The organism is Leptospira montravelensis (genome assembly GCF_004770045.1).
GTDB lineage: Bacteria > Spirochaetota > Leptospiria > Leptospirales > Leptospiraceae > Leptospira_A > Leptospira_A montravelensis.
In genome coordinates, this window is sequence record NZ_RQFO01000014.1 from 114,154 (window position 1) to 229,496 (window position 115,343).

Consider the following 115,343-nt stretch of genomic DNA (forward strand, 5'->3'; position numbering starts at 1 on the left):
AAAAGGTCTGACCAAGTCAACACGAGATATCGTCAATGAAGTCGTTCAAGGAATCTTAAACCGAGTAGGTGCAAATCCTCTTACTTCATTTCATTTGTTTAGCGGTCTAATGGAAGCCCTCTTAAATGCTGTAAAAGCAAACACACGTTTTGTGATATTTCAAGACGAACTTTTGAATAAACTCACAGCACAGGGACAAACTCCAGAAGAAGAAGCAGAAGAGTTACTCGACATCATTTTAGAAACGGAACCACTTAGGGATGCAATGCAACGTTACATTGTACCAGATAAAATCAAAAAAGTGGTTCAAAAAATTCTAACTTTATCGGATAAAAAAAGATCAAAAAAACACAACCTCTCTATAGACGAAAAAGAATTCTTAACAATTGTTAGAGAAAAGATAAAAAAATATGATCTTAAAATTTCAATGAAAATTGAAATCAGACCAACATCAGTTTACATTCGAATTAGGAATGATTCCCCCATTATGGGAATGGATTTAAACCGCATTCGCAAAAGTAGAGAAAGACATGCCGAACTTGCCAAACAAGGAAATTCTGCTGAATTTTTTAGGCCTGACTTTTTGGATGAAAAAGAAAGCGCAGGGTTCGGAATTGCAATGATTGATGAAGGTTTTTATAACTTAGGACTTGATCCATTAGAATGTTTTGATATCCAAACAAGTAAAAAAACAACTACGGTTTACCTCAACTATCCGTTAGAGGCTCTCCAAAAGATGGAGTTTTGATACAGGTTTCAGAATTTACTTGGGAGTCTTTTGAGAAAGAATACCGAAATATTGGTGGCCTTCTCTTTGAAGACTCTCGGACAGAACCAGGTTTTACCATTTGCGATTGGTATTTTGACTTACATGAGGAAATAGAAATCCTCTATAAAGAAAAAGAACCAGTCGCAGAAACCATTAAGACAAACTTATCTAAGTTAGATGCCTATCTAGAGAAAGAATTTTATCCTTGTGGTGCCCTATTTTTCGAACTTGGATATTTTTTTATCGAAGGACTGGATCTAAAACATTCTTCGCTCGCAGAAGGGACTCCTCTCCTCCAATATTCCATTTACAAACAAAAAAAAAGAATTAAATATTCAAATCCATCACCACTTACCTTTGAAACAATTGAATTACCAAATATTTCTGTCTTATGGGAAAAAGAAACCTACGAGGAACGATTTAAAAAAACAAGAGAAGCACTTTTACTTGGTGAAAGTTATGAATTGAATTTATGTTTTCCAGTTTCCCTTTCGTTCGAAGGGGATTTGTTTTTATACTACCAATCTTTAAAAGCCAAACAAAAAACCAAATACTCTGTTTATTATCCTTTTTCAAATACAAGGACTCTGTCTTTATCACCAGAACTATTTTTTGAAGTGAATGGCGATAAAATAAAAACAGAACCTATGAAAGGAACAATCCTTCGAGGTTTTACATCCAAACAAGATAAAGAATATAAATCACAGCTCCAATCTTCTGACAAAGAAAGAGCCGAAAATGTAATGATTACGGATTTATATCGGAATGATTTAGGTAGAATCGCCAAACAAGGAACAGTGGAAGTTACGGATCTTTTTTTAATCAAAGGTCTAGAAACGGTTTGGCAGATGGTATCCAAAGTAGAAGCCAAATTAAAAAATCCGTTTTCCTGGTATCCCGTGCTAAAGGCTCTTTTTCCTTCTGGGTCAGTGATTGGAGCTCCTAAAAAAAGGTCTTTTGAACTTTTACGAGAACTAGAAAACACAAATAGAGGATTGTATACAGGATCCATCTTCGTCTCAGAAATGTTAGATAGTGTGCCAAGGATTTGCTCCAATGTTACGATTCGAACCTTACATTTAAAAAAAGAAAACAATCTTTGGAAAGGAAACTATGGAGTGGGAAGTGGGATCACAGTTCTCTCCGAATCCGAGGCAGAATACAAGGAATGCCTATCCAAACTAAGGTTTATAACAAATCCCAACATTCCCTCTTTTGAAATTTTAGAAACGATACGATTCGGTTTTGGGCATTATTTTTTAAAAGAACTCCACTTGGAGCGAATGGAAGAAACGGCAAATCGTTTTGGTTATCCCTTTTCAAAACAAAATGCCGAAGCCTGTTTAAAAAAACATAACCATTCTTCCAAAGACGAAGGTGTTTTCCGACTACGGTTATTACTAAATGAAAGGGGAGAATTTCGATTAGAAACTTTTCCACTCACAAAACCTATAATTCGTCCGAGAATCCGACTTGGACTTGCGAGTCAGCCCGTAGATTCTAACGATTTATTTTTATACCACAAAACAACAAACAGATCTTTTTATCAAAAGATGTTAGAAGAATGCAAAACCAAATCCATTGATGATTGTATTTTGTTTGATCGAGATGGGCGGATCTTAGAAACCAACATTCGAAATCTATTTTTGAAAAAAGGAAAGTTTTGGTTTACTCCAACGCTCGAAACCGGAGGCCTACCCGGTGTGTTCCGAGAAGCACTTCTCCGAAAGGGGTGGGTCAAAGAAACCGAACTTTTTCAATCGGATTTGATAGATGCAGACGATATCCTTGTCGGGAATTCCCTTCGCGGTTTCGAACGAGTGGAATTAGTTCTTTAGGAATTGATAGAAATAATCAGGTAGAACTTTCTTCTACCTGATTATAAAATTCTGTTAGAGAATGAACCTGCTCAAGTCCTTATCTTCGATGATTCCTTTTAGTTTGGATGACACATAACCTTCGTTAACAACAACTTCTTTTTGGTCTGGAGGCAAGTCAGGTGCATCAAAACTTGTATCTTCCAAAAGTTTTTCCATGATGGTATTGAGTCTTCTTGCCCCAATGTTTTCATTTTTTTCATTCATCTGAAACGCTAACTTGGCAATCTCAGCAATTCCATCTGTAGTGTAGTTTATCTTTACACCTTCAGTCGCAAGAAGGGCTTCATATTGTTTGGTGAGAGAAGACTTAGGAGTGGTAAGGATTTTAATAAAATCAGATTCTGTTAATGTTTCCAGTTCCACGCGAATCGGAAACCTTCCTTGGAGTTCCGGGATCAGGTCCGATGGTTTTGTCATATGAAAAGCACCTGCTGCAATAAAAAGAATATGATCGGTTTTAATTGGACCAATTTTTGTATTCACTGTCGATCCTTCGACAATCGGAAGTAAGTCTCTTTGGACTCCTTCCCGCGATACGTCGGCCCCTTGCCTACCTTCCCTACCTGCAATTTTATCAATTTCATCCAAAAAGATAATTCCCATCTCTTCCACACGCCTAACGGCTTCCGATTGGATTTTGTCGGCATCTATCAGTTTTTCTGCCTCCGATTCGGTGAGAAGTTTCCCTGCGTCAATTACCTTTACTTTTCGTTTCCCCGATTTTTTGGGCATCAAATCACCAAGTAAACTTTGTAATTGGTTGTCCATATCTTCCATATTCCCAGCACCAAACACTTGCAACATGGGCATTCCCGTTGGTGCCGAAGGTTTAGGAATATCGATTTCGATTTCCCTATCATTCAAAATCCCTTTGCGAAGTTTTTCTCTAAACTTTTCTCTGGATTCTTTATAACTTGTTTGTCTTTCTTTTTCCTCTGGATTTAGGTCTTCTTCTTTTTTATGGAAGATGGGAGGTAAGATGGCATCGAGAACAATCTCTTCAGCTTTTTCTGCTGCCTTGTCTTTGACTCGGTCTCGAAATTCGGCTTTTACCAAATTTAAAGCACCCATCGCTAAATCACGAATCATAGATTCTACATCGCGACCAACGTATCCGACTTCTGTATATTTTGTGGCTTCTACTTTCAAAAAAGGAGCACCACATAACTTTGACAGTCGACGTGCAATTTCCGTTTTTCCCACACCTGTGGGTCCAATCATAATGATATTTTTAGGATAAATTTCTTCTCTTAGAGATTCGTCGAGTTTACGACGTCTAGAACGATTCCGTAGAGCCACTGCCACTGCCCGTTTAGCTTTGGTTTGTCCAATGATATGTTCATCCAATTTTTCTACAATTTGACGAGGGGTCAATTCCTCTGCTGGATTTTGTGATCCGGCAACTTCTGCGATTATAGTAGGGTATGTCATTTTATAATTCCTCAATCACCAAATTATGGTTAGTGTATATACAAATATCAGCTGTGATCCCCATTGCTTTTGTAATGATATCTTTCGGATCCATATCCGTATTTTGTACAAGAGCTCTTGCGGCCGAAAGAGCAAAATTCCCACCAGAACCAATCGCAAGAACACCGTCATCGGGTGAAATCACATCTCCCGTTCCGGAAATTAAAAAAGATTCATTGGCATCACAGACAATGAGAAGTGCCTCAAGCCTACGTAACATCCGGTCCATCCTCCACTCACGAGCCAGTTCCACCGCTGCCCGAGACACAGAACCACCATGTTCAATTAATTTTTTTTCAAAGAGTTCAAAGAGTGTAAATGCATCGGCAGCACTTCCTGCAAATCCGGCAATCACCTTACCGTTGTAAAGTCTTCTGACTTTTTTAGCGGTATGTTTCATCACGGTATTTCCCATCGATACCTGACCATCTCCCCCTACGGCGATTTTACCGTTTTTACGAACAGAAAGGATGGTAGTTGCGTGAATTGTTTCCATAAGGATAAAATTCCAAAATGGTGAGTGTTGTCGAGAAAAATGGAGGTTACTTTCTTTTGATGAGAACCATTTGGTTCCCTACTTCAAATGATTGGTCGAGAAAATAATAGTCGGTGAGTTCTTTGATCATAAAAAGTCCAATCCCATGTTCCCTGTAGTCGCTAAGATCAAAACTACGAAGTTCGCCCGGTTCCACTTTTTTTCCATAATCTCTCAAACGAATTTCCACGCGGTCTTTATCAAATTGAAATTCAATAAAAATCGGTTTTCCAGTGTTACCAGAATAGGCATGACGAATGATATTCACAATGGCTTCACCGATCACGAGTTTCAGATCAAGTGAATCAAAAAGTGAAAATCCATGTTCTAAACAAAGATTAAAAAAATAGTTACGAGTGTGAGATACAAAACGAGGGTTTGAGGGGATTTGGATACGGACTACTTTACTGTAGTCCGTGGGTTTATTTTGGTTCGACATTATCCTCTCGGATGGAATTTCTTATGAACTTCCTTCAGAGTTTTATTTGCCATATGAGTGTAAATTTGAGTCGTCGAAATATCGATATGGCCCAAAAGTTCCTGAACCGATTTGAGATCTGCATGGTTCTCAAGAAGGTGGGTAGCAAAAGAGTGGCGAAGTGTGTGTGGAGTTACTTTTTTCTTAATTTTAGTGCGTTTGATATAATGGTTTAAAAGACGCCATACCGACTTACGGTTGATATACGATCCTTTTTTGGAAACAAATACAAACTCACACGTTCTTTTTTTCAAAATTTCTGTGCGACTTTCACTTAGATATTTTTTCAAAATATCCAAGGACTTTTCACCAAAAGGAACTAGACGTTGGCGTCCCCCTTTTCCTTCTACAGTGATTGTCATATTTTCCATATCAATATCAGTCATTTTTAAGTTACATGCTTCCGAGATACGAAGCCCAGAAGAATATAAAAGTTCAAAGATACATTTGTCACGAAGTTCGTACAAATTGTCCTCTTTGATATTACGAAAGAGTTCATCAATTTCGGCTTGAGTTAAATAATCGGGGATGGTTCTTGCAACTTCAGGAGTTTCGATTTTTTCGGTAGGATTGGAATCTAACCTTTTTTCATCTCGAAGATACTTATAAAACTGTCTGATGGCAACCACTTCTCGAGCCAGTGTTTTTGCTGAGATTTTGCGTTCTCTTTCTTCTTCGAGAAAACGCATAATGTCGTTTGCTTTTACTTCTAAGAAGTTGATATGTTCCTTTTCCAAGAAGATCGCAAACTTATTGAGATCATATCCGTAAGAATATATCGAATTATCGCTCAGTCCTTTTTCTACGGACAAGTATTCTTGAAATGTTTGTAAAAGCTGATTTTGAGAAACTGGCAATTTGGAACCCATCTTTACTCTCTTATGTTACTTAAAGAGTCGGACAAAAAGCTTAAAGAGACTTATTATTTTTTTTGCCACAAATGGCTATGTCAGGAAAAAAGGAGATGTGGTTCATAGAAACTCCCTAATTTTTTTACTCACGTTTGCCAGTCTGTTAGTCGTTAATTGCGGCCGAAAAGAAAGATCCCTTTTCGAAGAGGGTAAAAAATGGGAAATGGCTGGAGAAAAAACAAAAGCCCTCTATTATTACGAACTTTCCCTTCGTGAGAACCCTGATTACGATCCAGTTCTAAAACGAATGGGACTCCTACTTGCAGAAAGTAACCAATCCATTGCCACAGCCATTTTTTATTTGGAAAAGTACCACAAACAAAAAAAAGATGATACAGAAGTACAAAGGGAACTCTTTCGCCTTTATCTTACCACAGGATACGAAAAAGAGGCATTGGAAATTTTGGAAGAAATTCGATTCCAAGGAAAAAAAGAAACTTTGGAATTTTTCGAAACAACTTACCTTTGCCTTACCAGAGGGTTCAAACAGAAGGATTATTTACTGACCTTAGAAAAAAGCCCTCTCGCAGGGGATCCCTACTATGCGCCGTGGGTCCGGGCTTGCGAAACAAAATAGACAGGAAACCTGGAATTCCCGTCTAAACAATAAAGAACAAGATACAGAATAGGAGAAATTATGAACCATAAAGTTGTCATCATCGGATCCGGTCCCGCAGGACATACAGCAGCGATTTACGCAGCAAGAGCCAATCTAAACCCGGTGATGTATGAAGGATTTATGGCAGGCGGAGTGGCCGCAGGTGGACAACTTACCACCACAACGGAAGTGGAAAACTTTCCCGGTTTCCCAGAGGGAATTGATGGAACCAAACTCACCCAACTTTTCAGGGAGCAGTCGACAAAATACGGAACGACCATCCACACCCAAACCATCACTAAAGTGGATTTTTCCAAACGCCCTTTTACCATTTGGTCTGACGACGAAGAAATCAAAGCCGAATCTGTAATCATTGCTACTGGCGCCACTGCGAAAAGAATGTTTGTCCCAGGGGAAGAAACCTACTGGCAAAGGGGAATTTCTGCTTGTGCGGTTTGCGATGGTGCCCTCCCCATTTACCGCAACAAAGCACTTGCGGTTGTGGGTGGTGGAGACTCCGCAGTAGAGGAAGCAAACCATCTCACGAAGTTTGCGTCCAAAGTGTACTTAGTGGTGCGTCGTGACCAACTCCGTGCTTCCCAAATCATGCAAAAACGAGCGATGGAACATCCAAAAATTGAAATCCTTTGGAACCAAACTGTGGTAGAAGCAAAAGGTGGTGCAGGTGGACTTACCTCCATTGTCCTCGAAAGTACCAAAGACAAATCCAAAAAGGATTTAGAAGTGGGTGGATTGTTTTATGCGATTGGCCATGTTCCTAATACAGAAGTATTTAAAGGACAATTGGAATTGGATGAAACAGGTTATATCCTCACAAAACCGGGAACCACTCAAACCAATGTGGAAGGTGTGTTCGCTGCAGGGGATGTGCAGGACAAAGTGTACCGACAAGCCATTACGGCAGCTGGAAGCGGTTGTATGGCAGCTCTAGAAGCCGAACGTTGGTTAGAAGGTCACTAAGGAGTGACCTGTTTACCATTAATGTCCAAATAGGATTTTGACTCCAAATTAAAAAATATCACCGAATCTCCCTTCGGTGATATATATTGTTTTTTCCCATCTTCCCATTCAATCAGCGTAAAATTAGAACCCCTAAAAAGAATTTGGTTACCGGGAAACACATTTGCTTCAAAGGAATCTCCATACCAACGGTAATTTCCTTTTTTCCAAAGATAAAAATAACTGGAATTTGGACCGAGAAAATCTCCTTCTAATTTACCTGAATATATTTCTACGTTGGCCGGAAAGATTTTTTGTAAACTAGGTATGTCTGTATAAGATTTAATATCCATTGCCGATTCAGGTAAACTAAATCCTTTATCTAAAAAGTTTTTATATTCATTAGGAAATTTTGAGTTCATGGTAGAAAACCCGGCTAACTGCAATTTTTTGCCATTCCTAAGGATTGTATCCTTGTCTTTTTCAAAGGAAGACAAACTATCTTTCAGAATTTTATCGGGAGAAACTCCCGTTGCATTTTGTAAAGCTAGGAGGGGTGATACTCCAATACATGTATCTTTTTGGTAGGAAATGATAGCCTCTTTTCCATAGGTTTCATGGATATGTTTGATAAGAAGCGGCCCAATGGAATAAGGAAGTAAATCCTTATATTTAGCATCTAATAATAATTTGAAGGATTTCGGAACTTTGTTTTCTCGAATTAACTTTTCTGCATCATTATAAATATGGAATTGTTTTCGTTCGTAAAATTTTGCCTCCACATAATTAGCTAGACCCTCTTCAAACCAAGGATCTAAAATATCGGTTTGTGGAAATTTGCCAGTTTCTGTTTGGATTTTTAAACATGATACTTGTTCTAAGTTGTGGACTGCTTCATGGTAAAAAGTCCCAAAATGAATGCGTCTAAGTGCATCGGAATCAAACTCCAAAACCCCAGTGGGTTGTGGCATTTTTTCCCCACAACATAAAGTAATGGAATCCCTACTGCCAAACCCTCCCTCTTCGGAGCCTCCGGGAATATCAGCACCAATATAATCCTTAATTTCTTCATATTTGTCGAATAACAAAACAGGGATTTTTCCTCTGTTTTCCAATTGAAACTCTGACTTCAAAAAAGATAGAAAAGGTTTCATTTTGAAATTATCACCAAACACACGTAAATACTCGGACCATTTTTCAGATCCGTAAAATACATAGTTTCCGAATTCTAACCTTGGTTTTCCAAATTTAGTTTCACTGACAAGAAGATAGTTTTCGAAGGAAATTGGTTTTTGGCGGATATAGTCATATTCTTTTCGATGTGCCATCCAATATTTAGTGACTTTCGTTAAATCAGGATAATTCCAGATGATTGTCGGTAAACATCCATTACATGATGAAGGTGCAGATACAAAACCTGTGCCCGTAGGAAAATCTAATTTAAAAGTTCCATTCGCCCATTCCGTATAGACACTTCCATCCGCACGTTTCCATTGGTAATGATTTTTGGCCCATTGGTATACTTCGCCCCCGTCTGGACCTTGGTAATACCCAGGAGTGGGTTCTAAAAAACCTAAATGCAAATCTTCTAATTTAGGTTCCTGGAGTCTTTCTACACCATGATAAGAACTGGGTGCAGTTTCTCCAAAATCGAAATACAATACATCGGAGCCGGGTCCCCTTTGGAGAGAAACCTTGGATCTTTCGGATTCAGAATAGATAACGGAAGTTAGGAGGACAAGTGTGAAGGTAATAATTTTACGAATCATGGGGCTTTGTGGCACTCACTTTAACGCCCCAATATTCTCTGAAAATTAGAACCCTGTCAAGTTGATTCTAAACGGCGTTTTGGTTGCGATAAGCTATCGCAATTTGCCCCGTACGAGAAATTTCGCGGATTCCAAATGGTTTCAGAACCGAGATGATATTACTCACCTGTCTAGAATTTCCAGAAAATTCAATGAGAAGTGAATCTTCTGTCATTTCTAAAATTTTAACATCAAATCCATTACAAATGGTAAGGGCTTCACTTCGGTTCACTTCGGTAATCGAAAAGGAAATGAGCACCAGTTCCCTTTGTACAGAACTTGCATAAGCCATATCTTGTACTCGTAAAACATCGGGAAGTTTGAGGAGTTGGTTTTTTACCTGACCCACGATAAAATCATCTCCATTCAATACAATTGTCATGGAAGATACATCCGCATTGTCTGTCACACCTACGGCAATTGAATCAATATTGTATCCGCGACGAGTAAAAAGTCCAGATACATGACTCATGACCCCTGGATGGTTATTTACTAAAATACTTAGAGTGTGTTTCATTTTTTCAATTTCCCCAAGTCTTTAAATTCGATAAGATCTTGTTGTGACTTTCCTGCAGGTATCATTGGGAACACTTTTTCTTCGGCAGGGATCATAACTTCAATGAGAGCTGATCCATTATCTTTTAAGAAAAATTCCACACCTTTCTCGATTTCGGATTTGTGTTCGATTCTCATGGCAGGAATTCCATAAGCATCAGCAAGTTTAACAAAGTTTGGATTGTATGTCCATTGTGACTCACTGAATCTCTCTTCATAAAATAGTTCCTGCCATTGACGAACCATACCGAGGAAGTTATTATTAAATAGTAATATTTTCACACCTAACTGAGATTGTGCGATCGTTGCCAGTTCCTGAATACACATTTGAATGGAACCATCTCCCGTAACACAAATAACAGTTTTATCAGGGTTTCCAAACTTTGCACCAATGGCCGCAGGAAGCCCATAACCCATAGTCCCTAGTCCTCCGGAGGTTAACCAAGTATTTGGTTTATCAAATAAATAGTACTGTGCTGCCCACATTTGGTGTTGCCCTACATCAGTAGAAACAATGGCCTCACCCTTAGTTTTCGCATACACTCTTTGTAAAAAATCTTGTGGTTTGATACTATCACCACTGTTATCAAAATCGAGAGGATGATTTTTCTTTAAGTTCTGAATATTTTCAATCCATGAAGTACGGTCTCCCCCTTTCACAAAAGGAAGGATTTCACGAATGGCATCCTTTAAGTCTCCATGAAGGATATGATCTACATTGATTCGTTTGTTAAACTCGGCAGCATCAATGTCTACGTGCGCGCGAACGGCATTCGGAGCAAAATCTTGGTATTTGGCAACTCGGTCATCAAACCTGGCACCTAAATTTAAAATATAATCACATTCTAACACGGCTTTGTTAGCATAAGCAGTACCGTGCATTCCAAGCATTCCTACAGATAAGGGATGAGTTCCAGGAAAAGCACCAAGTCCCATAAGTGTAGTTGTTACGGGAGCATTGGCTTTTTCTGCCAAAGCTTTGATTTCTGCTGAAGCAAAGGAATTGATAGCACCACCACCTACATAGAGTAACGGGCGTTTGGCCTGGTTCAAAGCTTCTGCAAATTCTTGCGGATCCCCTTTTACTTTTGGTCTTTCATAATGATGGGGAGCAATTTTTAAGGAGGATGCTTTTCTGACAGTTGTTTTTTCTAATTGAACATCTTTGGGAAAATCCAAAAGCACAGGGCCAGGTCTGCCACCCATCGCTATCTTGATGGCTTCTTCAAAATGGCGAGAAAGATCATCTGCCTTTTTGATCAGTGCGTTGTATTTAGTAATCGGTATGGTAATTCCAAAAATATCTGCTTCTTGGAAAGCATCGGTTCCAATGGCATCTGTGGAAACTTGGCCCGTGATGGCAAGGATGGGAATAGAATCTAATTTAGCATCAGTAAGGCCTGTGATTAAATTCGTAGCTCCTGGGCCGGAAGTGGCAATACAAACACCTAACTTTCCCGTGGACCTGGCATAACCTTCAGCCATATGGATAGCACCTTGTTCGTGGCGCACAAGGATGTGTTTGATTTTTTTGCTATGATAGAGTTCGTCGTAGAATGGGAGGATGGCACCACCAGGGTATCCAAAGACGATCTCCACACCCGCTTCTTCCAATAGTTCGACCATCAATCGGCCACCAGTAATTGCTTCGGTTGTAGATGACATACCTTCCCCCTCATTGTCATTTCTTCAAAAAAGAGCCTGTTGTCAATGTTCTCACGTTTTTGAGTCGATTTTTACTGTCTAAAAAAGAATGCTGAAAATTGGACAGGGATATGGAAAATACAGATACCGAAAAGCCACATGAAGATGAAAAATTCACAAAAATAAAATCTCTCGCAAAAGAGGCTTATCGTTTTCTGGATCAGGGTCGTTTTAAGGAAGCGAAGGAACGATTAGACATATTACTGGATGAAGATCCAGCAAATACATACGGCCTTGTTGGTCTCGGTGACTATTACGCGAAAACAAAACAACCAGAACAAGCCATCCAATATTATCGCAAATGTTTGAGCGGTGATACAACCAATAAGTTTTCCCTAATGGGACTTATGAATGCTTATAGAGATTTAAATAGCCTCAAACGAATCATTGAGGTAGCAGAAGAATTTCATCATATAACAATCACAGATGCAAGTATCCTTTCTCGTGTTGCTGATGCCCATAGAAAATTAAAAAACTTTAAAGAATCCGAAGTGTATTATATGGAAGCACTTCAAATCAATCCAAACGATCAGTATGTAATCGTAGGACTTGGTCATTTATACTTTGCATGCCAAAGGTATGTGGATGCCATACAATGGTGGGAAAAATTACTTTCAAGCCAACCAAACAATATCAAAATCCTAACAGAGATTGGGAATAGTTACCGCAAAATAAAAGATTTTGATAAAGCAATTCTTTACTACGACCGAGCCAAAGAACTGGATCCCAAAAACTTCTTTGCCCTCTATGGCCTTGCCGAATCCTATCGTGGTAAAAAAGATTTTAAAACTGCCATCACTTATTGGGAAAAAATTCTCGAATCTGATCCCGAAAACAAACTCATCATCAATCGATATGCCGATTCCCTCAGAGGGCTTGGTAATTATGACAAAGCATTAGAATGTTTTAATAAAATCCTTGCCAGTGGGGATGACTACTTTGCCCTTCTTGGAAAAGCAGCCGCATTACGGCTAATTGGTGACTTAGAGAAAGCCGAAGAAATTTACTTGGGACTTCTCTCAAAATCTCCGAGTGATCCAAGACCTGCCTTAGAACTTTCTGATCTTTGGGACATTATGGGTAAAAAAACACAAGCCGTGAAACTATTGGAAGATTTAGCGAAGAAAAATCCTTCTAACGAATCCATTCGTGAAAGAATTGAATATTTAAAAGATTAAGATTTCAAAATTTAAAGTTAGAAATTTAACCATCCATATCTCTCACAAATATAAAACGATATGGATGGAATTTGCTACTTCATTTTTGAATAATGAGCGACTATTTCAAAACATTTTTAGCATTAGCTTCTACTAATACTGCGTTAATCAAATCTTTTTGGCATTTGTAAACTTCATCTGACAAAGATTTAAATGGGTAAACAAAAATCATAGTTAGGTGACTCCATGTGGACAAAGAATCCCTTTTTTGAATTTTTGCAATTTCCTTTCCACTTTTATTCTTAAAGGTTGCTTCTACCACAAATTCGTCAGTGGCTGAGGAAGGAAATAAATACAAAGTAAAACCAGTAAGCATAGAAAGACCTTGGCTATATCGACCATTGGTTTGAATGTTGATATCTACAAACAGATCAGCAGACTTTTCATTATTTTTTACTTCAGAAAACAATGAAGATGTCGTGAATTCTTCTTTTACTACATTGGCCCAACTCCCAAGTGCATTTGCGTTCTGTGGAACCGGTTCATTAGAATTCAATTTTACTTGTCCCGTCACAACAAAGGAGATACTTTTTTTTGCTCCAGCCAATGGTTCAATTTTTTGATAACTTACATTTCCTTCACGAAATGTTGCACAAGAAACTAATAAACCTACACCAACAAACACTAATAAATTGGAAAATTTTTTCATAGTCAAACAAATGTTCAATGTATTAAAAAAGCAAGTTATTTTTAGGAAAACTATCTCCTAATCTTATGCCTGTTTTTCGCAGATTTTTGTGATCCCTTCCAAAATTCCAATAAAGAGAACAGAATAGCCGATGGACTTTAAATAGATGGGGGATTACAGGATAGAACATTTCGCTTGCGATGTCTGTAAAAAGACGCACAAGCGAAAATAACTATATGGTTTTTGTTATGTATTTCAATAACTAGGGAACCACCCTCCTTACGGAGCGATGGTTTTGAGTAGGCTTAAATCTTCTTTTTTAAATACCTTGATTGTAGTTTTATCACCTTCTTTTGGTTTGCCGGTAACGTAAATTTTGTCCCCAAAAAAAGTAAGTTCTGAATTTTCTTCCACTGGTTCTTCCGTTCTTTTCTCAAAAGTTAAGTCTGATTTAAAACGAGATACATGGTATTTGTCTTTTACCTTTTCGATCACGTAGATTTTATCTTCGCGATTGATCATTGGTGTTCTCCAGAAAATATCTGCTGACTCACTTGTTTTTTTCACACCGAGTTTGTCAGGATCTAGTAACACTAGTTTGTGTTTTCTGTTTTCTACCTTTTCTCCGTCGTAACCAAGAACAAGAACACCTTGGTTGGCGATTTCTTTAAATTCCTTAGAACAAATATTGTTATAAGAACTTTTGAAAAGTGCATCGTCTTTAGCAGGATCGATCGCCCAAAGTTCATTTGAATAATGACCATCCGTATCATATTTGATAAACTTCATAAAAAGAATTTTGTTGTTCACAACATTATCACTTTGTTCTTCTTTTTTCTTCAGTTCGTCTTTTGTTTGTGCCAGTTCCGACTTTAACTCTTCTACTTTCGCTTCCACTTTTTGAACGGTATCATCTTTTTTTGCGGTGTCGCCTGATGTGGTTCCGGTTCTTGCTTCTTCTTTTTTTGCGATTTGTTCTTCTTTTTTACTGAGTTCTTCTTTTTTGGCTTCTACCGCTTCCGACTTTTTCTCAGTCTCTTTTTTTTCTTGTTCGATTTGTTTTACTTCTTCAGTTTTCTTTTCGATCTCTGCTTTGTTTTTTACCGGGTCTTTTTTTAATTCATTGAGACTGGCAACCGTTTCTTGTTCCTTTTTCTTCAATGCATCTTTTTTATCTTGGAGGTCTTTTTGTTCGTTTGCTACTTCTTGTTTTTTATCTTGCAAAACCTTTTTTTCTTCTTTGATTTTATCGGTTTGCAACTTGTCCATTTTTTTGGCTTCGTCTTCCATCTTTTGTTTGGTGGCAGGATCTTTTTCTTTGTCCTTCACCATTTTGTTGACGTCTTTTTCTAATTCATCAGTGGTTAAATCCTTCCCACTATCTTTTAAAATATTTCCTTCGATGGGAATGATGATCTGAGTTTTTCCCGGCCAATTTTTATAAACTGTATCAATTCCTAATTTGTCTGAGGAAGTGGCAGTGATCACCCCTTCGGTATATTTTTTGGTAAAAAACTTAGAGTCTTTTCTGTGGGTAGCATTGTAATAAAGAATGTACTGAGCCAAAGTCTCAGCATTCCCCACCTTGTATTGGAAAGATTTTTCCACATAAGAAGCAATGATCCGAGCAATCGAATTTACATGGTCAAAACTTTGTGACTCGGAAAGATAAAGGATATCAGCACCGAGTTTTCCATCAGCACCGGGAAGCACTCTTTGGATTTTGACCCCATCCACTGTGGCTGTATTTTCTTTGACCAAGGTTTCTGCGAGTTTTCGTCCGATTTCGGTATTTTCCTGGATGATTTCGTCCGAGGCCTTACGTAAGGAACGGTTGATGAATTCGATTTTTTTGGAACCCTTAATTTCGGACTCACCGAGTGGGGCTTTGGATTGGGCTGTCAGAGAAAGACTGACAAAAGTTAGGCAAATGATGATGGAACGAGAAATTCTCATTGTTTCCTCACGAAATTTGGGGTAAAGATGCCCACAAGAATAACAACCTTTGTGATTCTGCAAAGCAAGTTTTAGAATAAAAATCTATTTACCGGGGGCCTGATCTTCAAAATTCTGTGGGAGAATGCCTACATTTACGCACAGAGTCTTCAATTTTAATGCCGGCCCTGCCATGTTGCCCACAGAAGTCATGGAGGAAGCACAAAGTGAGTTCCTAAATTACAAGGGAACTGGTATGTCCGTTATGGAAATGAGCCACAGGGGAACGGTTTTCCAAAATATTTTGGACGAATCACTCAGTGACCTAAGGGAATTACTCAACCTACCTTCCCGTTATGCGGTGGTCTATTTCCCAGGTGGAGCCACTTTACAATTTTCTGCCATTCCCTTTAATTATTTAAAAGCGGGAGACTCTGCTGATTTTGCACTCACCGGAGTTTGGGCCAAAAAAGCCTTTGAAGAAGCAAAGAAATTTTACCCGAATGTAAAATCCATTTTTAACGGGGCAGATTCTAAGTATATGGAACTTCCCGCCATCAACGATGAAGTCGTAAATGATGGGGCAAAATATGTTTATATCACTTCCAACAATACCATTTATGGAACTCGTTATAAAACTTTTCCTAAGTTACAAAAGACTCCTCTTTTTGCGGACATGACAAGTGAACTTCTTAGTCGTAAACTTCCCATTGAAGATTTTTCTGTCATCTTTGCGGGAGCACAAAAAAACATTGGGCCGTCTGGACTCACACTTGTCATTTACGACAAAGAAAAATTGCCAAGTATGGATCATCCCATACCCAACCTAATGAACTTTGCACTGATGGAAAAAAATGGATCTTTGTACAACACACCTCCTACTTATTCCATCTACATTGCAGGACTCGTGTTTAAATACTTAAAACGGAAGGGTGGCCTTGCGGCAATGGAAGCCACAAACGAAAGGAAAGCTAAAAAATTGTATGATGCCATTGATGCCTCCAAACTTTTTTATGCACCGGTTCCAGAAGAGTTTCGATCTGTTATGAATGTGGTTTTTAGAAGCCATAACGATAGTTTAGATTCTCAATTTTTATCCCTTGCCGAAGAACAAGGGTTTGCTGGACTCAAAGGATACCGCGAAGTGGGTGGATTCCGTGCCAGTATTTACAATGCGATGCCGGAAGAAGGTGTAGATGCACTGATTTCCTTTATTAAAGAATTTGAAAGAACAAATGGGTAGTTTACCAAAAGTATCCCATTTATTCTTTTTTATTTTCGTAGGATCCGTCTCTGCCCATTCCCTTTGGATTCCTGAAGGGAACTTGGGATGGGAAGCAGCGAATGATTGTTATTTGCCATTAAAAAAAGAAATCCCAGCTGGTCCCATTAGTCCCAATCTTATCAATTTAGACCGAACTAAGATGGAAGAATATGCGAAAGAATCAGCAGAACTTCGCCTAAATTCCCTAAACTGTTTTTATGATCAAGTATCCAAAAACCTTCCTAAGGATGACCCACTATCTCTCGATTTAGGGGAGTATTTTAAGGCCTCCCTCCTCGCGGGTAAGGAAAAGGAAGAATTGTATTTTTCCTATGAGTGGAGGATTTTACTTTCTGATTCTAGACCTTACCCATTTACACCGGGAGAAGTGAATCTCGCCAAACAATGGTTTGAAGCACATACAGAAGTAAAAGAAGAAATTACAAACCTCTCCATCGAATACCTATCTGAAAAAAATCCAAAAGCAAAATCCAAAAGATATTTAGATCTTTTTACTGGATATTATGGAACCTTACTTCGCGAAAGGGATAAGTTTTTACTCTCTCTTTCCTTAGAATCTTTGAAGTCTTATACAGATGCCCTGAAACAACGAAAGGAAAAAGCCGAATGAAAGAAAAAATTGGAATTGCTTCTGACCACGGAGGATTTGCTCTCAAAGAATTCCTCAGGAAAAGTCTCGAGGAAACTTACGAAATTGTCGATTACGGTACTAAGAGCGAAGAGTCCGTCGACTACCCCACTATCATCGGAGATGCCTGCCGAAAGGTTCTTTCTGGTGAAGTTCCAAGACTTATCGCCCTATGCGGAACAGGCATTGGAGCCTCCATTGTCGCCAACCGTTTCAAAGGCATTCGAGCGGCCCTTTGCCATGATGAGTTTACGGCGGAAATGTCCAAACGCCATAACAACGCCAATGTTTTGGTTTTAGGGGGAAGGGTTCTCGGAACAGATTTAGCACAGAGAATCGTAAAAAAATGGATAGAAACAGAATTCGAAGGTGGAAGGCACCAAAAACGATTGGGACTCATCGAAGAACAATCGTAGTATTATTCTTCATTTGGGGTCTACCAATCTTTGGATGGGAAGTCCCCAAAAAAGAGAATGTAAATCTTGGTCTCTGGAAAAAATTTGGTGTGGTTCAAAATTCAGAGCCAGGCAAAAAAAACTTTCTTAAACCTAAAGAAAATACACCCAAACACGGCGAACTTTTTTTTGATTTTGAAGGAGAGGGTTCCGAACCACAAATCACAGAATCCGGAATTCCTTATAAATCCAAATCGATATCTGTCGTTTCTTCTTCTTATTTAACGGATGACCAATCCTATTTTTTTGGAAAACGTTCTGCCTATTTTTCAGGTCGCAGAAACCAAATCCATCTTTCCGTTTCGGGAAATTCTCTTTTTGGAACCCACCCTGATCCTTTTACCATTTCCATACCCATTCGATTGGGAGAACAAGGAGCAGGTTCAGTGATAATAGATAGAACCGTATTTGTGAAAGGGAAAAAATATGGCATCTCACTAGAGTTAAACGAAAGTAAACCAACTCTCTATGTAAATAACCTTCTCCAAAAATCAGATGGAAGGACAACCAGTTTCATTTTAGAATCACCAGTGAAACTCAAACGAAAAACCTGGGAAGTCATCTCCATTTATTTTGATACACTGGGTCATAAATACACAATGTATCAAAACGGAATCGAAACGGCTGAATATGAAAATAATCAGGCTGATACTATAGGATTTGGATTTCCTGAAAATGATTCGACTCCCCTAGTTCTCGGGAAATCGTTTTATGGTAACTTGGATGGGTTTCATATCCATAAAGGGGAACCTGAAATTGAATATACAAAGTTTGAAAAAGTTCGTTACGATGATGAAACCAAAATTGGTTTTATGGAAGGAAATACGGCGATTTCCCCCGTTTTAGAGACCAAATATAGCAACTCAAGTTTAACGCGCGTTCACTGGAATGTAGAACAACCAAAAGATACAATGTTAGAACTATACTTTCGAGGATCTAACCAAAAGTTTGTGGATTCCAACATTCAACTTCCGTGGACAAGAATCAGATCATTAGAGAGTGACCTTCCCAAAAACAAATTTAAATACTACCAATGGAAATTATGGTTTCGTCCAGACCCAATGGGTAATTCAGTTCCCAAAGTATTAGCCTTATCCTTTGAGTATACAGAACAAACACCGCCGGATGTTCCTACAAGGTTCCGATTGGAATCAAATTCAGAACCTGGAAAACAACTTTGTTTTTTATGGAACTCTAACCACGAAAAGGAAGTCCAAAATGGTGGTGGGTATCTGATTCATTATGGCCTACTGCCCAATCGAATGTTAGGTTCGGTTTTTGTTAAAAAAGATAAAAATGGAAACTTAGCTAAAATTGATGGGAATGAAGACGAAAGTGGATTCCAAAAGAAAAGATTTTGCATTTCGGAAGAAACTTTGGTAAATAATATTTATATTCCAGAAGGGGAACTGAATTCCGATGAATTTAGACCACTTGCTGACCAAGTGGATGTTTCCAGAAAAGAAAAACGAGGACTTTTATTCCAGCCGGGTTTAACTTATTATTTTAGAATCTCATCATACAATCGTTATTTAAATGAATGGGATTCGAAAGACCAAAGAAGTCCACTTTCCCCTGCCATTTCATTTAGTTTCCCAAAAGAAGTTTCGAACTGAAAGTAAAGGAAGGGAGGAAATCTCCCTTTCTAAATCCACTAAAATCAAATCCATTCCTTCTTTTAATGCAATTGCCATTTCTATATCACAAGTTTCAGACATAAAAATTTCTGTTCTCACAGCTTCTGTATCCAAATCAAAAATAGAATCAGTAAGGTTTTCAAGATAACTAAGGATTTGTTTTTTTTTCTCAAACCCTATTTCTCCTAAAAGTTGAAATAATAAAAAAATAGATAGGGCTGAAGTATAAAATCTATAGTGTTTATCCAATGATTCAAACAAAAGGTTTTGAATTTTTGTTTTCCGCGAGGAACGTAACAAAGCAAAAAGAAGTGAGGAGGTCAAATAAAGTTTCAATCGAATAACTCCACTAGAGCAACAACTGCTTGTCTTTTCAGAAGTTCCGACTTTTGTATAATTTCATTTTTAAGAGCCATACGAACTAACTCTCCTTGCGAAACGCCCCTCCTTTTTGCTTCATTTTTTAATAAAATCTGTTCCTCTTCCGAAAGCAGAATTTGAAATCGTTTATCTATTTTTGCCATTAGTCTTCTTCTTCCAGTTCCTTTTCTGCCTTTTCGAATTTTCGCCAATACAAACTGGCATCTTGCCACTGCCCCAAAGATTCATAAAGGGATGCAATATTATAATATGATTCCGTCAAACGGTAATCTAATTTTACAGCCTTTTGAAAAAGCTTAATCGACTTTTCTTTGTTATCCGAAAACCATTCACTAAAAGCCCAAAGATAATACCATCTTCCTAAGTTTGGATCTCTGGGACGTACTTTTTCTAAATGTAAAACATTCTCTTGGAAAAGTTTGGAAGAAAGATTATAATTTTTTTGAATGAGTTTTGCTTTATTGATTCTGTCTTCAGCTGGTTCATCAGGTCTAGGAACCGACAAATCGTTTCTATAGAGTAAGGCTTTCGCATATAATAATTTAAAATACAATTCGTTTTGGCTGAGGTCAAGATATCGCTCCAAATAGGGAATGGAGGAAGTTTCCTCATCTACTTTGTGAAGATTATAAATTTGTTTTTTTAGAGCCGAAGTTTCTTCTTTTTTTTTGCTACCGCCGGCCCATACACTTTGGATGGAAAAGAGAAAAAAACAAATTAGTTTAAAAGTATAGGTAGAAATTCTGTCCATCATCAGGAAATTTCATCGATTTGATTTCATGGCGAAAAGGTAATTCTTGTAATTTTTGAATTACGGAAAGATATAAATCCTTTGCCGTTACTATTAACATAGAATTAGGTGATGTTTCAATCAATCGATCTTTGCTTTCTAAATAAGTTTGAATGGAATCAATAAAATGCTTTTTGGAACGTTCCCATTCTGGTGTTGGATGATATTCAGGCCATTGGATACGAAGAACCGAAGTGGACCGTTTTCCACCAAAGGTGGCTTGCATAAAGGAACGGATCATCCAAGACAAACTATCCTTTAAAAATTCAGGTTTTCTTTCTTCTTTTTCTACAAGGACATGAAGGGCAGGAATTACCTGACGAAGTTTCTCCAGGATCATACGTTTATGAGAATCTAAAAACTTTGCCCTTTCTTCTTTATTTAAAAGCACTAAGAAGATACCTGGAAAACCTAAAGATTCCATATGAAAAGCAATGATGGCTTCTGTTTGTAGAAGAATCTCCCAAGAGAATTTTTTAGCAATAAAACGGTCAAGCCTTACCGTATCATCTACATCAAACATTGCAAATCCCGACTCATCAAAAGGTAAATACGGGTCATGGTGTAAAAAAATTAAGTTAGAACGAGTGTTATAGTCGAGTCCCGACGAAATTTGGTTATGAAAGGAACCCAAGGAATCATTCAAAAATAAATAGGAAAACCTTGGCGAACCCAGTCTGGAAATAAAGTTTTTTGTATAACCTACAATCCCATCATAAGAAATTTCGTTTTCACGATAAATTTTATCAAGTAAAGCATATTCCACTCTTTTTTCTTCAGGAACCAATGTGGGGAAATTTTCGATAGAAGGTTTGGGTGTGGTTACTTCCTGTGTTTCTTCTCTTTGGGTTACTGATTGAACCAATTTCTCCAACTCAGGATTAAAAATAGTTTCTCGTTTTTTTTGTACTGCATCTAAGATGGCCACTCGTCTCCAAGTAGCAGGAGGTAAAATTTTAAAACTCGTTTTTTTCACAGGATTTGTATTCTTTATAACGGGTTCCATTTTTGTTTCAATTCCTTCTTTATGAACTGCTACTTTTTTTATCACCACTTCTTTCTCGAATGACTCTTCACTCACTAAGGGGGATTCCCCTAACATAACGCGATGATCCCATTTTCTTTTGAAAGATGCCCATAAAACAAAAAATATCCAAGGTCCAATAAACAAATATCCAAAACTAAATAAATAAGGAGGGAAGGAAGAATAACGATATACTGACAATCCTGATAAAAAACCAGGTTTACCATGTTCTTTTGCTATATAATAGGAATGAAATTTATGATGTAAAAAACCTACAGACTGTTTTTTTGAATCCAAATGAACAAACCGAGATGTATCTTCTACTTTCCAGGTTCTTGGATTAAATAATACTTGCTCCTTACTTTTGTTATCCGAAAGTTTTGCAGAGACCAATGGAAAATAAAACTCATCACGGTCTTTTTCTTTTTTAGCTTGTAGAAAATTGGAATCAAGAACCGCTATTAAAATGTTTATATTGGCATCTTTATGATTTCTTTTAGGAATTAAATATACCAAATCAAATTCTGATTCCACAAGTACCGTAATCGGATGTTTTTGTATCCTTTGAAATAATCCAAAAATTTCAGTTCCGAACCGGTTTTGTATAGTTTTGTTTTCTTTAGTTCCCTCTTTCCAAAGGTAAATTTCAGAGACAATTCTTTCAGTTTCGCCTTGTCCCCCACCTTCACCCAAACCTTCGCGGAGAAGATTTTTTTCAAGAACTGAAAGAGTTTCTTCAAATTGCATTAACCGATGTTTGGTCCAAGGTTTATAATACCTGTAGTCTGGAAAAAGTTCATAACTTTTCTGGTAAAACAAAAGTAAAATAAGATAAACAATGACTGGTAAAAGAATTCTTCGTTTGAATTGAAATCCAGGTGTATGAACGACAATCCAAATAAAACGTATATAAAATAAGCCCGTAAAGGTAACGAGAAAAAGTATAAAACACCCAAAACGAATTTCATCAGCTTCTGTGTCAGCTTGCCGAAGTAAATAAACTGAAAATTTTTCTGTTTTTTCCAAAAGGAGTTTTGAATCTTCACCATCTAACTGCCAAGTAATGGTTTGTCCTTCCTTTCCAGAAAATAGTCCTAATAGTTGGTTAACCTCTCTATCCCCTGTCAAAATCGATTCATCATTGGTATAAAGAATTTTTTGTGACTTGGGATCAAAAGCCCAATATAAATATCCATATTCTAAATTAGCATTTTGAATTTGTTTTGGCAATGTTGGACCAGGAGGAAAAACAACAAAGAATTTTCCAGATAAGTCTCTGTACACAAAATCACCGTTAGCTAAGGTTCGAAGATTTCCTTCTAAAAGGCCGGAAGGATCTTGCCTTAGTTCTTGTTGAAAAACTTCATTTGTTTCATTTGTGCTATGAATCAAACGAAGGGAATCATCATACAATCTTACGTAATTTAGTCCTAATGTATGTTTGATGCGATTTGTTACTTGGGAGGCACGGTAAGGTAAGGCCGATTCACGAAAAAAGAACTCTAACGTATTTAAATACTCTTTTGTCCTGTCTTCATCATAACGTTTTAAAGCTGAAACTAAATTGGATTTCAATCGGTAGGGCCGAATCCATTCAAAATACCCAAACAAAACAGAAGTGACAATGAGGGAAACAAGCAAGTATCCAAAAAGAATAGACAGGTTTCCTAAATTCCGTTTCATCATTCTAATTATCGGGTTGTCATTGGCAAAAACCAATCAGTCCAAGGAAAGGAATGATTTTTTATGTATTTTTGGACGGAGTGGGCATCGCCGATTACGATCCCAAATCCAATCCATTTAGTCGGTTTGCCAAAGGTTTTTTAGCACCCGTTGGTGGGATTCCTAAGTCGGACGCTGACTTACCGGTTTCACCTTCGCAATTGCACTATATCAAAACAGATGCCCATATGGGAGTCACAGGCCTTCCTCAGTCTGCCACCGGCCAAACGGCACTTTGGACAGGGATTCCTGGACCTAAGGTGCTCGACCGCCATGTCAGTGGGTTTCCCACCATTACACTACGCAAAATCATAGCCAAATATTCCCTGATCAAAGTCCTAAATGAACAGGGACACCTAAGTGATTTTTTAAATTGTTTTTCGCCTCCCTACCTCAAACACGTGGAGGAAAAACCAAAACTAGTATCAGCTTCCACCTTAGTCCAGTTAGCTAGTGGACGCCCATTAAAAAACTTCGATGACCTTAGTAATGGCAGAGGTCTTTATATGGATATAACACATGAAATTATGGGAACTCTCGGCATTGATATGTTAAAACCGGGAGATCCACTTCTGGAAAGAAGAGATCCCTATAAATTAGGAAAGGAATGTTTCCATAAGTTTTCGCATTACAAGTTGGCTTTGTATGAGTATTTTCTCACCGACAAAGTGGGACATGCAATGGATTGGGAAAAGGCAGAACATATCATTAAAAACTTAGAAGGTTTTTTCCGAGGACTTTTGGAAGGAATCGATCCAAAAAAAGATTTACTGATTGTCTCCAGTGATCATGGAAACATGGAAGATTTAAGTCAAAAAAACCATACGGAAAACCCGGCGGCCACCATCCTCTATGGTAAGGATGCTGACCGCTTCGCTGAAAATATACATTCGCTTGCAGACATTGTTCCAGAAATTTATAAAACTTTTGGAATGGAGGAAGCCCTCCAGAATACAAAATCGAATGAATTTCTAAAGTAGTCCGACTAAAACTCCAAATCATTTCCAGAGTCAGGTTTTGTGGAAACCGAACCTGGTTTGGAATCAGACGATACATCAGAACCATCTAGATCATTGTGGTCGGTAAACTGATCGAGTGATTCTTTTTTCCATGCAATCGCCTTGTCGGTAATCTGGTTTTTAGGGTATTTGTCTACAATCGTTTGAAAGATACCTGCTGCTTTTTCAAACTTACCTTGTCTGAAATAAATAGTTCCTTTTTTATACAAAGCTGCTTGATCGAGCGAATAATCACTGTTATTCAAAACTTTATTTATATAAGTGAGTGATTCGGTTTGTTTTCCCATTGCATCAAAAGACAATGCAATGAAATACAAAGCTTCTTCTTCTTTTTTCGGAGTAGGATTGACGCTGATGACTTTTTGAAATAACTCAATAGCCTTTGAGTATTGTTTTTTTGTATAATTATCTTTTGCATCTTTTAAAACAGAATCCTTATACTCACCTACAACTTTTTCATCAGCACCAGCTAACTGATCAGCGGTTTCAATATATTCATCAAATACATCATAGGAAGCCCAGTCTTTTCCAAGTTTACGTAAAGACCTACCCCATCCAATTCTTGATTCTGTATTGTTAGGATCTTCTTGTAAGGCAAGAGTATAATTTTTACGAGCAGTTTCAAAATTTCCAATTCTGTAATAGTGGTCAGCAAGAGAAAGAAAGGATTTTGACCTTAGTTTATTATCTGAACTTGATTGCAGGACCGATTCTAAATGGACTTTTCCTTCCGACTCGTTTCCAATTTTTAAAAGTAGATTTCCAAGAGAGTAACTCAAACGTTCTTTTTCATCGGGTTTTACATTTGGATTCTTTTTTAACTCTTTATAAATATCAAGTGCTGGATAATAATCAGAGTTTTTTTCTAAAGCTCTTGCCTGGTTGTATTTAATTTGGAATTCATATTTTTCTATTCCACGCTTACCAGCTAACTCAGAAAAGATAGTGATTGCCTTTTCCTTACTTTGTGGGTTCGATTGTTTTAAATACTCTTCCCCTTCTGCAATTTTTTCAAAAATTGCTTGAGACTGATCTTCTTTTACAGAAATATTTGTTTGGTAATAGGCAGTGGAAAGCCCTGCCACAATAAACAAAAAACCCGCTAACGATACAATAATTCGATTCATAAGTTCCCTCTACCCGCCTGACTTAGGGTTTGATTCGTCCAAAATTCCACACGAGATGGTGAGTAAGATTTTGTTTCTCGTTTCAAAAAACATTTTAAGGCTTTTTTAGTATCACCAGTTTTTAAAGCACTCACTCCAAGAAAGAACATCGCCTTTCCTTTAAGGTAGGAATTAGATTCATTTTTTAAATATTCCTCTAACCGGTAAACTGCCACTTCGTATTTTTTTCGAAGCACCGTTTCTTTGATAATTTGATTTAAATCTGTTTGGCCCAAATCATAATTTACAGTTGCTGAAGTTTCTTCTTTAAAATCGTTTACCTGTTCCGCATTTTCTTTAGGAGGTAAACTCTCCGTTGGTGTTACCGCATGTTCATTTTTATAAACATCTGTTTTTTCTGGTTCTTTTTTAGGACGAGACTCAGCTACAACATTTGGTTCTTCATGTGGAGCTATGTCCTTTGAAAAATCATATTTAAAGTAGGAAACATTTTCCTTTAAATTATAGTCTTCCGGTATCCCGTTCGATTTTGCTGTTACACCAAAATAGAGTTCATCAATTTCTTTTAACTCTTTGATAAAAAAATTAGTTTTGGGATGAACGACAGTTGCAACTTTCACAACGGAACCTTGCCCAAAAGACGCAGAACCTTGGTTTAACGGTCTCACAGAAGCATATAAACTATAAATAGTGGATTCATCTGCTGCTTCTGGGCTGATCCAACTGATCACTGCACCTTTTCCTACACGTTCATATCCAAGCCCTCGAACGTGCATGACACCACCCAAATCTGTACGTGTATCATTCGAAGCCACTTCCTGTTTTGGTTTTTTCGGAGACTCTTCTACAATGACTTCTGCATTATTTTTGGCAGTTTGCTTAACATAAAATACGCGTAAGGTGGATTTTTTATCTTCTAAAGGAATTGTTTCTTCACCACCTACTTGTTTTACAGAAACTCCATAATACAATGTCTGTGACTTATCCAAATCTTGGTCTAAAAAAGTATTTACGGGATGGGTAAGTTCCGCCAGTTTTTCAGCTTTTTGCATGAGCGGCAAACTTGTTAGTGGTGAATTTGATCTATATACAGTGTATAAAGTCCTTCCCGCTATGGCTCCATTTGGCGGTATCCAATTCAATCGAATGAATTTTTTTTCTATGTTTGCAGTAATATCGGAAATCCCACCTACCATCGACTGAATTCCTGCATCAGCCGGAAAAGCCGGGAAATCGGGGTTTTGGCCAACAACAGGTGTTCCATTTTCTTCCGCTATATGAATTGGGGTTACCGTATAGTTTTGGTTAGCAAAAAGTTTCACTTCCCTTCGACGAACATCCGTTACCATAACGATTGCATAATAGTAAGTTCCCGGTTTTAAATTATAATCAAAATATACTCGAGTAGGATTGGATGTGGAAGTTTTATATCTACCTAAAGAATCGGCAATATACAATTTGTCTGGACTATCAATCATAACTGTGGACCGGGCCACAATGATTTCGCCTTCTTGTTTGGGAGGATCCCAGTCTAAACGAATCGATTTTTTATCAGGTAATAGGCTAACATGTATTGCCTTCGCTATAGAAGGATAACGGCTTTCCTCAAATCCAGAGTCCGCAGAAACCCCAACGAACGAAAAGAGCAGCATAACCATCCAGAGCTGAATCGAGAACTTCATACTTAGATTTTCGGTGGTAAAGGTCCTCTAATTGAATTTTTCGTTTGTACTTTCCCTGCTTTTCTGTAAGAATTGTCATTATGTCCGAAACGGAATACTACCGTTCTCAAACTTACCAAGAATATTTACTCTCAAGCCATAGGCGAGAGTTATGCCCACCTGAAGATGTATATGCGTTTTTCAATTGGAAGGGATTAAATAACCTCGTGGATTTTGGAAGTGGACTTGGATTTTACTTCACTGAATTTAGAAAGTGGTTTCCCGATGTTTGGATTTGGGCAGCCGAATGCCAACAAGAGATTATCGATATGATTTTACGGCGTAAACTCATGGAAGGCATTGAACAACTTACTCCTTTCCACATTGACCAGTCCGACCACCCCCTACTTCCAGAATGGGTTCCTGTTCCAGAAATCATATTTGCTTCTCTTTCCCTTTCAACATTTCCTAACCCTGGTTTGGCGATGGATGGACTCATTCGCTCTATGAAAGCTGGTGGGCGACTTTTTATAGTAGATTGGTCAAAAACGGAATCAGGCTTTGGTCCTAAAATTAATGAAAAAATCTCTATGGATAAAATGAAATTTCTAGCAGAAGAATACAAATTAGAAGTTACAAAATCAGGTAGAATTTCAGAACATTTTTATGGAATGGAAGTGAAAGCAAGTTCCAGTTTTATTTATGGATATTACGATCTAAAAGAAGAGGAAGATGAAGACAGCGCTGTCTTCAAACAATAATTTAAAAAACTAGAACCAAACTTATTTATTCTTCCGCTTATGTATATATGTGGAGCGAAGAACAAAAGTCCATCATAGAGTCAAATCATCCCATTAAACAAGTGATTGCTGGGGCCGGTTCTGGTAAAACGGCAACTATGGTTGGCCTTTTAGAAGAAAGAGAAAAAGTAAAATCTATTCCACCAGAAAACACTCTTGTTGTCACCTTTACTAAAAAAGCTACACATGAATTTAAGGAAAGGTGCAGGAAAAAAGGTCTTTCTTCGGCGTATCATATTTCCACCTTTCATGCGTTTTGTTACTTTGCGCTAAAACATTACGATAACTCTAAAAACTGGTCCCTTTACAAACTACTAGCAGAATCAAAAAAATGGGAAATCATTAAGAAATTCTTAAATCCATTACAATTTGAAATTGGAGGGATCCCCTTTCCTATTTTATTTAAAAATGGTGCCAAACATTTCCAAGAACTCTCTTTGGAAAAATACGAATCTTTCCAAACCTCTTTTCAATTATGGAAGAATCAAAATTATTATTTTGAGTATGATGATTTGATTTTTGATTTCTTAAAATTTTTAGATTCTGAATCTGCGGACGTTGTGAAAAACAAATGGAAAACTTTGATTATAGACGAGTTTCAAGATACAGATGAAGACCAACTCCAAATCATAAAAAAAATGAATTTTCAATCCATTACTGTGGTCGGGGATGATTGGCAGGCCATCTACGGATTTCGCGGGGCTACTCCCAAACCATTTTTAGAATTCCCAAATCATTTTCCAAATGTAGTTCAATTCTTTTTATCCACTAACTATCGTTCTAAGAAATCTATCATTTCTTCCTCCCTACTTCCTCTAAAAAAAAATAAAGAGAAAATCACCAAACAGGTAAAATCCTTTCGAAAGGAAAAAGGAACGTTCCAGGTAGAACGAATCAAAGATTTAGAATTAGATCCTATAAAAATCTGGAAGGACTGGTACAATAAGGATTCTTCTACTGTGATCCTCACGCGCAGTAATTATAGAAAAAGAGAGTGGATCGAAAATGGAGTTCCCTCATCGCAAGTGATGACCATCCATAGTGCCAAAGGATTGGAATTTACAACGGTTTTATTAGATCTGGTTTTTGGGTGGAGTGAGGACATAGAAGATACAGATGAATCCGAAGAAAGGCGAATCCTTTACGTTGGACTTTCCCGAGCCAAAGACAATTTGGTTCTATTAATTCCTGATCTTACCAAACCAAACCGCTTAGCAGACCGGATGAGTGAAGATTTTTCTATCCGGAACAGGCTACGAAATCGTACTTTACGGTGGGCTCGGTTCTGGTGAAGTGGTTTTACCTTGGGGGATTAGCTCAGTTGGTTAGAGCGCTACCTTGACATGGTAGAGGTCACTGGTTCGAACCCAGTATCTCCCAAGTATCCTTTTTGTTTCCTCTTTATTTTCATTTTTCGTAGCAATTCCTTTCAGTTTCGACTTGCATCCTTTACAATCATCCTTAAACTTCGAATCGATGAAACCTAAGTTCCTTGCAGAAGAATTCCTATTGGCTTTGTATTTTTTGGCATTTAGTATGATCTCCGGATTTGTTCTTTATTGGTCACAAAGTCCATCCGGAATCAAACTCGCAGCACTCACTTTGTTATTTCATGTCAGTTTTGCTGGTTTATGTTTATTACTTCGTTGGCATACTCCGTTTCGTATATGGAAATTTTTGGTTCCATTATCGATCCTTATGGTATTTCCTGATTGGTTTCTATCAAGCGCCTTACAAATATTAGTTTTCCCAGAAGATGGTTTTTTAAAAATTGGAACTGTTTCTGGGTATATGGCAGGCCTTTGGGCCATCCCACTTTTTATCTGTGTTTATACAGGAATCAAATTGGAAGAGATGTCAGTTTCGATTGTGGGAACTTGCCTTTGGGTTGGGATTGTTGCCTTAGCCATTTTTGGAACTTCGGAAGCGACTATGTGGATATTAGGATCTTGGTATCCGCAAAATGTAAAGATGTGGGGAAAAGTCGCCTATTACGTATTAGTTCCCGAAATGGTCTTAGGAGTTACAGCCTATCTTGCTTACCAAGGATTTTCTTATTCCGCATATATCTTTCAAATTGCTATGGGTTTTTTGGTGATGGTTCTTTATATTGGAAACCTTTCTTTCTTCTACCTTCTCATTGAAAAAATTCTATAAACTTATATTCTCATTCACATTCACACCTCTTTTCATTTTTTTGATGGGAGAGGGTTATTTCAGACTCTCATCTAAAGCGGATACAGATGAAATTCGATATAGACAAATTCATTGTTTGTATGATTTCTCTGAAATTCGCCTCTGTCCCAATCAGAAAGCTAGTTTTATTCGAAAAGATGGAAAAACTTGGGACATCCAAACCAATGATTTGGGAGAAAGAGTTCTCTCTGAGAAGTCAAATTCCCCAAAGCTCTGGTTCATCGGAGATTCTATGGCGATGGGTTATGGCCTACCAACAAACGAAACTCCTACCTATTATTTATTATCCAAATACAAATTGGAATCTCGATTACTTGCCGTGGATGCCATCGGAACTAACGGAGTTTTAAAAATCCTAAAAGAGACTCTAAAATCCCAAAAACAAGAGAATCTTCCAGAAAAGATTTATTGGATCTGGAATCCTTCTGACTTCATTGACGATGAAAGAGAAAAAGTGGGAATCAAACGATATCTTTATCCCATTCATTACTACCTAGTAAGAAATTCGTATCTTTACCAGCGAATCATCTCCACTCCTCAAACAAATGTGTACACTTCGTACGGTGAGCCAATCCTTTATCCAAAAAATCATATCACGTATTCCAATTTAAGAAAATTTTTTAGCGATCCTTTGGTTCCGAAAGAAAAACTAACTATACTTTTCAGTTGGGGAATGTCTATGAAAGGTTACCCCGATACCAAAGATAGAAACTATGAAATGGCTAAAGAGTTCTTTAACGAACAGGGAGTAAAAACGTTAGACCTCCGTGCAAAAACCGAGTTATTATTTAAAGAAAAAAAACAAGTTTATATCCCGGGTGATGGTCATCCGGGCCCTGCGCTTTCTGAACTTTTTGCCGATGCGATAGCCAAGCACTTCCTAAATTTACCTTAGAAATGCTTGATTCCCAGCATGAATTCTAAAGTTTAGAGGGATATGATTCAAAACTGGAAACGATGGGGAGCCATTGTCCTATTTTTCCCGTTGGCGTTACTTTCATTGGAGTTGATTTTACGCGCTTCCAATCCGCCTGCCTTACGTTATTACCGCGATGTTAAACTTCTGCATGCCTACCATCCCGAATATGGAGTCACTTTAGAACCAAACGAAAGTCGTTTTGTTCGCCACTATGCAGATTTATGGCAAGGCCAATTCACCACTAATTCACTAGGTCTACGTGGACGAAAAGAACCCATTCCAGGAAAACCGAAACTAGTTTGTTTAGGAGATAGTTTGGTAATGGGATTTGGTGTTTCAGATGAAGATACTTTTTGTTCTAAACTTGAAAGTTTTGATGAAGATGGATCCTCTTTCCAAACACTTAATTTGGGAGTAGATGCTTATGGTTCCCTTGGTTCCTACAAACGTCTCAAAGATATGTCTACAAAAATTGACAATATCCAAACTGTGTTGTTTTTTATTTCACCTAACGATTTTACTATGCCAGAGGAATTACGTGCGCAAGGTATCCTTCCTGATGATGAAAACGATGCCCTCCATGAAAATGATCCCGTATGGAAAAAAAACTTTCGCATTCAATTTGAACTCACCAGAATTTCATATCTATTGCAAGCTCTTAAACTTGCTTATGAACAAACCAAAGTTAAGTTTGCACAAACTAAATACTTAATCACTGCGGACACAAATCTTTTAACTACCTCACCTCTCGTTTACTTGCGAGAAACATTTATACTCCCCGTTAAACAAAAGAAATGCGAAGATCAAACAGAGTTTGTTTGTCCCACTCCTCTTCAAAATTTAAATGTGATATGTTCCGATTCTCCCGTGGATCCAAATTCTCTAGAACCTCTTCCCGAAACGACAACAAGGGCCTATGATTTGATGATAACACTTTCAAAAGAAAAAGGTTACAAGTTTGTTCCTGTAATCCTTCCGATGCAAATCGAAGAAGTATATTGCCGACAATTGGGAAAATATAATGCACTCGGTGGTTATGCCATCCGCGCCAAGAGGTATTTAGACTCCAAAGGAATCAAAACTTTGGACATTCTGCCCTATACGGACAAAATGTGCGGCCGTGAATTTACGTTACATGGAAAAACAAAAAAAGCAGGAATTCAGGATTACTATATCCCTGGTGATGGCCACCTAACTAAATTAGGAAATCTTTGGGCCGCCGAATCGATTGCAGAGGCACTAAAGGAAATCAAATAATATGCTTTTTAATTCTGTTCACTATTTGATTTTTGCACCTGTTGTTATCCTTGTATATTTTTTGATTCCAAAAAGGTTTCAGGGTCTTTGGTTATTCATTGTTAGCTTGTATTTCTATGCAATCTTTCGAATTCCCTTTTTAATACTTCTAGTATTTTCCTTTGTGATTACAAAACTTGCTGTGGATTACATGGAATTTGCATCCTCAAAAGGGAAAAAACTCTTTTGGTTAAATATTGCAGTTTGGAGTAATCTAAGTTTACTGTTTGTATTTAAGTATTTGGATTTTTCAATAACTGTTTGGAACCAAACTTTTTCGTTAACACCTTGTGATCCTGAATTTGTACAAAAGTCGGGAATCCTCCTTCCAATGGGAATCAGCTTTTTCACCTTACAGGCAGTATCTTATGCGGTAGATGTATACAAAGGAGTCGTTGTAAGAGCAAAGTCCATTTTTCATTTTGGACTTTTTCTTGCATTTTTTCCACAACTGGTTGCTGGTCCTATCTTACGAGCAAGCGATGTCCTTCACCAATTTTTAGATTCCAAAGACTTTTCCAAAGAAAACCTAAAACAAGGCCTCAAACAACTATTCTGGGGAATCTTTAAAAAAACTTTTATAGCAGATCCTATTTCCTATGTGATCGATCCTGTTTACGCAAGTCCAACCGAATACAATTGGATAGCGATGTGGATAGCAGCTTTTCTTTTTGCAGTTCAAATTTATTGCGATTTTTCTGGATACTCTGACATCGCCATAGGAACCGCAAGGATCCTTGGGTTCCATATTCCTAAAAACTTTGATCGTCCTTTTTTATCGGGTACTCTCAGCGAACTTTGGAGGCGTTGGCATATTTCCTTTAGCTCCTGGTTACGGGATTATGTTTATATCACTCTCGGTGGAAACAGACGCGGGGAAATTATGGCCTACGTAAATTTGTTCATTACAACCTTTGTATCTGGAATTTGGCATGGGGCCGATTGGACCTTTGTATTCTGGGGAACTCTTCATTCCACAATGATGGTTGTAGAAAAATTCGTATTTAAATTTGAATCGATACGGAATGCCTGGAACCGAGTTCCACGTTCCATCCAACCAATTTATCCCGTTGGCATTTTTGTGTTATCTTGTTTTTTCTTTCGAGCCAAACCAACCCCAGAAGTTTCCACGGGAATGGGTATCGCCAATATGATGTTAGAACGTGCTTTTACGGGAGCATCTGGAATGTTCCCGCAGATGAGTATGAGTCTTGTGATCTTAGTTGGATTTTTGTTTTTAGTTGATATCTTACAAGACCGAGATGAAGACAGATTTCATTTCATTACAGATAATTTATATTTTCTAATTCCATCTTGTATTTTGCTCTATATCACTTCATTTATTATCTACAGTGTGACTGTATCAAGTCCTTTCCTCTACTTCCAGTTCTAAACAAAAAAAGCCGGCGTATTTGCCGGCTTTGTATCATAAACTAAAATTCTACTTTAGGTGCATTCTCGATTGTCTTTTGGTCTTCCACAGTGAAGGTTGCTTTTGCATCATATCCAAAGGCTTTTGCAGTAAGAACCGCAGGAAATTGTCGAATATAAACATTGTAATCTTTAGTTGCTTTGATAAATCGATTTCTTGCTACGGTAATTCTATTTTCTGTTCCTTCCAACTGTGCCATCAAATCAGAAAAATGTTGGTCTGACTTTAGTTGTGGATAGTTTTCTTGGATCATAAGAAGTCTAGACAATGCAGATCCCAATTGACCTTGGGCTTGGTCAAACTGTTTCAAACTTTCAGGATTATTAACCAGTTCAGGAGTTGCTTGGATAGATCCAATTTTTGCTCTAGCTTCCGCAATACCTTTCATAATATCTTTTTCTTGGTTCGCAAATCCTTTGACTGCAGAAACCAAATTAGGGACTAAGTCAGATCTTCGTTTGTATTGGTTGAGAACTTCTGCCCAGGAAGCAGCCACTTCTTCATCCAACTCTTGGATACGGTTATAACCGCAGTTGGTAAGCACTGTTGCCATCAGGGAAATTAGAAAAATGGTTCGAAACATTCTTGTCATGGTGATTGTATACCTACGCTTTAGTCGGTCGGCAACACCATTTTGTTAAAAAAATTAGTACCGAAATGGTTTTATTACCCTTGCCCAAAGTCTTTCCGATTCTTGCAAATAAATTTCTAGATCTGAATCTCTGAGTTTTCCGTTTAAATAGTCCAAAAGTGTGGAATCACCAGCAAGTAGCTCAATGGCTGGGCGATCAGAACGAAATTCATACACCCCTTTTAAATAATCAAAGTCCTTGGGAAATAACTCACGAATTTGTTTCAAAAAGTATAATATAAAATAAAGTGAATGGAACTGTTTTGGATTTAATACCATCAGTTGGTAACCTTCACAAATGGAACCAACATACTTATGGAATGTAGGTAAAAATCTTAAGTTACGTAAAATAAAATTTCCAGATTGATGGAAAGCCATTCTTCTATCCAATTCCTCTTTTGCCTTACCAATTAAATAAGGTGCCCCAAAGGTTTCAAAAGGTTTCGTTGTTCCTCGTCCTTCTGACAAATTGGTTCCTTCTAATAAACACATACCTGGGTACACCAAACAAGTACTTTGTGTAGGTATATTGGGAGATGGAGGAACCCATGCAAAGTTTGTTACAGATTTTGGATGGATAACACCCACTGGAACCACTATCACATCGACCTTTAACTGGAAAGTTTGATTATAGTAAGATAATAATCCGCCTGGGGTAAGACCATGCCTATGTAATACAGTTGGTACTCCTACAAAAGATTCATATTCTTTTTGGAGTGGTGTACCCTCTACTTTTTTGCCAATGGGATTTGGCGAATCGATTACTAAAAAAAGTGGAGCTTTGCCTGTTTCTTGTTTTAAACGAGAAATTTCACATAAAATATAATATGCAGTAGTTAAAAAAGTATAATACCTTGAACCAACATCTTTTATATCAATGATGATCACATCTACATTCGTTAAACTTTCCCTAGGTGGAACAAGACTAGACTCTTCTTTTCCATAGAGATTTACAATCTCCATATCTCCAAAAAGATATTTTAGTTCATCCCCACTCACCTGGTCTTGTAACTCAGCAAAAAGTCCGTGTTCCGGCAAAAATATTGTTTTTAAATCAAAAATTTCAGAATAGGTTTGAAAATGGTATTTTCCGCGATACCCAAATGCACTTTGGTTGGTTAGAATTGCCGCCTTACAGCGGCTTAATTTATTTAAATTTTTTAAAAACTTCATTTTGTCTTTCGAATTTCTTCTTTGTTTGCCAGTGCCAACTCCCAAATTTTTCGAATTTGAGATTCATCAAAAGAACCATCGGATCCAAAAAGATTTCGAAACTCCAACAATTGTTGGATCAAATCATCAATGGAATTACGTAAAAACCTCTGATTTTCTTTAAAGATAGAAATCCACATATCTGGATTGGATCCGGCAATCCTTGACATATCCCGAAACCCTCCGCCCGTAATCGGTTTTGAAGATTCTAAGATTTCTTTTTTAGTTGTAGGATTGGAACCTGCTACATTGACAAGTAAGGTAGAGATAACATGAGGAAGGTGGGAAAGATAAGCCAAAGTTTCATCATGTGATTTGGAGTCCATTTCCAATGTCCACGATCCAATTTGTTCCCAAAACGAACGAACCCATTCCAAACTAACATTGGATGCAGATTTTGGTGAAGTTAAAATACAAAGTTTATCTAAATATAAATCTGGCACTGCCGCATCTGGACCCGCTTGTTCAGATCCGCACATAGGGTGAGTCGATATATAATTGTGAATTGTATTTCCATAATACGATTCCACAGCAGAAACAATTGTCTCTTTAGTAGATCCTAAATCGATAAAAATGGTATTTCCAGATTTAGGAAGTGTAGGTATGATTTTTAAAATGGATTCAACAGGAGTGCTAAAAACCACCAAATCATAGTTAGACCAATCGAGAGATTTGATCTCACTTTGCAAAACCACATGGTTTGCTAAATTTTTATTTAGAATTGTATTTTTACTTTTTTCGGAACGAACCACTGCCGTAATGTTTGTTTTTGGAAATTTCCCACGAACGGATAGGGCAAGAGATCCACCCATAAGCCCCATTCCATAGATCAAAACTCTGGATAAATTCATGTAGGAAAAGAACCGGCAGTTGGATAAGAACCTAAAAGTTTAAATAAAGTACATTGTGATTTTACTTTTTGTAGAAGTTCGGCAATTTTTGGATCTTCTTTATGACCAATAAAATCTACAAAAAAATGGTATTCCCATAAGTTACGTTTTAGAGGCCTTGATTCAATTTTTGTAAGATTGACCAAAGCATCATTAAAAGTTTTTAGAATTGCAAACAAAGATCCAGTTTGGTTCGGAATCGAAAACACAATGGACGTTTTATCTTCTTTTGTTTTTGGGGATTCTGTTTTGCCAATCACAAGAAACCGAGTGGTATTTCCCGAATAATCTTCAATCCCTTCGGCTATGACATTTAAATTATAAATTTCACCGGCAATTTTGGATGCAATCGCAAGTCCGTCTTTTCTTTCGGACACTAATTTTGCCGCCATTGCGGTAGAAGAAGTATCGACAACTTCTACACCCGGAAGGTTTGCCGAAATCCAATTGCGACATTGTTCGTTTCCAATCCGTATCCCGTAGATTTTTTTCACAAGGGAAAGGTCGGTTTCAAATCCAAGCAGTGAAAAGGAGATTCTTTGGTATAACTCAGAATAAACGAAAAGATCTGTTTCTAAAAACATATCCAGTGTGGAACTAACTTGTCCTTCTGTGGAATTTTCTACTGGAACCACTCCATAATCCAATTTCCCCTCTTCCACCATTCGAAATACATCGGGGATAGAAGTTTGCGGAACCGCTTCAATGGAAGTTCCAAATTTAGCACGAAGTGCGGAATGAGAAAAACTTCCTTCGGGTCCTAAAAATCCAATCTTTAACGGATGTTCTAAGGCGATGGTTCCCGACATCATCTCTCTATAAATCGCACGAATCACAGAAGAAGGAAGTGGTCCACCAGAAAGTTTAGTTACTTTTTCATAAACATCTTTTTCACGATCGGGACGGTAAATAGGGCCACCCGATTCTTTTTTGACCCGACCAATCTCCTGCGCAAAACCTGCCCGCTTTTGAATGAGAGTTATGATTTCTGTGTCTAATGAATCGATACCAGCACGGAGTTTTTTTAGTTCTTCTTCTGCACTGCTCATGTCAGGCCTCTTCTTGTAATTCTTCCGGTAGTGTGCTTGTATCAAAATCAGGATTCATTTCTGTTTCATCAGTCACAATAATAGATTCTGGTGAAAATTCTTCAAATTTGAGTTCCTTCACTTCTACTGGTGTGGGAAGATCACTAAGTTTACTTAAACCAAAGTGTAACAAAAATTCATTGGTGGTTCCATACAATGTTGGTCTTCCAGGAACTTCCTTTTGGCCCACAGCCTTGACTAACTTTTTCGACATGAGACTTGCAACCATAGCGCGAGAAGAGACTCCACGAATTTCATCCAGTTCTGTTAAAGTGATAGGTTGTTTGTAGGCAATGATGGCAAGAGTATCTAAGGTTCCGCGAGAAAGAGTTTCTCTTTTTTTATCTTTAAAGATATGAGCTAAGATTTCGCTGTATCTTTGGTTGGTGATAAACTGGTAACCACCGGCGATTTCCCTCAGTAAAAATCCGCCTTCTTTTTCTTGGTAATCAAGGATGAGTTCATCAAGGAGTTCCCGGGCTTCTGTTTTTTCGATCCCAGCAGACTTGGCAAGTGCAGACAATTTGATTGGATCTGAAGATAAAAAAAGAAGCGCCTCAAGAAGGCCCTTTGTATAAGTTCTTTCTTCCAAATGAATCTAAACCTTGACTATTTTGATTTCACCGAAAACTGCATGTTGGATCACTTTGCAAACTCGGATTTTAACAACTTCTAATACGGCAAGGAAGGCAGCGACGATTTCTTTTTTTTCCGGCTTTTCTGTTTCGAACAAATCCATAAAGTGAATTTCGCCGGTTTTTTCTAAAAGGCCCTGTAAATAAGCCATTTTGTCCTCTACGGAGTATTGGCTTACCCCTTCGTAGATGGGTACTAAGTCTTCGATTTCATTGGAAGATTCTTGTTCCAAAATGGAATTAAAAGCAGAAATTAAATCCACGAGACTTACATCCAACCAAACTTCTGTTTCATCCAAGACCTGATTGGTTTCTCGAGTAAACATTCCAGCAGTCAATCGGTCGAGTTCGGCCAAACGTTGTCCCGCCATTTGGAACTTTTTGTGTTCGAGTAATTTATCTACTAGTTCTTTAGGTAAGGGTGGGTCATAATCCTCTTCCTCAAAACCGGGATCCGGTAACAAGGCCTTGGATTTTAAATACACCAAATGAGATGCCATCACAGCAAACTCGGAAGTAAGTTCAATAGATAAGGACTGACTGGTTCTCAAAAATTGAATGAAATCGGATGTGATACGCGAAAGGGAGACTTCAAAAATATCCACCTTATAACTATCAATCAGAGACCATAAAACCGTTAAAGGTCCTTCTGTCAGTCCTCCGTCCTGGTTCTGCCACCGGACGATAAACTCCGGGGTCTTAGACACTGTTTATAAACCTAGTGCTTTTGCTGCTGCTTGTTGCAATCTTTCTGGAGGGAAAGGTTTTACAACAAAATCCTTTACACCCATCTTAATTGCTTTTGCCAGTAAATCTTCCTGACCAAGTGCCGTTACCATAATGATTTTGGCAGAAGCATCAAACTTTATAATTTCTTTTGTAGCTTCAATTCCATCTTTTTCACGCATAGTAATGTCCATAGTGACTAAATCCGGTTTGAGGTTTTTGTATTGTTCTACCGCAATATTACCGTTCTCAGCTTCCCCTACGATCTCGTGACCCGCTCCAACTAACGCATCTTTTACGAGCGTTCTCATGAATTTTGCATCATCTACAACCAAAATTCTTGCCATGTTAATTCCCTCTCGACTTTAATAATTCAATCATTTTTGGTACTAAATCTTCCACTGGAAGGACAAAATCAATCCCTCCCAGCTCTACTGCAACTCGGTTCATTCCGTAAACTACCGATGTTGCTTCATTCTGCGCCAAAGTAATACCACCTTTGGCGTGAATGTTGGTGATGGCTTGCGATCCATCTTTTCCCATTCCAGTCATGATCATGGATAAAAGATGATCTCCACCATAAGCGGCAACCAAACTATCAAACAATACTTCAATGGATGGTCTATGACCATTGACCTGACCTGAATGGTGCAGTTCAATAAAATGATCCTTTCCTTTTGTAACCACCGTCATCTGGTAATCACCAGGTGCGATGTAAGCAGTTCCCGGATGTACCAGATCACCATCTTCTGCTTCTTTCACTTGTATTTTAGACAAGGAATTCAATCTGTCTGCAAATGCTTTCGTAAATCCCGCTGGCATATGTTGCACCACAAAGATTGGTTTCGTAAAGTCTTCCGGTATACTTGCAAATACAGTCTGCAAAGCTTTCGGCCCTCCTGTGGAGGTGCCAATTCCGATAGCCTCTACTTTGATTGGTTTTTGAAAACTTTTATTTAATTGGCGTTCAGTTCTCTCTGGTTTTAGGAGAACTTCGATGCTAGGCTGCTTAGAATCAGAAAAACCTTTAATTTTTGCGGACAATACCGCAGTAATGTCTTCTGGGGAAAACTGATTTCCGCTTGATGGTTTGGGAATGAAATCAACAGCCCCAAGTTCCAAGGCTTTAAAAGTAGCATCTGCCCCGTGTTGTGTTAAAACGGAAAGCATGATCACGTGACTTGGCAGTTTTAATTTTTTGATTTCTGCCAAGGCCGTAAGCCCATCCATGACTGGCATCTCAATATCTAAAACGATAAAGTCTGGTTTTAACTTTCCTGCGAGGTCAATACAATCCATGCCGGTTTTGCCGGTAGCGATCACTTGTACTTCATCCTTTTTGGTGAGAGCATCACTCAAGATATTCCTCACAAGGAGTGAATCATCAATAATGACAACAGTTGGCTTTTTATTCATGATTTATGAATTAATTCTACCAGTTCATCAAAGTCAGGTAGGAATACCAAAACACCAATTAGGTTACTACCTTGGTGGTTAAATTCTGTATGCATGGACAAAAACTTGGTTCGCTCTGGTTTTACGATGTCTATTACATCCATAAAACTTCCCGTAATCATTTCAGGAACAGAAGGCAAAATTTCCTTTTTTAATTTGTTGGAAAGTGAGTTCATCACACTAGAACAAACAATATTGGAAATTTCAGATAATACAGATACCATATCATCTGAAAGTTTTTGGTGACTTCCCTCAGCATACTTTGCCTCTGCCGATCCTAGAAGTTCTCTTGCAATTTCAGATCCATTTTCTTCAGAAAACATCATAAGGAGGTTTCCATTAAGATCTCCTGTCATTCGAATTTTCATTCCAAAAAACTGATCCATAGAATATCTGAATTCTTTTGCCAAACCTTCTCTGTCAGTGAGTGTAATTTCAGGAATAAAAAGTTCTACCTCTTTACCAACTAACTGAGAGAGTACGACACCGGCATTCATCATACCTGTATTTACTATATTTTCAAGTTTTTTGATATCTTTCGAAGACATGATTTCATTAATTGCTTCCGAATTTAAGGCAGCAACTTGGTTTAATCTTTCTTCTTTTTGTTCCACAAAACCTTTGATGATTTCTGCGGCTTGTTCCCTTTCCGTTAATTTTACGTTTTCGATTTTTGCAACATCAGCCAAACGGTGAATTTCATCCGTTTTATGATCGATGACTAGAGTTGCTGTTGCGGATTTTGATGTTTCTCCAGAATCGCCATTCACTTCTACTTCTGTTTTGACCACTTCAGTAGTGATTTTTACGTTGGTTACTGGTTCTTCTGCAAATACTTCTTCTTTAGGAACAATAATATGTTTTTCGGCTCTGTGTTTATCTTTTTTGACACGCGATTTATCTTTAGCACGTAACTCAATCAACTTCGCATTATAGCGGTTTGTTGGATGGTTGGATTTAAACATAAATTCAGAATCGGACATTTCCAAAGAACGAATGGTAGAGGCACGTTTCATCATTTCTCCAGCCACTAGTTTGTCAGTCCAATCTACTTTATCCGCAGCAATTTCTACAAGACCAGGAATGTCCAATACGAGGATAATCGTTCCATCTCCCATGATGGTAGCACCAGTAAGACCTTGGATGTCTTTGAAGTTTTTGCCTAGAGATTTAATTACGGTTTCATGTTTTCCGATCAAATCATCGACCATAAATCCAAGTTTTCTTGTTTTATAGTTCACGATGACAACCGGAACCTCTACCATCTCTTGTTTGTCGGCAAGTCCAAGGATTCGATTCAAACGATAGATTGGTAATACCTCTCCACGTAGGTTGATGATCTCGTGACCTTCCAAAGTTGTGATTTGGTCCAGATTGACTTTAATGGTTTCTGAAACTTCCGAAAGTGGGAAAGCATACACTTCCTCTTCCATAATCACAAGGATCGAAGGAATGATGGCTAGTGCTTGTGGGAAAGATAAGGTGAAAGACGATCCCTTCCCTTCTTCGGAATGAATGAGAATTTTGCCTTTAAACTCCTCTATGAGTTTATTGACCACGTTCATTCCCACACCACGACCAGAAATATCAGAAATTTTATCTGCAGTAGAAAATCCTGGGGCAAAGATAAATTGAAAGATATCAGATTCCGCTAAATTCTGTGCGTCCGATTCGCTGACTAGCCCTCGTTCGATGGCTTTTTTTAGAATTTTATCTTTATTTAATCCCTTACCATCATCACGAATTTCCACAAGGATATTGGAACCACCTTGGTAGGCATTGAGTTCCACAGTTCCTTCTTCCGGTTTGCCGGAAGCTCTTCTTTCCGCAGGTGACTCAATTCCATGATCTACAGAATTTCGAATGAGGTGGATGAGTGGTTCCCCAATGGCATCGATTACTTTTTTATCGAGTTCTGTGTTTTCCCCACGTAATACCAAATTCACCTGTTTACCAGTTTCCAAAGAAAGATCACGAATGAGTCTTGTGAACCGATTGAATACAGATCCAATCGGAACCATTCGGATATTCATAATTCCTGTTTGTAAATCTTTGGAAATACGATTGATTTGGTCGATTTTTCCTTTTAGTTCATTGAATAATGAATCTTCTCCAAACTGTGCTACCAAATCATCATAGATTTTTTGAAATCCTGAGTTGGTTATGACAAGTTCACCCACGTTATTCATGAGTTGGTCTAGTTTGTCAGAAGAAACCTTGATAGTTCGCATCACTACTTTCGAATCAGTGACAGCCTTATCAAAGTTAGCAGAGCCTTTCGTTGCCACTTTTTCTTCAGAGTCACCATGTGTTAATGTAGAATTTTTTGCATGCGCATCAGAAGATTCTGCTCTTTTTTCAAGAGCTTCCATTTCAGTTTCCTGAAGTTTAATTTCCTCTATGGAAAGTGTATCCACCATATCAATGTTACATTGGACATGTAATTCTTTTTTATCTAGTTTAGTGACAGTTACAAAAGATAAGGAAAAACTTCCCTGTCCATTATCTAAAGCATCTTCGGAAGGATTACATTTGATAATCACACCTGATTGTTTCACTGATTGCAAAATCAAAAGTAGCCTTAGATTTTGCATTGGTGTTTCGTCTTTTAATTTTAACAAAACAGAAAAAGCGGTTTGGCCACTATCTTCTTTCAAAGACTGGCGGATTTCAGAAATTTCTTCCTCATTTAAAGCGATAGGCGAAGGAGAACCTTCCTTAGGTTTCTGGGTTTCACTTGGTTTTGTTGGATTCGAACCTGAACCAGATTGTGTTGGGGAAGCTTCATAATCTTGGAGTTTTTTGATCATGTCCGTAAAAGGAGTTTCCACCTTTATACCATTGGCAACTCCCTCTATGACTTGTTTGATCAAATCAAAACATTCAAAGAGCAAATTAACAAGTTTAACATTGATTTCTAAACTTCCTTCTCTAATTTTTTGGAGAAGGTTTTCCATCGTATGTGCTAAATCGGATAAATTATATAACCCGACGAAGGCAGAAGAACTTTTTAATGAGTGCGCTGCACGAAAGATGTCATTGATGATTTCTGGGTTTTCGTGGTCTTTTTCGAGTTTTACCAAATTGGAATTTAATTCCTCGATTTGATCCTCAGATTCTTCCAGGAAAACTTCTGTGTATTCGCCTAAAATTCCAGCCAATGTCGTATCCCTTTCTCTTTACTTTGCGGATGAAACAAAATCAACAATTTGTTCCAAATCCAAATTCAAAATCAAATGGTCTTCGTATCTAGATACTGACTCAACCATCGTACTATAGTTTAACGACAAGTCATCAGTCGTATAACTGATAAAATCTTTTTGGATCTTAACAACCTGTTTGACTTCATCAACTAGAACTCCTATTCGCTTCTCATCTAACATAATTACGATGATACGCGAAACAGGGAAAATTTCAGAATCCGTTCCGTGGAACCTTTTTTTCAAATCCACAATGGGAATGATCTCACCACGTAGATTGATGACACCTAAGATGTAATCTTCTACGTTGGGAATCCTCGTGATAAGAACTGGTTTTAAAATTTCGTGAACCAGAAGCAAACGAATCCCAAAGAATTCTTTTTCAATGGTAAACGTAAGGAACTGTTCCAAGTCTCCCAAATCGGACTCTTGTTCCATTTTGGTTTTTTCCGCCAGGGATGTGAGTAATGTTTCTTGGTCCATATGCTACCTGGAATCGTGTCAGAATCCTACGTGGATTCAATCTAAAAACGAATGAATCTGGATTTCCGTAATCATTTTTCCTATTTTTAAATCGTGAGTTTCTGCAAGAAATGGGACGGGAAAAAGTTTAGAAAAACTAAGCCCAACAGTTTTCTTTTGGAGAGTTTCTGAATTTAAAATGCGATCATAATAACCGCCACCTCGTCCCAACCTGAATCCTTTTTCATTAAAACCAAGGGCTGGCACCAGGATCAATTCGGCTTCCTCTACGGAGATCTCCTCATCTCCGACCGGTTCAAAAAGCCCTAGGCTGTTTTTCTCAAACGTATAGGGTCTTAGAAACCTAAGTTTTTTTCCCTCTTCCATTCGCGGAAAATACCATTTCGCAGAATGTCTGGCTTCTATAAATCCAGTGGGTCGCGGTAGTGGGCAGGATTCTATCACGGGAAGCACATCCACCTCATACAATAAGTCGGGTGCATACGTGATGATTTTGGATTTACCTTGCAAAAGCGAATAGAGTCTTTTTAAGATCGCAGCTTCATGGTCTTCCCTTTCTGGAAGTTTAGGAAGATTTTTTTTTAGAATTTCTCTAGCTTCTTTTTTTGAAATTAGATTCAAAAATGATCCCCAATGATCCCCTCTTCTAATAGAGAAATGATCTTTTTTGTTCTTTCTTCTAGTTCAGGATTTTCGCTTAATTTGGCAGTGGCGTCTTTCATTTGAAAAAGTTCATCAGCTAAATTGAGAGCACATAATACTGCCAATTTCGTTTTGGAGGCTGTGGGTAAAGACTTTGATAAATCGATAAGGCGTTGTTCCACGTAATCAGCCACCTCAGAAATATATCCTGAGGAAGCCTCTCCAACAATGGTATACGTTTCACCAAAGATTTGTTTGGTTATTTTTTGCGGTTGTGGGGCAGACTCTGCCATAAAAATTATTTAGGATCGTCTTCGATAATTAAAAAATCATCATCGTCATCAGCATCAAACACACTGATCGCTTCGTCATCGTCATCAATGATAATGTCATCATCTTCATCGATATCAACGGTAGGAATTTCTTCTTCCGATTCGACAACGAGTTCTTCTTTTTCAAAAGAAGCAGACGCGGGGGATTTTTCCAAAACATCTTCTGTTTGGAATTCAGATTCATCTTCATCCAGAAGGATGATTTCATCATCTTCTTCAGTAGCTAAACTCGGAGTGAGAACATCAGCCGCTACTGGTTCTTCTGGAGTAACGGGATTTGAATCAATATTTGGCTGTGCCTTAGGAGTCGAACTTCCTGTAGTAGGAAGGCCGTCCAAACGACCAAGGAGTTGGTGAACTTTGGATTCCAAAAGTCCTTCTCTTTGGCGGAGTTGGTTTAACTCATCATTTGCATCTTGGAGTTGGGAACGAAGTGTTTTTAGTTCACGTTCCTTCTCCTCCATTGCGAGCTTCATCTGGTCGTTTTCCGCGCGGAGGGTTTCGTTCTCCGTCTCCAGGCGTGCGTTTTCTGTTCTCAGGTCTTGGATTAACTCCAAAGCCTTAACAACTTTACTTTCTAGCTCTTCAATGGTTTCGATTTTTAACATGATAACAATCCGATGGAATAGAATAGACGAGCTATTCCATTCCAATCAAGCACTAATTTACTTAGCGACTTTGGTTTTTTCTACGATGGCGTTGAATACTTCTTTGTGGTTGTAAGCAAGGTCAGCCAAAGTTTTACGATCTAAGTTGATTCCGTGTGTTTTGAGTGCATGGATGAATTTTGAATAAGACATTCCATTTTCTCTTACTGCGGCATTGATTCTCGTAATCCAAAGTTTACGAAATTCGGACTTTTTCTTTCTACGGTCACGGTATGCCCATTGACCTGCTTTCATCACAGCCGATTTTGCTGTTCTGAAAAGTTTAGAACGTCCGCCTCTAAAACCTTTTGCTTTAGCGAGAACTTTTTTTCTACGATTCTTATGGATGGTTCCGTTGACTGCGCGTGGCATCGTTTAACCTCCGTAAGGTAGAAGTTTTTCTACACGGTTATAATCGGTTTCGTGGATGAGGTGCATTCCACGGCTTTGGTGTTTCATCTTAGGAGATTTTTTCTCTAAGATATGTCTTCGGAACGCACAACCACGTTTAATTTTACCAGACTTGGTAAACTTAAAACGTTTAGCTGCTGCCCTATTTGTTTTTAGTTTATACATAGTTGTTTTTATCCTTTAGGTTTTTCACTAATTGGGTTCATCACGACCACTATCGTCTTTCCGTCGTGTACCGGCATTTTTTCGGGAGAGGCATGCTCTTTTAGGTCCTCGACAAACCGGTTAACAATATTCATTCCAATTTCAGAGTGAACCATCTCTCTGCCTCGGAATCGAAGAGTCACTTTTACCTTATCACCCTTTTGCAAGAATTCTAAAGCATGACGCTTCTTAATCTCGAAGTCATGGTTATCAATCCGCGGGCGGATTTTAATTTCTTTCACCGTGACAACGTGTTGTTTCTTTTTCGCTTCTTTCGTTTTTTTAAGAAGTTCGAATTTGTATTTTCCAAAATCGATCAACTTACAGACGTGAACATCTTGGTCTCCCGAGACTTCCACCAAATCAAGGTTAGCTTCCTTAGCTCTTTTTAGAGCTTCTTCCAGAGTAACGATGTCAGATCCTTCGTCAGAGACGAGCCGGATTGATGCTACATTGGTAATTTGTTCGTTAATTCTGATGTGGGCGAATTTATCTTGGTTTGGGTTCCCTCTAGGGTTGGGCCGTTTCTGCATTCAGTCTCCGAAATTTCTTTCAATTTCCAATTTCGGATGAAAATCCAGGCGAGCAAGTACATTTCTTTAGGAAATGCGTAGTCGTTGGGTTAAAGCGAACCAGAAGGGCCTTCCCAGACCACAAGTTCCAAATACAAGGCAGCGGAATCCAGAATTTCTGGTAAAATGGGTATGAGGGAGACCAAATCTCCATGATTTCCCACTCCCATGCAGGAACCACCGTGGCAAAGCCGACTTTGTTGGTCATATAAGGCATACTGGATCAAATTATCAAAGGTTTTACCCGTATGAACTGGGGATTGGGACTGGACCAGTGCTAAAAAATGGAGGCCTTCACTTTGTCTGCGCTCTAATCGGATTCGGAGTCGGTTTTCTTTCGTGAGAGGTTCAGTAGCAAAAAGAAGCTCCCCTGCACCTGGATTCCATTTTTGGAAACTATAAGATCCGACAACGCCCCCTTCCCTTTTCCATTCATATTTGATTTCGGATTTTGGTTTCCCTTGGGAATGGTTTTGACTGGGCTTGGGTCTAAGATCTTGCCATCCGTAGGAAGTAATTGCCACAGAGGCTCTCGCAATTTCCGTGATGGGAAAAGGAAAACGACTCCAGAGGCCAGGGATATCATAACTTTCCCAAGGTTGGACAATGTGTTCGCTTGTTTGGCAAGATAGTAGCCGATTTCTAGAATCATAAAAAGCAGCAACTACATAAAGAACCACTGGAGTTTCACCCAGGTTCTGTCCGCCAGTGATGACAATGCTTGGACAATCGAATTTAAGATCGCGACCAAGCCCGTCCACAAATTGCATGGGGCTCACCTTCCAACCCACAGTGAGTCCTTCCGCAAAGGGAAGGAGCTGCATAGGGATGGCATCGAACGCATCACGGGCGTCATACGGTGGATGGACGGGAAGATCCAAATCGTATGTAACCGGACTTTTTTGTTTTGTGATGATTAGGTTTTGTGGCACTGGAGGGATTGTAGATCCCCCCAAAGGTTAGTCAAGAAATTTCTTTATTTAAAGATCCCCTTTCAGAACAGATAGAAATCCATCCCGTGAAACGGTTTCCGTTTTCTCTTCACCCATACGGCGGAAGGAGATGGAACCTGCTTCTTTTTCTTTATCCCCTAAAATTAAAGTGTAACTACTTCTTTTTAGGATGGAATCCCTAATTTTACTTCCAATCTTTTCGTTTCGAAGGTCTATCTCAACTCGGAAACCCTGCATTACTAAATCTTGATATACTTCTTTTGCGTAATCATTGTGTACTTCTGCCACAGTTAAGACACGGATTTGTGTTGGATTGAGCCATAGTGGAAATTTTCCTTCAAAGTGTTCGATAAGAATTCCAATGAACCTTTCGAGTGATCCGTAGATGGCTCTGTGAATCATTACCGGAGCATGTTTTTTTCCGTCAGAAGCAGTGAAATCTAATTCAAAACGACTCGGCATAGAGAAGTCAATTTGTACGGTTCCGCATTGCCATAACCTACCAAGGGAATCCTTGATATTGAATTCAATTTTAGGACCGTAGAAAGCTCCGTCCCCTTCTTTGATACCGTATTCAATTCCCTTTTTCTTCAAAGCATCGTGTAATGCTTGTGTGGCGAGGTTCCAATCCTCATCACTTCCTTGCGACTTTTCTGGCCTAGTCGCAATAAAAGTTTTGAATTCGGTAAATCCAAATTTTTTATACACATCAAAAGTAAAATCGATGATGTCCTCTACTTCGGATTCCACTTTATCAAGAGGTGCATAAATATGCGCATCATCTTGTGTGAAGGCACGTACACGGAAAAGCCCATGAAGAACACCAGACATTTCATGTCTGTGGACATTTCCCAGTTCCATAAACCTGAGGGGAAGTTCTCTGTACGAATGCATATGGTATTTGTAAATCAAACAACATCCAGGACAGTTCATGGGTTTGACTGCAAATTCACTTTCGTCGATGTCAGTGAAATACATGTTCTCTTTAAAATTATCCCAGTGCCCTGATTTTTTCCAAAGAGAGGAGTTTAAGATCGCAGGTGTTTTGATCTCTTGGTAACTGCGTCTAAAACATTCTTCCCGAATATAAGAAGCAAGAGTGTTCCAAAGAACGGTTCCCTTAGGATGCCAAAATGGAAATCCAGGAGCTTCATCTTGGAAACTAAAAAGATCCAATTCTTTTCCAAGTTTTCTATGGTCTCGTTTTTTTGCTTCTTCGATAAGAAAGATATATTCGTCTAACTGTTTTTTGGTGGGAAAAGACACACCGTAAATACGAGTAAGCTGTTTGTTTTTGGAATCTCCCTTCCAATACGCACCAGAAATCGCAGTGAGTTTGAAGGCTTTCAGTTGGCCAGTTCTCGCCACGTGAGGTCCGCGGCAAAGGTCATACCACTCCCCTTGTCCATATAACGAAACCGATGCGGAATCGAATCCTTGGATGAGTTCTACTTTATATGGTTCGTTTTCTTTTTTAAACTTTTCAATGGCTTCTTCTTTGGAAAGTTCCCAACGTTTGACAACTAGGTCTTCTTTGACAATTTTTGCCATCTCCGCTTCAATTTTTGGAAGGTCTTCTGGAGTTAAAATGGTAGAACCAAAATCTATATCATAAAAGAAAAAACCAGGGCCGTTTTCAATGACTGGTCCTACTGTTAGGCGTGCTTCTGGCCAAAGTCTTTGGACAGCCATCCCGAGTAAGTGGGCAGAAGAGTGATGGAAAACTTCTTTACCTTCCACATCATCAAAGGTGAGAAACTTTACCGTTGTGTTTGCCTGAGGAATAAAAGAAAGGTCAACAGTGCGACCATCGGACAAAACAACGGCTAAAGCTTTCTCTTTCAAGAAAGGCAGTTGGGCTTGGATAAAATCAGAAAAGGATTTACCCGATTCTAGTTCCTTGGAACTTCCATCTGGTAGTGTAATTGTAATTGCTGCCATAATTCTATACCCAGGTTTTCGCACGCGCATTCTCCCGAAAAGTAAAGTTTTACCAGAGTCTGCCGGAAACCAATGATTCTGTAATTTTCTGAAAACTATCCTCGATGGACTCCTTCCTGCCAAAACCACCAACCATTTCTAAAACAATAAATCCATGTAGGAGAGACCTTAAAATCCGAATCCTATGGACTGCCATTTCGTCCAAAGATTCCAATCGAAAGACTTCCATACAAATCATAAGAATCCGATCTCCTAAAGGTTTTAGTTCTGGATCAGACTCAGTAGATTCAATGGTCAAAGGATACATGTGGGGATGCGTCTTCGCAAAACCTCTGTAAGCATTTAAAAACTGGGAAATCACAAGAGAACCCTGATCCGAGTTACGAATTTTGGAAGAAAGGCTATCTGCTAATATCTGCAAGGACCTCCGTTTCATTTCTCTACGAACATCTTCAAGGTCTTGGATATGGTTGTAGAGCGAAGGAGTTCTAATTCCTAATTTTTCCGCAAGTCCGGCCAAACGAAATTCAGCAAAACCTTCTTCCATAATTAAATCCCAGGCCCCATCTAAAACCAATTGCCTTGTGATTTGGATTTGGCCTTTTTTGGGACGTCCATGTTTGTGTTTTATTTTTTTTGCCATAAAAGTTTTACGTCAGAAGAAAACCGAGTGGGATCTTCCACAAAAGGATAATGACCTGAGTCTTCATATATTTTTACCGATCCATCCAAGGTTTTTGCGATCCACTGGGCTTCCTCTTCTGGTGAAGCGAAATCGGGATCTTTAGAACCCATCACCACATTGACATTCCCAGAAGCAAATGGTAATGCTTCTTCGCATTCTTTTTTGGCAGCAAACAACATTGATCTAACGGCTGCCATACGACCTTCCTCTTTTAAATTGGTTTTTAATTTTTCAGATCTTTCTTTTAAATCTTTAGGAGGATGAACCGGAAATAAAGATTCATAGAATGATGCCCAGGCACTAGGTCCCCAAGGCCCACGAAAAGCAAGATGGATTAACGTATTCATTCCGAAAGACAATGATTCTTTATCTCGAACAAATGGACCCGAAAGAAGAAGTCCATGAACTCGATTTTTTTCTTTCGAACGAATGTAAACTGCCGAGGCAGCTGTCATCGAATTAGCGATGATATATACATTTTTTAAATCCTTCTCTCTGATAAATTCCAAAATATCTTCTGCGGTTTCTTTAGGTCCATAAGATGAAAAACTGACATCGGATTCTCCCATCCCCCGTAAATCAAAACGATACACGGTATTATCCTTTTCGAGGAGGAAAGCAAGTTCCGCATAACTTTCTTTGCGATCTCCAATCCCAGGAAGTAAAATCAAATTCCGTTTTCCCTTCCCGGTTTCTAAATACGCAATACGGCCTTCGCTGGTTTGGAAATAGGATGTTTGATTGGAAGGTTCGTTCTTTAGGTCTTCTCCCTTAATAAGGTAAGGAAATAGGAAGGAGAAAATGATAAAAATCGTGTGGTAGGTAGCTTTCATAAAACTAATATCATTAGTTTATTTAACTAACGCAATTAGTTTTTTGACACTTTTCTCTAAATAAGAATTTTTTTCCAGATTTTTCCTATTTTCCGACTTGCCCTACCCTTTCTAAGCTCAGATCATTCAATAACCTGATACGAATTGGTGATCCATGTCCATTGTTACCTTCGAAGACAAAGAAAACTTCCCTTTAGAAACAAACAAACCAGGAGCCACAATCCTAGAAACAGCTCTAAAACACGATTACCCACTCTACCATCTTTGTGGGGGAAATGCCAAATGTACAACTTGTCGCGTTTTTGTGACTGATGGACTTCAATACCTGAGTATGCGTAATGACAGGGAACAAACTCTTGCCGATAGAAAAGGTTGGCCATCCCAGATCCGACTTGCCTGCCAAACAGAAGTTTTTGGAGATATTTCACTACGCAGAATCATAAAAGATAATAAAGATTTAAAAACCGTAACCAGTGAATCAAAATCTTCCAAAACGGGTGAAGAATGTTATGCGGTAATTCTTTTTCTGGATATCAAGGGATTTACAGCATTTACGGAAGCAAGTTTACCTTATGATGTGGTTTTTGTTCTCAACCGATTTTTTCAAGAGATGAGTGAACCCATTTTGAACAATGGTGGGGAAATTGATAAGTTTATTGGAGATGGGATTTTAGCTTTTTTCCAATTAAAGAATAAAGACGAAGTTACTAAAAACGAAGAAAATTTGAAAAAAGCAAAACAGGAAACCATTCGTTCCGCCATCCGGGCTTGTCTTCGTATGTTTGATCAATTGAAAAAATTCAATTTAGAAATGAAAGATAGGTTTAATTTCACCTTTGACATTCGCTTAGGACTCCATGCAGGAAATGTAATTTATGGTGATATTGGACATTCGGAATATAAAAGTCAAACTGTGCTTGGTGATACAGTGAATGTGGCTAGTCGTTTAGAAGCTTTGAATAAAAAAACAAATACAAACTTTTTAATTTCCGATGAAATATTTAACTTAATCGGCTCTTCTTTATCTGTGAATAAAAAAGTAATTACCAAACTTCGTGGAAAGTCAGAAAAAATGACAGCCTATTCAGTGCTTGGCTTTAATGATTCAGACTCCATCCTATTAATTCAAAAATCACTCGATCGAGTTTTAGAGCACAATCCAAATTGGACATTAGGTTACTTAGACAAACTTAAAAGTTTTGTGAATGAAAATCTAAACAAAACATTGGATGAAACAGAAAATAGAGTAGATCCTCATGAATTTTCATCAATACTAGAATCCCTCATTGAAAAATTAGGAAATCCTAAGTCTTTAAAAAAAGAAATCTCTAAAGTAAAATTAATTTATGAATCGCTTGGTATTTCAAAAAAAGATTTTCCAAAACTAGTACCAATCCTTATATCCTCCATAAGAGAAAACCTTCCATCAGAATGGAATGATAATTTAGAATCGATCTGGAGCCAAGTCACAATGGATCTCACAATAGAAACAATCGAATCCTGAAATCGTCCTTGCATTTCACTCAATCTCTGTTTTTCTGAAGAATAAACAATGCCTTTAGAAAAAAAAAGAAAGCCATCTGAAAACTGGATGCGTTTAACAGAAACCATACGACAACTAATTCAGTCAAAACAAGGTCCAGCAGCAATTCGTTACGGCATCACCTTGGTGATTCTTGTAATTTCATTTAATATATTTAATGTCATTAATAGTTATGTAGGTCGTGACTTTATTTCTTCTATCGAACAAAAAAACTCAGTCGCTTTTTACACAAACGCAATCCTTTACGCCATAGTGTTTATTATCTCTTCGGCCATAGGTTCTATGAACCGATTTGCGGAAGAAAGATTAGGAATTTTATGGCGAGAACAACTTACTTGGAAATTTACTGAAAATTATTTAACCGAGAGAACATTCCAAAAAATCATTGGGAGTCAAGGCATTGAAAATCCAGACCAACGAATCACTGATGATGTAAAAGCATTTACCACAACAACCATTTCATTCACCTTACTTTTTATTGGTGGAATATTTTCAGCAATTTCCTTTTCGGGAGTTCTGTGGAGCATTAATCCAATTTTGTTTTTGGTTGCAGTTACTTATGCACTATCAGGAACAGTTTCGACTATCTTTCTCGGTAAATCACTCATCCGACTCAATTACGACCAATTGGACATGGAAGCAAGTTATCGAGCCGATTTACTTCACATTCGCCAACATGCAGAATCTATTGCTCTAACACATAGAGAAGCAAGAATGTCCGTACGATTAAAATCTAGACTAAGAAAGTTAGTGAATAATTTCCGAAAACTTATATCAGTAAACTTACGACTTAGCTTTTTCACAAATAACTATAATTATTTTATACAGATCATACCTATGCTTATCATTGCTCCGAGTTATATGAGAGGCGAAATTGAATTTGGAGTGATTACGCAAGCTGCCCTTGCTTTTACTACTTTACTAAATGCATTTTCACTCATTGTGACTCAGTTCCAATCCATTTCGGCATTTTCTGCGGTTGTTAAAAGATTACATTCGCTGGAATCTGCCATGTCTGATGTTAGGTTGGAAGCATTACAAAAAAGAGAATCTAATTATAGTTCCGATACCATTTGTTTTGAAAATTTTACTTTATATTCGAATGACAGATCCAAACTTCTATTAGATAATTTAAAATTAATCATTCAAAGGAAAGAACGTTGGTTGATAACCTCTGCCGATGATGCAGTTAAAATTAGTTTATTTCGTTCCATCGCAGGAATTAGCAATCACTCCGAAGGGAAAATTAAAAAACCAAATTGGGAAGAGATTCTATTTCTTCCAGAAAAACCTTATCTTCCTCCAGGAAGACTCAGGAATGTAATTGTTCCAGCATATTTAAACTTAGAAGTATCAGATGCAGCAATTACGAAGGAACTAAAGAATATGGGCCTTGAATCCTTATTACGAAGGTTTGGTGGGATTAGAGCGTTAAAAGAATGGGACGAAGAACTTTCGTTAGCAGAAAAGTATAAAATTGCTTTGATTCGTATCTTATTTGTAAAACCTAAGTTTCTGGTCCTTGACAGACCAGGCTCTGTTTTAGGAAAATTTGAAGTTTCGAAACTTCTAAAATTATTTCATAGACTAGGAGTTACGACCGTCGTCATCGCAAAAGATGAAGAGACAGTATTAGAATACGATTACCACTTAAATATTTCTCATTTCGGAGAATGGACTCTTTCTTCTTTAAACTTAACTAACGTTCACACATGATTCAAAACATTCAAAATAGTTCGGGCCTAAATTTTAATTTCACTTCCAATGGAAATGTACATTCCATTCGCTTCAACGATATACTTGTCAATCTATATCTTGGGAACGAGATGGAACCGTCGGTCAGTAACCTTTATTTGAGAATTCATTCAGAAAGTGGCGTCATTGTTTTTCCTTTACTTGGCCCAAAATCAAATTCAGAATACCAAATATCAGAATCCATTTTTATTTCCCAAGGAAATTACCTGAACATTGACTATAAGGTATTTTTGGAACTTCATCCGAACCAACCAACTTGGCGATACAAAGTAGATCTTACAAACGAAAATAATCACTCTGTAAGTTGTGATATAGTTTATATACAAGATATTGGTATTTGTGATTATGCGGCGTCACGATTGAATGAATATTTTGTTTGTCATTACATCCACTATGAACCAATTTTTTCTAACGATTACGGTTATGGAGTCCTTTCGAGACAAAACGAATTAGTATCAGGTAAAAACCCTGCTTGTTTTTTATTTAGTTCAGAACCAGTTCGAAATTTTGCCACAGATGGACGTGACATTTATCCGCACGGCATCACAGAAAAACTAGTAACCAAACGTAGACAAGGTGAACATTCCATCATTGGATTAGAAAGAGAACCATTAATTCTAAAACCCAACGAAAAACAATACACCTTTTTTTATGGATCCTTATTCTCTCATTTAGAATCTATATCCTCTTTTCCAAACCAAGACGAATTCATCAGAAACATTTCAAAGGGATGGATTAAAAGCCCTCAAATCGTTTCCTCCTTCCAAAAACCAATACCAAGCCTTTTTTCAACCACAAAACAAATACAAGGTGAATCTCTAAAAGAGCAGGAACTTAAATCATATTTTCCAAATGTTTGGCGTGAAGTTGAAAAGTCAGAAACAGGTATCACTTTATCTTTTTTTACGGATGAAACGATGCATGTCGTAACAAAAGAAAAAGAATTTCTTTGTTTACGCCCTCATGGGCAAATTTTAAGAACCGGCTTTCCAACGGTTCCAAACGAATCTTCCCTTACGGTTACTAGTTTTTTTAATGGGATTTTTTTATCCCAACTCACTGAGGGACATACAAGTATCAACCAATATTTGTCGCGTAACCATAGCTACATTGGTTTATTTCAGTCTTATGGATTTCGTATTTTCTTTGAGAAAGATTTTGAATTTTTTCTCCTAGATTCACCTTCTGTTTTTATAATGAAACCAAACCAGTTGGAATGGATTTACAAATGGAATTCTGAAGAAATTACAGTCCAGGTAGAAACGACTTCCGACCATAAGATTAAATTTCAATTAAAAACAAATACTAATACATTCAAAAATTTTTTATTGTCTTTTCATATCGCACTCGATGGAGACAACGGTTCTTTAGAATTGCCACCAAAAATACTTCGAAACAAAAATGAAATTCAAATAGAACCAAATCCAAAATCCAATCTTTATCAGAGATTAGATGGAAAAGGTTTTAAAATTATCACAGAAGACCTCAATCCTTGGGAAATCTCTGATGATCGTTTCTTATACCATGACGGAAAATCTAAAAACCAATCTTATCTTACTGCCAAAGTATCAATAATCGATAGTTTGAAATTTACAATTCAGGGAAACATAGTTGAATCTCTAAATCATAGTTTAGAGATAAATAACCAAAGACTGTCTTTTTTTCCATCTTTCAAAGAAGAAAAGACAGAAAACCCATCAGTGCAATCGGTCAAACAAATTCAAGAAATCCTTCCTTGGTTTGAACAAAATGCACTGATCCATTATTTAAACCCAAGAGGATTGGAACAATATTCAGGAGGTGGTTGGGGTACAAGGGACGTTTGCCAAGGAGCTTTTGAATTTCTACTGGCAACGGGTGATACAAAGTATTGCCGAACCCTACTTCTACATGTTTTCCAAGAACAAAATGAAGATGGAGATTGGCCTCAATGGTTTATGTTATATCCTCGAGATAAAGCAATCAGAGCAGGTGATTCTCATGGAGATATTGTTTATTGGCCTATACTCGCTTTAGGTGCATACATAGAACGTACCAAAGATATTGGTTTTTTGAAAGAAACTACAATAGCTTCTCATCGAAAAAAAAAGAGAACTATCTTAGAAGCTATAAATCAATCCGTTTCGCTAATTAACAATCGCCTAGTTTCTGGCACTAAACTTCCCTTATATGGTAATGGAGACTGGAACGATTCCTTACAACCAGTGAGTGAGGAATTTCGAACAAAGGCTGTTAGTACATGGACAGCTGAACTACAATCTCTCACCTACCAAGCTCTCATTAAAATTTTCCATCTAACAGGTGACTTAAAAAACATCGAAGTATACAAAGCCAATTTAGAAACGTTAAATCAAAATATCAAAGAACATTGTATCGAGGATTCTGTCCTCACAGGTTTAAGATATTTTGGTGATGGAAATTCTAGAGAATTTTACTTACATCCGAAAGATAACAAAACAGGAATTCGTTATAGTGTTCTACCAATGATTTATGGAATTTTGTCTGAAATATTAGATAAGCAGGAAGTCGAAACTCATTTATCTCTCATCAAACAATGCCTTATGGGACCAGATGGTGTCCGTCTTTTTGATGTTCCAATCTCCTACACAGATGGAGAAACCAAAGAGTTCAAACGTGCAGAAACTGCCAGTTACTTTGGTCGTGAAATTGGACTCATGTATACCCATGCCCATTTACGTTATTGCGAAGCACTTGCACATCTAGGTAAATCAGAAGAATTTTTATACCATTTGAATTTAGTAAATCCGATTGATCTCAAAGACAAAACGCCGTCCGCAAACAGAAGACAATCTAACTGTTATTATTCGAGTTCCGATGGTTTATTTTTGGACCGGTATGAAGCAGGTAAAGATTATAAAAAGCTATTATCTGGTAAGATTCCATTAGAAGGTGGGTGGCGAGTTTATTCTAGTGGTCCAGGAATTTATATCAAATTAGTTTATGAGTGTTTGCTTGGGATTAAAGTTTTTTCTGAATCCATCGAATTGGATCCAATCTTGCCTAAAGATTTGAGTGGATTAGAATGGAATTTTAAGTTGATGGATAAAAATTTCCGTATTACCTATATAGTTGAATCCGAAAATGCGACTATCGACTCCATAGAGTTAAATAGACAATCAATTCCATTTGTCAGAATGAAAAACCGCTACCGTAAAGCTGGTATCAAATTCAATTTTTCCGATATAGAACCTTACATAAAGGAAACAGAAAATTTACTCACTGTTATATTACGATAAAACACAAAAAAACGTGTAGGGAATTTTCCCCACACGTTTTCCGATTTTTCCTTCAATGAAAGGAAGCTTTTAGATGGCGCTTTTTCCTTTTTCGCCAGTTCTGATTCGAATGACTTCTTCGAGAGGTGAGATAAAGATCTTTCCGTCTCCGATTTTTCCATCCCCACTTTTTGCTGCTTTTAAAATTGCGTCAACAGTAGGTTTTACGAACTCATCATTTACGGCAATTTCCAAACGAACCTTTCTAAGCAAGTTTACAGTGTATTCGTGACCACGAAAAACTTCTGTTTTCCCTTTTTGTTGGCCGTAACCTTGAACGTCAGATACTGTTAGACGATAAATTTCGTTTTTAGTTAATTCTGCTTTAACTTCTTCCAACTTATGTGGTTGGATGATTGCAATGATCATTTTCATAATGTTATACTCCTATTCCCTTAACCACGAGCTCGGATATTGAAATCAGGGTAAGCTTCTGCTCCATGTTCCCCAAGATCTAAACCACTGAGTTCTTCTTCTTCACTCACTCGGATTCCGCCAGCAAGTTTCAACACATACCATAACACGAAAGAAACAACAAATGTGAATCCACCGATGGCAAGAATTCCGTAGAGTTGTGTTAAGATTGAAGGAACCTCTACTCCAGCCGGTGCACCTTCATAACCGAAGATTGCCACAGCGAGTGTTCCCCAAATACCACATACTAAGTGCACAGAAGTTGCTCCTACCGGGTCATCAATTTTGATTTTGTCAAAGAAAAGAACAGACAATACTACTAAAATTCCAGAGACAGCTCCGATGATTGCCGCAGATGTTGGGCTAACGATTGCACAAGGTGCAGTGATACCAACAAGACCAGCAAGCGTTCCATTCAGAATCATACCAAGATCAGGTTTTTTCAAAATGATCCAAGCAGTCACTGTGGACGCAAGTGCTCCGAGAGCAGCAGATATATTTGTTGTTACAATTACATGTGCCATTACACTTCCATCGCCTACACCCATAGTTGAACCTGGGTTAAACCCAAACCAACCGAGCCAAAGGATAAGAGTTCCCAGTGCCGCTGAAGTCATGTTATGACCAAGGATTGGTTTGATTCTACCATCAGGTAAAAATTTTCCTTTCCTTGCACCAAGAACGATGGCACCAGCAAGAGCCGCCCAACCGCCTACAGAGTGTACTACGGTAGATCCTGCAAAGTCATGGAAACCAAGACCTGCCAACCATCCACCACCCCAAACCCAATGACCTGTGAATGGATACATAACGGCAACGAGGATAAAGGAGAAGATAAGAAAGGAATGAAATTTAATTCGTTCAGCTACAGCTCCAGAAACAATTGTTGCTGCTGTTGCTGCAAAAACTAATTGAAAGAAAAACTTTGCAAGAAGAGGAACCCCTGTCCAATTCATAGAAGAATACACACCTTGGTATGCATCACCTATGGCAGGAGAATTATCAGCTCCACCTAAGAAAAAGAGTCCTTCTGTTGCCACAAAGGGAGATCCGTCCCCAAACATCAAACCCCAACCGATTGCCCAATAGGAGAAAGTAGCTGCGGCAAAAACAATAAAGTTTTTTGCGAGGATGTTCACGGTGTTTTTGGATTGAGCAAAACCCGATTCAACGAGAGCAAAACCGGCATTCATAAAGAATACCAACATACCAGCGACTAACACCCACAAGGTGTCTAATCCTACGGTTAAAGTTTGGATTGCTTTTGCGGTTTCCTCTGCTGGGTTCGCGACGGTTGCAGCTTCATCTGCAAAAAGGAACATCGGAACAACCAGGAGCAGGAAGGCGATTGATTTGAAATACTGTTTCATATTACCATGTTTCCTTTCCATGTTATTTGCTTACTAACAGTGCAAGATTGGTACCCGATTTAGGTAATGGAGGATCGTAGGGGAAAAAAAATGAATAAATGCCTAAAAACCCTCCATTTTGTGTATATTTCCGAGTAAATGGGAATGGGGGCTAGGGAAAGGAAATCACATTGTCACATCAATTTGCTCGTGTATGCACCATAAAGTACAAATTATAAGCAAAATGGGGGTTGGACTTTCTAAAACCAAAGATAAAAAACTATGCCTCTGCATGATCAACCTCCCTCTAATAAGGGTGACCGAAGAACGAATTCGAAACTGTAACCAAAAACCTTTTACAAATCACGGAAAATACATCCTATATTGGATGCAAGCCTACCGTCGATTTGATTCGAACCATGCTTTTTTTTATGCATACTCTTTGGCTAAAAAATACAACAAAGAACTGATTGTTTATGAAGGTTTACGTGCTGACTATCCTTGGAATTCAAAACGAATCCACAAATTCATTTTAGAAGGGATGTATGACAACCAAACAAGGGCAGACGAACTAGGTATCAATTATTGGCCCTTTGTTGAATCTAAATTTAATCCTGCTAAAGGAATTTTAAAAGAAATATCCAAAGATGCGGTAGCCATTGTCACAGATGATTTTCCTTGTTTCATCATCCCTGAACAAATCACAAAACTGGCAAGTAAGGTCAATTGCCCGTTATTTGCAGTAGATAGCAATTCCCTACTCCCACTTTCTCGTTTTGAAAAAGAAGCTAGTGCGGCAAGAATTCTAAGGATTTGGATCCATAAAGAATTTCTAAAAGGATTCCCTAAGTTTACAAAACAAACATGGGAGAAAAAAGATATGGAAGGACTCCACCAAAATTCGAAACCTCCAAAAGGTTTTGGATTACCAAAAGATTTGGATTCTTTATTAAATACTTTTGATTTTAAAGAAAATGTATCTCCCGCCAAAGGAGTGAAAGGTGGCCGTAACGAAGCACTAAGGATTCTTAAATCTTTTGTATCGAAAAAATTAGCAGATTATGAAACTGGTCGTTCCAATCCCAATCCACCTGAACTAACAGCCACTAGTGGACTTTCACCGTATTTACATTTTGGGTATATAGGAATTGAAGAAATATTTTGGTCTGTCTTGGAAACATCATCAAAAGGAAAATGGAACCCGGAAAGGATAAGCCACCAAAAACCTGGTGACCGCGAACATTTTTATTCGAAATCAACGTCCGCCAATCACTTCTTAGATGAACTCATTACATGGAGAGATATTGGTTACCTTTTCTTTTGGAAAAATAAACCTAGTAGTATCAATTTAGAAAACCTACCGGATTGGGTTAAATCCAATTTCAAAAAACATAAATCGGATACGAGAGAATATCTTTATACTTTAGAGCAGTTTGAATCTGCAAAAACACATGATGAACTTTGGAATGCAGCGCAGATAGAACTGATAAAAACCGGCAAAATGCATAATTATATGCGAATGTTATGGGGAAAAAAAGTAATCGAATGGACAAATACTTACGAAGAGGCCTTCCAAATTTTAGAACATCTGAATAACAAATATGCTTATGATGGCAGAAATCCAAATTCTTATACAGGCATTTTATGGTGTTTTGGACTTTTTGATAGACCGTGGTTTCCCGAACGAAATGTATTTGGAAATGTAAGGTTTATGTCTTCCGATTCCACAAAAAAGAAGTTTAAAATGAAATCCTATCTGGAATATATTGGTGAACTGAGTGGGACCTCCGACTCACTTTTTCCATGACAGAAGAGAACCGACCATCAATAATAGAAGACACAAAAACTAGTTTTGATTCGATTTATTTCTACTTTGTCATTTTGTTCAATGATTCCATTCATGAATTTTCTTATGTAGAAGATTGTCTCATGAAACTTTGTTTCAAAACGAAAAAAGAAGCAAAAAAAATAGCGATCGAGGCACATACAAACGGAAAAGCAGTTTGTTTTCAAGGAAGTATGGAAGAATGTGAAACGGTTGCAGAAAATATGACGAATGCCAACTTAACTGTGATTCTAGGAGTATGAAACAAATCTCCTAGAAGATTATTTCTGATTTAATAAAAGCGAGTAACAAAGAAAAGGCGTTTTTTTTCCAAAAATTAATGGAAGTCCAATGTTTCAAAAATGCCAAAAGGGAGCTTCGTGGTTAGATCGAAAACTTCCCCCAAAAAAGAGAAGTTTTGGTTACCACAAAAAACTAATCTTTAAACACTTGGTCTTGGTTTTACCTTCGTGACAAAGTACACTTTTACAGGTTCCGCTTTCCCTTTGAGTGTAAGCTCTTTGGTGTCTTCAAATTCAATGTATTCCGCTCCCCCAGCCGCAAGAAAGGCTGCTTCTGAAACTGCAACTTTACCTGGAATTCCGTGGCTTTCTAATCTGGCAGCAGTGTTGACTGCATCTCCAATCACAGTATAATCCATACGTTTGGCAGAGCCAATGTTACCAACAATTGCCTCACCAAAATTGACACCAATCCGCAAACGAAACGTGCCAGGTGGAACACCTAACTCTCGATTGATCTCTTCCATTTTTTTCTGCATATCAACTGCACAAGAAATGGCATGATATGCATCTAGGTCTGTTTGTTTGGGGGCTCCCCAAAATGCCATTATGGCATCCCCAATGAATTTATCCAAGGTTGCTGAATAATGAAAAATTAAATCAGATAAGGATTCGAAAATTGTATTTAAATTTTGTAAAACTACTCCAGGAGGATTTTTTTCAGCAAAAGTTGTAAACCCTACAATGTCAGAAAATAAAGTGGCAATGTGTTTTTCCTCTCCACCTAACTTGATATTATCGGCAACAATTGTTTCCATTACCGCAGGTGAAAAGTATCGAGAAAGACGATCCTTTTCTTCTCTTTGTTTTTCCACTAGTCTTCTCGAATCTATCATATTTTTGACAATGGATAGTGCTACCGAAATCGAAAAAGCTGCAAAAGCATAATCTTTTAGGAATGTATGGCTCGGATACCATTCCCATTGCATTTCCACAAATATATCATTCATTATCAACAAAACAAATACACAAAAACCAAGTGAAACCGTTCCGATTGAAGGAACTTTCCTTCCTAAAAAAATGATATAGAATAATGCGACGCCAAGTAGGATGGTTACGAAACTCCAATAAAAGAAAAATTTGGAAAGAAACAATAGATTTGGAGAAAATAGAACTACAATCATTGACAAAATACCTGCACCGTCAACATAACGATTAGTAATTTTTATCCAACCTATTCGAACGTGAGCAAACCTAACAATAAAGTTAAATAGTAAATGAACGAGTCCTACCCAAGCAAAATATTCAATTTTTTTAATCCAAAACCCATCGCCAATGATAGAATAAATGATTTGGCTTTGAAATAATGTATTAACAGCCATAAACATGGAACCTAACGCAAAGTATATGGTTGCATCATCTTCACTTCTGAATAAAAATTGCCAATATAAATAAAAACTACCCAATAACAAAGTAAGTACGATTACAAAAATCTTCTTAAAGTCGTTCCAATACTCAGCACGTTCGGAATATTTTACAGAAGAGATATAGAACTTATCATGCGAAAGTCCCGGACTCAAGGGATACTTAGCATACACTCGAACAGCAAGAACATTGGGTTCTTCGGTTTTAAGTTGGTCTATGGGTATTTGATAAAACCTAATTTTATCACTATATAAAAATTTATCTTCTAATTCTGATCCTTCTTCGGTATCTAAATGAAGACCTGTTCCACCAATGAATTTGCCATTCCAGTAGACTGCATCAGCTTGGCTGATTTGTCCTAATCGAAGGGTTAGGTTTCTAGATTTGAATTTAGATCGAATGTCCTCTTCCGTAATATGAATTTCTGTCCTATACCAACCATAACCTTTAAAGGTCTCTAGGTAATTGTGGAAGTCTGGAAAATAAAATTCTCCATCTCCATCCCTCACCTTATCCCAAGCTGTTTGAATTTGGAATCCAGAAATCCAACCATTTCTCACTGATTCATCCAAAATTGGTTGCGCATGAAGAAAACGTAATGCTTTGGTTTGTCCAGATTCTTCATCCAAATAGAGATCATCTTCCTTCTCTTCTGTAACCAAAGGAGAATCGCCCGGTTTAAAACTCCATTTATGGATCGATTGCCCAAAAGAGGTTTCCGATCTCAGATCCAAAATTTGGTTGGTGAGGAGGACTTGAGCAGAGAGGTTTGAGAGAAATCCCGTAAAAATTAGGAAACAAATCCAGAAATAAAAGAGTCTTTTCGAAAAAACCATGTCGGAAATCCTATAAAAATCAAAAGGAACTGGCAAGAAGAAAACATTGGACAAAGTCATTGTAGAAAGTTTAGATTCCGACTTTTCAGGAATTGTCACAGCACCTAACGGAAAAAAGGTGAATGTGTTTTATGCTTATCCTGGTGATGAATTACATGTGGAATATGTAAAACGTAGACCAAGACAAAGGTCATTACGTATACAAGAAACCATTCGCAACCATGACTGGAAACTTGTGAAATGTGAAGTGTTTGGTCAATGTGGTGGATGCACAGGCCAACATATAAACTATGATGAACAATTAAACCTAAAATTTACACCTATAATTGACTCATTTCAAAAAGACCTAGGTATTACCATCCAACCACTCCCTTCGGAAAATATTTACAAATATAGATCTCGAATGGATTTTTCCGTTTTCCCTGGTCCTATCATAGGACAAAGACAACGAGGTAATTTTAGAAAAGTAGTTCCAATTTCCAATTGCTCTATCCAATCGGCTTGGGCAAACCAAGCACTAAAAGATGTACAGAATGTACTAAACAAAATACCTGAAGTTATATGGGATAGAAGATCTGAAGAAGGTGGACTCAAATACCTCACCATCCGTAAGGCACAAAACACCGATGACGGAATTTTAATTTTTACTTTTACTGATGGTTACGAATCACATCCTTTGATGGTTCAGTTCCGAACCTTTTGTTTGGAATCATTAAATCAAGAATCATTACTGTTTTGTTATAACAGACCTAAGTCGGAAGTTTCTGCCTTCGGAAGACCCGAAATTTTAAGAGGTAAATCTACTTTCAAAGAAGTAGTACTTGGAAAAATGTTCCATATACCGTTTGATTCATTTTTCCAACCCAATCCTAATGGTTTTTTACCAATCCTATCTTTTATCAAGGAAAGGTTACCAAAATCTAGTGAAAATCTAATCGATTTATTCTGCGGTAATGGCTTCTTTTCTTTGTTATACGGTGATTCATTCACAAATGTGGATGGATATGAACTTACAGAATCTTCCATTGAGATAGCTTCGAAAACTTTCCAAGAAAACCATCCAAACAAATCTTCTTCCTTTCAAATCACCAATTTGTTTATGTCAACCGAACTTCTAAAAACAAAGGAAAACTCAACTCTCATATTAGATCCACCGAGAGCTGGGGCAGGAAAATTAGTAAACCAATGGATTCGGGATTTTGGCCCCGAGTTTATTTTCTATGTCTCTTGTAATCCTTATTCGCAAAAAGAGGACGTATCAATTTTTATTTCTAAGTATGACTTTATTGATGGGATTTTGATAGATCCTTACCCGCACACCCCCCATACAGAATCAGTTCTTTTCTTTCGAAGAAAGTCCGTATAAAACCCTTCACCAATTTCGAATTTTTTCCGAAAATGGAAGTGAGGGTACTATGAAGATTCAAAAATCGATTTTATTTATCTGTCTTGTTGTTTTAGGACAAATCGGTTGTGCGAGTGTGATGGTGACCAACTGGGCTCCCGAAGAATCAAATTTCAAAGCCAAACCGGTTCGCGTATTTCTCGGATACGCCACTGACGAAGAAACTTTTAAATCTTCAGGGGAAATTATCGTTCGAGATGCCAATGACCTTACAATCAAAAAAGCATTTGACTTCCTGTCTTTAAATCCTACTGCACTAAAGGCTCCAATCTCCATCCATAGCAGTTCACAATTTTTGGAATATAAGGGAGTCAGTTACAGGGGATCTGTTCTTCTAAAACCCATCGAAGGTAAAATTTATATTATCAATTTAGTACCAATGGAAGAGTATCTTTTGTCTGTAGTTCCTTCGGAAGTAAGTGCCTCATGGCCCAAAGAAGCATTAAAAGCTCAAGCCATTTGCGCAAGAACTTATGTTGTGAGAGAAATGTTAAACCGCAAAAAACAAGAGTTTGATGTTGATACATCAACTAATACACAAGTTTATAAAGGGAAAAACAAAGAACATAGAAATACAACCGAAGCAGTTTTTGAAACGGAAGGTCTTATCCTTATCCACAAAGGACAACCTATTCAAAGTTTTTTCCATTCCAATGCAGGTGGTTACACGGAAGATCCCGCTAATGTTTGGGGTAATCCAGTAGAATATTTAAAACCAGTTCCTTCTGAATATGACAAAGATGGAGAACAATACTCTTGGGAAGAAAAATGGAAACCTGATTTTGTAAATACAAACTTACAATACTTAGGTGTTGGTGAGATACAGGATATATTAGTATCCAGTAGATTTCCATCCTCGAGGGTCAATGAAATGGAAATCATAGGAACATCGGGTTCCAAAAAAATCAAAGCAACAGAGTTTCGAAAAAAACTAGGGGCTACCAAACTAAAATCTACAAGATTCGGAATCCGTAAGGAAGAATCAGGAGATTATTTTGTAAAGGGTCTTGGTTCTGGACACGGTGTGGGAATGTCTCAATGGGGAAGTTTTGCAATGGCAAAAAGTCATTTCAACCATAGGGAAATCTTACAACATTATTTTAAAGGAATTGAATTCGCAAGAATAGTTGCCAGATAGTTGGGAGTTTTTGGTTTCCTTAGTCTAATCGTTTTAGATCCTGACTTTAGGTCCTTAACCGAATGGCAACTGTAGAAGAATATCTTTCCCAAATCAAAGACCTGACGATTGTTCCGCCAGTCTTACTCTCCGTACTATCCCTAGATGATGATAATGAACTCTCTTTTGGGGAATTAGAAAAAAAAGTCCAATCAGACCAGGTGCTCGTAGCAAGACTTCTCAAACTTGCTAACTCTCCTTTTTTTTCAAGAGGCAATCCCGTTGCCAATATGAAGCAGGTCATTACTCGATTGGGATTTAAAACCGTAAGAAGTATGGTGGCCATGTCGATGACCGACTCACTTTTTAGCCAAGGGAATTATAAAAAATTCCGTGATGAAGTTTGGGACCATTCAGTGGCGAAAGGAATTTTTGCACAAATTCTCTGCGAAGAAAAAAAATTCAAAAAAGAGGCAGAACTTGCGATCACATGTGGGCTGATGCAAGACCTCGGACGAATTGTACTCAATACCATTGACAGAAAAAAATATGTGGAAGTACTTACCGAATTTCAAACCTCAGACTCTAGTTTGATTTCCCTCGAAAAAAAATCCTTCGGTGTGGATTCTTATGAAATGGGAAGTGCTGCGGCCAAACTATGGAAGATGCCAAATATAATCATTAGCTCGATTGAAGACCTTTCTAAGTCTGTGACCGAACAATCTCCTCTAGGACAAATCATTGGATTTGCAGGAGTGATTGCAAAGTTTACGGGCCACGGAAAACAAGAACCTGGTGCTACGGAAAAATTTGAAGAATACAAAGCTGCACTAGGCCTTGAAATCGAAGACCAAAAAACTTTTTTGGCAACAAAAGAAGAAAAACTGAAAACAAACGAATTGTATCAGTTCTGTAGCACTCTTTAGAAGGAAAAGACCAATTTACAATAACAAACGTTAGATAGGCTTTACACTGAGAATACGGTGTAAACCTTCTTTTCCTTTGATTTTTACAGGTTCCAATTCTTCATATTTGTATTTGTTGGCATATTCCTCTGGGAGGAAATTATAAAGTCCTTCTGAAACATAGACTTCCATTGGTTTTGCAATGGATTCTAATCGACTTGCCATATTAACAGTATCACCAACAGCAGTATAAGAAAGTTTTTGAAACGATCCTACGTTCCCAACAATAGCCTTTCCTGATGCGAGGCCAATTCCGATCTTTGGCACAAAACCATATATTTGTTCCCACTTGGGTTGCCAAAGTTCAAACACTTGCACCATTTCAACGGCACAATCCAAAGCATTTTGTCTATGATCTTCTTGAAAAACAGGAGCTCCAAACAAACACATAATGGAATCACCAATGTATTTATCGATCATACCACCATAACCCAAAATCACTTCGGTCATTGCTGTAAAATATTCATTTAAAAATGAAATTACTTGTTCCGGTTTCATTTTTTCAGAAAGTGTAGTGTATCCTCGTATATCCGAAAACAAAACAGATACTTCTTGTTCTTTCCCTTTTTGGTCAAGGGAGAGTGTGTTATTCATCAAACTTTCAACGATGATAGGATCAACATACATACCGAAAACATTTTGCATTTTCTTTTTTTCGGTTTCTAAATTCAATTTTTCTTCGTATTCTTTTTCCAATTCTTTTTTGAATTTTTTAACCATCGAATTCAAATCTTGTATTTCAGATTGGTTCATACCATAAAGATCTTGGAATCGTTTCAGACTATCGTCCATTTGAATGGAAACAACTTTTTTACGATAAACTTCTCGGAACAAATTTCTAAATCGATGTTCTAATACATTTTTCTTTAACCGCCGTTTGCCGAAGTATTCATTAATACCTAACTGGAAAGCATGGATTGGTAACTGTTTTCCTTCCGCCTTTGTGAATACAACCACAGGAAGTTCCGATGGGCCTGCTAAATCCATAATCGTTTCTAAAACAGATTCAGGAGAATCTTCTAATTCGGGGAATTGGATTTCAGTAATTAATAGATCGTATTGGTTTTTTCTAATTTCTTCCGCTCCGTTTTCAAAAACAGAGCGCCAGGTAAGTTCGATGTAATCTCCAAACCACTCAGAAAGTAGTTGGGAGATGGTATCATACGATTTCTTTTGTGGTTCTAAGACCAGGACACGAACGATTTCTTCTTTTTCTAAATCCACGCACCTTATTTTTCATTCTCCAAAATTTTGTGAAGCGCCTCTTGAAATTGGAAAGAAAATCTTCCCATTAAAAGACGAAAACCTTGCAGAATGACATCAGGCCTAGGGGGATCTCCTGAAATATAAAGGTCTGGTTCTTTGGGAACAGGACCCATAGGATACAAACCTCCGCTCACCGCCTCTGTGCCGCAAGCGATCAAAGCTTTGGGTTCAGCCATTACATCCCAAGCTGTCTGTAAAGGAGCCGACATATTGGTGCCTACAGGGCCAGAAAATACAATGGCATCCGCATGTTTAGGACTTGCCACACAACGAACCCCTTCCCTTTCCGAATCAAAAACAGAATTAAAAGAGGCATTCAGTTCCGATTCCACCGTATTGTTCCCACATGCTGCCACTTCTCGATAGAGAAAGCCACGTTTTTTAGTTAAGGAACGAAACAGCTCCTGGTTTGCTGTTAGTGGGTGTGTGGTATTAATTTTTTTCATACGTCCGGAAACGTAAGAGACTTTTAAGTCCTCACGATGTAATGCAAAGGTGTAAATAAATCCAGAATCACGAAGTTTTCCATCAGAACATTCTGTACAAAGCCCACATTGTAAACACTTACCATAATCAAATTGGATTTCCGAATCTGAAATGATTTGAATGGCACCTGTGGGACAAACTTCAGCAGATAAATTTAAAGTATGAGGTCCTTCTAACATCTTGGCAGTTGGCACAGGGATTCCGCGGCTTGCCGGATGTATTGGCGAAGCCTTATCAAAATCCAAAACATTCTTAGGAAAAAAGAAACTTTTTAATTCATATAAAAAATTCATAAATCAAAACCAACATAACTTAGATTAAACGACTTATTGTTCAATGGAAAATCTCCTACTTGTTCGCCGCGAACCGCTAACTCCAAAGCATGCCAATTTAAAACTGAAGGATCTCTGATATAAGAATTTTTTATTAGCCCTTCGCTATCAAAATCCAATGAAACCAAAAGTGGTCCTCTCCACGCTTCTACAGCCGCAGTATAAATTCCCGGATTTGGTTTCTTATTTTTCTCAATTTGATTTCCAGATTGATTATCAGTATCTGACCACAAAGATTCCCAATTGATTTCTTCCAAATGAGATTCCATCCAGCTTAATGACTGTTCTATCTCAGCATAACGAATGTACATACGAGCCCAAACATCGCCATTATAATGATGGTGTTCTTCCTGAAGTGGTAACGGAGTCCAACCAGGATAATCTGGATGATTGATTCTTAAATCATCATTCACTCCAGCCATACGCGCAACCATCCCTAAAAATCCATTTTTTTGGACATCTAACTCCGAAATAAAACCACAACCCTGCATTCTTTCTTTCAAAGTAGAAACAGAAAGTGCTCTTAAAATCTGCGGACGAACTCTTTTAAAGTAAACTTTTTTTAAATTGAAAAAAGCGTCTTTTGCTTGTTTTGCGGTAATACGTTTGTTCACTCGGACTCGCCCTGGTCGGACTGCCGTTTTTCCAAAACGATTCCCTGTCCATGTTTCCATTAACCCGAGTGCTGCTCCCCGATCTGTCACACAAACTCCGTAGAGCGAGTAATAACCAATGTCTTCGGAAATTCCACCCAGGTCCCCGATATGAACAGCAATTCGTTCCAATTCGATTAAAAAGGAGCGGAATAATGCGACATTCTGAGAAACTTCAATCCCATACATTTCTTCGTAAATTTTACTAAAGGTGACCGCATAACCAACGCTTGTATCCCCAGATATTGTTTCAGAAAAAGGCATAACCGCTGACATTGATTTTCCTAGTATTTTTTCACGTATACCTCTGTATTGAAAACCTAAACGAATGGTTAGGTGACGGATATCTTCCCCTTCCACAATAAAACGAAAATGACCTGGTTCAATGATCCCTGCATGAATAGGACCTACAGCATGGGAATATGTTCCTTCAAGGAAGGGAACATGTAATCCATGATAGGCCAAGTCCCTCACTATTCCAGTTTTTTGGTGTAAGGATAGATTTTTTCCGCGATTGTCAGATAAATAATCTTCTTCTTTTAAATCAGAATAATCTTCCAGACCCATGTCCTGTCCAAATGCATGGCGAACAAGCCAAACCGGATACTTAGGATCTAAAAGAAAATCGATATTACTTTTTTTAGATACAACTTCTTCCCGAATCATTTTTTGATCACGGATAACAAATTGGTGATAAACACCATCAAAATTAGTAATGCCTGTTATCTTTTCCATATATATTCTGCCAATAAATAAGTTAAACCGTATGAACCTACAAATACGGTGAATAAAAAACTAAACCAAAAGAATATTAATCTTGTTTGTAATATTCGATAAACACCTGTTTCAAAATTTCGATTAGGCAATCTAACTAATGGTAAGACTTTGTTAAGTGATATAAAGAAAAATATGGCCCCAATGATGGGAAACAAAAACAACAAAAATAACTTTTGTTTAATAGCAATTTCAATTACCTTTAAATCCAAAACAAAAACCGGGGACAAAGGAAAAACAAATGCCACAAGCAAAGCTAGTAAATACATATATAATGCTTTATGACTTAGAGAAGGATTTTCTAAAATTTGCGAAATATTTCTTTTCCCAGCATCCATTCGCAAAATTCCCATTGAAAGAAATACCAAAAGTTTCACAAGAACTGTCGTTGTTAATAAAAAGTAAAATACATCATCTGATACATCCAACCATAAAAACAAAGTCAACATTCCCGTATGAAAAAGCGCAACCTTAGCAGATATCCTTCGAATGTCTTCTCTTGAAAAAAGAATCAAAGTAGAATATAGGATAGTTAAAACACCAATAAACAATATCCCATTTGCAGCATTAATCATATGTGGATTGATTTCGCGTTCCAACTGTATAAGAGGACGTATGGCCAAAACCACACTAACTGGAACAAACGATGCAATCAAAGAAGATATTTGGCTTGGACTTTCTGCGTAAGTATCCCCTACCCAAAAGTGATTCGGAACAAGTCCCAACTTACCACTGTAACCGTAAACAGTAAGAAGAATCCCCGTTTCAATCAATAGCCCACTTTGACCAACTAACCCCTGTTTCAAAGAATTAAAGTCTAAGTTTTCCAAAGGAGTGGACACAAACAGCAGAATAACAATTCCTAAAAATGCAAGACCAAGAGCGTAGGAATTGATTAACAAAAACTTCCAACCTACATGGAAGGAACGTTCGGTTCCACTAGAAGAAATGAGTAGCGCACCAAATAAAGTTGATGCTTCTATTAAGATCCACTTGAGAACGATATTATCGGTGAACCAAGAGTAAAATAAAGAACCAAAAAAACAGATTTTCAGAATACTCCACAACCAAATCCTTGTTTGTCCTTTCGTTGGTGCCAAAATTGAAATCAAAAAGATAACTAAGAATGCGATTACGCCAGAAAAATAAAACAGTTCTGCCATCATATTTTTCTCTCCTTAGTGTGCATATGTGGAGAAAGTTGCAAAATTCCACCAGAAACAATGACTAAAATGGCATCCAAAAACGAGCCAAACTCAAGTCCAAAGGGAAGACCTTTGTCTAAAACCATAGTCAAAACAAAAATCCCATTTTCAAAGACACAAAAACCAGCAATGAGTGCTAGCCAGTTTCGCCTAACAACAAAGCACAGGATACCAACATACACTAATAAGATGACGTAGATTAACCCTATTTTGTGGACAGGAATCAACAATACAGTAACCCCTTCCGTAATCTTTACCGCCAAAACTAAACCAAGCACCATAAATAACAGAGTAGCAAGGTATCCAAAACGAGGCGTTGTGCTTTCATTCATTTTTGATTTGTTCGCAGTCCAATTTAGAACCCAAGGAGTTAGTATTCCTTTAAACAAAACCACCATAACAATAAGTGAAATTGAATGTTTTAAATCTCCATCATGAGTTTGCAAAACTGGAAAAACCAAAAGGAACCCTTGCACACTCAAAAAAAAGATAATTCGACTCAACCGGTTTTCTACCAAAACAACTATTCCGGTAAGTAACAATAATAAATATATAAAATCGTATATCATAACAACCTTTAAGACAATTTAACCAATGTTCCTAATATCAAAATAGCAATGAAAGTTAAACCCATAAACTCAGGAATCCAAGTCCACTTCCTACGAACACTATTTGACTCCCAAAATCCAAGAATGATTGCAAGCAGTATCACCATCGGAGCAATCATAAGTTCTCTTGCAAAACTATCCAAAACCTCATTTCGAAATAATTTTGAATGCTCAAGCGCCAACTTTACAAGAAAAACAAGTAAAGTAGAAAGCTTTATAGAACTTGCTAATTCAAAAATTCCTAATTGTTTACCAGATGCTTCCAAAATCATAGCTTCATGAACCATAGTTAACTCTAAGTGAGTTCGCGGATCATCAAACGGAGGCTTCGCGAGCTCTGCAAGGATTGCGATAAAAGCCAGCGAAAGAAAAAGCAAACCAATCAGAGCACCTTGTGGGCTAACAGAAATTTCAATATGGGACTGAGCCGCAAGGATCATCAAAATAAAAGTAGGTTCAGCCATTACCGAAAGTAATATTTCTCTACCAGAAGCCATCCCTCCAAAAGAAGAGGCCCCTTCCATCGCAAAACTTACATAGGCGAATCGATATAGAGCCAGGAAAAATGGGATTAGAATGAACGGAGCCCACTCAAACAAAACCACACTCCAAATCATTACAGAAGAAAACAACGCCACCCTGGGAGCCAAATGTGTAAAATCGGAAATGTTTGTATGTGAAATTGGATTTTTTCGAAGCGATTTATCTACTTCCCAAAAAAACTGAAGTAATTTGGGTCCACGCCTTCCTTGCGCATAAGCTCTAACCTTTCGTATAATCCCCGTTAAAAGGAAAGGCATTACAATAAATAAAACCAATAAATAAGTATAGTATATAAATGTATTCATCTACAAACCTCCAAAATCACCTAAAATAAGAAGTGAGAAAATGAAGATAAGGAACATGGAAGAGATAGCAAGGTATTGACTTACATCCTCATCCTTAGGATGGTTCGTTTTGGACATAAAACCAGTACCCAATCGAAAGAATAAAGTTATTCCTTTTATTAGAAAAGAATCTACTTTTGATTCTCCAGATTTACTTAAAAAATACCTACCAAGTGAATTTCTTAATGGTTCGGAAAACACCGATGTTGGTATGGAAAGTTCGTGACCACTGTAACCTCCTCCGCAATCCCAGTTTTTTGTTTTAGGTAAACCATATTTCTTTAACTGATAACGGTCATACAATCGGAAAACAATAACCGAAGCAATTGTTATGTATGATACGAGAGACAATGTCCAAAACCAATCCATCAATTGTGGATCAACAAAAGGACTTAACATTGGCAAACGAACGAAGTAAGGAATTACCAAGGGAAAAAGAAAAATCACTAATGCTAAACTAAATAAGGAAATAGTAACCCATCTTCTTTTTTGTACACCAAACGGCTGAATATTGATGTCCTTGCCTGGAGTAGACAAAAACAAACTCATAAACAATTTAATATGTGTAAATCCACCCAGTACGATTCCAAAAAAGATAAATATCATCGATGGCAAAAGAAAAACCGAACGACCAATTGGCATATCTAAAATACGAGCGTTCAAATAAAAATATGTAGCTTCAGACACAAATCCTAAGGTCCCAGGAAGGACCGCATAACTAAATGTTCCAGCACCTAACAACAAAGGAGAAATTCCAAGAAGTCTTCCAATTCCCTTTAGCTCATCACTAGAACTTGAATTTTTGAGTCTTGCCACCATTCCAATGGAAAACAATTGGAAAGTTTTGGAAAACGAATGGTGAAACAAACTAAGGAAAAACAAAATTCTAAAAGAGTTACTTAAAGTCATAAGTTCAGAATCAACAGAAAATTGAAACATTCCTGCGATGATTAAACATAACCAAAGAAAGTTAATTGACTCTACCGAACTATAAGCCAAAGAGATTTTTGGATCTTTATGGAAGAAACTAGTGATTCCGCCGAAGAAGATTCCTAATGCAGCGAGAGGAAATAGGATCTGGTAAATGATAGGATCCAATTGGTTTGGTAAAACGTAACGGTAAAACAGTAAAAGTGGGAACACTTCCAAAACGCCGGCAAAAGCACCTAAGGCATGGGATGGTCCACCTTCATTTACTTTAGGTATCCATAAATGAAATCCAGAAAACCCAGATTTGATGAGGAGTCCTAATAGAAGTAAAATGGTTCCTACATTATCACCATCGGGTAACATCACCCAGGCGGATAAAAACAATGCGGATATGCCTGATGCTAAGAGTAATGAACCTAAACTTTCAATTTGTTTTTTACCAAACTCAGTGCCAGAGTAGATCAAAATGGTAGAAAAAGAAGTTACTTCCAAAGCAATCGGAAGGAGTAGAGATTTACCCGATAAATAACAAAGACCCAAGGCTGACCAAAAAATAATATAACCAATAGTAACTTTATTTTTCTCTTTAGGCTCATACGATTGAACCAACATAAACGAAGAAAACCCAATATAAGCTTGAATGACCAGACCAACCAAAATAGGAAAGTCTACAGACAATACATCATAATTAGAAAACAAAAATATAACAAGTGGTGAGAGCGCTGATATTCCTACCAGGATCGATCTGAAGATTGAAATTCTTTCATCTTCTAACATAACTACCTCAAAAATAAAATTTTAAAGAAATAAGTCTGTTATGTAAATTGGGGAGAACCCCGACGATCTGGGAATTTGATCGAAATGATTTTGTAAGTAAGAGAGGAAGAATTTCGAAAAGAATAGGATTGCGAGACTAAGATTAAAACAGGGAATAAAGGAACAGAAAAACCACTGTCTTCTTCTCCCGGAAGTTCTTCTAGATTTTTCTCATAGGAAAAGATCTCGCCAGACTCGGTAAACTCCGCAAGCGAAGTCCACGATTGAGACTTACCGATCACTAAGACTGACAGAAGTAGAATAAAAAATATACGTGCTATCAATCCGTTTTACCTTAATCTTGATATTCTTGACTGTCTTATATATGGGAAGTTATTTTTCGTGATCAGTGAAAAAAAAGAATCGACCACAAACTCTGCGATAAAAATTAAAAATGTTAACAAAACTTTTTACCAAGGCGAAATCGCTTTTCCGGTATTGAATGATATTTCATTTGATATCGCTGAGAAAAAATTAGTTACCTTGATGGGACCCTCCGGTAGTGGTAAATCAACATTACTTAACATCCTTTCTGCAATTGAATCGGCAGATTCAGGAGAAGTCAATGTGTTCGGAAACCAACTCTTTGGTGCCAATGAAAAAGAACTTACCATTTATAGACGAAAAACTATCGGAATCGTCTTTCAGTTTTTCCATTTATTTTCATACCTTTCAGCGACAGAAAATGTAGCATTGCCACTATATCTTTCTGGAACTTCCAAATCTGTCGCAGTATCCAAAGCTAAGGAAGCCCTTTCGCTTGTCGGACTCAAACACAGGTTAGAATTCACTCCCAAAGAAATGTCTGGAGGCGAAAAACAAAGGGTATCTATTGCTCGTGCAATGGTCCACCAACCGAAACTAATCCTTGCAGACGAACCAACAGGAAACTTGGATTCGAAATCTTCAGAGCTAATTATGAAATTATTCAATCAATGTGTACATGAATTAGGCATATCCGTGTTTCTAGTGACTCATAACGAACAAATTGGTGAATCTGGCGATATTAATCTGCGAATGTTAGATGGTAAACTTCAGAAAAAATGAAAGTCTTTTACTATTTGTTTATATTTCGATATTTCAAAGATAACTTTCCAAGAACTATATTATCAATTATAGCAATTAGTCTAGGAATTGCCTTATTTGTTAGCACCCAAATCAATGCGTGGCGGGCAGAAAAAAGTGTTTTAGACCAAATGATCGGTTATTCCTCTGAAAAATTCATAGGAAGGTATGTTGCGAATAACCAAAACCAAGGAGCAAACGATACATTTCTAAAAGAAATTGATTCACATATACCTGAAAATATTAAACTAGAACCTGAATTTCAAACGAAAGGTATACTCAACTTAACGCAAGGGCAAATATTAAGTTTTCCCTTGATAGGAAAAGACATTCTATTATCGTTTCAAGTCTTCCCTACCAAAGAGGAAAAAAAGAAAATACCAAAATATTTTATAAGTCAGTCCTTATATGAAAAACTCCCTATACAAGAAGAGACAACAAAGTTATTAATCTGCGAAAAGGAAATTATTGTGTCAAAGGAAGATTACCAAGTGATCCCCACCGATGGCATTTTTCTTTTGATGGATATAACAAGACTTCAATCAATTTGTAACCAAAAAAACCAAATCACTTCTATATGGTTAATCCAAGACCAAAATTTTTCGGAAGTACAATCCATACAAAAACTCAAATCTACCGATTGGACTTATGAACCAAAAGAATTAATTTTGGAACGGGCAGGAATTGTTTTAGGTTCTTTAAAAATAAACCTAACAATAGTTTCATTGGTTTCGGTATTAATTTCTTTTTTTATGGTCTCCAACATGTTTACCGGGCTCTATTTATCAAGAAAGCGTGAATTTGGAATTCTGTTATCGATTGGAACAGATAAAACCGATAACTTCATTTTATTTTTAGCGCAATCCGTTTTGATTGGAACTTTAGGAGGCATTGTTGGTATCTTATTAGGAATTTTTATCGCCAATTCCAACTTATTCACTACAGTAAATACAATCACAGATTCCAACCAAATTCGTTCTTATCGGAATATACCTCTTTTCATTATTTTTTCAGGATTTTTGATATCTATCATTGGATCGGTAATTGCTTCCCTATACAATTCCTACAAAACTTACCAAATTCTTCCGATAGATCTAATCAGGGAAAGAGACTTACCCAAAACTGATTTAACTTTAGGTTTTTCAATCAGAAAGACTTTATTACTCTCTACTCTCTTTATCATTTTGGGAACTACAATCGGTTTAGTTAGTTTTGCTAAACAAATTTTACCTGGAATGATTGGTATCGGATTTGTCATCCTTGGATTTGTTTCATTAAACTTTTTAGCAATTCCTTATTTTGTTTATATATTAGAAAAAACTTTTTCTAAATTTCATTTCCCACAATCGATTAAAATAGGATTGAAAGAGATTCAAATGGAGCCTTGGAAACACGGACTCACTGCATCTACAATTATGTTATCTACCTCCCTTGTTTTCACTCTGACAAGTTTGACAAGTAGTTACGAAAGTTCCTTAATTCGTTGGGTGGATGAGGAGAACCAATCAGATTATTCGTTAATCAACGAAAAAAAATTAAACTCCGGGGAACCAGGTGTCCCCGTTTCCCTTTACGAAACCTTACTAACAAATCCAAATTTTTCATCGGTTGAACCATTTTATATTGATTCAAAGTTTATTGTAAATGGGAAATATTACACCTTACATGTATTAAACTTCAAAAACAACTATGACAAAAACCAATTAATCGTTTCTAAAAACTTATGTTTTTTGGATCAAATTTGTAAGGGAAATTCGATCACTATAAATACCGAACTGAATTCTCAGGTGAACGTAATCGTCCAAGACGAAAAAGACCATTTTTTTTCTGAAAGAGGCACCATAATGATGGATTATTCTTTCTTTCAAAAAAACTTTATGATCAAATATCTAAACTCGATACGAATTACTAAAAACAATAAAATTCCTAATGAAAATATATTACGCCAATTACAAGATATAACACAACAATATGATTTAAAATTCATAAACCAATCAGAATTAAAAAAACTATATTTAGAAGGTATGAACCAAGTCTTTTCTATTTTGGATACTTTAAAGATTTCGGCACTTTTTATTTCAATACTTGCATTAACGACTTCTCTAATTTATTTTATTAGAGAAAAATCACAGCTGTTAGCAGGACTAAAAGCAATCGGAATGGATTCATACCAAATGTTCCAGATGATTTACACCCAAACTTTATTCCTTATATCCTTTGGAATTTTTTCAGGTATTTTTAGTAGCCTCGTTTTATCTCCTATTGTAATTTTTGGAATCAATCGAAATGCATTCGGATGGGTCCTCGATTTCCAATATCCCATGACCCTTGTAGTGAAACTCCCGATATTCATTCCTGTAATTACATTTTTAATTTGTCTACTACCTTTCTATTTTCTGAAGTACATGAATATTTCAAAGGAATTGAAATATGAATAATTCTTTACCGAAAATGTGCTCTTAGTAAGTTCTATTCATGGCCGGAAGTATCAAAGTTTGTTTGGAACTTGCAGAAATGATTCGCAAAGAGAACCTCGAATCAAGAGAAAAAATTCCAACTTCAGACACTCATTTAAGAGTTTGGTCCTCACAATTATCCAGAACGGAAGAAGACCTTAGAAAACTTTTGACAGCCCTTAGAGATAGCCATTATATTTTCATAGTCTCTGTAGTTGCCCCTGATCCCAACCTATTTGTTTACGGTGAAGATGCTTATGTATTTGCTGAACCGTTCATTTTGAACGAACTAAAAAGACATTCAGAAGAATCTTTAGAAAAACTTTACGAAGCAAGTAATTATAAAAGAAAATCAGCATTCCAAATCACACGCGAGTTGTTTCCAAAAATTAAGGAATTTAACAACACGCCACTAGGTCGTTCCATCAATGTATCTGTAATGCTCGAAGAATTTCAGAGGATGTTGACTGCACAAAGTTATGAGTATACGGACCAATGGCGCCGAACCAAATTACAAGAAATTTTCAAAGATGAAGTAAATGCATCAGAAGATTTGGCTAGCGCAGCAATCAAAGAATATGATCCAACAAAACGAGCGGTAGACCAATTAAAAGAACAAGCACCGAAAGAAAAAGTAGATCAAAACTGGGTCAAAGCAAAAGAGAATTTTTCCACCGAATTCTTGTTACGTGTACATTTCAGAAAATACGAGTTCGACGTTGTAAAAAAGTTAATCCAGTCGGGCAAACTAAAAGATGAAAAAGATATCAAGTATGTTCGAGATACTTTACAACTAATGGAAAACAGAATAGACCAAGACAATCTATTAAAAAGGTATGCAACGGAAATGATTGAATTAAGAAGATATGCCCAAGCAAAACTAAATTTACTTAGGCAAAGTGTTGGATCAAAACAAGACAATTAAAATTAGTTTTTTAACCAACCTGATTTATCTAATTGGATATAAACCTGAAAGAAAAATACTACCAAACTAATAAAAATCATCCGTCTTTTTAATGAAAACTGACTGATTGTATGGTTTTGTTTTTCAGGTAAATACAAAAGATAAATAATCAAATTAACATTAAAAAATAATCCTAAAAACTCACTGGTAAGGATTGGAAATTTTTCCCTTAGCATTGGGAGATAGGTTGCGATTAAAACCAAGATACTTGGCAAAAAATACAAAGGTGTTTTTATAGTCCACATCCGATCTTCCGTAAGATCATTGATTCTTTTTAGTCCAGATTCCTTTTCGAGAAGGGAAACTAATTCTTCCTGATTCTCAATGTTTACAAGTGGATAAATTTTTTCTTTTGTTTCCAAAACGATTCGATTGTATCCACGAAATTTATCAGTTGTGATGAGTTCTAAGTCTTTCATTCGAAGAGAGGCGCAATTCCCATTGGAATCAAATTGTTTTAAGGAACCACCTTCGATTTCAATTCGTCCCGATGATAAAATTTCAACTTGTTTTAAAAAATTTTTTCGCAGAAACCAAAAAAACAAAACCAACAAAGGGACAAAAATAGTAAAAAATTGTATTCGGCCTTCTTTTGGCACCTGCAAGCTGTTATATGCAACAAAAATCACAAATAACGAAATAACCGCCCATGTTCTTTTTAATAATTTGCTTCTAAATAAACTTACATCATATAAAAATATCTTTTGGATACTCATTCAAAAAAACTCACTTTTGCGAAATATAGATTCCATCCGGACACCTTCTTTTTCCAAATTCTCTGCACCACCTTCTTCTCGGTTTAAGATACAAATCCCTTGGGTTACGGAAATCCCGACCTCTCTTAAAGCTTGGACTGCTTTCAGTGTCGATCCACCGGTAGTAATTACATCATCTACGACCAAACAAGATTTTATTTCTTTCCAGAAACCTTCTATTTGTTGGCCAGTTCCATGCCCTTTTGCTTCCTTTCTTACAACGAGTGGGAAAATGAGTTTCCCCTTTTTTTGATAGGCAAGGGCTATTGAATATGCCAATGGATCTGCACCTAACGTAAGTCCACCGACTGCCTGGAAGTCGGCACCCATTTTCGGAATGATTTCTTCCACAAAACATTCTGCAAGGGCCGCAAGGCGCTCAGGATGGAGAGTAATCTCCTTACAGTTAAAATAATGATGGGATTCAAGGCCACTTGCTAAACGAAAGGGTGCTTCCGAATAACGATAGACGTAAGATTTCATCCAGGCGAAAAGTTGGTCTCTATAAGTTGGGGACATAGTCTAATTATTCTTATAATTCTGCCCCGAAAAGTATATTTTTAATGGTTATGGATTAATTGAGTCAGTTGGGGAATAATCCCCCTTGGACCACTAAAATGAATTTTAGGACCCAAGGAGAAACCAATCAAAGTAAGGAATTAATTGGCGCGGTTTTTGTCAGATAAAGTTCCGAGGAAGGTAACAATTTTATTTGTTTCTTCATCAGAAAGATTCATACCCAATTGGTGGTATGCCATCTTCTTTACCGCATCCTCTAAAGTTTTAACTTGCCCATCGTGAAAATAAGGTCCGGTCAAAGCAATATTTCTTAAACTAGGAACTTTAAAGAAAAATTTATCTTCAGCCTTTTTAGTTACATTGTACAAACCAAGATCGTTTGTTTTGTATTCATTCACTTGGCCAATTTTTCGGTATGAATTTCCACCGAGTAAATTACCTGAATGGCAAGATGTACATCCTGCTGCCATAAATGATTTAAATCCCTCTTGTTCTGCTTGTGAAATCGCTTTGTAGTCTCCGTTGATAAAATCATCAAATCGTGAAGAAGTTACCAAAGTTCTTTCGAAGGAAGCGATGGCTCCTGCTAAGTTTTCATAAGTCAAAGGAGATTTTTCATCCGGATAAGCTTTTGCAAATAAACTAGGATACTCTGCATCTTCGCTTAAGCGTTTTAGAACTTCCTTTTCCGAAGGCATTGCCATTTCCACTGGATTCAAAATTGGTCCTTTGGCTTGGGCTTTTAAATCGGCAGCACGTCCGTCCCAGAACTGAACAAAATGAAATCCAGCATTGAGAACTGTAGGAGAATTCCTGTCTCCATTTTTACCGAAAGCTCCGGGAGAAGTAGGAAGATTGTCCACACCAGCCCCTTTCCCTTCCACATTGTGGCAAGAGTTACAAGATTGAGTTTCGTTTAAGGAGAGTTTTTTTTCGAAATAGAGTTTTTTTCCCAAAGAAACTAACTCTGCTGTATCATTTTCAGAGCCAGGCATTTTTTCAGGTAAGGCACCAATGATTTGTTTGGCCTTCCCTTGCAAATCTTTGGTTTCTTGTGTTGGCCCACAATAGGTGAAAGTGACGAGTAGGATGGAAATGAATAAAGGTGTAAATATTTGTCTCAGCATATAATTGGAATCTTCCTAAAAAGAACCGGAATCGGCAAGTTAGAAATAATATAAATTCAGTCTAAACTTAGAATCATTTCAATTGCATACTCACTATACAGATTGATGAAGCCCCATACAAAGTCTCCTTTTGCCTAGGTGGAAAAGGCAACAATTTAGGGCAAATGGATGTCTTCCCAATTTTATCCCAGTGACAAACTGCAAAAACCTCCTATTTTCCGCGATTGGCACGATTTATGCTTATACGTGTTCTAGACCTTTAGGAGTTGTATATGTTGAATACAAGAAGAACCGATCGCATTGAATCATTAGATTGGGATGATTTGGTCTTAAAACTATTTTCGATCAATGACCAACCGGAATTCCTGATCGCAAAAATTGGAAATATTTCAGAACTCGGAGTGAGCGGAAGTTTAAACCAAGAGATAATACTAAACGACCGAGACCTAGTGGCCGGAGTGATTGAAAGTGATTTAACCAGATCACGAATTTCCTTTAAAGGGAAAATTGCCTGGAAAAAGGAAACTGACGAAGGTGTTCTCTTTGGAATTAAGTTTTTGGAAGAATTGATCCTTCCTAATTTTATCATCGCAAGGTCTATGGCCGAATCGGTAGCTTAAAAGAGAAAAAAATAAGATTTTAGGGTTAGAATCTTATGAGAATCTCTCGATTTGATTCCCGCAAGATCCGATATTAGTTGGGAAGCTATGTCCCAAGTCAAACATTTGATATCTTGGCAAGATTGGAGTGATGGAGAAATCCGTGAACTCCTTGAGTTTGCAGTGTATGTAAAGAAAAATCGCGTTTATTTCTCTGGACATATGGCTGGTCGCTCTCTTGCCATGTTGTTCCAAAAAACATCAACAAGAACCAGAGTTTCCTTCGAAGCAGGAATGACAGAACTTGGTGGGCATGCAATATTTTTGGATTGGATGGCTTCTAACTTTTTGCTTTCCGATATCGATTTTGAAGGGAAATATCTTTCTAGTAACGTTGCCATCATTATGGCTAGGCTAAAAAAACATGAGGACCTACTCGTATTAAAGTCAGGATCCACGGTTCCTGTGATCAATGGGTGTTGTAATTTATTTCACCCATGTCAATCTTTAGCGGACATCCTAACAATCGTTATGGACTCACCACAAGATTGGCAAAAAAAATCCATTTGTTATATTGGTGTTCACAACAATGTTGCCAATTCCCTTATCGAAATTACGGCAGCGCTCGGGATCCATTTAACTTTAGTAACTCCTATTGCCTCAGAAGATTCCATTGTAAAACAATCACTGGAAAGAGCCAAAACAAAAGGAACTATCTCTTGGGAAACCGATGTTAAAGAAGCTGTTTTGAATGCAGATTATGTTTATACAGACACTTGGGTGGATATGGAATATTTCAATGATCCCAAATTCCAAAAAGAAAAAGAAGAAAGAATCCAACTCATGATGCCTTACCAAGTGAATGCAGAACTTTTAAAAAATTCAAAAGCAAAAGTGATGCACGATATGCCAATCCATGCCGGTTATGAAATCACTCGGGAAATGGTAGAAAGTGATCGTTCGATTATTTTTACTCAGGCAGAAAACAGGTTAGATGCCCAAAAAGCAGTCATTCTTAAATTATTAGAAAACCATAACTAAAGTTATCTCCCTCTGGAGAATTTTTGTACAAACCAAACCTATAGAATCCAATTCTATAATGTTTGTTTGTTAGTTAGTCTGTTTAATCCTTTATCGAATCTTTGCGATTGACCATCCAACCACTAAATCCATCTAAAAAATATAAAAAATCAACTTTGTCTTCGTGTTCAAAATCGAAGTTTTTTAAGGCTTCGTCATAACAATCAAACCACACGGCTCTTTCTTTTTCAGAAATAGGAAAAACAAAATGGCGCATCCGCATTCTGGCAGGTCCCCATTTTTCTATATAATAACTTGGGCCACCTAACACTTGTATTAAAAAATCTGCTTGTTTTTCCTTCGCCAAATCCCAGTCGCTTTGGAACATCCACCGAATTTCCGAGGTAGCCACAAGGTCATAGAAGTCAGAGACAAGTTTACGGATGTTTGTTTCTCCCCACTTTTCAAATAGGAATTTTACATTCGGACTTGGCGGTGGTGGTCCGCCGGGCGGTGTATAAATATCGTTTGGATCCAATTCAATTTCCAGAATTGCGAAAGGGACAGGAAGGGGAAGTCGATTTTCGACCGGAGCCGAAAGGCGAAGCCCGGACTGGCCCGGCCCTTTGGCACAAAGGGTTCGCCCCAAAATTTCTTAAAGGAAAGCGAATGTCAGCCCGTGGAAACTTGTCTGGGAGGTTTGGCCTGACACGGTGCGGTTATTGTTTTACGATTATTTCCTCGACGATAGGTAAAATTCACAAAACTTGGTAAAAAAATCTGAAAAAGGTATATTAAATGGCACTGACTCACCCGCAATCAGCTCTCTTTGCAGGAGAAAAACCTTTCCCTATCATTCCTGCTTGTGAACACTTCGCTGGATCTGAAAAACTCATCACCAAAGCTCTCGAGTTACAAAATAAACTCGGCGGACTTTTTGATATCACGATGGACTGCGAAGACGGTGCCCAAACGGGAAAGGAAAAAGAACATGCAGAGATGATTGTTCGCATCCAAAATTCTGAACTCAACAAACACAAAATGAGTGGAGTTCGTATCCATGATTATACCAACGAACATTGGAGAGGTGATATTGATATCATCGTTCCTGGTGCCGGAAATGTAATTGCTTACATTACAATCCCAAAACCTACAAAAGCAAGCCAAGTGAAAGAACAAATCACTTACATCCAAGATGCTTGTAAAAAAGCAGGAATCAAAAGAGAGATTCCTATCCACGTATTAATTGAAACTCACGGTGCCTTAAATGATGTATTCGAAATTGCAAGCCTACCTTGGTTGCAAGTTTTGGATTTCGGTCTTATGGACTTTATCTCTGGTCACCACGGTGCAATCCCTGCTTCTTGTATGAAGTCACCAGGTCAGTTTGACCACGAACTTCTCCGCCGAGGAAAAGCAAACCTAGTGGCTGCGGCACTTATGAATGGAGTGATTCCAGCACATAACGTAACTTTGGATCTGAAAAATGTCTACCAAACATATGCGGATGCAAAACGTGCGCATGATGAATTTGGTTTTTTACGTATGTGGTCCATTTACCCTGCGCAAATCCAATCCATTTTGGATGCAATGGCTCCTAACTTTGCGGAAACTCAAACTGCTTGTGACATTTTAATCAAAGCACAAGATGCAGAATGGGGACCAATCCAACACGATGGAGACCTTCATGACCGTGCCACGTATCGTTATTTCTGGGAACTAGTCCAAAGAGCAAAACTCACAGGACAAAAACTTCCAGACGAAGTAGAGAAACGATTTTTTTCTAAGTAATCGTTCCCTAGTCAAAAACTAGACCAAAAGAAAAAGGCTCTTTAGGGGGCCTTTTTTTATGCCTAGGAAGGCGTTCCCCTGAAATGACCCAAACAGAGATTTAAGAATTTAGTGAATAATTTCTGTTTTTACAGATTTTATATCCAATATATTGATTTTTTGTTTGTAATCCTGAACTGTAGATTAGTTACTGTCCTAACTTATGGACAAGCGAATCACAAAATTAACCTTCTTTCTTTTCCTTTCGGTACCTTTGGTTCCCCTCTTCTTAGGGACAGGTGAACTTTTTGCCCAAACCGAACCAAGTGGCCCAAACCTAAAACAAGATCCTGTAGTTTTAGAACAGGTTCCCCCTCTTCCCAAAGAAGAAAAAAAAGAAGGGTATGTAAGTCCGCAGATAGGAAATCTTTCGGGAGAGTATTTGCGAAGTTTGCAAGTGACAACAAAACAAAGAAAGGCAATCCAAGAAAACAAATCACTTTGGTTTGCTGACAAGTTTCGTGTTGGGTTTGGAATTCGTCCGAAAGCAGACTCTCTTTATAATACAGATTTTGACAAGTCCACAGCAGATAACAGAAACAATGCGCTAAACCAAACACAGTTTTATGTGATAGGTGATCTAAACGAAAATGTCTTATTCAAAGTTACCTTACAAGATGTACGCCTTTGGGGAGGTGAAGTCGTGTCAGGGGGAAATGCAGACCAGAAATATGGAGCCATCGCGAACGCAGGGACAACGATTGATACAAGTAAACAAAAAGAAGTTGTTTTAAATAACTTTACCGGTTTTCGAGAAGCATTTTTAGATTTAAAAACAACAAACCAAAACTTCAGACTCCGCACTGGCAGGCAAATTTTAGAATTTGGTGACGGAAGAATTCTTGGATCCAGAAACGATAGTTTGAATGGAAATTCTTTTGATGCACTAAGATTTACTGGAAAAATAAGTAATCATACTTTAGATATATTTGGTTCTGTCATTGGTGCTGAAAACAATTCCAATAGCCTTGTCTCCAATAATTCTACAAAGTTAGGTGGAATTGGAGATGCATATTACGGCGGTGTACATTATAACTGGAAAGTCGCAGACTGGTTAGGACTTGATTTATATAATTATAGTTTATACAAACAACAGAAAAAAGCAATTACCCCACCAGTTCTCTCGGATACGCGCAATTATCGCGGTGATGACCAATTGAATACTTCTGGATTTCGACTGACCAATCGGACCAAAAACAATTTCCTACCAGACGGAACAGGAATTGATTGGATGGTAGAGGCAGCTTGGCAAACCGGATTTAATGGTATGAGAGTGAGTCCTGATTGGTTGAATCAAAAAGGAAATTATGTTACCAACGAGAAAACGGGGGAACCGCCACCATTTTCGGAGGCCGTGAAATACAAAGCAAATATAGTAGCCGTCCAACTCGGTTATACTCCCATAAAAGAATTTAGAATTGGCGTTCAATATGTACAAGCCTCAGGTGATCCCAATCGTAACGATTCGAGTGTTGCCACATACAATCCTTTGTTTGCAACAAGAAGGATGGCAGGCGGAGCACTACCCTTTGCGGGAAACGGAAATTCTGGACTTGTGTTTTGGCAAAATATCAAAGATTACTCTATTCATCTGAAATATGAAACTTCTCATTACGGGACATTTATATTCAATCCTCACTGGTATTATAAAGTAAAATTACAAGACGGATATTATGATAACAATAATTATGTGGCAGGAAGTAAAGCAACAGGAGAAACCGCTTCCACTGAAGATTATTTTAATAACCAAGCTTACAATACGAATAAACCACAATTGGGAAACCTCGTTGCGACAGAACTAAACTTTATTTATATCATTACACCTTTTGAAAATGTTTCTTTTTGGTTTGGTGCCACAGTCATCCGAGCAGGTGACGCAATCAGAAATCAAAAAAACAATCCTAATGAGCCTGACCCACTCCATCGATACGATTTAAGTCCTACAGCTACAATGGTTACATTTCAAACCGTGTTTGCGATCTAATGTTAAAGGTTTAGGAAAAAAATTCTAAATGAATGGGAACTAAAAAGAACCCATTCGAAAAAGAATATAAATCAAATATCTATCCAAATTGGAGAACTATTTTAACTTAAATCTTTCTACCTGAGTAGAAAGATAAGACGCTTGCGAAGCAATTTCTCCTGCAACAATCGTTAGTTGGTCAGATCCACTGGCCACATCTTGTGTTCCATTGGAAATACTAATGATGGTTTTTGAAATTTCCTCGGTAGCTCTTTTTTGTTCGAAAACAGCATCTTCAATTTGTAGGTTTAAATTAGTAAGCAGATTTGAATTTTCAGCAATATCCTTTGCATTGTTTTCTTGTAAAAGTACAGAACCAAGAACTCTTTTTGCTGAGGTCTCAAATTCTTTTACTCGGCTATTGAGTAAGTTTAAAACTTCGGCGGCTTCTGTGACTTTTTTGTTTCCATTTTCCACCGCCGAATTTGTGGAAATGACGAGATCTCCAATCTCTTTCACAGAGGCTCCCGTTTGTAAGGCAAGTTTTCCGATTTCTTCAGCAACCACAGCAAACCCACGGCCTGCGTCGCCTGCCCTAGCAGCCTCAATCGCAGCATTCAATGCTAAAAGATTGGTTTTTTCAGAGATCTCAGTGATGATATCCAAAACTTCGCTAATACGTTCCGCTTTTTCACCGATATCTTCCATTGCACGAGTGGATTCATTCATGGCAGTTTCCCCAACGACTGCATGTTCTTTAGATTCAGAAGCAAATTTAGCAAGGTATTCCATTTCTTTATTAATATTTTGAACTTCTTCCCTTAAAGTTAAAACGGATCTATCAATTTCCTTCATTTTTACAACCGCTTCTTCCATCGACTTACCGACATTATCTGCCGATGCTGACAACTCCTCGACAGCTGCGGAAGATTCTTCAGCAGCCGAGGCTTGTGTTTGCGAGGTGTCCGATAAATTTTGAGAAGTGGAGGCCATTTTATTCGACTGGCTTCCTAAGGATTCCACCGTTTGTTTGATATCGCCAATAATAGATACCAAACTATTTTTCATTTGGTTCATTGAATGTAACAGACTGCCAATCTCATCTTGGTTGATTTCTTCTGCATTTATTGCTAGGTTTCCATTAGCAATTTCAGAAGAAAATTTCATGGCATTTTGTAAACGAACACTGATTTGTTTTTTAAATACAAAATTTAGAAAAAATAAAACTACAATCAGTATTAGGATCGATATAAAAGAAGAACTCAAAATTACCTTAGTAATTTGGTTACTAAAAATAGAATCAGGAATACTCACTTGTAGTGCCCAAAATTGCGGATCTTTTCCAATATGAAAAGGGGAAAAATAATGAGTATATCCATCACTTTGAATGGTAAACGTTTTACCAAGTTTTAGATTTTCTAAATAAATTTTTAGATGTTCGGGATTTTCAATTTTTTTGCCAAGTTTGGATTTGTCCTGACCATACATCACATATATTCCTTTTTCTGAAATAAATGCAATATGACCTTGTCCACGAAAGGGACGGCTATCACCAATTTTTTCTTGTAAGGTATTAACATCTAAGTCAATACCAGCGGCCCCTTTAAATTGACCTTTCGGATAGATGGGAACCACAAGAGAAATCATCTGAACTTTTTTTCCATCAGCTACATATTCATAAGGACCAAAAACCTTCGCTTTGTTAGTTTTTTTTACTTGGAGATAATAATCTCCGGGTCCATTCAGATTGTCATAATCAACGAGATGATCTAATTTAATTTTTCCGTCACTTGTATGGTGTAAATAGGGAATAAACCTACCCGTTTTATCATGTCCAGGTTTTCCAACAAAAGATGCATCCCTTCCTTCATAGGCATTCGGCTCATAACAAAGCCAAATGGCGAAGATATCATCATTGCGTTCCAAGATTTCTCTCATACTGCTAATCATAGATTCGCGAGGAGGAGATGTATAAAACAAAGCAAAACGGTATCCGCGAATCACACCCATCATCGCGTTTAAGTGTTCTTGGATTTCGAAGGACCACTTCTCTGATGTAATGTTTGCATTTTCTCTAATTTCTGTTTTTAGGTCTGTGATGGTTCGGTACATCTGAAACGAAGTTAAAACAACAATTCCAACAAATAAAATTCCAGCAATGGATAAAGAGACCCTTTGTCGTATACTCATAAAGATCGATCTTAGTTAGTTTATATTTTTTGTAAATATATTACCTATACTTTGTTACTAAATCTGAACTGATATACGAACTTACTATGCATTCATACGAAAGAAATTTCCGTAGATTTCCTAGTAAGTTCCTTTGGAAACATAAATTGTTATGACATCTACCAGGAAACAAATTGTTCAAAACGTATTTTAATAAATAAGGAAAGTCTTTGCGACATAAACTAATAAAACAAAGATCTGTTCTGCGACCAGTGTACGTTTTAATCTGTAAAAAGAAAAAAGGACCCCTTTTGTTCTAAAAAAAAGAGCTCCTAGGTTTTATCTGGTTTCTCTCTGGATATTATGAATCATTCTCAAAATGATTTGAGTTCTATTTTTTTGCCTTTGTGTTTACTTTAAAGTTTCGGTATTCTACGTATTCAATATCGTCTACGGATAACTGGAAAACACCTTTCGTAGAATGAACAATAAAAATATCACCTAACTGAGCAACCACGGCTCCGGAAAGCACCTCTCCGTTTGACTTATGAATTGTCTCGAGAATACTATAGTGTTTGTGAATTTCTTCTTCGTTGTCCAATCCAGCTTTTTCTGCATCTTTTGCAATTTGATTTAGAGCTTCTGCCCGTTTGACTTCATGTTCTTTTTCAATCGTATCCACTTTTGAAATTTCTGATGGATTGGCATTTTGTCTTTCGATTTGTTTTTTGATGGTTTCTGAAGTAATGGAGACAAGAGTTTCCGTTTCGGCCTTTTCTTGCGGACTGATCACAGTCTGTGATTTTGATAATCCGTTGTCCAAATCTAAAAATCCAGTAAGTTGTTCATTGGTTAGAGCATTGGCAGATACTTTTGCATTGATCAAATATACCAATTCGTTTAAATTAGGATTTACTTCCAATGTTTCGCCTGGCTCCAGAACAACTTCGTTCTCTTCCAAAGTCTTCACTAAACGATTGTAATTTTCCACGGAAAGACCTTCATTGATCTCAACTAACTTTGGAGAAGTTTTAAATGCAACGGACACTGCACCTTCGTAAACTTTCACTTTTGGCACAGAACCTTTGTCTAACTCAAAAGAAAAAACGGTTCCTCGAACACCTGCCACCATTGTAGGCGAAGTTACCGAGAGGTTTTGTCCAGATTTTAATTTTACAGATTTAACCAGTAGGTTTCCTGCTAACATATGTATGTCTGTATTTGTTTTGGTTTCACCCGCAATGTCTCGAAACAAAATATCAGAGTTGTCTTTGACTCGGATCACCTCCCCTCGATAGGTTTGTAAGTCCACTCTGCCTAGTTTCGTGATGATTCGGTCGCCGGGACGAAGAACATCTCCAATCTTAGCCTTGTTTTCTTTTCCTTGTGAAGTAATACTAATATTACCTTGAAGGAAAGTGACCACTGCGCCTGCGGTTTCGTCTTTTGTTTGGTTGGATCCAAACTGAAACCGACTGCACTGAAGAGATATTAAAAAGATAGTAAAAAGCGTTATAATAGTTTTCATATTTTTTTCCAAATGATCTTATATAAAAAGGAACAACTAAAGGTATCCTCATTTTCAAAAATTTAAATACAAAATTTAGTTTTTAAGAAATTAAATAGGATTTTGCGCATTTCCATAGAAATAAATATAAAAATGTCACTATCGATAAACTTCCCGCAAAGAGAATTAAGTTATATAAGCGATTTTTACTTAAAACTTTTGGATCCAAATCGGGGCTAACTGGCCTTACAAAAGAAACCAAAATGAGAATATATCCTATGGCGACTAACGTTGGTCCAATAAACAGAAGTTTTCCGCCAAAACTATAACTTCGGAGAGTTAAGGAAGAAACATTGCCTGTTTCTCTTAAGGAATCTAAACTACGAAAATCTAAATCTCCAAACTGGTAACCAACAGGTGTTCCAAAAATTAAAATGTTTTTCCCACCTTGTAAGTGGATTTCTAGGTCAGACCCAGAAAAACCAATGGAACTAACACCAGTTCTTTGTCTACCTGCACCTTGGTAATTGTATCCAATTCGATCGATTTCTCTGGGATTAAATCGATCTTCTGAACTATGTGTGAATTGTTTTCGAATGAGGACACATTCCTTTGCATCACAAATCAAACGGGCTCCAATTCCACTAAAATAAAACAAAAAAATGGGAAACAAAAGAAATAAAAAACCAACAATTGTTTGTTTTGATAAAAATGATTTTTTCATTTTATTTTCAGCTAACATGAGTATCTCCGAAACAAAGAAGATATTCTCTGAAAAAAATTGAGCAATGACAATTTGAAAATTATTTTTTTAATTCTGAAATTTTTTTACCTAAATCAGAAGATGGGCTAAAAGGTTTGGTTTTGCCAATCATTTGCGATTGGTAAATACTCGTGTGACCGGAAAAAATATAAGCAATTCCTGTGCATAAGAAAAAATAAATGCCACAACTCCATCCGAACAATTCTATTCCCATAACAGCACATGCTAAAGGTGTATTTGTAGCGCCAGCAAATACTGATATAAATCCTACACCAACAAACAAAATAAGATGAGAAGGATCAAAATACCCGAATAAGTTTCCTAAACTGGCGCCAATAAAAAAAAGTGGAGTCACCTCTCCTCCTTTAAAACCAGAACCAATGGTTAATGCAGTTAATAATAACTTTATAAGAAAAGACTCCTTTGGCAAAGATACATGGAAAGCTTTTTGAATTGTGGGTATTCCCAAACCAAAATACTCAGAGTTTAATCCAAGTATAAACAGTATCACGAGTAAAACTCCTCCAAAAAGAGGCCGTAGTGGTGTATAATGAATCCACTGAGAAAACAAATGGGAAATGTAATGCAGAATCAAACTAAAAAGTTTTGCTACCCATCCTGAGACAGCGGCCAAAACCACCAAACAGAGAAAAATGGTTCCATTAAAATCAAATGGAATTTTTGGATATTGTGAATGAGATACACCCCAAAACATACAAACCAAGTGAGACAAATATGCTGAAAGAAATGCCGGAACTATCAACTTATTTCGATAACTTCCAATACGAATGACCTCAATTGAAAAAATAGTCGCGGCCAAAGGAGTTCCAAATACAGAAGCAAACCCAGCACTCATTCCAAGTATAATCAATGTTTGTTGTTCATGAATCTTCATGGGAAAGAATCGAACTAATTGGTGAGCGATGGAGCCCCCCATTTGTACAGCAGTTCCTTCTCGCCCAGCCGAACCACCAACAAGATGAGTTCCAAGTGTTCCTAGTAAAACAAAGGGTGCCATTCGAATAGGAAGAATGGAGGAAGGTGAATGGATTTCCTCCAAAAGTAAGTTATTTCCTTTGTTGGCATTTTTCCCATAATGAAAATAAAACCAACCAATGGTAAATCCTGCCAATGGGAGAAGATAAACAAGCCAAATATGGGATTCTCGAATCGATGTGACTGTATCTAGTGCTACTAAAAAAAAAGCAGAGACTGATCCCACAACCAAAGCAATGAGTAGGATATAAAATAGCCATTTGGCAAGAAACCTTAGGTTTAAGGAATACAAAAGTTGAGATACTCGGTTCTGAATTTTTGAAATTCCTAACTTCATTTGCCATTCCTATAAAATGGGAAGGGTTTTCTAAGAAAACTAACTTTTAAAAAATACTAAACCACAATACTTAGGTGTTGACCTAAGTATTAAATTTTACGATAATGCCAGTATGGTCAAAAGGTCTTACAATATAGATGTGGTATTACACGCACTTTCTGATCCAACAAGACGACAAGTTGTGGAACGACTGAGCCAAGGCCCTGCCAGTGTCAGCGACTTGGCAAAACCATTTTCAATGGCCATGCCTTCTTTTATGCAACATTTAGATATTTTGGAATCTACCCAATTGATTTATACTGAAAAAGTAGGAAGGGTTAGATACTGTTATTTAAATCAAAATCCATTTTCAGTAATGGAATCTTGGTTACAGGCTCAAAAATCTTTATGGGAAACAAGGCTGAACCAACTGGATAAATTTTTACTAAAAACAAAGGGGAAAAAAATATGAGTAACGAATCAAATGAAACATTCAATCCTGAATTGGATTTGGTGTTAGAGAGGATTGTTGAAGTGCCAGTGGAATTGGTTTGGAATGCTTGGACTAAACCAGAACAAATAATACATTGGTTTACACCTGCTCCTTGGAAAACTATAGATTGTAGGATTGATTTGAAACCTGGCGGAGAGTTCTATACGATGATGGAATCGCCAGAAGGGAATCACTTCCCCAATAACGGATGTTTTTTGGAAGTTGATCCGTTTAAAAAATTAGTTTTCACAGATAGTTTACTTCCTGGTTACAGGCCATCTGGCAATAGTTTTATGACAGCCTTTGTTACAATGGAACCGATAGGGAATGCAACCAAATATAAAGCAGTAGCAAAACACAAAGATCCCGAAACAAAAAAACAACATGAAGAAATGGGTTTTATGGATGGATGGGGAACCGCACTCGACCAATTAGTAGCGTTTACAAAAAATTTACCCAAATAACCAAATCAATAACAAAAACTAATTTGTATTCGCCGTTATACTGTAACGGCGGACTTTTCTATCATCTCAAGGTCTCTTTTTTTATTTTTCATCATTGTTTCTGCAGCTGCTAAATAGGATTCAAATGTAGAATAATCCTTTGCCTTGATAGATCCACAAAAATGAAAATGTACAGTTTTAGATTTTTTTAAATGAGAATACTCAGGTAAATTAGAATAACCCATCATTCCACTCACAACAAAAACATCTAAATCCACATTAAACTTATAAGCAATTTTCATTACTCCTGTTTGGAATGGTTTTACTTCTTCGGTAAATGTTCTCTCCCCTTCAGGATATAAAAAAATAGATCTTGTTTTTAAAACTCTAAGTACATCCGTTTTAAAGTTTCTAAAATTTGGTTTTTTTTCTGAATAAATAACCGCTTCTACAATGGTTTTATGCATCATTAAAGGAATGATCTTATATCTTTGAATGATATCTCCACCCAAATATGATAATTTTACATCTTTAGACTTTGCCAAATAAGGTAGTGCTACAATCAAAGGAACTTCCAAGGCATTGGTATGATTGCATATTAAAAATCGATTATTTCCGTTAGGATCCCAATTTCCCTGTACAAAATGTAACTTTCTACCGGTAAGTATAAAAAATGAACGATACCAGAAATAACCAAGGTAGTTATTGATACGGTTTGACCATTTGTCGAGGCCAGTAATTTTAAAAATGTAAGAGAAAGATAATCCAATTGGAAAAAGAATTACAAAAAATGGAATTGCATAACATAAAACAACGAAAAGTTGAAGTTGGCCCATGTGAAAATAGAAACGAATACCCTGGCGAGGTAAACAAGAATTCCAAAGAATAGTCTTAAAATCTAATTATTTTTAAGACTCTAGTCTAGTACCAATCAAATTGATAGTTCTAATAGAAACTTTGATATTGGGTTTCTAACAATGCTAATTTTGCCTTCAATCTGATCGACAAGCATACCTATTAATTGTAAACCAAATCCAGGAGAGTTTTCCATAGAAATGGAACCAGGGATACCAGCACCATTGTCAGAATATTCCAAATAAAGTTTTTTTTCTTCTCTAAAGATTTTTAAACAGATCTGTGCATTTGAGATTTCATTAAAGGCATGTTTCATTGAATTAGTGATGAGTTCGTTCAGAATGATTCCTAAAGAAGAAAGGAGTTTCGCATTTAACTCTATTGGTTCCTCAAGTATATCCATCTTCAAAGCAACGGTTTTTGGGAAGATACTGACAATTTCTTTAAAAATTGCGGGGAAATAATCTTGTAATGATACAGTATTGTCTGTTTCTGAATGATAGAGTTTATCATACAAAACAATCATACTTTTTACGCGGCCAGCAGCTTCATAAAGAATAGTTTGAATTGATGTTTCTGACTGAGAACGTGCTTGAAGAGTTAACAACGTAAAGATGGAACTCATATTATTTTTTACACGATGGTGAATTTCTTTAAGGATATTTTCCTTTTCATTTAATAATTTTTGGATTTTGAATTCAGAGAGGTTTCTTACACTAACATCTCTTAAAATAACTGTGAATAATTTTTCGCCTTTAACCGAAATTTGAGAAATGGATGCTTCGATTGGAAATTCTTCTCCATTGGATCTGAGGCCTCGAATTTGCCCAAGAGCCCCCATCGCCCTACGACTGACTCCTGTTTTAGAAAAAGAATCAATATGGTTATCATGTTGGCTGCGAAAGTCCAAAGGTATCAATCGATCCAGAGACTGACCTATGATTTCCGAGGACTCGTATCCAAACATTTTTTCAGCGGCTCCATTGAAGAGAATGATTTTTTTAGATTGATCGATGCTGATGATGGCATCCATTGCTGATTCGATAATTTGAGTGAGTTTGGCTTCCGATTCTCGAATTTGTTTCATTGCGTTCAAACGCTCCGAAATATCTCGACCAACGGCAATATAACCAATAGGTAAATCACTTTCATCGTTTAACAAAACTTGATTCACTTCTATATTGCGAATGTTTCCATCTTTTGCGAACTGAATCACTTCACCTATAAAACTTCCATCAATATTTACCTTTGCAATAACTTGATCGCTAGTTAGTTGCAGATAATCCGTTTTTAAAACTTCCAAAACAGATAAACCTATCACCTCTTCTGCTTTCCAATGATAAATTTTTTCTGCGGCTTTATTCCAATAGTTGATACGATGATTAAAATCTGTCCCTATAACAGCATCCAAAACGTTATTTAACATATTGGCTTGTTTTGCAATATGACTTTGAACATTGTATTCTGCCGTAATATCTCTAAAGACAAGTACGACTCCTCTTGTATCTCCTTTTAAATCTTTAATGGGAGAACCTGAATCGGAAATCTGATATTCCGATCCATCTTTTGAAAGAAGAACCGTATGATTGGCAAGACCAACAATTGAATTTGTGCGTAAAACAATATCAACAGGATTTTCAACCAAACTGCGGGTTTTTACGTTTACAATTCGGAACACTTCCCTAATGTTGTGGCCGACTGCATCGTCATGAGTCCATCCTGTTAATTTTTCAGCAACAGGATTCATACGAATGATTTTACCATCACTATCCGTAGCAATCACACCATCACCTATAGAGTGTAATACGGTTTCTAAATGTTCTTTTTTACTTTTAGTTAATTCATTAGCTTCAAAAAGTTTGAAGGCCATTTTTATAGAAGCATCAAGCACTGTAAATCCAGAGTTTTTTACTACGTAACCATAAGATGTGATGGTCTCCGTTTTTTTTACAATTTCTCTTTCCGTATGCGAAGAAAGGAATACAACCGGAATTTCTTTATGATTTAGAATCTCTGTAGCAGTTTGAGTACCATCTAACCCACGACCTAAATCAATATCCATTAGGATTAAATCGAAAGGTTTTTCCTCTTTTATAATGAGGTGGATAGCATTTTCACCATTGCTAACATGGGTAACAAGGTAACCCCCTTGCTCCAATTGGTTTTTTTCAAACATAGCGAGAATTGCTTCGTCTTCAACTAACAAAATGGATTTATCAGCGACTACAGTCATCAAACATCCTTTGAGAATTCCAGGCAAGAGGTGAGGAATTCACGACTACAAATCATGACAAAAAGGAAATTTAATTCAACCAATTAATTAGAATTTTTCTAATATTAGAATTTTGATACTAAATCTATTCTGCAAATCCCTGTTAGTTTCTATTTTTTAGTACATTCACAAGAATGAATGCACCAGAGACTAAAAAATAGAATCCTCCCAAGATTATCATCCAATTCCCTAAACTCTGATATAAAGTAGGAACCTGAGCAACAGGAACTGATGCCACTAACACTCCGTCATTTTCCTCATAATAATCAAGAGTTCCTTTGGGACGCCCATAGGCATCATAGATACCAGAAAGGGCACCTCTTGTAGAACGAACTATGGAACTTCCATTTTCCATTCCTCTAAGGACAGCCATTTCTGTATGGAATGGGTTGATTCCCTTCCAATCAGAGGCAGGGATAAAAGTGATTCCTGTTCCTAATTCGGCATGTTGTTTTGTTAGTTGCAGGTTATCAAAATCATAACAGATCGCCGCAGACATTTTTCCCCATTCGGTTTCTATGACCTGTATTTCTGTAGGTATATGGGAAATTGGCTCACCGGGAGGAATAAATTGTTTAAAATAAATTTGTCGAGTTGATCCGTCCTTTCCTATCCAATGCAATTTGTTATCCATAAAAAATTCGTTTTCTTTAACTGGAACTATATAGGCGGCTATGATTTCGATTCCCATTGCTTTGGCAAGAATGCTTACTCGTTGCAAAAAGGAAACTTCCTCGTTTCGATTGATAAGAACGGCTCCTTCATTCCACACAACAACTTTGGCTCCCTCATTTGCCGCTTGGATTGTTCTCTGAAAAATCAATTCTGTATTCTTACGATTTTGTATCGGTTCCAACCACATAGTTTGGATTTCTATTTTAGAGGTTATGGTTCCTACTTTAATACTTTTTCCTTCGATTGGTATTGTTAGGCGAATCGTTCCATAAAACGACAATCCAACAAATAACAAAAAACAGGAGATTAACGAATATTTAGTAAACTTAGATATTTGGGAATGAGTAATTATTTCAGATAAGGATTGTTCGAGACTTCCATTGACTAAAAAAATAAGAAAACTGATCCCCGTAGCTCCAAATAATGCGGCCGATTGCAAAAGAATTAAATTATTAATCTGGCTATTGGCGAACATTCCCCAAACACCTAATTCGGAACTATATCCTCCGATCCACTCGACGATTGTGAATAAAAATGCTAAACTGAAAGTAGGTGAAATTTGGTCTGAGAACTTAATCCTAATTTGATTCCAAATCCAAAGTAAAATAGTAAAAACAATTCCCCCTTGGATTCCCGAAAGAACAGCAATTCCGATATGAAATGGTTCGGAAACAATTCGCATCGTAGAAAGAGTTTGAATTAAGATTAAAGCGAATAGAAGAATCCACCAAGAATGACCAAGTCTAACAAAACGTAAAAAAGGAACCAAAGTTATCCAGGCAAAAATTGGAATATTCCAATTCATCCCAGTAAATCCAAGTAAAATTCCTCCTACTATCAATAGTAACCACTTTTGATTCAATATATCCATCAGTATTCCCTTGTATTATAATATGATAACTTTATATTTATAAAACTTTTATTTTATTCTTTTATTTTGCCACCTGCTCCCTTCCATAAATAATAGAGAGATTCGATCCAAAGTTTCTCCAAGTTCTGATTCATTTGAAAGGAAAGTATTGGGACTCCAAAAAAACTGGAAGCAATCACCATTGAAAACGATTTCCAATCCGTAGTTGCGGGCAGTTCACCATTTTGGGCCGCAAGAGTTAAGGCGTTACGAATGATACCCTCTACACCATTGGCATCCAAATCTTCAATACCGACAATCTTAGGGAAAAGCAAAACTCGTTCTGCTTTTGTGAGTTTGGATTCCAGTAACTTTTTCTTTGTTTTTGCTTGGAAGGAGATAATTTCCAAAAGGATTCTCGGATTTTTTTTGGATTCTTTGGCTGTATATCGAAAGAGTGCATACAGGATTCCAAATCCAGATTCCGAAAGTTTTTTTTCCTTAGCAAAAACTGAAACTTGCAAACTCCAAATCTGAATGTAATGAAGAATCAAATCACCTTTTTCTGGAAAATAATTATAAAAGGTAGGCTCTGAAACTTCTGCCATTTGACAGAGATCTTTGATTTTGATTTCGTCAAAAGACTTCCACTCTAATTCAGAAAGGAAGGCAAAAGTTAAATTAGTTCTAGTTTTAGCAAATTTTTTCTCCTTCAGAGAAAACTGTTGGAGTGAATTTGAATCATATTCTGTATATCGCAGCACTTCAAAAATATAGCCTACATAATTTTTATAGTCAACTATATTTATTTCAATTTTTGACCCAAAATATGAACTTATAAATTAAAATTTTGGGAGGTTAGTGATTCTTGTATCTAAAAAACGGCGGTTATGATAGAGGGAAACCAATGGGCGGCGGGTCTAGTTCCCCACCCTCAAATCAGGGCGGGGTGATTCTATCCGCGCGCAAATTCTAAATCCCATCCCTATTTCTTTGCGTGAGGATGGGCATTTCGATACACTTCTTTCAATCTGTCTCTTGAAACACTCAAATAGACTTGTGTGGAAGATAAAGAAGAATGACCAAGTAACTCTTGTACGGCGCGAATATCAGCACCAGCATTCAAAAGATCCGTTGCGAAGGTATGACGAAATTTATGAGGAGTGATGGCTTTTTCCATTCCCATCACCGTTCTCCTTTCCGAAAGAATATAACGAATTCCCCGTGTAGTGAGTTTTCCACCACGTTGGTTTAGAAAAATTTCTTCAGGTCCGTTTGTCCCTCTTTCTTCTAAATATTCGCGAAGTGCAATTTGTGCTTCTTCACCAATAAAAACAAAACGTTCTTTGCGACGTTTCCCCATTACTTTAAGTGATGTTAATTCATGATTGAGATCACTTAACTTTGCATTGACTAACTCAAATACACGAAGACCCGTGCTATACAATACTTCGACAATGGCTTTGTCCCTCTTTCCAAGAACTTCCGCTTTTTCACCATCTTCATAATCTAGAATGTCTTCCGTTTCGATGGGTGTAAAATTTTTTGGTAACTTCTTTTTTGTTTTAGGGAAACTTACTTGTAAGATGGGATTGGCGCCAATTTTTTCTTCGCGGAATAAAAATTTATAAAAAGTGCGAAGCGAAGAAAGTTTGCGACTTTGCGTTCGTTTGTCTTGTTTTTTCGTAGATTTTAAATCAGCAAAGTAGGCCCTAACATCCAAAACATCGACAGTCAATATATCGATTTCCTCTTTCAAACAAAACTCAAAGAAAAATTTCAAATCACGTAAATAAGCAAATAATGTATGTTCCGAATAGTTTTTTTCAATTTTAAGGTAAGTTCGGTAACTGCGAAAAAGTTCAGCCATTGTTTGGGGAAAATGGTCAGGGATTTGGACTTCAAGAGTTGGCAGGGTCATACAGAAACACTATCGGCGAAGTTTTCTTTCTCCAGCGGTAAAAAAAACACTATACAAGTACTTACATTTTGTTTAGTGTTGAAAACGACAAAAAAAGACATAATCCAGAAAAAATTTCGCCATCTTCCTAATTTGTCCCAGGTCTCATGCATAATGGAGCCAATCTGGAAGAGAAAAAGAGTGGAATTCGGAGGGGATGGGATCATCCTTGAGAGAGTCGGTTCAGAGATTTTTTGAAACCAACTGATCCAGTCCCCTACCTAGTCTTTCGGAACACCGATTTTAGGAGAACGTTTGATTCATGAAAAAAGAGAAAGCTGACAAGGCTCAAGAAAAAGAAACCGACCAAAGAAAGCAGGCAATTGACGCAGCCCTAGGCCAAATCGAAAAACAATTCGGTAAGGGTTCCATTATGCGCCTTGGTGCAGATACACGTATGGCCGAAATGAACGTGGTATCCACTGGTTCTTTGGACTTAGACATCGCCTTGGGGATTGGCGGGTTTCCTTCTGGTCGAATTTTAGAAATCTATGGACCAGAATCTTCTGGTAAAACAACACTCACTCTTTCCGCTATCGCGGAAACGCAAAAAAAGGGAGGCATTGCAGCCTTCATCGATGCGGAACATGCACTCGATCCAGCCTATGCAAAAAAATTGGGAGTCAATGTAGACGACCTACTCGTTGCCCAACCGGACAACGGAGAAGAGGCATTAGAAATTTGTGAATCTCTGGTTCGCTCCAATGCCATTGACCTCATCGTCATCGACTCGGTGGCCGCTCTTGTTCCAAAAGCGGAGATCGAAGGAGATATGGGAGATTCTCATATGGGCCTTCAGGCACGCCTCATGTCCCAAGCCCTTCGTAAACTGACAGGAACCATTTCCAAATCCAATACCACTGTTATCTTTATCAACCAAATCCGTATGAAGATTGGAGTGATGTTCGGTAGCCCAGAAACCACTACAGGTGGTAACGCCTTGAAGTTCTATGCATCCATCCGATTGGACATTCGTCGTATCGAAACACTCAAAGAAAAGGAAGAACCTGTGGGTAACCGCGTTCGAGTGAAAGTGGTGAAAAACAAATGTGCTCCTCCTTTCCGACAAGCCGAGTTCGACATTATGTATGCCAATGGAATCAACAGAGAAAGTTCTTTGATTGATCTTGCGGTTCGCCACGACCTAGTTGCGAAAGCAGGTTCATGGTATTCTTATAACGGAGAAAAAATCGGGCAAGGAAAGGAACAAGTTAGGATCTTCTTCCTCGAAAATCCAGATATTGCCTTCAAAATAGAAAACCAAGTTCGTGATCTAAACGGCCTCCCCCTCATGGACCAAGCCAAAATCCAAACTAGAGAAGTGAAATCTATTGAAAGGGATCCAAAGGAAACTAAAGAAACAAAATCAAAACAACCAGTTAGTTTCTCTACCGAAGCAGAAGGAGATGTGGCTGTCGGAGAATAAAACCATACGGCTTTCTTTTTAGGAACCATTGACCGGTTCGGGGTTTCCCGGGCCGGTTTTTTTTTATTAAAAAAACAAATGATCAATCAGACCACTGAAAGTTGGTTCCCAACATTTGGTTCACCGCGCCAACGAGTCTTTCTGGTTCCCAAGGTTTCGATAAAATGATACTGTTTTTATCAGATTTATAAACAGAAAGAATGTTTTCCTTTGTAGCAAAACCAGTAACAACAATCACAGGTAAATCTGGATAAAGTTTTTTTACCGCTTCTACTAATTTATCACCAGTTAGGTATGGCATCTTAACATCAGAAATGAGAAGATCGGGTCTGCTTTTTTGTAAATATTCATAAGCAATTTCAGGATCTTGAATGTCGATGATAGACAACTTAACATTATCTAATTTTCGTGCGACAAAAGTTAACTCTCGTTTCATGGAGGATGAAATCGATTTTATATCATCTACCATCACAATTTTATAAACTTTCTCATCTTTTTTAACATCCGTTACTTGAGACTCTACTTCTTGTATCAACTGGTCTATACTATTCGGAACCATATACATCCTCCAGATTTGTTGGCAATAAAATTGTAAACGTTGTGCCTTCACAACGAATACTCTCTAGGTCTATTTTCCCTTTATGTTTTCGAATGATATCCATGCTGATGGATAAACCAAGACCAGTCCCTTCGCCTGTTTCTTTTGTAGAGAAAAATGGATCAAAAATTCTCGATTGGATATCTTCAGAAATACCAATTCCATTATCTTTAATCTTAATTTCTGCAAATTGTTGGTTATTTTCGGAACTAATGTATCTTGTTTTAATTTCAATTTTTCCCGGTTTTTCACCCTGTGTGTCAGAATATAAACCGTGATTTTTCTTTTCTTCGATTGCGTGCCCAGCATTCACTAGTAAATTAATGATCACTTGACCAATCTCCTGTGGATGGCAAGGAATTTCAGGAAGATCATTATCAAATGAAAATTCAACTACACTATCATATTTTATATTATGATGACTTATATTTATGGCGGAAGTAATCACCTCGTTTAAATTACACATTACAAAACTTTCTTCTTTATTCACATGAGCAAAACTTTTGATATTACGAACAATTTCCACAACACGACTGGCACCATCTATAGATTCCTCCAACATATCCGAAGTATCCAGTAAAACGTTAGTTACATCATAACGATCCCAATCAGAAAGAATTTTTGAAACAGTAGGATCTGTTTGGTATTTTTTTAAAACTAAATTTACACTTTCCATTATGGTATGAAGCTGTTTGTGATACCTCTTCATTGTTTCTAAATTACTTGATATAAAAGCCATTGGATTATTGATCTCATGTGCCACACCGGCAGCTAATTGCCCAATCGTAGCTAACTTTTCACTTTGTAAAAGTTGCATCTCTGTATCCTTGGACTTCGATAGATCATTAAGATAAACTAATATCGAAACTTCACCATTATATATAATCTCAATAGCCCAAAAACTAACCCATTTTTTCTGACCATTTGACAAAATAATATTTTTCTCAACTACATTCTGATCTGGAGCAAATCCATTATTTGATAAAGATTGAATGAACTCGAAAGGGTCTTCGCCATTTAAAAAACCAAAGACTTCAGATACTTTTTTATTTCTCATCTGGTTTTTATTTTGCGAGAGAAGAATCTCCGAACTTCGATTATAAAACTGAATATTACCGTCAAATAAAATCAAAATTCCGTTTGGAGAACATTCTACAATAGATTGTAGATTCCACTCACTAGTTAAAAGCAAATCTTCAGTTCTTTTTCGAATCAGAATATGAACTAACTCAGTACCAAGTAATTCGACTTCTTTAAAATCGATTCCTTCATATTCAGTTCTTTTGTTATAAAGAGTTAACTCGACAGTTTCATTTTCTTTTAAATTAAACTTAATAGGTAATTCTCTAATGGTGCGAGGCAACTTAACAGAAGAATCAAGTGGCATAAAAACAGAAGCAGACTGGTCCCGCACTGTATAAAGTCCAGATTCGCTTAAGATAACTCCATCACGACAAATCCGAACGTATCCCCAGCTACTCTCCGTTAGCTGTAATGAATATCGCAAAGCTAAAAGTAGTATGTTATCTTCACTCTCTGCCCGAGAACTTTGTTGGCCTATTTTAATTACAGCTTCAGTCCGAATCTCAGTTTTTTTACGTTCTGTTATATCAATATGAGTTCCAATCACACGAATCGGTAAATCATTCTCATCTCTTTCTACTACCTTTCCGCGACTCCAAACCCAGATAGTTTTCCCTAATCTTGTGTACATCCTAATTTCAAGATCATGTGAATCTATGGAGCCATTTAGATAATTTTCAAATAATGACCGAATTTGTTCTCGATCTTCCCAGTGAACCAAAGTCTCCCAATGGGAAAAGTTTTGTGGAAAATGTTCAGGCTCAAAACCTAACATCCTTGCGTACTCCGGACTAAAATAAGCCTTCCCTAATCGAAGAGAAAAATCCCAAACACCACTCTGCCCACTTTCTAAGGCTAATTTTAACCTAAGTTCTTCTGCGCGGTTTTCCGGTACACGAATGGTATCCAAATTTACAATATAAACTACAAACCTTTCTAAAGAAATAGATTGGGAAAGAATTTGGTAAGTTCCTTCCAGAAACGAAAGAATTACAGGAAAGGAAGACTGATCCGATTTGCGACTTAAAGAAGTCCGAATTTCATCTTGAATCTCCCCCTTACAAACTAGTTCCACAAAATCCTCTCCTAAAAGTTGAAAAAAAGATTTCTGAAAAAGTTCGGTCGCAGAAGCATTACATCTGAGGATTTTTAGGTCATGGTTTAATACAAAAGAAGGTAATGGATTCCCATCCCAGGCAGCTTCCAACTCCTTCTTTGCATTTAGTACTTTATCGATAGCGTCGCTGATTTCCATACAAACCTACCAACAAGATATGACGAAGAAATTAATTATTAGTTTATTATTTTTAACCATCCATTGCCAATTTCAAGAAAAGAAAACAGAGATCGCATTTGCCGAAACTAACGTTTATAACGAATGGGCAGGACTTAGCGACTATGATCTTTTACATAAAACTGAAATGGAACTCAGTTGGAAAAAACTAACAAACACTAGAGAAACAATCGCAGATTATTTAAAAAATAAAGATTACCAACCAAAAGTAAAAACTGTAATTTATCCGTTTAGCGGAATTGATGTTTTAAATCTTTTTTCATTTTATCCAAATGCAGAACGTTATATACTATTTGGATTAGAAGATCCTGGTTATCCGAACCAATATCAGTCTCTTTCTGAAAAAGAAAAACTTATCGTAAAACAAGGGATTCGAAATCTATCTGATCATTTAGCTGGTAGAAACTATTTTACCTATAGAAAAATGAAAGAAGAAACAAAGAAAAAAGAACTGAATGGAGCCTATCCAGTGTTCGTGGCATTTCTTCGTCGTATGGGCAAAGAAATTCTTGATTCAAAAGAAGAAACAATTCAAGGCAAAGGCATTACCTATAAGGGATTCACGATCACCCTTTATGATACAAAACTCAATAAACAAGAAACACTTACCTATTTTAAAATATTCTTAATTGGAAATGAAGGAACCCCTGGAGATGGTTTGTATGAATATTTTTCCGACTTAAAGAATGTCGGGATATTCACAAAATCTGCTGAATATTTATTTCATGGAGAAAAAAGAAAGTTAATCCGTGATTTACTATTAAAGAATGCTGAATTTGTAGTTCAGGATGAGTCAGGGTTTCCCATTCGTTTTTTTCCGGAAGAAAGTTGGAAACGCCAAGTTTTCGGAAGATATGAAAAATCTTGGAATTTATCTGGAGCTGTTACCCCGGAAGCACAACCTGAATTAAAAACCCTAAGTGAAGTTACAAACGATGTACCTCTGCCTTTTCCTTTTGGTTATGGATACTTAGGAACAAAAGACAATCGCCAATCAGCCGTTCTCGTCTTTGCGAAAAAATAAAACGAAAACGGTCTATCGAAAGCCTCATCACTCTACAGTGGTGGGGTCCCAACAAGTCCTGAAATTTTCATTCCAACTGGAGATTTCCTTCATATCTTCCTCCGATAAAACAAAATCAAATACATCCGCATTTTCTTTGATCCGAACAGGATTTTTTGATTTCGGAATGACTACATGTCCTGCTTGTAAAGACCATCGGATTAAAATTTGCGCATTCGATTTTTGATAACGATTGGCCAGTGCGGTAATACGTGGGTCTTCTAACTTTTGTCCATGTGCTAGAGGGCTATATGCTTCGAGGAGAATTCCCTTCTTAATACAATACTCTTTTAACTCTTTATCTTGTAAAAAAGGATGATACTCTACTTGGTTCATTGCCGGAACAGTCCCAGTTTCCTTTAAAAGTTCCTCAAGATGCGAGACCATAAAATTACTGACTCCAATCGATTTCGCTTTTCCGTCATTTTTTATTTTTTCCAAAGCTTTCCAAGATTCATTTCTCTTTCCTGTTACAGGAAAATGAATTAAATACATATCCACATAGTTTGTACCAAGTTTATTCAATGATACATCTATTGCGCGTAAGGCGGCATCGTATCCTTGGTCAGCATTCCAAAGTTTTGTAACGAGAAAAATATCACTTCGATTCACTCCACTTTCTTTAATGGCAGCACCTACATCGGCTTCATTCCCATAAATGGCCGCTGTATCAATATGCCTATAACCCAAAGATAAAGCAGATTTGACTGCTTCAAAACATTCTTTGGGACGAGATTTCCAAACTCCGAGTCCAAACCTTGGTACAGAAACGGATTGGTTGGATGGTAAAGTAGATGTGATTTCTAGGTTTGTCATAAAGTAGATTTTAGACGAAAAAAACCCAACTATAGTTTTTTTATAGTTGGGTATACTATTTAGAAATCGGTAAAAATTATTGTTTGGATCCCACCCGCTCTGGAATGGAAACAAATACTAATTGTTCACCATTCCAATCGGCGCGGTAGCTACCTTCACCAATGGTTCCCGATAATATTTCCTTTGCCAAAGGCCGATTGACAATTCGGTTGAACACACTTCCGAGAGGTCTTGCTCCAAATTTGGGATCAAATCCTTGTTCACGTAAAATATGTTCGGTGCTTTCCGAAAGTTCCACAAAGATACCTTTTACCTTTAGACGTTCGTTCAATTGACGAACCTGTTTCTCGATTAATTTCTCCATAATGGAAGAATCTAACGAATGGTAGGTTAGGATTGCATCCAAACGTCCCAAAACTTCTGGTTTGAAATCTGCTTCAATATTTTTTGAATTTGTAGTCAATATCAGAATGGTATTCTTAAAATTGATTGTTCTACCTTTGTTATCAGTTAATCGACCTTCATCCAAAATTTGAAGTAGGATATCCGAAAAATCGGGATGAGCCTTCTCCACTTCATCAAAAAGAACCACAGAATAAGGTTTTCTTCGGATGGCTTCGGTAAGAATCCCACCTTCATCATACCCTACATAACCTGCAGGTGCTCCAATCAGTTTTGCCACTGAATGTTTTTCAGAATATTCACTAAGATCCAGACGAACCAAATTGGATTCTTGATCGAATAAGTATTTGGCAATGGCCTTAGCAGTTTCTGTTTTTCCTACACCAGTTGGTCCTTTGAGTAAAAAGGATCCAAGCGGTCTTGATTCTGAAGAAATACCTGCATAGGATGTGAGAAGCGTATCCGCAATTTCACGAATCGACTCTTTCTGTCCATAAACTACAGTATTTAGATCTTCTTCTAGATGAAGTAGATTGTCTTGTTTGGTTTTAAGAATTTTCTCCACAGGAATACCAGTTTGTCTGGAAATAACGGCCGCTATATGATTCCTTTCGAGAATCCAACTGTTTTGAAAAGTGCTTAGTTCTTTTTCCAATTCAGGAAGAACTGCATATTTCAAACGAGAAGCCTCTGTATAATCGGCTCTTTGTTGAGCTGCATCCAAATCAAACTTCACTCGATCAATTTTGTTTTTAATCGAAGCAATTTGTTTCAATGAGTTAACTTCTTTTTCCCAAACCAATTTTCCTTCTTGGAATTTTTTTTCTAAAACCTCGATTTCCTTTAGAATCTCTTCGTTTTTCTTTTCTACTTGCGCAAAGATTTTTTTGGAACGAATTTCACTTTCCAACTCTACAAGTTCTGTAGGCATTGCTTCGGCAGAAAGTTTTAATGCAGATGCCGCTTCATCAACCAAATCAATCGCTTTATCCGGTAAAAACTTATCGGTGATGTATTGGTCTGATAAAAGTACAGATGCATAAATTGCTTCATCAGAAATTTTAATTCCATGATGGATTTCATGTTTATCACGAATCCCCATAAGGATTTCGATTGCATCTTCCTTACTTGGTTCATTGACAGGAACTGCACGGAATCTTCTTTCTAAAGCTTGGTCACCCAAAATATATTTTTGAAATTCATCCTGAGTTGTGGCTCCAATACAATGTAATTCCCCACGAGCCAATGCAGGTTTCAAAAGATTGGCAGCATCCATAGCGCCATCAGTTTTACCTGCACCCACCAATTGATGGATCTCATCGATGAAAAGAATCGCTTCACCTGCTTGCCCTTTGATATAACGAAGTAATGCTGTTAACTTTTCTTCGAACTCACCTCTGTATTTAGTTCCGGCCATGAGTTGACCCATATCCAAAGAGTAAATGGTTTTTCCTTTTAAAACATCTGGAACACGTCCTTTTACAATTTGTTCGGCAAGACCTTCCACAATGGCAGTTTTACCAACTCCCGCACTACCAACTAACACTGGATTATTCTTTGACCTACGCCCAAGAATTTCCATCACAGAACGAATTTCTTTACTCCTGCCAATGACCGGATCTAGTTTCCCTTCCCGGGCTAGGTCATTCAAATTCACAAGAAAGTTGGGAACTTCTTCATCCGTTTCTTTTACTTGCAAGTCTTCATAATTGATTTTTAGCTCAGGCAAGATTTGCGGTAGAAACTTTAAGAAGTCTGCCTCTTTCAACTCTTCCCTACCATTTTCGGCCGCGCGAGAAGAAGCCATAGTGAACCACTGCGCCAACTTGGGTGAAGTTCGAAGTGAATCAAAAGGAATCTCACCAGAAGCCCTTGCTTGTTTTTTCAGAAATTCATCTACTGTCGATTTATACTTAATTAATGATTTTCCAGAAACCGAAGTTGGTAGAGTCATAAACCCCCAAACCAAATGGTAAGGAGTGATTTCTGTATTTTGTCTCCTCATCGCTTCTGTTTGCGCAATGTCCAAAGCTCCCTGGACGTTCGAATCATACTGTTTCATAGTGTTTCGCCTCTTTTAGCACTCTAATGGTTAGACTGCCAATTCTACGTTCTTCTAACAAGTTTTTTAAGGAAATTCACTTTATCTGTCTAAAACTCGTCCTATTATAGTACAAATGTTTCGCATTCGCCTTTCTTTTTTTGAATTTTTGGTGGAACCTCGCCTGTGTTACAGAACCAGCCTGAGAGAAAACAGATCAAAAAAGAAAACAATGTTCTCTTTGAAATCTGCCCTAGGACTCCTCCTTCTTGGATTTGGTCTTTCTCTCCATTCTCCTCTCCAGGCCTTCCCTCTATCAATTGAAGAATCCAATAACTACCGAGACATTGGTAAATACTTTGAATATGTAATTGTTCCCGAAAGCGAGTCTAGTTTGGACAAAATTTTGAGAGAAGATACAATTTGGAGACCCAATCCCAAAGCTACTATCTCTTTTCCCCGAGTGAAAAATCCCTTATGGATTCGCATCACACTGATCCACTATGGAAACTTGCCCCATACATTTTTTTTACATTTCTCGAGCCCCGTAGTCGATGTCTTCGAACTACATTCCCAGGTAAAAGGGAAATGGGTCACACAAGTTTCCGGTGAACAAGTTCTCCAAAGAAACAAACCAATTTATTCCCATATCCCTGCATTTCCAATTACGCTTTCTCCTGATGAAACAAGAACAATCTATGTGAAAATAAACTCAGCAAATCCAATCTTTAACTTTGTTTCCATTTATAACTCGAGAAGTTTTATAGCCTTTTCTAAAAAACAAGATATATTCTTTGCTGCTTATTTTGGCGCAGGGTTTATGATGTTTTTGTTTAGTTTATTCCTAGCAAATACATTACGATATAGAAAGTTTTTCTATTACTTCTTCTACTTGGCGACTGTACTTTTGATCAATTTTTTTTCGACCGGGTTTATACAGTATGTAGAAATCGGAAATTCTCATACTTGGAAAAATTATCTTTTCCCAATTACTATTTATCTGACATCCGTATTTGGATTATTATTCACAATAGAATTTCTCGAAACAGATAAAAATTTTCCGAAAGCTACTAAACTAACAAGAGGATTTATTTTTCTGTTTATATCTTTAATTTTTTCAATGTTCTTTTTAGAATTAAGGAATTTCATTCAACTAGGAGTAACAATTGTTATCATTCCTATTTTGTTAGCCTTATCAATCTCTATGATGGCATTTTTCAAAAGTAAGAAAAAATTAGAGGTGATACTATTTTTATTCGCCTTTGGCTCCATTCTCATTGGTGCTGCTTTAAATTCATTAACGGTGCAAGGTCTTATTCGGCCAATGCATATATCCTCTTATTCCCTGCCATTAGGTTCTGCCGTAGAAGTATTTTTCTTATCAATGGCATTAGTTTTGAAAGTATCAGATTACAGAAAAGCTACGGAAGAAAAACAAGAAATTGATTTACAAATGAAAATCGCACAAAAATTGCAGAACGGTCTTCTTCCTCAAAAAAGAACTCATGCAAATGGATATGCTTTAGGATTTCGGTATTCACCTGCTTCGGATATAGGTGGAGACTTTGTACAAATCATTGTAAAGGAGAATGAAATTGGATTATTTTTATGTGATGTATCTGGTCATGGAATACCTGCGGCTATGATTGCTTCGATGGCGAAAGTTTCCTTACAATTTTGGGATGATTCTTTAGATAAACCTGCTTATGCAGCAGCAAGAATTCGGTTGTCCTTACTCAGTTCTCTTTCTGGTCATTTTTTAAGTGCCTTCTTTGTTTACATCAACCCAAAAGAAAAAATCCTGAAAATTGCAAATGCCGGACACCATCCAATGGTATATTTAGATCGAAAGGGAAATTTAGAACACATCACTAGTTCTGGAAGGGCAATTAATGAATACGTTGAATCACAAATCATCGAAAAAACACTTCCTCTTCCCGAATCAGGAACTTTAGTATTATATACAGATGGCGTAATAGAAGCAAGGAATGCCACAACTGGAGAACTTTTCGGTGAGGAAAGATTTTTCAATCTTCTACAAAATTTAAGAGACCAGACTCCTCAAACTATTTGCGATCAAGTAATCACTGAAGTAGAAAAATTTCAGAAATCAAAAAGATCCGATGACGATATTACAATATTAGCAATTTCTTTAGAAAAAGAATTTAAATAGATATCCAGTGAATTATTTTTTGCTGCAATTCATTTGGGTAAAACGGTTTAGAAATAAAATCGTTCATCCCGACTTTGTGGATTTTTTCCTGAGTTTCCAATTGTGCGGAAGCGGTTAAGGCAATAATCGGAATATTTGACCAAAGAGAATTTTCTCTAATGCGTTTTGTTGCGGTATAACCATCCATATTCGGCATATGTAAATCCATTAATATCAAATCAAACTTTTCATTGATTAATTTGCTTAATACCTCTTCTCCATTCGAGGCCTCAACACATTCAATGCCCCATCGTTTTAAAAACCGAATAACAATGGATCGGTTGATTTCAATATCATCGGCAATAAGGATTTTTTTTCCTATTAAACCAGATGAGTCTTTTGATAATTGATTTTTACTAACGGAACTTGTTTTGCCAATTTTACAAGGGAAAGTAAAAGAAAATTTGGACCCCTTACCTAATTCCGATTGTAATTCCAAGTTACCTTTCATTAGTTCCGCAAGACCTTTTGAAATGGCAAGGCCAAGCCCAGAACCACCATACCTTCTAGTTGTGTCTCCACTTGCTTGTGTGAATTTCTCAAAAACAAATTTAAGTTTGTCTTGGTTAATACCAATGCCAGTATCTTCCACCTCAAATCGTATGACAACTTCCTCAAGAGACTTTGAAACTAAATTAACACGCAGACTGATTTGACCTTCTTTTGTAAACTTTACAGCATTTGATAAAAGATTATTAAGCACCTGTAACAAACGTGTGGGATCAAAACAAATATATTCGGGCAAATTTGAATCAATCTCAGTCTTAAAGTTCAAAAGTTTTTCTTTTGCTTTCATCTCAAAAGAAGAAGAAACTGAACTAATAAATTCTTTTAGGCTAAAATCCACCTCCTCTATGATAATCATTCTTTCTTCAATTTTATTAAAATCTAAAATATCATTGATCAAGGTAAGAAGTGTTTCACTCGAAAACCGTAAGTTTTTCAAATAATCGATTTGTTCTGGTTTAGGATTATCTTCCATAAGCCAGAGTGATAAACCGATCACTGCATTTAATGGAGTCCTTAGTTCGTGGCTCATATTAGAAAGAAACTCCGACTTAGCTCGGTTAGCTTCCTCTGCCCGAATTCGCGAACCAATAAGTTCTCTTTCATATAAAACCATTTGGGAAATATCCAGACTAACAGAACGAGACCGGATCATCTCATTATTTTTTCCATAAATGGCAGTAGCAGATACATTTAAAAACAATGAGCTTCCGTCTTTACGGATCACTTCGAATCGCAAATTGTCAACTTGTCCCGTTTTCTTAAACAATGGAAATTGACTTTCAAAGGTATCCTTACTTTCCTTTGTTAAAAGATCTGACCACTTAATTTTTCCAAGTAATTCGTCTTCCGAATATCCGAGCCAATCTTGTTCTGTTTTATTAATTTTAACAAAATAACCATCCTTATCTAAACTATGAAATCCAACAGGTGAATTCTGATACAAATCGTCTATTTCAAACAGACGATCTTTTATTAAATCCTTCTCAAGTATGATTTGAGCATTTTTCTTTAATACAAAAATCATCCATACGATAAATATAGATAAAACAAAAAACAAACCACCGGATATCGTAATTAAACGAATTATGTATTTTCGACTATTTTCCTTTTCAAAGTTTTCCTTTTCCGATTTCTTTTTTAAAAGGGCTTGCACTTCATCACGAAAAATATCCATTCTTCTTTTGCTTTCGATAAATTCATTTAGTTGAGGCCGTTTGGAAGGATAGTTTTCAATAAAATTTTGAATCCACTCTAATTTTAATTGTTTAGCTCGAATAATTGATTTTAGTTCTGTCTGATATAACGGCTCACATTGGTTACTGAGGAATTTTTCCGCTGTAGACATTTGAACCAAAGATTTTCGGTATGGATCTAAAAAATTCGGGTCACCGCCAGTGAGTAGATAACCGCGAACACCTGTCTCTGCATCTTTCAAAAAAGATGCATAATCGTTTAATATGGAATTCCAATGAGTTTTCTTTTCAAAATTAATTCGGTCCATTCGACTTTCATATATTTGATAAAAGAAAAAAAAGGATGAGAAAAATAATAATCCCAGAAGTCCCCATAGGAATCCTAAATAAAAAGACTCGAAGTGCTTTCTCAGAAAGTATTTCATGGAACCGTTTTAAATAATATGTCAATATTTATTTGTCAATTGATTAAAGCATTGCCTTCCATGCAGGAAAATATAAATCAAACTCCGTTCCTATATCTAATTTAGAGTTTACGAGAATAGTTCCACCCATCTTTACCATGATTCCATAAATGATGGGTAAACCTAAACCCGTCCCCTTTCCACCTTTTGTTGTAAAAAAAGGATCAAAAATTTTCTCAATAATCTCGGGAGGTATTCCCGAACCATTATCAGCAAAACCTAACTTCCAGTATTCGGTATTTTTCATAAATCCAACATGAAGTAATTCCGATTTTTCATACAAAACCTTTGAAAGTGAAATAGTAATTTTAGGGTTTGGAGTATCTTGCAATGCAAAGACTGCATTTTCATATAAATTTGATAGAATCTGAAAAATTTGAATTGGATCTGCATTCACATAAGCAGCTTCATTTCCTAAATCGGTAAACAATGTGATTTGATTTGATGAAACACTTCTAACTTCTTTCAAAACCTGCAACAAATGTTCTCGTAAGTCCAATTGTTTAGAAATAGAATTATCAATTTTCGAATATGTTAATATCTGTTGGATTAAATTTTTGGCCCTATCCAAAGACTTGGAAATTCCTTCAATCGCAGGTAATGATTTTTGAATCGATTCGTTTGTTTCAGTTTTGGACCATTCAGAATTCAAATAGGAAACATAAGCCATCATAGGGGTGAGGAGATTATTAAAGTCATGTGCAATCCCACCAGCAAAAGTACCAAGTGCTTCTAATTTTTGGGATTGAGCGTAAGCACGCTCCAATACAATTTTCTCTGTAATATCTTTTGCTTCGAGTACAATGTATAAAATTTTTCCAGATGGATCTGTAAGAGAATAAAAATCACAATCAAAATATTTTTCTCTACCATCTAACAAACTATATCTAACAAACACTTCGAAACTTTGATTTTTTAATGCAAGTTTCATCCCATATGTTAATTTCTTTATTGATTCTTCATCTGAATTAGAAAAAATAGAACGTATTAATTCCAAACCCTGTATATCAGTTTCATCCCTTTCAAATGACAATACGGCCATACGATTCATACGAATCACGTGACCTTGTAAATCTAATAGAAAAATTGCTTGTGAAGAATTATTAAAAATTCCTTTAAATAACTGTTCGTTGAGCTGAATAGAATGTTCTAGTT

General features: G+C 37.2%; 100 protein-coding genes and 1 tRNA gene (2 of these 101 only partly in view). 37 read left to right on the forward strand and 64 right to left on the reverse strand.

The annotated features are described in order from the left end of the window. Together EHQ31_RS09875 and EHQ31_RS09880 are read left to right on the forward strand one after the other, a co-directional pair. On the forward strand, positions 1-748 hold the 3' portion of the coding sequence (locus tag EHQ31_RS09875) for a hypothetical protein (RefSeq protein WP_135574362.1). Its footprint begins 89 nt before the window's first position; the window shows 748 of its 837 coding nt (coding positions 90-837); the start codon falls outside the window, past its left edge; the stop codon is at positions 746-748. Beyond that, entirely contained in the window at positions 745-2,607 is a 1,863-nt protein-coding gene (locus tag EHQ31_RS09880; RefSeq protein ID WP_135574364.1) for a bifunctional chorismate-binding protein/class IV aminotransferase, read from the forward strand. Before EHQ31_RS09875 ends, EHQ31_RS09880 begins: the two co-directional genes overlap by 4 nt. A 54-nt stretch (positions 2,608-2,661) precedes the next feature. Here the strand turns inward: EHQ31_RS09880 and hslU are convergent, their stop codons facing one another. Genes hslU through xerD form a run of 4 tightly spaced genes read right to left on the reverse strand, consistent with a single transcriptional unit; the run spans position 2,662 to position 6,001 of the window. After that, a complete protein-coding gene (hslU, locus tag EHQ31_RS09885; RefSeq protein ID WP_135574366.1) occupies positions 2,662-4,080 on the reverse strand; it encodes an ATP-dependent protease ATPase subunit HslU in 1,419 nt (472 codons plus the stop codon). Between the two features lies 1 nt (position 4,081). Then, positions 4,082-4,615 carry an ATP-dependent protease subunit HslV gene (hslV, locus tag EHQ31_RS09890; RefSeq protein WP_100744608.1) on the reverse strand — a complete coding sequence of 178 codons (534 nt, stop codon included), beginning with the start codon at positions 4,613-4,615 and terminating at the stop codon, positions 4,082-4,084. A gap of 46 nt (positions 4,616-4,661) precedes the next feature. Continuing rightward, positions 4,662-5,093, reverse strand: a complete 432-nt coding sequence (locus EHQ31_RS09895; protein ID WP_135574368.1) for an ATP-binding protein — start codon at positions 5,091-5,093, stop codon at positions 4,662-4,664. After that, positions 5,093-6,001, reverse strand: coding sequence for a site-specific tyrosine recombinase XerD (gene xerD, locus EHQ31_RS09900; RefSeq protein ID WP_135574370.1), 909 nt, complete (start codon positions 5,999-6,001; stop codon positions 5,093-5,095). Before xerD ends, EHQ31_RS09895 begins: the two co-directional genes overlap by 1 nt. 97 nt (positions 6,002-6,098) lie before the next feature. Here xerD and EHQ31_RS09905 point away from each other — a divergent pair, with 97 nt between their 5' ends. Further along, entirely contained in the window at positions 6,099-6,620 is a 522-nt protein-coding gene (locus EHQ31_RS09905; protein WP_135574372.1) for a tetratricopeptide repeat protein, read from the forward strand. Positions 6,621-6,680: 60 nt separating this feature from the next. Then, a complete protein-coding gene (gene trxB, locus EHQ31_RS09910) occupies positions 6,681-7,622 on the forward strand; it encodes a thioredoxin-disulfide reductase (RefSeq protein ID WP_135574374.1) in 942 nt (313 codons plus the stop codon). On the opposite strand, the gene EHQ31_RS09915 is transcribed toward trxB, so the two are convergent. The 3 genes from EHQ31_RS09915 to ilvB all read right to left on the reverse strand — a co-directional run bounded on the left by EHQ31_RS09915 (position 7,619) and on the right by ilvB (position 11,629). Beyond that, the gene (locus tag EHQ31_RS09915; RefSeq protein WP_135574376.1) at positions 7,619-9,370 is read right to left on the reverse strand and encodes a peptidase MA family protein; all 1,752 of its coding nucleotides are present in this window, start codon (positions 9,368-9,370) and stop codon (positions 7,619-7,621) included. The two genes, trxB and EHQ31_RS09915, sit on opposite strands and share 4 nt — an antisense overlap. A 67-nt stretch (positions 9,371-9,437) precedes the next feature. Continuing rightward, positions 9,438-9,926, reverse strand: a complete 489-nt coding sequence (ilvN, locus tag EHQ31_RS09920; RefSeq protein ID WP_135574378.1) for an acetolactate synthase small subunit — start codon at positions 9,924-9,926, stop codon at positions 9,438-9,440. Beyond that, the gene (gene ilvB / locus EHQ31_RS09925; protein ID WP_135574380.1) at positions 9,923-11,629 is read right to left on the reverse strand and encodes a biosynthetic-type acetolactate synthase large subunit; all 1,707 of its coding nucleotides are present in this window, start codon (positions 11,627-11,629) and stop codon (positions 9,923-9,925) included. The genes ilvN and ilvB overlap by 4 nt, the downstream gene beginning before the upstream one ends. Positions 11,630-11,739: 110 nt before the next feature. Here ilvB and EHQ31_RS09930 point away from each other — a divergent pair, with 110 nt between their 5' ends. After that, positions 11,740-12,846, forward strand: coding sequence for a tetratricopeptide repeat protein (locus tag EHQ31_RS09930; RefSeq protein ID WP_135574382.1), 1,107 nt, complete (start codon positions 11,740-11,742; stop codon positions 12,844-12,846). Positions 12,847-12,946: 100 nt separating this feature from the next. Here the strand turns inward: EHQ31_RS09930 and EHQ31_RS09935 are convergent, their stop codons facing one another. Then, positions 12,947-13,534: a hypothetical protein gene (locus EHQ31_RS09935; protein WP_135574384.1), complete on the reverse strand. Its 588-nt coding sequence runs from the start codon at positions 13,532-13,534 to the stop codon at positions 12,947-12,949. 258 nt (positions 13,535-13,792) lie between these two features. After that, positions 13,793-15,469, reverse strand: a complete 1,677-nt coding sequence (locus EHQ31_RS09940; protein ID WP_135574386.1) for a P83/100 family protein — start codon at positions 15,467-15,469, stop codon at positions 13,793-13,795. Between the two features lie 124 nt (positions 15,470-15,593). Here EHQ31_RS09940 and serC point away from each other — a divergent pair, with 124 nt between their 5' ends. From serC to EHQ31_RS09960, 4 genes are all read left to right on the forward strand, one after another. Further along, positions 15,594-16,691 carry a 3-phosphoserine/phosphohydroxythreonine transaminase gene (gene serC / locus EHQ31_RS09945; protein ID WP_135574388.1) on the forward strand — a complete coding sequence of 366 codons (1,098 nt, stop codon included), beginning with the start codon at positions 15,594-15,596 and terminating at the stop codon, positions 16,689-16,691. Continuing rightward, entirely contained in the window at positions 16,684-17,343 is a 660-nt protein-coding gene (locus tag EHQ31_RS09950; protein ID WP_135574390.1) for a hypothetical protein, read from the forward strand. Before serC ends, EHQ31_RS09950 begins: the two co-directional genes overlap by 8 nt. Continuing rightward, positions 17,340-17,777, forward strand: coding sequence for a ribose 5-phosphate isomerase B (gene rpiB, locus EHQ31_RS09955; RefSeq protein ID WP_100744597.1), 438 nt, complete (start codon positions 17,340-17,342; stop codon positions 17,775-17,777). The genes EHQ31_RS09950 and rpiB overlap by 4 nt, the downstream gene beginning before the upstream one ends. Positions 17,778-17,866: 89 nt before the next feature. Beyond that, positions 17,867-19,432 (forward strand): LamG domain-containing protein, encoded by a 1,566-nt coding sequence (locus tag EHQ31_RS09960; protein ID WP_135574592.1) that lies wholly within the window; start codon positions 17,867-17,869, stop codon positions 19,430-19,432. Here EHQ31_RS09960 and EHQ31_RS09965 read toward each other — a convergent pair. The 4 genes from EHQ31_RS09965 to EHQ31_RS09980 are packed head-to-tail and all read right to left on the reverse strand — an operon-like array spanning position 19,400 to position 23,334. Continuing rightward, a complete protein-coding gene (locus EHQ31_RS09965) occupies positions 19,400-19,789 on the reverse strand; it encodes a hypothetical protein (protein ID WP_135574392.1) in 390 nt (129 codons plus the stop codon). The genes EHQ31_RS09960 and EHQ31_RS09965 overlap by 33 nt on opposite strands. Further along, a complete protein-coding gene (locus EHQ31_RS09970; RefSeq protein ID WP_135574394.1) occupies positions 19,786-19,977 on the reverse strand; it encodes a CopG family transcriptional regulator in 192 nt (63 codons plus the stop codon). Before EHQ31_RS09970 ends, EHQ31_RS09965 begins: the two co-directional genes overlap by 4 nt. Continuing rightward, positions 19,977-20,585: a tetratricopeptide repeat protein gene (locus tag EHQ31_RS09975; protein WP_135574594.1), complete on the reverse strand. Its 609-nt coding sequence runs from the start codon at positions 20,583-20,585 to the stop codon at positions 19,977-19,979. The genes EHQ31_RS09970 and EHQ31_RS09975 overlap by 1 nt, the downstream gene beginning before the upstream one ends. Next, the gene (locus tag EHQ31_RS09980; protein WP_135574396.1) at positions 20,557-23,334 is read right to left on the reverse strand and encodes a hypothetical protein; all 2,778 of its coding nucleotides are present in this window, start codon (positions 23,332-23,334) and stop codon (positions 20,557-20,559) included. Before EHQ31_RS09980 ends, EHQ31_RS09975 begins: the two co-directional genes overlap by 29 nt. A 50-nt stretch (positions 23,335-23,384) precedes the next feature. Here EHQ31_RS09980 and EHQ31_RS09985 point away from each other — a divergent pair, with 50 nt between their 5' ends. Then, positions 23,385-24,350: an alkaline phosphatase family protein gene (locus EHQ31_RS09985; protein WP_135574398.1), complete on the forward strand. Its 966-nt coding sequence runs from the start codon at positions 23,385-23,387 to the stop codon at positions 24,348-24,350. 5 nt (positions 24,351-24,355) lie between these two features. On the opposite strand, the gene EHQ31_RS09990 is transcribed toward EHQ31_RS09985, so the two are convergent. Together EHQ31_RS09990 and EHQ31_RS09995 are read right to left on the reverse strand one after the other, a co-directional pair. After that, complete coding sequence (locus tag EHQ31_RS09990; RefSeq protein WP_135574400.1) at positions 24,356-25,516, reverse strand: tetratricopeptide repeat protein; 1,161 nt, start codon at positions 25,514-25,516, stop codon at positions 24,356-24,358. Next, positions 25,513-27,168, reverse strand: coding sequence for a tetratricopeptide repeat protein (locus tag EHQ31_RS09995; protein ID WP_135574401.1), 1,656 nt, complete (start codon positions 27,166-27,168; stop codon positions 25,513-25,515). Before EHQ31_RS09995 ends, EHQ31_RS09990 begins: the two co-directional genes overlap by 4 nt. Before the next feature lie 110 nt (positions 27,169-27,278). Here EHQ31_RS09995 and EHQ31_RS10000 point away from each other — a divergent pair, with 110 nt between their 5' ends. The 7 genes from EHQ31_RS10000 to EHQ31_RS10030 all read left to right on the forward strand — a co-directional run bounded on the left by EHQ31_RS10000 (position 27,279) and on the right by EHQ31_RS10030 (position 33,781). Then, a complete protein-coding gene (locus tag EHQ31_RS10000) occupies positions 27,279-27,938 on the forward strand; it encodes a class I SAM-dependent methyltransferase (protein WP_135574403.1) in 660 nt (219 codons plus the stop codon). 47 nt (positions 27,939-27,985) lie between these two features. Beyond that, on the forward strand, positions 27,986-29,269 hold the full coding sequence (locus tag EHQ31_RS10005; protein ID WP_135574405.1) for a UvrD-helicase domain-containing protein: 1,284 nt from the start codon (positions 27,986-27,988) through the stop codon (positions 29,267-29,269). A gap of 14 nt (positions 29,270-29,283) precedes the next feature. Continuing rightward, positions 29,284-29,357: transfer RNA gene (locus EHQ31_RS10010), tRNA-Val, on the forward strand. Positions 29,358-29,453: 96 nt separating this feature from the next. Further along, positions 29,454-30,134, forward strand: coding sequence for a DUF6989 domain-containing protein (locus EHQ31_RS10015; RefSeq protein ID WP_135574407.1), 681 nt, complete (start codon positions 29,454-29,456; stop codon positions 30,132-30,134). Beyond that, positions 30,118-31,068, forward strand: a complete 951-nt coding sequence (locus EHQ31_RS10020; RefSeq protein WP_208652767.1) for an LA_2486 family SGNH/GDSL-type esterase — start codon at positions 30,118-30,120, stop codon at positions 31,066-31,068. Before EHQ31_RS10015 ends, EHQ31_RS10020 begins: the two co-directional genes overlap by 17 nt. Before the next feature lie 42 nt (positions 31,069-31,110). Further along, positions 31,111-32,349 carry an LA_2490 family SGNH/GDSL-type esterase gene (locus EHQ31_RS10025; protein WP_135574409.1) on the forward strand — a complete coding sequence of 413 codons (1,239 nt, stop codon included), beginning with the start codon at positions 31,111-31,113 and terminating at the stop codon, positions 32,347-32,349. A 1-nt stretch (position 32,350) separates the two neighbouring features. After that, complete coding sequence (locus EHQ31_RS10030) at positions 32,351-33,781, forward strand: MBOAT family O-acyltransferase (RefSeq protein ID WP_135574411.1); 1,431 nt, start codon at positions 32,351-32,353, stop codon at positions 33,779-33,781. Between the two features lie 40 nt (positions 33,782-33,821). Here EHQ31_RS10030 and EHQ31_RS10035 read toward each other — a convergent pair whose 3' ends face one another. The 20 genes from EHQ31_RS10035 to EHQ31_RS10130 all read right to left on the reverse strand — a co-directional run bounded on the left by EHQ31_RS10035 (position 33,822) and on the right by EHQ31_RS10130 (position 51,360). Continuing rightward, positions 33,822-34,412 carry a LemA family protein gene (locus EHQ31_RS10035; protein WP_135574413.1) on the reverse strand — a complete coding sequence of 197 codons (591 nt, stop codon included), beginning with the start codon at positions 34,410-34,412 and terminating at the stop codon, positions 33,822-33,824. A gap of 54 nt (positions 34,413-34,466) precedes the next feature. Then, positions 34,467-35,624, reverse strand: a complete 1,158-nt coding sequence (locus EHQ31_RS10040; RefSeq protein WP_135574415.1) for a DUF1343 domain-containing protein — start codon at positions 35,622-35,624, stop codon at positions 34,467-34,469. Next, complete coding sequence (locus tag EHQ31_RS10045) at positions 35,621-36,514, reverse strand: prephenate dehydrogenase (protein WP_135574417.1); 894 nt, start codon at positions 36,512-36,514, stop codon at positions 35,621-35,623. The genes EHQ31_RS10040 and EHQ31_RS10045 overlap by 4 nt, the downstream gene beginning before the upstream one ends. Continuing rightward, entirely contained in the window at positions 36,511-37,602 is a 1,092-nt protein-coding gene (gene pheA / locus EHQ31_RS10050; RefSeq protein WP_135574419.1) for a prephenate dehydratase, read from the reverse strand. Before pheA ends, EHQ31_RS10045 begins: the two co-directional genes overlap by 4 nt. A 1-nt stretch (position 37,603) precedes the next feature. Beyond that, positions 37,604-38,233, reverse strand: a complete 630-nt coding sequence (gene scpB / locus EHQ31_RS10055) for an SMC-Scp complex subunit ScpB (protein ID WP_135574421.1) — start codon at positions 38,231-38,233, stop codon at positions 37,604-37,606. A gap of 6 nt (positions 38,234-38,239) precedes the next feature. After that, complete coding sequence (locus EHQ31_RS10060) at positions 38,240-38,983, reverse strand: segregation and condensation protein A (protein ID WP_135574423.1); 744 nt, start codon at positions 38,981-38,983, stop codon at positions 38,240-38,242. 3 nt (positions 38,984-38,986) lie between these two features. Beyond that, the gene (locus tag EHQ31_RS10065) at positions 38,987-39,349 is read right to left on the reverse strand and encodes a response regulator (RefSeq protein WP_002975323.1); all 363 of its coding nucleotides are present in this window, start codon (positions 39,347-39,349) and stop codon (positions 38,987-38,989) included. A gap of 1 nt (position 39,350) precedes the next feature. Further along, positions 39,351-40,418 carry a protein-glutamate methylesterase/protein-glutamine glutaminase gene (locus tag EHQ31_RS10070; RefSeq protein WP_135574425.1) on the reverse strand — a complete coding sequence of 356 codons (1,068 nt, stop codon included), beginning with the start codon at positions 40,416-40,418 and terminating at the stop codon, positions 39,351-39,353. Then, the gene (locus EHQ31_RS10075) at positions 40,415-43,618 is read right to left on the reverse strand and encodes a chemotaxis protein CheW (RefSeq protein ID WP_135574427.1); all 3,204 of its coding nucleotides are present in this window, start codon (positions 43,616-43,618) and stop codon (positions 40,415-40,417) included. The genes EHQ31_RS10070 and EHQ31_RS10075 overlap by 4 nt, the downstream gene beginning before the upstream one ends. 18 nt (positions 43,619-43,636) lie before the next feature. Next, positions 43,637-44,140: a chemotaxis protein CheW gene (locus EHQ31_RS10080; protein ID WP_135574429.1), complete on the reverse strand. Its 504-nt coding sequence runs from the start codon at positions 44,138-44,140 to the stop codon at positions 43,637-43,639. A 36-nt stretch (positions 44,141-44,176) separates the two neighbouring features. Beyond that, positions 44,177-44,761, reverse strand: coding sequence for a 5-formyltetrahydrofolate cyclo-ligase (locus tag EHQ31_RS10085; RefSeq protein WP_135574431.1), 585 nt, complete (start codon positions 44,759-44,761; stop codon positions 44,177-44,179). Beyond that, the gene (locus EHQ31_RS10090) at positions 44,758-45,075 is read right to left on the reverse strand and encodes a cell division protein ZapA (protein WP_135574433.1); all 318 of its coding nucleotides are present in this window, start codon (positions 45,073-45,075) and stop codon (positions 44,758-44,760) included. The genes EHQ31_RS10085 and EHQ31_RS10090 overlap by 4 nt, the downstream gene beginning before the upstream one ends. 5 nt (positions 45,076-45,080) lie before the next feature. Continuing rightward, positions 45,081-45,722: a hypothetical protein gene (locus EHQ31_RS10095; protein WP_135574436.1), complete on the reverse strand. Its 642-nt coding sequence runs from the start codon at positions 45,720-45,722 to the stop codon at positions 45,081-45,083. 57 nt (positions 45,723-45,779) lie between these two features. Beyond that, positions 45,780-46,133 carry a 50S ribosomal protein L20 gene (gene rplT, locus EHQ31_RS10100; protein ID WP_002975326.1) on the reverse strand — a complete coding sequence of 118 codons (354 nt, stop codon included), beginning with the start codon at positions 46,131-46,133 and terminating at the stop codon, positions 45,780-45,782. Positions 46,134-46,136: 3 nt separating this feature from the next. Continuing rightward, positions 46,137-46,337, reverse strand: a complete 201-nt coding sequence (gene rpmI / locus EHQ31_RS10105) for a 50S ribosomal protein L35 (RefSeq protein WP_002988170.1) — start codon at positions 46,335-46,337, stop codon at positions 46,137-46,139. An 8-nt stretch (positions 46,338-46,345) separates the two neighbouring features. Further along, complete coding sequence (gene infC, locus EHQ31_RS10110; protein ID WP_135574438.1) at positions 46,346-46,909, reverse strand: translation initiation factor IF-3; 564 nt, start codon at positions 46,907-46,909, stop codon at positions 46,346-46,348. Positions 46,910-46,998: 89 nt separating this feature from the next. Then, positions 46,999-47,880: a hypothetical protein gene (locus EHQ31_RS10115; protein ID WP_135574440.1), complete on the reverse strand. Its 882-nt coding sequence runs from the start codon at positions 47,878-47,880 to the stop codon at positions 46,999-47,001. A gap of 48 nt (positions 47,881-47,928) precedes the next feature. Beyond that, a complete protein-coding gene (gene thrS / locus EHQ31_RS10120; protein WP_135574442.1) occupies positions 47,929-49,842 on the reverse strand; it encodes a threonine--tRNA ligase in 1,914 nt (637 codons plus the stop codon). Positions 49,843-49,891: 49 nt separating this feature from the next. Then, positions 49,892-50,485 carry a TetR/AcrR family transcriptional regulator gene (locus EHQ31_RS10125; RefSeq protein ID WP_135574444.1) on the reverse strand — a complete coding sequence of 198 codons (594 nt, stop codon included), beginning with the start codon at positions 50,483-50,485 and terminating at the stop codon, positions 49,892-49,894. Continuing rightward, a complete protein-coding gene (locus EHQ31_RS10130; RefSeq protein ID WP_135574446.1) occupies positions 50,470-51,360 on the reverse strand; it encodes an alpha/beta fold hydrolase in 891 nt (296 codons plus the stop codon). The genes EHQ31_RS10125 and EHQ31_RS10130 overlap by 16 nt, the downstream gene beginning before the upstream one ends. Before the next feature lie 154 nt (positions 51,361-51,514). Here EHQ31_RS10130 and EHQ31_RS10135 point away from each other — a divergent pair, with 154 nt between their 5' ends. The 3 genes from EHQ31_RS10135 to EHQ31_RS10145 are packed head-to-tail and all read left to right on the forward strand — an operon-like array spanning position 51,515 to position 57,915. After that, positions 51,515-52,864, forward strand: a complete 1,350-nt coding sequence (locus EHQ31_RS10135; RefSeq protein ID WP_135574448.1) for an adenylate/guanylate cyclase domain-containing protein — start codon at positions 51,515-51,517, stop codon at positions 52,862-52,864. Positions 52,865-52,912: 48 nt separating this feature from the next. After that, complete coding sequence (locus EHQ31_RS10140; protein WP_135574450.1) at positions 52,913-54,619, forward strand: ABC transporter ATP-binding protein/permease; 1,707 nt, start codon at positions 52,913-52,915, stop codon at positions 54,617-54,619. After that, positions 54,616-57,915 carry a GH36-type glycosyl hydrolase domain-containing protein gene (locus EHQ31_RS10145; RefSeq protein ID WP_208652764.1) on the forward strand — a complete coding sequence of 1,100 codons (3,300 nt, stop codon included), beginning with the start codon at positions 54,616-54,618 and terminating at the stop codon, positions 57,913-57,915. Before EHQ31_RS10140 ends, EHQ31_RS10145 begins: the two co-directional genes overlap by 4 nt. 69 nt (positions 57,916-57,984) lie before the next feature. On the opposite strand, the gene EHQ31_RS10150 is transcribed toward EHQ31_RS10145, so the two are convergent. Together EHQ31_RS10150 and EHQ31_RS10155 are read right to left on the reverse strand one after the other, a co-directional pair. Next, on the reverse strand, positions 57,985-58,329 hold the full coding sequence (locus EHQ31_RS10150) for a P-II family nitrogen regulator (protein ID WP_004786287.1): 345 nt from the start codon (positions 58,327-58,329) through the stop codon (positions 57,985-57,987). A 20-nt stretch (positions 58,330-58,349) separates the two neighbouring features. After that, on the reverse strand, positions 58,350-59,738 hold the full coding sequence (locus tag EHQ31_RS10155) for an ammonium transporter (protein WP_135574451.1): 1,389 nt from the start codon (positions 59,736-59,738) through the stop codon (positions 58,350-58,352). 271 nt (positions 59,739-60,009) lie between these two features. Between EHQ31_RS10155 and EHQ31_RS10160 the strand changes: the two genes are divergently transcribed. Further along, on the forward strand, positions 60,010-61,524 hold the full coding sequence (locus EHQ31_RS10160; RefSeq protein WP_244247337.1) for a deoxyribodipyrimidine photolyase: 1,515 nt from the start codon (positions 60,010-60,012) through the stop codon (positions 61,522-61,524). Next, entirely contained in the window at positions 61,521-61,805 is a 285-nt protein-coding gene (locus EHQ31_RS10165; RefSeq protein ID WP_135574453.1) for an ATP-dependent Clp protease adaptor ClpS, read from the forward strand. The genes EHQ31_RS10160 and EHQ31_RS10165 overlap by 4 nt, the downstream gene beginning before the upstream one ends. 179 nt (positions 61,806-61,984) lie before the next feature. Here EHQ31_RS10165 and EHQ31_RS10170 read toward each other — a convergent pair whose 3' ends face one another. Beyond that, a complete protein-coding gene (locus EHQ31_RS10170; protein ID WP_135574455.1) occupies positions 61,985-64,045 on the reverse strand; it encodes an adenylate/guanylate cyclase domain-containing protein in 2,061 nt (686 codons plus the stop codon). Between the two features lie 46 nt (positions 64,046-64,091). On the opposite strand from EHQ31_RS10170, the gene EHQ31_RS10175 reads away from it, so the two are divergent. The 3 genes from EHQ31_RS10175 (at position 64,092) to EHQ31_RS10185 (ending at position 67,493) form a co-directional block, all read left to right on the forward strand. Beyond that, on the forward strand, positions 64,092-65,411 hold the full coding sequence (locus tag EHQ31_RS10175) for a class I SAM-dependent RNA methyltransferase (RefSeq protein WP_135574457.1): 1,320 nt from the start codon (positions 64,092-64,094) through the stop codon (positions 65,409-65,411). 49 nt (positions 65,412-65,460) lie between these two features. Further along, complete coding sequence (locus tag EHQ31_RS10180) at positions 65,461-66,588, forward strand: SpoIID/LytB domain-containing protein (RefSeq protein WP_135574459.1); 1,128 nt, start codon at positions 65,461-65,463, stop codon at positions 66,586-66,588. 62 nt (positions 66,589-66,650) lie between these two features. Further along, positions 66,651-67,493: an HDOD domain-containing protein gene (locus EHQ31_RS10185; protein ID WP_135574461.1), complete on the forward strand. Its 843-nt coding sequence runs from the start codon at positions 66,651-66,653 to the stop codon at positions 67,491-67,493. Positions 67,494-67,523: 30 nt separating this feature from the next. On the opposite strand, the gene EHQ31_RS10190 is transcribed toward EHQ31_RS10185, so the two are convergent. From EHQ31_RS10190 to EHQ31_RS10220, 7 genes are read right to left on the reverse strand one after another with little or no spacing between them, the layout of a single operon-like run. Beyond that, positions 67,524-68,756, reverse strand: a complete 1,233-nt coding sequence (locus tag EHQ31_RS10190) for an adenylate/guanylate cyclase domain-containing protein (RefSeq protein WP_135574463.1) — start codon at positions 68,754-68,756, stop codon at positions 67,524-67,526. Positions 68,757-68,761: 5 nt separating this feature from the next. Beyond that, positions 68,762-69,577: an NADH-quinone oxidoreductase subunit B family protein gene (locus EHQ31_RS10195; RefSeq protein WP_135574465.1), complete on the reverse strand. Its 816-nt coding sequence runs from the start codon at positions 69,575-69,577 to the stop codon at positions 68,762-68,764. Next, on the reverse strand, positions 69,574-71,004 hold the full coding sequence (locus tag EHQ31_RS10200; protein ID WP_135574467.1) for a hydrogenase large subunit: 1,431 nt from the start codon (positions 71,002-71,004) through the stop codon (positions 69,574-69,576). The genes EHQ31_RS10195 and EHQ31_RS10200 overlap by 4 nt, the downstream gene beginning before the upstream one ends. Continuing rightward, positions 70,992-72,209: a proton-conducting transporter transmembrane domain-containing protein gene (locus tag EHQ31_RS10205; protein ID WP_135574469.1), complete on the reverse strand. Its 1,218-nt coding sequence runs from the start codon at positions 72,207-72,209 to the stop codon at positions 70,992-70,994. The genes EHQ31_RS10200 and EHQ31_RS10205 overlap by 13 nt, the downstream gene beginning before the upstream one ends. Next, a complete protein-coding gene (locus EHQ31_RS10210) occupies positions 72,206-72,817 on the reverse strand; it encodes a formate hydrogenase (RefSeq protein ID WP_135574471.1) in 612 nt (203 codons plus the stop codon). The genes EHQ31_RS10205 and EHQ31_RS10210 overlap by 4 nt, the downstream gene beginning before the upstream one ends. An 8-nt stretch (positions 72,818-72,825) precedes the next feature. Continuing rightward, complete coding sequence (locus tag EHQ31_RS10215; protein ID WP_135574474.1) at positions 72,826-73,704, reverse strand: NADH-quinone oxidoreductase subunit H; 879 nt, start codon at positions 73,702-73,704, stop codon at positions 72,826-72,828. Further along, positions 73,705-75,450: a proton-conducting transporter transmembrane domain-containing protein gene (locus tag EHQ31_RS10220; RefSeq protein ID WP_135574476.1), complete on the reverse strand. Its 1,746-nt coding sequence runs from the start codon at positions 75,448-75,450 to the stop codon at positions 73,705-73,707. It lies immediately after the preceding gene. A gap of 381 nt (positions 75,451-75,831) precedes the next feature. On the opposite strand from EHQ31_RS10220, the gene EHQ31_RS10230 reads away from it, so the two are divergent. Genes EHQ31_RS10230 through EHQ31_RS10240 form a run of 3 tightly spaced genes read left to right on the forward strand, consistent with a single transcriptional unit; the run spans position 75,832 to position 79,935 of the window. Next, the gene (locus tag EHQ31_RS10230) at positions 75,832-76,536 is read left to right on the forward strand and encodes an ABC transporter ATP-binding protein (RefSeq protein WP_135574480.1); all 705 of its coding nucleotides are present in this window, start codon (positions 75,832-75,834) and stop codon (positions 76,534-76,536) included. Further along, entirely contained in the window at positions 76,533-78,992 is a 2,460-nt protein-coding gene (locus tag EHQ31_RS10235; RefSeq protein WP_135574482.1) for an ABC transporter permease, read from the forward strand. Before EHQ31_RS10230 ends, EHQ31_RS10235 begins: the two co-directional genes overlap by 4 nt. 37 nt (positions 78,993-79,029) lie before the next feature. Further along, positions 79,030-79,935, forward strand: coding sequence for a hypothetical protein (locus tag EHQ31_RS10240; RefSeq protein WP_135574484.1), 906 nt, complete (start codon positions 79,030-79,032; stop codon positions 79,933-79,935). 2 nt (positions 79,936-79,937) lie between these two features. Here the strand turns inward: EHQ31_RS10240 and EHQ31_RS10245 are convergent, their stop codons facing one another. From EHQ31_RS10245 to EHQ31_RS10255, 3 genes are all read right to left on the reverse strand, one after another. Next, positions 79,938-80,690 (reverse strand): hypothetical protein, encoded by a 753-nt coding sequence (locus tag EHQ31_RS10245; RefSeq protein WP_135574486.1) that lies wholly within the window; start codon positions 80,688-80,690, stop codon positions 79,938-79,940. Next, entirely contained in the window at positions 80,691-81,248 is a 558-nt protein-coding gene (gene pyrE, locus EHQ31_RS10250; RefSeq protein ID WP_135574488.1) for an orotate phosphoribosyltransferase, read from the reverse strand. Between the two features lie 140 nt (positions 81,249-81,388). Beyond that, positions 81,389-82,375 carry a cytochrome-c peroxidase gene (locus EHQ31_RS10255; RefSeq protein ID WP_135574490.1) on the reverse strand — a complete coding sequence of 329 codons (987 nt, stop codon included), beginning with the start codon at positions 82,373-82,375 and terminating at the stop codon, positions 81,389-81,391. Between the two features lie 272 nt (positions 82,376-82,647). Between EHQ31_RS10255 and EHQ31_RS10260 the strand changes: the two genes are divergently transcribed. Then, on the forward strand, positions 82,648-82,995 hold the full coding sequence (locus EHQ31_RS10260; protein ID WP_135574492.1) for an LEPBI_I2431 family sigma-54 regulated protein: 348 nt from the start codon (positions 82,648-82,650) through the stop codon (positions 82,993-82,995). Positions 82,996-83,082: 87 nt separating this feature from the next. Beyond that, entirely contained in the window at positions 83,083-84,015 is a 933-nt protein-coding gene (locus EHQ31_RS10265) for an ornithine carbamoyltransferase (protein ID WP_135574494.1), read from the forward strand. Between the two features lie 82 nt (positions 84,016-84,097). Here EHQ31_RS10265 and EHQ31_RS10270 read toward each other — a convergent pair whose 3' ends face one another. Continuing rightward, positions 84,098-84,532, reverse strand: a complete 435-nt coding sequence (locus tag EHQ31_RS10270) for a globin domain-containing protein (RefSeq protein WP_135574496.1) — start codon at positions 84,530-84,532, stop codon at positions 84,098-84,100. A gap of 260 nt (positions 84,533-84,792) precedes the next feature. Here EHQ31_RS10270 and EHQ31_RS10275 point away from each other — a divergent pair, with 260 nt between their 5' ends. Further along, positions 84,793-85,785, forward strand: coding sequence for an HpcH/HpaI aldolase/citrate lyase family protein (locus EHQ31_RS10275; protein ID WP_135574498.1), 993 nt, complete (start codon positions 84,793-84,795; stop codon positions 85,783-85,785). Between the two features lie 202 nt (positions 85,786-85,987). Further along, a complete protein-coding gene (locus tag EHQ31_RS10280) occupies positions 85,988-87,808 on the forward strand; it encodes an alginate export family protein (protein WP_135574500.1) in 1,821 nt (606 codons plus the stop codon). 96 nt (positions 87,809-87,904) lie between these two features. Here EHQ31_RS10280 and EHQ31_RS10285 read toward each other — a convergent pair whose 3' ends face one another. The 4 genes from EHQ31_RS10285 to EHQ31_RS10300 form a co-directional block, all read right to left on the reverse strand. Then, positions 87,905-89,977, reverse strand: coding sequence for a methyl-accepting chemotaxis protein (locus EHQ31_RS10285; protein WP_135574502.1), 2,073 nt, complete (start codon positions 89,975-89,977; stop codon positions 87,905-87,907). A 370-nt stretch (positions 89,978-90,347) separates the two neighbouring features. Further along, entirely contained in the window at positions 90,348-91,484 is a 1,137-nt protein-coding gene (locus tag EHQ31_RS10290; protein WP_135574504.1) for a FecR family protein, read from the reverse strand. Between the two features lie 82 nt (positions 91,485-91,566). Further along, complete coding sequence (locus EHQ31_RS10295) at positions 91,567-92,205, reverse strand: hypothetical protein (RefSeq protein WP_135574506.1); 639 nt, start codon at positions 92,203-92,205, stop codon at positions 91,567-91,569. A gap of 61 nt (positions 92,206-92,266) precedes the next feature. Then, entirely contained in the window at positions 92,267-93,559 is a 1,293-nt protein-coding gene (locus tag EHQ31_RS10300; protein ID WP_135574508.1) for a chloride channel protein, read from the reverse strand. 112 nt (positions 93,560-93,671) lie between these two features. Here EHQ31_RS10300 and EHQ31_RS10305 point away from each other — a divergent pair, with 112 nt between their 5' ends. Further along, positions 93,672-94,010 (forward strand): ArsR/SmtB family transcription factor, encoded by a 339-nt coding sequence (locus EHQ31_RS10305; protein WP_135574510.1) that lies wholly within the window; start codon positions 93,672-93,674, stop codon positions 94,008-94,010. Then, positions 94,007-94,495: an SRPBCC family protein gene (locus tag EHQ31_RS10310; protein WP_135574511.1), complete on the forward strand. Its 489-nt coding sequence runs from the start codon at positions 94,007-94,009 to the stop codon at positions 94,493-94,495. Before EHQ31_RS10305 ends, EHQ31_RS10310 begins: the two co-directional genes overlap by 4 nt. Before the next feature lie 35 nt (positions 94,496-94,530). On the opposite strand, the gene EHQ31_RS10315 is transcribed toward EHQ31_RS10310, so the two are convergent. The 5 genes from EHQ31_RS10315 to xerA all read right to left on the reverse strand — a co-directional run bounded on the left by EHQ31_RS10315 (position 94,531) and on the right by xerA (position 101,047). Next, positions 94,531-95,310, reverse strand: a complete 780-nt coding sequence (locus EHQ31_RS10315; RefSeq protein ID WP_135574513.1) for a lysophospholipid acyltransferase family protein — start codon at positions 95,308-95,310, stop codon at positions 94,531-94,533. 95 nt (positions 95,311-95,405) lie between these two features. Beyond that, a complete protein-coding gene (locus tag EHQ31_RS10320) occupies positions 95,406-97,562 on the reverse strand; it encodes a PAS domain S-box protein (RefSeq protein ID WP_135574515.1) in 2,157 nt (718 codons plus the stop codon). A gap of 142 nt (positions 97,563-97,704) precedes the next feature. Continuing rightward, positions 97,705-99,147, reverse strand: a complete 1,443-nt coding sequence (locus tag EHQ31_RS10325) for a nitrilase-related carbon-nitrogen hydrolase (protein WP_135574517.1) — start codon at positions 99,145-99,147, stop codon at positions 97,705-97,707. A 53-nt stretch (positions 99,148-99,200) separates the two neighbouring features. After that, positions 99,201-99,890 carry a TetR/AcrR family transcriptional regulator gene (locus EHQ31_RS10330; protein ID WP_167481655.1) on the reverse strand — a complete coding sequence of 230 codons (690 nt, stop codon included), beginning with the start codon at positions 99,888-99,890 and terminating at the stop codon, positions 99,201-99,203. Between the two features lie 221 nt (positions 99,891-100,111). Further along, positions 100,112-101,047, reverse strand: a complete 936-nt coding sequence (xerA, locus tag EHQ31_RS10335; protein ID WP_135574519.1) for a site-specific tyrosine recombinase/integron integrase — start codon at positions 101,045-101,047, stop codon at positions 100,112-100,114. A 301-nt stretch (positions 101,048-101,348) separates the two neighbouring features. Between xerA and recA the strand changes: the two genes are divergently transcribed. Continuing rightward, complete coding sequence (gene recA / locus EHQ31_RS10340) at positions 101,349-102,512, forward strand: recombinase RecA (RefSeq protein WP_135574521.1); 1,164 nt, start codon at positions 101,349-101,351, stop codon at positions 102,510-102,512. Positions 102,513-102,594: 82 nt separating this feature from the next. On the opposite strand, the gene EHQ31_RS10345 is transcribed toward recA, so the two are convergent. Both EHQ31_RS10345 and EHQ31_RS10350 read right to left on the reverse strand, forming a co-directional pair. Continuing rightward, entirely contained in the window at positions 102,595-103,071 is a 477-nt protein-coding gene (locus EHQ31_RS10345; protein WP_135574523.1) for a response regulator, read from the reverse strand. Then, entirely contained in the window at positions 103,058-105,448 is a 2,391-nt protein-coding gene (locus EHQ31_RS10350; RefSeq protein WP_135574525.1) for an ATP-binding protein, read from the reverse strand. The genes EHQ31_RS10345 and EHQ31_RS10350 overlap by 14 nt, the downstream gene beginning before the upstream one ends. 19 nt (positions 105,449-105,467) lie before the next feature. Here EHQ31_RS10350 and EHQ31_RS10355 point away from each other — a divergent pair, with 19 nt between their 5' ends. Continuing rightward, entirely contained in the window at positions 105,468-106,511 is a 1,044-nt protein-coding gene (locus EHQ31_RS10355; protein WP_135574527.1) for a hypothetical protein, read from the forward strand. Between the two features lie 27 nt (positions 106,512-106,538). Here the strand turns inward: EHQ31_RS10355 and EHQ31_RS10360 are convergent, their stop codons facing one another. Next, entirely contained in the window at positions 106,539-107,366 is an 828-nt protein-coding gene (locus EHQ31_RS10360) for an aldo/keto reductase (protein WP_135574529.1), read from the reverse strand. Between the two features lie 76 nt (positions 107,367-107,442). Further along, positions 107,443-109,830, reverse strand: a complete 2,388-nt coding sequence (locus EHQ31_RS10365; protein WP_135574531.1) for an ATP-dependent Clp protease ATP-binding subunit — start codon at positions 109,828-109,830, stop codon at positions 107,443-107,445. 211 nt (positions 109,831-110,041) lie between these two features. On the opposite strand from EHQ31_RS10365, the gene EHQ31_RS10370 reads away from it, so the two are divergent. Continuing rightward, entirely contained in the window at positions 110,042-111,982 is a 1,941-nt protein-coding gene (locus tag EHQ31_RS10370) for a SpoIIE family protein phosphatase (protein WP_244247338.1), read from the forward strand. Here EHQ31_RS10370 and EHQ31_RS10375 read toward each other — a convergent pair. Both EHQ31_RS10375 and EHQ31_RS10380 read right to left on the reverse strand, forming a co-directional pair. Then, positions 111,975-114,032 (reverse strand): response regulator, encoded by a 2,058-nt coding sequence (locus EHQ31_RS10375; protein ID WP_244247339.1) that lies wholly within the window; start codon positions 114,030-114,032, stop codon positions 111,975-111,977. The genes EHQ31_RS10370 and EHQ31_RS10375 overlap by 8 nt on opposite strands. Positions 114,033-114,192: 160 nt before the next feature. Then, a protein-coding gene (locus EHQ31_RS10380) for a hybrid sensor histidine kinase/response regulator (protein ID WP_135574536.1) crosses the window boundary here: on the reverse strand, positions 114,193-115,343 show its 3' portion. 775 nt of this gene lie beyond the right edge of the window; the window shows 1,151 of its 1,926 coding nt (coding positions 776-1,926); its start codon lies beyond the right edge, outside the window; the stop codon is at positions 114,193-114,195.

Coding starts and splice junctions, on each gene's coding strand:
- hslU (WP_135574366.1), bottom strand. CDS start 4,080: ATGACATACCCTACTATAATCGCAGAAGTTGCCGGATCACAAAATCCA.
- hslV (WP_100744608.1), bottom strand. CDS start 4,615: ATGGAAACAATTCACGCAACTACCATCCTTTCTGTTCGTAAAAACGGT.
- EHQ31_RS09895 (WP_135574368.1), bottom strand. CDS start 5,093: ATGTCGAACCAAAATAAACCCACGGACTACAGTAAAGTAGTCCGTATC.
- xerD (WP_135574370.1), bottom strand. CDS start 6,001: ATGGGTTCCAAATTGCCAGTTTCTCAAAATCAGCTTTTACAAACATTT.
- trxB (WP_135574374.1), top strand. CDS start 6,681: ATGAACCATAAAGTTGTCATCATCGGATCCGGTCCCGCAGGACATACA.
- EHQ31_RS09915 (WP_135574376.1), bottom strand. CDS start 9,370: ATGATTCGTAAAATTATTACCTTCACACTTGTCCTCCTAACTTCCGTT.
- ilvN (WP_135574378.1), bottom strand. CDS start 9,926: ATGAAACACACTCTAAGTATTTTAGTAAATAACCATCCAGGGGTCATG.
- ilvB (WP_135574380.1), bottom strand. CDS start 11,629: ATGTCATCTACAACCGAAGCAATTACTGGTGGCCGATTGATGGTCGAA.
- EHQ31_RS09930 (WP_135574382.1), top strand. CDS start 11,740: ATGGAAAATACAGATACCGAAAAGCCACATGAAGATGAAAAATTCACA.
- EHQ31_RS09935 (WP_135574384.1), bottom strand. CDS start 13,534: ATGAAAAAATTTTCCAATTTATTAGTGTTTGTTGGTGTAGGTTTATTA.
- EHQ31_RS09940 (WP_135574386.1), bottom strand. CDS start 15,469: ATGAGAATTTCTCGTTCCATCATCATTTGCCTAACTTTTGTCAGTCTT.
- serC (WP_135574388.1), top strand. CDS start 15,594: ATGCCTACATTTACGCACAGAGTCTTCAATTTTAATGCCGGCCCTGCC.
- EHQ31_RS09950 (WP_135574390.1), top strand. CDS start 16,684: ATGGGTAGTTTACCAAAAGTATCCCATTTATTCTTTTTTATTTTCGTA.
- rpiB (WP_100744597.1), top strand. CDS start 17,340: ATGAAAGAAAAAATTGGAATTGCTTCTGACCACGGAGGATTTGCTCTC.
- EHQ31_RS09970 (WP_135574394.1), bottom strand. CDS start 19,977: ATGGCAAAAATAGATAAACGATTTCAAATTCTGCTTTCGGAAGAGGAA.
- EHQ31_RS09975 (WP_135574594.1), bottom strand. CDS start 20,585: ATGGACAGAATTTCTACCTATACTTTTAAACTAATTTGTTTTTTTCTC.
- EHQ31_RS09980 (WP_135574396.1), bottom strand. CDS start 23,334: ATGATGAAACGGAATTTAGGAAACCTGTCTATTCTTTTTGGATACTTG.
- EHQ31_RS09985 (WP_135574398.1), top strand. CDS start 23,385: ATGATTTTTTATGTATTTTTGGACGGAGTGGGCATCGCCGATTACGAT.
- EHQ31_RS09990 (WP_135574400.1), bottom strand. CDS start 25,516: ATGAATCGAATTATTGTATCGTTAGCGGGTTTTTTGTTTATTGTGGCA.
- EHQ31_RS09995 (WP_135574401.1), bottom strand. CDS start 27,168: ATGCTGCTCTTTTCGTTCGTTGGGGTTTCTGCGGACTCTGGATTTGAG.
- EHQ31_RS10000 (WP_135574403.1), top strand. CDS start 27,279: ATGTCCGAAACGGAATACTACCGTTCTCAAACTTACCAAGAATATTTA.
- EHQ31_RS10005 (WP_135574405.1), top strand. CDS start 27,986: ATGTGGAGCGAAGAACAAAAGTCCATCATAGAGTCAAATCATCCCATT.
- EHQ31_RS10015 (WP_135574407.1), top strand. CDS start 29,454: ATGAAACCTAAGTTCCTTGCAGAAGAATTCCTATTGGCTTTGTATTTT.
- EHQ31_RS10025 (WP_135574409.1), top strand. CDS start 31,111: ATGATTCAAAACTGGAAACGATGGGGAGCCATTGTCCTATTTTTCCCG.
- EHQ31_RS10030 (WP_135574411.1), top strand. CDS start 32,351: ATGCTTTTTAATTCTGTTCACTATTTGATTTTTGCACCTGTTGTTATC.
- EHQ31_RS10035 (WP_135574413.1), bottom strand. CDS start 34,412: ATGACAAGAATGTTTCGAACCATTTTTCTAATTTCCCTGATGGCAACA.
- EHQ31_RS10040 (WP_135574415.1), bottom strand. CDS start 35,624: ATGAAGTTTTTAAAAAATTTAAATAAATTAAGCCGCTGTAAGGCGGCA.
- EHQ31_RS10045 (WP_135574417.1), bottom strand. CDS start 36,514: ATGAATTTATCCAGAGTTTTGATCTATGGAATGGGGCTTATGGGTGGA.
- pheA (WP_135574419.1), bottom strand. CDS start 37,602: ATGAGCAGTGCAGAAGAAGAACTAAAAAAACTCCGTGCTGGTATCGAT.
- EHQ31_RS10065 (WP_002975323.1), bottom strand. CDS start 39,349: ATGGCAAGAATTTTGGTTGTAGATGATGCAAAATTCATGAGAACGCTC.
- EHQ31_RS10070 (WP_135574425.1), bottom strand. CDS start 40,418: ATGAATAAAAAGCCAACTGTTGTCATTATTGATGATTCACTCCTTGTG.
- EHQ31_RS10080 (WP_135574429.1), bottom strand. CDS start 44,140: ATGGACCAAGAAACATTACTCACATCCCTGGCGGAAAAAACCAAAATG.
- EHQ31_RS10090 (WP_135574433.1), bottom strand. CDS start 45,075: ATGGCAGAGTCTGCCCCACAACCGCAAAAAATAACCAAACAAATCTTT.
- EHQ31_RS10095 (WP_135574436.1), bottom strand. CDS start 45,722: ATGTTAAAAATCGAAACCATTGAAGAGCTAGAAAGTAAAGTTGTTAAG.
- rplT (WP_002975326.1), bottom strand. CDS start 46,133: ATGCCACGCGCAGTCAACGGAACCATCCATAAGAATCGTAGAAAAAAA.
- rpmI (WP_002988170.1), bottom strand. CDS start 46,337: ATGTATAAACTAAAAACAAATAGGGCAGCAGCTAAACGTTTTAAGTTT.
- infC (WP_135574438.1), bottom strand. CDS start 46,909: ATGCAGAAACGGCCCAACCCTAGAGGGAACCCAAACCAAGATAAATTC.
- thrS (WP_135574442.1), bottom strand. CDS start 49,842: ATGGCAGCAATTACAATTACACTACCAGATGGAAGTTCCAAGGAACTA.
- EHQ31_RS10125 (WP_135574444.1), bottom strand. CDS start 50,485: ATGGCAAAAAAAATAAAACACAAACATGGACGTCCCAAAAAAGGCCAA.
- EHQ31_RS10130 (WP_135574446.1), bottom strand. CDS start 51,360: ATGAAAGCTACCTACCACACGATTTTTATCATTTTCTCCTTCCTATTT.
- EHQ31_RS10135 (WP_135574448.1), top strand. CDS start 51,515: ATGTCCATTGTTACCTTCGAAGACAAAGAAAACTTCCCTTTAGAAACA.
- EHQ31_RS10140 (WP_135574450.1), top strand. CDS start 52,913: ATGCCTTTAGAAAAAAAAAGAAAGCCATCTGAAAACTGGATGCGTTTA.
- EHQ31_RS10145 (WP_208652764.1), top strand. CDS start 54,616: ATGATTCAAAACATTCAAAATAGTTCGGGCCTAAATTTTAATTTCACT.
- EHQ31_RS10150 (WP_004786287.1), bottom strand. CDS start 58,329: ATGAAAATGATCATTGCAATCATCCAACCACATAAGTTGGAAGAAGTT.
- EHQ31_RS10155 (WP_135574451.1), bottom strand. CDS start 59,738: ATGAAACAGTATTTCAAATCAATCGCCTTCCTGCTCCTGGTTGTTCCG.
- EHQ31_RS10160 (WP_244247337.1), top strand. CDS start 60,010: ATGATCAACCTCCCTCTAATAAGGGTGACCGAAGAACGAATTCGAAAC.
- EHQ31_RS10165 (WP_135574453.1), top strand. CDS start 61,521: ATGACAGAAGAGAACCGACCATCAATAATAGAAGACACAAAAACTAGT.
- EHQ31_RS10170 (WP_135574455.1), bottom strand. CDS start 64,045: ATGGTTTTTTCGAAAAGACTCTTTTATTTCTGGATTTGTTTCCTAATT.
- EHQ31_RS10180 (WP_135574459.1), top strand. CDS start 65,461: ATGAAGATTCAAAAATCGATTTTATTTATCTGTCTTGTTGTTTTAGGA.
- EHQ31_RS10185 (WP_135574461.1), top strand. CDS start 66,651: ATGGCAACTGTAGAAGAATATCTTTCCCAAATCAAAGACCTGACGATT.
- EHQ31_RS10195 (WP_135574465.1), bottom strand. CDS start 69,577: ATGAATTTTTTATATGAATTAAAAAGTTTCTTTTTTCCTAAGAATGTT.
- EHQ31_RS10200 (WP_135574467.1), bottom strand. CDS start 71,004: ATGGAAAAGATAACAGGCATTACTAATTTTGATGGTGTTTATCACCAA.
- EHQ31_RS10205 (WP_135574469.1), bottom strand. CDS start 72,209: ATGATGGCAGAACTGTTTTATTTTTCTGGCGTAATCGCATTCTTAGTT.
- EHQ31_RS10210 (WP_135574471.1), bottom strand. CDS start 72,817: ATGATATACGATTTTATATATTTATTATTGTTACTTACCGGAATAGTT.
- EHQ31_RS10215 (WP_135574474.1), bottom strand. CDS start 73,704: ATGAATACATTTATATACTATACTTATTTATTGGTTTTATTTATTGTA.
- EHQ31_RS10220 (WP_135574476.1), bottom strand. CDS start 75,450: ATGTTAGAAGATGAAAGAATTTCAATCTTCAGATCGATCCTGGTAGGA.
- EHQ31_RS10235 (WP_135574482.1), top strand. CDS start 76,533: ATGAAAGTCTTTTACTATTTGTTTATATTTCGATATTTCAAAGATAAC.
- EHQ31_RS10240 (WP_135574484.1), top strand. CDS start 79,030: ATGGCCGGAAGTATCAAAGTTTGTTTGGAACTTGCAGAAATGATTCGC.
- EHQ31_RS10245 (WP_135574486.1), bottom strand. CDS start 80,690: ATGAGTATCCAAAAGATATTTTTATATGATGTAAGTTTATTTAGAAGC.
- pyrE (WP_135574488.1), bottom strand. CDS start 81,248: ATGTCCCCAACTTATAGAGACCAACTTTTCGCCTGGATGAAATCTTAC.
- EHQ31_RS10255 (WP_135574490.1), bottom strand. CDS start 82,375: ATGCTGAGACAAATATTTACACCTTTATTCATTTCCATCCTACTCGTC.
- EHQ31_RS10260 (WP_135574492.1), top strand. CDS start 82,648: ATGTTGAATACAAGAAGAACCGATCGCATTGAATCATTAGATTGGGAT.
- EHQ31_RS10265 (WP_135574494.1), top strand. CDS start 83,083: ATGTCCCAAGTCAAACATTTGATATCTTGGCAAGATTGGAGTGATGGA.
- EHQ31_RS10275 (WP_135574498.1), top strand. CDS start 84,793: ATGGCACTGACTCACCCGCAATCAGCTCTCTTTGCAGGAGAAAAACCT.
- EHQ31_RS10280 (WP_135574500.1), top strand. CDS start 85,988: ATGGACAAGCGAATCACAAAATTAACCTTCTTTCTTTTCCTTTCGGTA.
- EHQ31_RS10285 (WP_135574502.1), bottom strand. CDS start 89,977: ATGAGTATACGACAAAGGGTCTCTTTATCCATTGCTGGAATTTTATTT.
- EHQ31_RS10290 (WP_135574504.1), bottom strand. CDS start 91,484: ATGAAAACTATTATAACGCTTTTTACTATCTTTTTAATATCTCTTCAG.
- EHQ31_RS10295 (WP_135574506.1), bottom strand. CDS start 92,205: ATGTTAGCTGAAAATAAAATGAAAAAATCATTTTTATCAAAACAAACA.
- EHQ31_RS10300 (WP_135574508.1), bottom strand. CDS start 93,559: ATGAAGTTAGGAATTTCAAAAATTCAGAACCGAGTATCTCAACTTTTG.
- EHQ31_RS10305 (WP_135574510.1), top strand. CDS start 93,672: ATGGTCAAAAGGTCTTACAATATAGATGTGGTATTACACGCACTTTCT.
- EHQ31_RS10310 (WP_135574511.1), top strand. CDS start 94,007: ATGAGTAACGAATCAAATGAAACATTCAATCCTGAATTGGATTTGGTG.
- EHQ31_RS10315 (WP_135574513.1), bottom strand. CDS start 95,310: ATGGGCCAACTTCAACTTTTCGTTGTTTTATGTTATGCAATTCCATTT.
- EHQ31_RS10320 (WP_135574515.1), bottom strand. CDS start 97,562: ATGACTGTAGTCGCTGATAAATCCATTTTGTTAGTTGAAGACGAAGCA.
- EHQ31_RS10325 (WP_135574517.1), bottom strand. CDS start 99,147: ATGGATATATTGAATCAAAAGTGGTTACTATTGATAGTAGGAGGAATT.
- xerA (WP_135574519.1), bottom strand. CDS start 101,047: ATGACCCTGCCAACTCTTGAAGTCCAAATCCCTGACCATTTTCCCCAA.
- recA (WP_135574521.1), top strand. CDS start 101,349: ATGAAAAAAGAGAAAGCTGACAAGGCTCAAGAAAAAGAAACCGACCAA.
- EHQ31_RS10345 (WP_135574523.1), bottom strand. CDS start 103,071: ATGGTTCCGAATAGTATAGACCAGTTGATACAAGAAGTAGAGTCTCAA.
- EHQ31_RS10350 (WP_135574525.1), bottom strand. CDS start 105,448: ATGGAAATCAGCGACGCTATCGATAAAGTACTAAATGCAAAGAAGGAG.
- EHQ31_RS10355 (WP_135574527.1), top strand. CDS start 105,468: ATGACGAAGAAATTAATTATTAGTTTATTATTTTTAACCATCCATTGC.
- EHQ31_RS10360 (WP_135574529.1), bottom strand. CDS start 107,366: ATGACAAACCTAGAAATCACATCTACTTTACCATCCAACCAATCCGTT.
- EHQ31_RS10365 (WP_135574531.1), bottom strand. CDS start 109,830: ATGAAACAGTATGATTCGAACGTCCAGGGAGCTTTGGACATTGCGCAA.
- EHQ31_RS10370 (WP_244247338.1), top strand. CDS start 110,042: ATGTTCTCTTTGAAATCTGCCCTAGGACTCCTCCTTCTTGGATTTGGT.
- EHQ31_RS10375 (WP_244247339.1), bottom strand. CDS start 114,032: ATGGACCGAATTAATTTTGAAAAGAAAACTCATTGGAATTCCATATTA.